The sequence below is a fragment of the Streptomyces sp. NPDC058086 genome (genome assembly GCF_042885015.1).
Classification (GTDB): Bacteria; Actinomycetota; Actinomycetes; order Streptomycetales; family Streptomycetaceae; genus Streptomyces.
In genome coordinates this window covers 1-111198 of sequence record NZ_JBHVST010000016.1, presented here as the reverse complement: position 1 = coordinate 111198, position 111198 = coordinate 1, and the positions used below count along the sequence as shown (strand labels likewise).

General features: G+C 71.2%; 104 protein-coding genes, 1 other RNA gene, 2 pseudogenes and 2 riboswitches (1 of these 109 only partly in view). Of the genes and pseudogenes, 60 read left to right on the top strand and 47 right to left on the bottom strand.

Annotated features, from left to right (window positions below; all coding sequences use genetic code 11):
• The 4 genes from ACFVWD_RS15545 to ACFVWD_RS15530 all read right to left on the bottom strand — a co-directional run.
• Positions 1-506, bottom strand: partial view of an MFS transporter gene (locus ACFVWD_RS15545; RefSeq protein WP_389596456.1) — the 5' end (the start) only. Its footprint begins 718 nt before the window's first position; only the first 506 of its 1224 coding nucleotides appear in the window; its start codon is at positions 504-506; its stop codon lies off the left edge, out of view.
• Positions 507-697: 191 nt separating this feature from the next.
• Positions 698-1756 carry an endonuclease/exonuclease/phosphatase family protein gene (locus ACFVWD_RS15540; RefSeq protein ID WP_389596454.1) on the bottom strand — a complete coding sequence of 353 codons (1059 nt, stop codon included), beginning with the start codon at positions 1754-1756 and terminating at the stop codon, positions 698-700.
• A 213-nt stretch (positions 1757-1969) separates the two neighbouring features.
• Positions 1970-2590 (bottom strand): TetR/AcrR family transcriptional regulator, encoded by a 621-nt coding sequence (locus ACFVWD_RS15535; RefSeq protein WP_168490806.1) that lies wholly within the window; start codon positions 2588-2590, stop codon positions 1970-1972.
• Between the two features lie 52 nt (positions 2591-2642).
• The gene (locus ACFVWD_RS15530; protein ID WP_389596452.1) at positions 2643-4235 is read right to left on the bottom strand and encodes a DHA2 family efflux MFS transporter permease subunit; all 1593 of its coding nucleotides are present in this window, start codon (positions 4233-4235) and stop codon (positions 2643-2645) included.
• Positions 4236-4437: 202 nt separating this feature from the next.
• Between ACFVWD_RS15530 and panB the strand changes: the two genes are divergently transcribed.
• The 3 genes from panB (at position 4438) to ACFVWD_RS15515 (ending at position 7393) form a co-directional block, all read left to right on the top strand.
• The gene (panB, locus tag ACFVWD_RS15525) at positions 4438-5325 is read left to right on the top strand and encodes a 3-methyl-2-oxobutanoate hydroxymethyltransferase (RefSeq protein ID WP_388116796.1); all 888 of its coding nucleotides are present in this window, start codon (positions 4438-4440) and stop codon (positions 5323-5325) included.
• Positions 5326-5543: 218 nt separating this feature from the next.
• Complete coding sequence (locus ACFVWD_RS15520; protein WP_389596450.1) at positions 5544-6572, top strand: ATP-binding cassette domain-containing protein; 1029 nt, start codon at positions 5544-5546, stop codon at positions 6570-6572.
• Positions 6569-7393 carry an ABC transporter permease gene (locus tag ACFVWD_RS15515; RefSeq protein WP_168490818.1) on the top strand — a complete coding sequence of 275 codons (825 nt, stop codon included), beginning with the start codon at positions 6569-6571 and terminating at the stop codon, positions 7391-7393. The genes ACFVWD_RS15520 and ACFVWD_RS15515 overlap by 4 nt, the downstream gene beginning before the upstream one ends.
• A gap of 52 nt (positions 7394-7445) precedes the next feature.
• Here the strand turns inward: ACFVWD_RS15515 and ACFVWD_RS15510 are convergent, their stop codons facing one another.
• Positions 7446-10796, bottom strand: a complete 3351-nt coding sequence (locus ACFVWD_RS15510; protein ID WP_389596448.1) for a BTAD domain-containing putative transcriptional regulator — start codon at positions 10794-10796, stop codon at positions 7446-7448.
• Positions 10797-10926: 130 nt separating this feature from the next.
• On the opposite strand from ACFVWD_RS15510, the gene ACFVWD_RS15505 reads away from it, so the two are divergent.
• Positions 10927-11730, top strand: coding sequence for a site-2 protease family protein (locus tag ACFVWD_RS15505; RefSeq protein ID WP_168490819.1), 804 nt, complete (start codon positions 10927-10929; stop codon positions 11728-11730).
• Here the strand turns inward: ACFVWD_RS15505 and ACFVWD_RS15500 are convergent.
• The 3 genes from ACFVWD_RS15500 to ACFVWD_RS15490 all read right to left on the bottom strand — a co-directional run bounded on the left by ACFVWD_RS15500 (position 11720) and on the right by ACFVWD_RS15490 (position 13892).
• Entirely contained in the window at positions 11720-11899 is a 180-nt protein-coding gene (locus tag ACFVWD_RS15500) for a hypothetical protein (RefSeq protein ID WP_101405507.1), read from the bottom strand. The two genes, ACFVWD_RS15505 and ACFVWD_RS15500, sit on opposite strands and share 11 nt — an antisense overlap.
• Before the next feature lie 83 nt (positions 11900-11982).
• The gene (npdG, locus tag ACFVWD_RS15495) at positions 11983-12687 is read right to left on the bottom strand and encodes an NADPH-dependent F420 reductase (RefSeq protein WP_389596446.1); all 705 of its coding nucleotides are present in this window, start codon (positions 12685-12687) and stop codon (positions 11983-11985) included.
• A gap of 47 nt (positions 12688-12734) precedes the next feature.
• Positions 12735-13892 (bottom strand): exo-alpha-sialidase, encoded by a 1158-nt coding sequence (locus ACFVWD_RS15490; RefSeq protein WP_389596445.1) that lies wholly within the window; start codon positions 13890-13892, stop codon positions 12735-12737.
• A gap of 80 nt (positions 13893-13972) precedes the next feature.
• Here ACFVWD_RS15490 and ACFVWD_RS15485 point away from each other — a divergent pair, with 80 nt between their 5' ends.
• Together ACFVWD_RS15485 and ACFVWD_RS15480 are read left to right on the top strand one after the other, a co-directional pair.
• Positions 13973-14575, top strand: a complete 603-nt coding sequence (locus tag ACFVWD_RS15485; RefSeq protein ID WP_067363306.1) for a hypothetical protein — start codon at positions 13973-13975, stop codon at positions 14573-14575.
• Between the two features lie 102 nt (positions 14576-14677).
• Positions 14678-16042, top strand: coding sequence for an MFS transporter (locus ACFVWD_RS15480; protein WP_389596443.1), 1365 nt, complete (start codon positions 14678-14680; stop codon positions 16040-16042).
• 471 nt (positions 16043-16513) lie between these two features.
• Here the strand turns inward: ACFVWD_RS15480 and ACFVWD_RS15475 are convergent, their stop codons facing one another.
• Entirely contained in the window at positions 16514-16744 is a 231-nt protein-coding gene (locus ACFVWD_RS15475; RefSeq protein WP_075026519.1) for a hypothetical protein, read from the bottom strand.
• Between the two features lie 59 nt (positions 16745-16803).
• Here ACFVWD_RS15475 and map point away from each other — a divergent pair, with 59 nt between their 5' ends.
• Entirely contained in the window at positions 16804-17661 is an 858-nt protein-coding gene (gene map, locus ACFVWD_RS15470; RefSeq protein ID WP_389596441.1) for a type I methionyl aminopeptidase, read from the top strand.
• Positions 17662-17865: 204 nt separating this feature from the next.
• Positions 17866-18516, top strand: a complete 651-nt coding sequence (locus ACFVWD_RS15465) for a heme oxygenase (biliverdin-producing) (protein ID WP_389596440.1) — start codon at positions 17866-17868, stop codon at positions 18514-18516.
• Between the two features lie 263 nt (positions 18517-18779).
• Here ACFVWD_RS15465 and ACFVWD_RS15460 read toward each other — a convergent pair whose 3' ends face one another.
• Positions 18780-19427, bottom strand: a complete 648-nt coding sequence (locus ACFVWD_RS15460; protein ID WP_389596438.1) for a PhzF family phenazine biosynthesis protein — start codon at positions 19425-19427, stop codon at positions 18780-18782.
• Between the two features lie 847 nt (positions 19428-20274).
• Here ACFVWD_RS15460 and efeO point away from each other — a divergent pair.
• From efeO to ACFVWD_RS15440, 4 genes are read left to right on the top strand one after another with little or no spacing between them, the layout of a single operon-like run.
• Positions 20275-21423, top strand: a complete 1149-nt coding sequence (efeO, locus tag ACFVWD_RS15455; RefSeq protein ID WP_389596437.1) for an iron uptake system protein EfeO — start codon at positions 20275-20277, stop codon at positions 21421-21423.
• A 12-nt stretch (positions 21424-21435) separates the two neighbouring features.
• The gene (gene efeB, locus ACFVWD_RS15450) at positions 21436-22713 is read left to right on the top strand and encodes an iron uptake transporter deferrochelatase/peroxidase subunit (protein WP_389596435.1); all 1278 of its coding nucleotides are present in this window, start codon (positions 21436-21438) and stop codon (positions 22711-22713) included.
• 3 nt (positions 22714-22716) lie between these two features.
• Complete coding sequence (gene efeU, locus ACFVWD_RS15445; RefSeq protein WP_389596433.1) at positions 22717-23592, top strand: iron uptake transporter permease EfeU; 876 nt, start codon at positions 22717-22719, stop codon at positions 23590-23592.
• Positions 23549-24562, top strand: coding sequence for a hypothetical protein (locus ACFVWD_RS15440; protein WP_389596431.1), 1014 nt, complete (start codon positions 23549-23551; stop codon positions 24560-24562). Before efeU ends, ACFVWD_RS15440 begins: the two co-directional genes overlap by 44 nt.
• Before the next feature lie 28 nt (positions 24563-24590).
• On the opposite strand, the gene ACFVWD_RS15435 is transcribed toward ACFVWD_RS15440, so the two are convergent.
• Positions 24591-25322: a bifunctional DNA primase/polymerase gene (locus ACFVWD_RS15435; protein WP_389596429.1), complete on the bottom strand. Its 732-nt coding sequence runs from the start codon at positions 25320-25322 to the stop codon at positions 24591-24593.
• A gap of 178 nt (positions 25323-25500) precedes the next feature.
• The gene (locus ACFVWD_RS15430) at positions 25501-26187 is read right to left on the bottom strand and encodes a TetR/AcrR family transcriptional regulator (RefSeq protein WP_389596428.1); all 687 of its coding nucleotides are present in this window, start codon (positions 26185-26187) and stop codon (positions 25501-25503) included.
• Positions 26188-26413: 226 nt separating this feature from the next.
• Here ACFVWD_RS15430 and ddaH point away from each other — a divergent pair, with 226 nt between their 5' ends.
• Entirely contained in the window at positions 26414-27235 is an 822-nt protein-coding gene (gene ddaH / locus ACFVWD_RS15425) for a dimethylargininase (protein WP_389596427.1), read from the top strand.
• Between the two features lie 50 nt (positions 27236-27285).
• Here ddaH and ACFVWD_RS15420 read toward each other — a convergent pair whose 3' ends face one another.
• The 3 genes from ACFVWD_RS15420 to ACFVWD_RS15410 form a co-directional block, all read right to left on the bottom strand.
• Positions 27286-28281 (bottom strand): small ribosomal subunit Rsm22 family protein, encoded by a 996-nt coding sequence (locus ACFVWD_RS15420; RefSeq protein ID WP_389596425.1) that lies wholly within the window; start codon positions 28279-28281, stop codon positions 27286-27288.
• 219 nt (positions 28282-28500) lie between these two features.
• Positions 28501-29673: a serine hydrolase domain-containing protein gene (locus ACFVWD_RS15415; protein WP_389596516.1), complete on the bottom strand. Its 1173-nt coding sequence runs from the start codon at positions 29671-29673 to the stop codon at positions 28501-28503.
• Entirely contained in the window at positions 29628-30974 is a 1347-nt protein-coding gene (locus ACFVWD_RS15410; RefSeq protein WP_389596423.1) for a multidrug effflux MFS transporter, read from the bottom strand. Before ACFVWD_RS15410 ends, ACFVWD_RS15415 begins: the two co-directional genes overlap by 46 nt.
• A gap of 110 nt (positions 30975-31084) precedes the next feature.
• On the opposite strand from ACFVWD_RS15410, the gene ACFVWD_RS15405 reads away from it, so the two are divergent.
• Entirely contained in the window at positions 31085-32092 is a 1008-nt protein-coding gene (locus ACFVWD_RS15405) for a Gfo/Idh/MocA family protein (RefSeq protein ID WP_389596421.1), read from the top strand.
• A gap of 88 nt (positions 32093-32180) precedes the next feature.
• Positions 32181-32966: an SDR family oxidoreductase gene (locus ACFVWD_RS15400; RefSeq protein ID WP_389596419.1), complete on the top strand. Its 786-nt coding sequence runs from the start codon at positions 32181-32183 to the stop codon at positions 32964-32966.
• 275 nt (positions 32967-33241) lie between these two features.
• Here ACFVWD_RS15400 and ACFVWD_RS15395 read toward each other — a convergent pair whose 3' ends face one another.
• Positions 33242-34438, bottom strand: coding sequence for a D-alanyl-D-alanine carboxypeptidase family protein (locus ACFVWD_RS15395; RefSeq protein ID WP_389596417.1), 1197 nt, complete (start codon positions 34436-34438; stop codon positions 33242-33244).
• Between the two features lie 337 nt (positions 34439-34775).
• On the opposite strand from ACFVWD_RS15395, the gene ACFVWD_RS15390 reads away from it, so the two are divergent.
• On the top strand, positions 34776-36251 hold the full coding sequence (locus ACFVWD_RS15390) for an ABC transporter permease (protein ID WP_389596416.1): 1476 nt from the start codon (positions 34776-34778) through the stop codon (positions 36249-36251).
• A gap of 114 nt (positions 36252-36365) precedes the next feature.
• Entirely contained in the window at positions 36366-37082 is a 717-nt protein-coding gene (locus ACFVWD_RS15385) for an ABC transporter ATP-binding protein (protein WP_389596414.1), read from the top strand.
• Between the two features lie 114 nt (positions 37083-37196).
• Here ACFVWD_RS15385 and ACFVWD_RS15380 read toward each other — a convergent pair whose 3' ends face one another.
• Entirely contained in the window at positions 37197-37523 is a 327-nt protein-coding gene (locus tag ACFVWD_RS15380; protein ID WP_389596412.1) for a nuclear transport factor 2 family protein, read from the bottom strand.
• 142 nt (positions 37524-37665) lie between these two features.
• Here ACFVWD_RS15380 and ACFVWD_RS15375 point away from each other — a divergent pair, with 142 nt between their 5' ends.
• From ACFVWD_RS15375 to ACFVWD_RS15360, 4 genes are all read left to right on the top strand, one after another.
• A complete protein-coding gene (locus tag ACFVWD_RS15375) occupies positions 37666-38211 on the top strand; it encodes a DoxX family protein (RefSeq protein ID WP_389596411.1) in 546 nt (181 codons plus the stop codon).
• A 58-nt stretch (positions 38212-38269) separates the two neighbouring features.
• Positions 38270-38602 carry a MazG-like family protein gene (locus ACFVWD_RS15370; protein WP_389596409.1) on the top strand — a complete coding sequence of 111 codons (333 nt, stop codon included), beginning with the start codon at positions 38270-38272 and terminating at the stop codon, positions 38600-38602.
• A 175-nt stretch (positions 38603-38777) separates the two neighbouring features.
• Positions 38778-40100, top strand: coding sequence for a hypothetical protein (locus tag ACFVWD_RS15365; RefSeq protein ID WP_389596514.1), 1323 nt, complete (start codon positions 38778-38780; stop codon positions 40098-40100).
• A 235-nt stretch (positions 40101-40335) separates the two neighbouring features.
• Entirely contained in the window at positions 40336-40986 is a 651-nt protein-coding gene (locus ACFVWD_RS15360; protein ID WP_389596407.1) for a histidine phosphatase family protein, read from the top strand.
• A 56-nt stretch (positions 40987-41042) separates the two neighbouring features.
• Here the strand turns inward: ACFVWD_RS15360 and ACFVWD_RS15355 are convergent, their stop codons facing one another.
• On the bottom strand, positions 41043-42080 hold the full coding sequence (locus ACFVWD_RS15355; RefSeq protein WP_389596406.1) for a LacI family DNA-binding transcriptional regulator: 1038 nt from the start codon (positions 42078-42080) through the stop codon (positions 41043-41045).
• Positions 42081-42258: 178 nt separating this feature from the next.
• Between ACFVWD_RS15355 and ACFVWD_RS15350 the strand changes: the two genes are divergently transcribed.
• Both ACFVWD_RS15350 and ACFVWD_RS15345 read left to right on the top strand, forming a co-directional pair.
• Positions 42259-43023, top strand: coding sequence for an SDR family oxidoreductase (locus ACFVWD_RS15350; protein WP_389596404.1), 765 nt, complete (start codon positions 42259-42261; stop codon positions 43021-43023).
• 159 nt (positions 43024-43182) lie between these two features.
• The gene (locus tag ACFVWD_RS15345; protein WP_389596402.1) at positions 43183-44187 is read left to right on the top strand and encodes a Gfo/Idh/MocA family oxidoreductase; all 1005 of its coding nucleotides are present in this window, start codon (positions 43183-43185) and stop codon (positions 44185-44187) included.
• 159 nt (positions 44188-44346) lie between these two features.
• Here ACFVWD_RS15345 and ACFVWD_RS15340 read toward each other — a convergent pair whose 3' ends face one another.
• On the bottom strand, positions 44347-45261 hold the full coding sequence (locus ACFVWD_RS15340) for an NAD(P)H-binding protein (RefSeq protein ID WP_389596401.1): 915 nt from the start codon (positions 45259-45261) through the stop codon (positions 44347-44349).
• A gap of 118 nt (positions 45262-45379) precedes the next feature.
• Here ACFVWD_RS15340 and ACFVWD_RS15335 point away from each other — a divergent pair, with 118 nt between their 5' ends.
• The 3 genes and pseudogenes from ACFVWD_RS15335 (at position 45380) to ACFVWD_RS15325 (ending at position 48728) form a co-directional block, all read left to right on the top strand.
• On the top strand, positions 45380-46192 hold the full coding sequence (locus ACFVWD_RS15335; protein WP_389596399.1) for a LysR family transcriptional regulator: 813 nt from the start codon (positions 45380-45382) through the stop codon (positions 46190-46192).
• Positions 46193-46202: 10 nt separating this feature from the next.
• Positions 46203-46543 (top strand): annotated as a pseudogene (locus ACFVWD_RS15330) (HD domain-containing protein); the annotation flags it as partial.
• Positions 46544-46787: 244 nt separating this feature from the next.
• Positions 46788-48728, top strand: coding sequence for a DNA/RNA helicase domain-containing protein (locus ACFVWD_RS15325; protein WP_389596396.1), 1941 nt, complete (start codon positions 46788-46790; stop codon positions 48726-48728).
• A 568-nt stretch (positions 48729-49296) separates the two neighbouring features.
• Here the strand turns inward: ACFVWD_RS15325 and ACFVWD_RS15320 are convergent.
• Together ACFVWD_RS15320 and ACFVWD_RS15315 are read right to left on the bottom strand one after the other, a co-directional pair.
• On the bottom strand, positions 49297-49491 hold the full coding sequence (locus tag ACFVWD_RS15320) for a DUF397 domain-containing protein (RefSeq protein ID WP_389596394.1): 195 nt from the start codon (positions 49489-49491) through the stop codon (positions 49297-49299).
• Positions 49488-50345, bottom strand: a complete 858-nt coding sequence (locus tag ACFVWD_RS15315; RefSeq protein ID WP_389596393.1) for a Scr1 family TA system antitoxin-like transcriptional regulator — start codon at positions 50343-50345, stop codon at positions 49488-49490. Before ACFVWD_RS15315 ends, ACFVWD_RS15320 begins: the two co-directional genes overlap by 4 nt.
• A gap of 141 nt (positions 50346-50486) precedes the next feature.
• On the opposite strand from ACFVWD_RS15315, the gene ACFVWD_RS15310 reads away from it, so the two are divergent.
• Positions 50487-50975, top strand: coding sequence for an ATP-binding protein (locus ACFVWD_RS15310; RefSeq protein WP_389596392.1), 489 nt, complete (start codon positions 50487-50489; stop codon positions 50973-50975).
• Positions 50976-51040: 65 nt separating this feature from the next.
• On the opposite strand, the gene rnpB is transcribed toward ACFVWD_RS15310, so the two are convergent.
• The 3 genes and pseudogenes from rnpB to ACFVWD_RS15295 form a co-directional block, all read right to left on the bottom strand.
• Positions 51041-51442, bottom strand: an RNA gene (rnpB, locus tag ACFVWD_RS15305) — RNase P RNA component class A.
• 76 nt (positions 51443-51518) lie between these two features.
• Positions 51519-52283: pseudogene (locus ACFVWD_RS15300) on the bottom strand (DMT family transporter); the annotation flags it as partial.
• 112 nt (positions 52284-52395) lie between these two features.
• On the bottom strand, positions 52396-53223 hold the full coding sequence (locus ACFVWD_RS15295; protein ID WP_389596390.1) for an AraC family transcriptional regulator: 828 nt from the start codon (positions 53221-53223) through the stop codon (positions 52396-52398).
• Between the two features lie 122 nt (positions 53224-53345).
• Here ACFVWD_RS15295 and ACFVWD_RS15290 point away from each other — a divergent pair, with 122 nt between their 5' ends.
• Together ACFVWD_RS15290 and ACFVWD_RS15285 are read left to right on the top strand one after the other, a co-directional pair.
• Positions 53346-54113 carry a MerR family transcriptional regulator gene (locus tag ACFVWD_RS15290; protein WP_389596388.1) on the top strand — a complete coding sequence of 256 codons (768 nt, stop codon included), beginning with the start codon at positions 53346-53348 and terminating at the stop codon, positions 54111-54113.
• Entirely contained in the window at positions 54110-54712 is a 603-nt protein-coding gene (locus ACFVWD_RS15285; protein WP_389596386.1) for a hypothetical protein, read from the top strand. The genes ACFVWD_RS15290 and ACFVWD_RS15285 overlap by 4 nt, the downstream gene beginning before the upstream one ends.
• On the opposite strand, the gene ACFVWD_RS15280 is transcribed toward ACFVWD_RS15285, so the two are convergent.
• On the bottom strand, positions 54663-56099 hold the full coding sequence (locus ACFVWD_RS15280) for an RNB domain-containing ribonuclease (RefSeq protein ID WP_389596385.1): 1437 nt from the start codon (positions 56097-56099) through the stop codon (positions 54663-54665). The genes ACFVWD_RS15285 and ACFVWD_RS15280 overlap by 50 nt on opposite strands.
• A 222-nt stretch (positions 56100-56321) precedes the next feature.
• Between ACFVWD_RS15280 and yaaA the strand changes: the two genes are divergently transcribed.
• Both yaaA and eda read left to right on the top strand, forming a co-directional pair.
• Positions 56322-57104 carry a peroxide stress protein YaaA gene (gene yaaA, locus ACFVWD_RS15275; protein ID WP_389596383.1) on the top strand — a complete coding sequence of 261 codons (783 nt, stop codon included), beginning with the start codon at positions 56322-56324 and terminating at the stop codon, positions 57102-57104.
• 108 nt (positions 57105-57212) lie between these two features.
• Complete coding sequence (gene eda, locus ACFVWD_RS15270; protein WP_389596382.1) at positions 57213-57863, top strand: bifunctional 4-hydroxy-2-oxoglutarate aldolase/2-dehydro-3-deoxy-phosphogluconate aldolase; 651 nt, start codon at positions 57213-57215, stop codon at positions 57861-57863.
• On the opposite strand, the gene ACFVWD_RS15265 is transcribed toward eda, so the two are convergent.
• Positions 57847-58893, bottom strand: a complete 1047-nt coding sequence (locus tag ACFVWD_RS15265) for an NAD(P)-dependent alcohol dehydrogenase (protein WP_389596380.1) — start codon at positions 58891-58893, stop codon at positions 57847-57849. The genes eda and ACFVWD_RS15265 overlap by 17 nt on opposite strands.
• Positions 58894-59008: 115 nt before the next feature.
• On the opposite strand from ACFVWD_RS15265, the gene ACFVWD_RS15260 reads away from it, so the two are divergent.
• Positions 59009-59821 (top strand): helix-turn-helix domain-containing protein, encoded by an 813-nt coding sequence (locus ACFVWD_RS15260; protein WP_389596379.1) that lies wholly within the window; start codon positions 59009-59011, stop codon positions 59819-59821.
• A gap of 49 nt (positions 59822-59870) precedes the next feature.
• Here ACFVWD_RS15260 and ACFVWD_RS15255 read toward each other — a convergent pair whose 3' ends face one another.
• Genes ACFVWD_RS15255 through ACFVWD_RS15245 form a run of 3 tightly spaced genes read right to left on the bottom strand, consistent with a single transcriptional unit; the run spans position 59871 to position 62740 of the window.
• Entirely contained in the window at positions 59871-61121 is a 1251-nt protein-coding gene (locus ACFVWD_RS15255; RefSeq protein WP_389596378.1) for a bifunctional RNase H/acid phosphatase, read from the bottom strand.
• 12 nt (positions 61122-61133) lie between these two features.
• Complete coding sequence (locus ACFVWD_RS15250; RefSeq protein WP_168517205.1) at positions 61134-61877, bottom strand: zinc ribbon domain-containing protein; 744 nt, start codon at positions 61875-61877, stop codon at positions 61134-61136.
• Positions 61874-62740, bottom strand: a complete 867-nt coding sequence (locus tag ACFVWD_RS15245; RefSeq protein WP_168508386.1) for a Nif3-like dinuclear metal center hexameric protein — start codon at positions 62738-62740, stop codon at positions 61874-61876. The genes ACFVWD_RS15250 and ACFVWD_RS15245 overlap by 4 nt, the downstream gene beginning before the upstream one ends.
• A gap of 256 nt (positions 62741-62996) precedes the next feature.
• Here ACFVWD_RS15245 and ACFVWD_RS15240 point away from each other — a divergent pair, with 256 nt between their 5' ends.
• The 3 genes from ACFVWD_RS15240 (at position 62997) to ACFVWD_RS15230 (ending at position 65887) form a co-directional block, all read left to right on the top strand.
• Positions 62997-64262 (top strand): hypothetical protein, encoded by a 1266-nt coding sequence (locus ACFVWD_RS15240; protein WP_389596377.1) that lies wholly within the window; start codon positions 62997-62999, stop codon positions 64260-64262.
• Between the two features lie 62 nt (positions 64263-64324).
• Positions 64325-64492 carry a hypothetical protein gene (locus ACFVWD_RS15235; RefSeq protein WP_168508387.1) on the top strand — a complete coding sequence of 56 codons (168 nt, stop codon included), beginning with the start codon at positions 64325-64327 and terminating at the stop codon, positions 64490-64492.
• Between the two features lie 270 nt (positions 64493-64762).
• Positions 64763-65887, top strand: a complete 1125-nt coding sequence (locus tag ACFVWD_RS15230; RefSeq protein ID WP_389596375.1) for a LuxR C-terminal-related transcriptional regulator — start codon at positions 64763-64765, stop codon at positions 65885-65887.
• 32 nt (positions 65888-65919) lie between these two features.
• Here the strand turns inward: ACFVWD_RS15230 and ACFVWD_RS15225 are convergent, their stop codons facing one another.
• The 3 genes from ACFVWD_RS15225 to ACFVWD_RS15215 form a co-directional block, all read right to left on the bottom strand.
• On the bottom strand, positions 65920-66858 hold the full coding sequence (locus ACFVWD_RS15225; RefSeq protein WP_389596373.1) for a 3-oxoacyl-ACP reductase: 939 nt from the start codon (positions 66856-66858) through the stop codon (positions 65920-65922).
• Between the two features lie 84 nt (positions 66859-66942).
• Positions 66943-68019, bottom strand: a complete 1077-nt coding sequence (locus tag ACFVWD_RS15220; protein WP_389596371.1) for a Zn-dependent alcohol dehydrogenase — start codon at positions 68017-68019, stop codon at positions 66943-66945.
• Between the two features lie 51 nt (positions 68020-68070).
• Positions 68071-68928, bottom strand: coding sequence for a MaoC/PaaZ C-terminal domain-containing protein (locus ACFVWD_RS15215; RefSeq protein ID WP_389596370.1), 858 nt, complete (start codon positions 68926-68928; stop codon positions 68071-68073).
• Positions 68929-69182: 254 nt separating this feature from the next.
• Between ACFVWD_RS15215 and ACFVWD_RS15210 the strand changes: the two genes are divergently transcribed.
• The 3 genes from ACFVWD_RS15210 to ACFVWD_RS15200 are packed head-to-tail and all read left to right on the top strand — an operon-like array spanning position 69183 to position 72123.
• Complete coding sequence (locus ACFVWD_RS15210; RefSeq protein WP_389596368.1) at positions 69183-70094, top strand: ABC transporter ATP-binding protein; 912 nt, start codon at positions 69183-69185, stop codon at positions 70092-70094.
• Positions 70094-70813 carry an ABC transporter permease gene (locus tag ACFVWD_RS15205; protein WP_389596366.1) on the top strand — a complete coding sequence of 240 codons (720 nt, stop codon included), beginning with the start codon at positions 70094-70096 and terminating at the stop codon, positions 70811-70813. Before ACFVWD_RS15210 ends, ACFVWD_RS15205 begins: the two co-directional genes overlap by 1 nt.
• Before the next feature lie 29 nt (positions 70814-70842).
• A complete protein-coding gene (locus ACFVWD_RS15200) occupies positions 70843-72123 on the top strand; it encodes a sensor histidine kinase (RefSeq protein WP_389596365.1) in 1281 nt (426 codons plus the stop codon).
• Here ACFVWD_RS15200 and ACFVWD_RS15195 read toward each other — a convergent pair.
• Complete coding sequence (locus tag ACFVWD_RS15195; protein ID WP_389596364.1) at positions 72101-73615, bottom strand: alpha-L-arabinofuranosidase B; 1515 nt, start codon at positions 73613-73615, stop codon at positions 72101-72103. The two genes, ACFVWD_RS15200 and ACFVWD_RS15195, sit on opposite strands and share 23 nt — an antisense overlap.
• Before the next feature lie 327 nt (positions 73616-73942).
• Here ACFVWD_RS15195 and ACFVWD_RS15190 point away from each other — a divergent pair, with 327 nt between their 5' ends.
• Positions 73943-74575, top strand: a complete 633-nt coding sequence (locus ACFVWD_RS15190; RefSeq protein ID WP_389596512.1) for a response regulator — start codon at positions 73943-73945, stop codon at positions 74573-74575.
• 40 nt (positions 74576-74615) lie between these two features.
• On the opposite strand, the gene ACFVWD_RS15185 is transcribed toward ACFVWD_RS15190, so the two are convergent.
• The 4 genes from ACFVWD_RS15185 to ACFVWD_RS15170 form a co-directional block, all read right to left on the bottom strand.
• Positions 74616-75446, bottom strand: coding sequence for a hypothetical protein (locus ACFVWD_RS15185; protein WP_389596362.1), 831 nt, complete (start codon positions 75444-75446; stop codon positions 74616-74618).
• The gene (locus ACFVWD_RS15180; RefSeq protein ID WP_389596360.1) at positions 75446-75985 is read right to left on the bottom strand and encodes a SigE family RNA polymerase sigma factor; all 540 of its coding nucleotides are present in this window, start codon (positions 75983-75985) and stop codon (positions 75446-75448) included. The genes ACFVWD_RS15185 and ACFVWD_RS15180 overlap by 1 nt, the downstream gene beginning before the upstream one ends.
• A 103-nt stretch (positions 75986-76088) precedes the next feature.
• Positions 76089-77516: an MFS transporter gene (locus tag ACFVWD_RS15175; RefSeq protein ID WP_389596359.1), complete on the bottom strand. Its 1428-nt coding sequence runs from the start codon at positions 77514-77516 to the stop codon at positions 76089-76091.
• Positions 77517-77606: 90 nt separating this feature from the next.
• On the bottom strand, positions 77607-78800 hold the full coding sequence (locus tag ACFVWD_RS15170) for a lipid-transfer protein (protein WP_168508396.1): 1194 nt from the start codon (positions 78798-78800) through the stop codon (positions 77607-77609).
• 180 nt (positions 78801-78980) lie between these two features.
• On the opposite strand from ACFVWD_RS15170, the gene ACFVWD_RS15165 reads away from it, so the two are divergent.
• From ACFVWD_RS15165 to ACFVWD_RS15145, 5 genes are all read left to right on the top strand, one after another.
• Positions 78981-80726 (top strand): MFS transporter, encoded by a 1746-nt coding sequence (locus ACFVWD_RS15165; protein WP_389596357.1) that lies wholly within the window; start codon positions 78981-78983, stop codon positions 80724-80726.
• Between the two features lie 172 nt (positions 80727-80898).
• Entirely contained in the window at positions 80899-81549 is a 651-nt protein-coding gene (locus tag ACFVWD_RS15160) for a class I SAM-dependent methyltransferase (RefSeq protein ID WP_168500983.1), read from the top strand.
• Positions 81550-81634: 85 nt separating this feature from the next.
• On the top strand, positions 81635-82192 hold the full coding sequence (locus ACFVWD_RS15155) for a hypothetical protein (RefSeq protein ID WP_389596355.1): 558 nt from the start codon (positions 81635-81637) through the stop codon (positions 82190-82192).
• Positions 82193-82212: 20 nt separating this feature from the next.
• A complete protein-coding gene (cyaB, locus tag ACFVWD_RS15150) occupies positions 82213-82767 on the top strand; it encodes a class IV adenylate cyclase (RefSeq protein WP_389596354.1) in 555 nt (184 codons plus the stop codon).
• 262 nt (positions 82768-83029) lie between these two features.
• Complete coding sequence (locus tag ACFVWD_RS15145) at positions 83030-83347, top strand: hypothetical protein (RefSeq protein WP_389596353.1); 318 nt, start codon at positions 83030-83032, stop codon at positions 83345-83347.
• A 274-nt stretch (positions 83348-83621) separates the two neighbouring features.
• Here ACFVWD_RS15145 and ACFVWD_RS15140 read toward each other — a convergent pair whose 3' ends face one another.
• Positions 83622-83801, bottom strand: a complete 180-nt coding sequence (locus ACFVWD_RS15140; protein ID WP_389596352.1) for a hypothetical protein — start codon at positions 83799-83801, stop codon at positions 83622-83624.
• A 214-nt stretch (positions 83802-84015) separates the two neighbouring features.
• Here ACFVWD_RS15140 and ACFVWD_RS15135 point away from each other — a divergent pair, with 214 nt between their 5' ends.
• From ACFVWD_RS15135 to ACFVWD_RS15125, 3 genes are all read left to right on the top strand, one after another.
• Complete coding sequence (locus ACFVWD_RS15135; RefSeq protein ID WP_389596351.1) at positions 84016-85014, top strand: N-acetylmuramoyl-L-alanine amidase; 999 nt, start codon at positions 84016-84018, stop codon at positions 85012-85014.
• Between the two features lie 158 nt (positions 85015-85172).
• Positions 85173-86006, top strand: coding sequence for a hypothetical protein (locus ACFVWD_RS15130; RefSeq protein ID WP_389596349.1), 834 nt, complete (start codon positions 85173-85175; stop codon positions 86004-86006).
• Between the two features lie 129 nt (positions 86007-86135).
• Positions 86136-87146 (top strand): LLM class F420-dependent oxidoreductase, encoded by a 1011-nt coding sequence (locus ACFVWD_RS15125; protein WP_389596347.1) that lies wholly within the window; start codon positions 86136-86138, stop codon positions 87144-87146.
• Positions 87147-87167: 21 nt separating this feature from the next.
• Here the strand turns inward: ACFVWD_RS15125 and ACFVWD_RS15120 are convergent, their stop codons facing one another.
• Entirely contained in the window at positions 87168-87731 is a 564-nt protein-coding gene (locus ACFVWD_RS15120; protein ID WP_389596346.1) for a hypothetical protein, read from the bottom strand.
• 156 nt (positions 87732-87887) lie between these two features.
• Here ACFVWD_RS15120 and ACFVWD_RS15115 point away from each other — a divergent pair, with 156 nt between their 5' ends.
• The gene (locus ACFVWD_RS15115; RefSeq protein WP_067363108.1) at positions 87888-88181 is read left to right on the top strand and encodes a hypothetical protein; all 294 of its coding nucleotides are present in this window, start codon (positions 87888-87890) and stop codon (positions 88179-88181) included.
• Positions 88182-88210: 29 nt separating this feature from the next.
• On the opposite strand, the gene ACFVWD_RS15110 is transcribed toward ACFVWD_RS15115, so the two are convergent.
• From ACFVWD_RS15110 to ACFVWD_RS15100, 3 genes are read right to left on the bottom strand one after another with little or no spacing between them, the layout of a single operon-like run.
• A complete protein-coding gene (locus ACFVWD_RS15110; RefSeq protein WP_389596344.1) occupies positions 88211-89287 on the bottom strand; it encodes a prenyltransferase in 1077 nt (358 codons plus the stop codon).
• On the bottom strand, positions 89284-90030 hold the full coding sequence (locus ACFVWD_RS15105) for a class I SAM-dependent methyltransferase (RefSeq protein WP_054230938.1): 747 nt from the start codon (positions 90028-90030) through the stop codon (positions 89284-89286). Before ACFVWD_RS15105 ends, ACFVWD_RS15110 begins: the two co-directional genes overlap by 4 nt.
• Positions 90024-91664, bottom strand: a complete 1641-nt coding sequence (locus ACFVWD_RS15100; protein WP_389596342.1) for a glycosyltransferase family 4 protein — start codon at positions 91662-91664, stop codon at positions 90024-90026. Before ACFVWD_RS15100 ends, ACFVWD_RS15105 begins: the two co-directional genes overlap by 7 nt.
• A gap of 250 nt (positions 91665-91914) precedes the next feature.
• Here ACFVWD_RS15100 and ACFVWD_RS15095 point away from each other — a divergent pair, with 250 nt between their 5' ends.
• The gene (locus tag ACFVWD_RS15095) at positions 91915-92559 is read left to right on the top strand and encodes a TetR family transcriptional regulator (protein WP_389596340.1); all 645 of its coding nucleotides are present in this window, start codon (positions 91915-91917) and stop codon (positions 92557-92559) included.
• A gap of 39 nt (positions 92560-92598) precedes the next feature.
• Positions 92599-92774: riboswitch (TPP riboswitch) on the bottom strand.
• A 127-nt stretch (positions 92775-92901) separates the two neighbouring features.
• Here the strand turns inward: ACFVWD_RS15095 and ACFVWD_RS15090 are convergent.
• Together ACFVWD_RS15090 and ACFVWD_RS15085 are read right to left on the bottom strand one after the other, a co-directional pair.
• Positions 92902-93135, bottom strand: a complete 234-nt coding sequence (locus ACFVWD_RS15090; protein ID WP_389596338.1) for a ferredoxin — start codon at positions 93133-93135, stop codon at positions 92902-92904.
• Between the two features lie 2 nt (positions 93136-93137).
• The gene (locus ACFVWD_RS15085) at positions 93138-94595 is read right to left on the bottom strand and encodes an aldehyde dehydrogenase (protein WP_389596336.1); all 1458 of its coding nucleotides are present in this window, start codon (positions 94593-94595) and stop codon (positions 93138-93140) included.
• Positions 94596-94777: 182 nt separating this feature from the next.
• Here ACFVWD_RS15085 and ACFVWD_RS15080 point away from each other — a divergent pair, with 182 nt between their 5' ends.
• Together ACFVWD_RS15080 and ACFVWD_RS15075 are read left to right on the top strand one after the other, a co-directional pair.
• Entirely contained in the window at positions 94778-95815 is a 1038-nt protein-coding gene (locus ACFVWD_RS15080; protein WP_389596334.1) for an MBL fold metallo-hydrolase, read from the top strand.
• 125 nt (positions 95816-95940) lie between these two features.
• Positions 95941-96411, top strand: a complete 471-nt coding sequence (locus ACFVWD_RS15075) for a nuclear transport factor 2 family protein (RefSeq protein WP_389596332.1) — start codon at positions 95941-95943, stop codon at positions 96409-96411.
• On the opposite strand, the gene ACFVWD_RS15070 is transcribed toward ACFVWD_RS15075, so the two are convergent.
• Complete coding sequence (locus tag ACFVWD_RS15070) at positions 96390-98483, bottom strand: ATP-binding protein (RefSeq protein WP_389596330.1); 2094 nt, start codon at positions 98481-98483, stop codon at positions 96390-96392. The genes ACFVWD_RS15075 and ACFVWD_RS15070 overlap by 22 nt on opposite strands.
• Positions 98484-98642: 159 nt before the next feature.
• Here ACFVWD_RS15070 and ACFVWD_RS15065 point away from each other — a divergent pair, with 159 nt between their 5' ends.
• Both ACFVWD_RS15065 and ACFVWD_RS15060 read left to right on the top strand, forming a co-directional pair.
• Positions 98643-99752 (top strand): PP2C family protein-serine/threonine phosphatase, encoded by a 1110-nt coding sequence (locus tag ACFVWD_RS15065; protein WP_389596328.1) that lies wholly within the window; start codon positions 98643-98645, stop codon positions 99750-99752.
• A 78-nt stretch (positions 99753-99830) separates the two neighbouring features.
• Positions 99831-101021, top strand: coding sequence for a serine hydrolase domain-containing protein (locus ACFVWD_RS15060; RefSeq protein WP_389596326.1), 1191 nt, complete (start codon positions 99831-99833; stop codon positions 101019-101021).
• Here the strand turns inward: ACFVWD_RS15060 and ACFVWD_RS15055 are convergent.
• A complete protein-coding gene (locus ACFVWD_RS15055; RefSeq protein ID WP_389596510.1) occupies positions 101015-101683 on the bottom strand; it encodes a phosphotransferase family protein in 669 nt (222 codons plus the stop codon). The genes ACFVWD_RS15060 and ACFVWD_RS15055 overlap by 7 nt on opposite strands.
• Before the next feature lie 48 nt (positions 101684-101731).
• Positions 101732-101870, top strand: a riboswitch (cobalamin riboswitch).
• Between the two features lie 111 nt (positions 101871-101981).
• Between ACFVWD_RS15055 and ACFVWD_RS15050 the strand changes: the two genes are divergently transcribed.
• The 6 genes from ACFVWD_RS15050 (at position 101982) to ACFVWD_RS15025 (ending at position 108294) form a co-directional block, all read left to right on the top strand.
• A complete protein-coding gene (locus ACFVWD_RS15050) occupies positions 101982-103223 on the top strand; it encodes a prenyltransferase/squalene oxidase repeat-containing protein (RefSeq protein ID WP_389596324.1) in 1242 nt (413 codons plus the stop codon).
• The gene (locus tag ACFVWD_RS15045; RefSeq protein WP_389596322.1) at positions 103220-103897 is read left to right on the top strand and encodes an SCO2322 family protein; all 678 of its coding nucleotides are present in this window, start codon (positions 103220-103222) and stop codon (positions 103895-103897) included. The genes ACFVWD_RS15050 and ACFVWD_RS15045 overlap by 4 nt, the downstream gene beginning before the upstream one ends.
• Before the next feature lie 15 nt (positions 103898-103912).
• Positions 103913-105028, top strand: a complete 1116-nt coding sequence (locus ACFVWD_RS15040; RefSeq protein WP_389596320.1) for a CbiQ family ECF transporter T component — start codon at positions 103913-103915, stop codon at positions 105026-105028.
• Positions 105025-106683, top strand: coding sequence for an ABC transporter ATP-binding protein (locus ACFVWD_RS15035; protein WP_389596318.1), 1659 nt, complete (start codon positions 105025-105027; stop codon positions 106681-106683). Before ACFVWD_RS15040 ends, ACFVWD_RS15035 begins: the two co-directional genes overlap by 4 nt.
• The gene (locus ACFVWD_RS15030; protein WP_389596316.1) at positions 106680-107501 is read left to right on the top strand and encodes an ECF transporter S component; all 822 of its coding nucleotides are present in this window, start codon (positions 106680-106682) and stop codon (positions 107499-107501) included. Before ACFVWD_RS15035 ends, ACFVWD_RS15030 begins: the two co-directional genes overlap by 4 nt.
• A 376-nt stretch (positions 107502-107877) precedes the next feature.
• Complete coding sequence (locus tag ACFVWD_RS15025) at positions 107878-108294, top strand: transglycosylase SLT domain-containing protein (protein WP_389596314.1); 417 nt, start codon at positions 107878-107880, stop codon at positions 108292-108294.
• Positions 108295-108428: 134 nt separating this feature from the next.
• Here the strand turns inward: ACFVWD_RS15025 and ACFVWD_RS15020 are convergent, their stop codons facing one another.
• Positions 108429-110180: a PE-PGRS family protein gene (locus tag ACFVWD_RS15020; RefSeq protein ID WP_389596312.1), complete on the bottom strand. Its 1752-nt coding sequence runs from the start codon at positions 110178-110180 to the stop codon at positions 108429-108431.
• A gap of 271 nt (positions 110181-110451) precedes the next feature.
• Here ACFVWD_RS15020 and ACFVWD_RS15015 point away from each other — a divergent pair, with 271 nt between their 5' ends.
• Entirely contained in the window at positions 110452-111162 is a 711-nt protein-coding gene (locus ACFVWD_RS15015; RefSeq protein ID WP_389596310.1) for a YoaK family protein, read from the top strand.
• Positions 111163-111198 lie beyond the last annotated feature (36 nt).

Here is a 111198-nt window from a genome sequence, read left to right as displayed (position 1 = left end):
GCGAGGCCGATCGCGCTCACTCCGAGGAAGGTGGCGCGCCAGCCGAAGTGCTGGCCGATGAAGGTGGCGACGGGGACGCCCGCGATGTTCGCGACGGTCAGGCCGAGGAACATCAGCGAGACGGAGCGCGCCTTGCGCTCGGGGGCGACGAGGTTGGTGGCGACGACGGCGCCGACGCCGAAGAAGGCGCCGTGCGGCAGACCGCTGACGAAGCGGGCGGCGAGCAGCCAGTGGTAGTCGGGGGCAAAGGCGGAGAGCGCGTTGCCGGCCACGAAGAGCCCCATCAGGGCGATGAGGACCTTGCGGCGGGACATCCGGGCGGTGGCCGCGGCGAGCAGCGGGGCGCCGATCACCACGCCGAGGGCGTAGGCCGAGACGAGGTGTCCGGCGCTGGGGATGGATATGTGGAGGTCGTCCGCGACGTCGGGCAGCAGGCCCATCATCACGAACTCGGTGGTACCGATGCCGAAGGCGCCCACGGCTAGGGCGAGCAGGGCCAGTGGCATGAGGGGCCTTTCAGAGGAGCGGAGTGCACAAAGGAGAAGAGGACGGGCGGGGACGAGCCCGGGTCCGTGCACACCGGTGTCCCAGTGGCCTGGGTGCCTGCGCGCACGGACGTGCCCGTGCACACCGGTGTGCACGGGCTCCGTAAGTTCAGCTATGGAACAAAGTCTCGCAGGCCCAGTATTCCAGGAGATTAAGATCCGGTTGCCGCGAGCTTGACGCGGGCGGCGACCGGGAGGTGGTCGCTCCCGGTCTCGGGCAGGGTCCACGAGGTCACCGGCTCGATGCCCTTGACCATGATCTGGTCGATCCGGGCCATCGGGAACGACGCGGGCCAGCTGAACCCGAAGCCGCTGCCCGCCGCGCCCTGGGTGGAGCGCATCTGCGAGGTGACGGCGTTCAGCGCGCGGTCGTTCATCGTGCCGTTGAGGTCACCGAGCAGGATGACCTTCTGCAGCGACTCGGCGGCGATCGCCTCGCCGAGCGCGTCGGCGCTCCGGTCACGCTGGCGGGCGGTGAACCCGGCCTGCAGCTTCACCCGGACCGAGGGCAGATGGGCGACGTACACCGCGACCTGGCCGTTCGGGGTCGTCACCGTGGCGCGCATCGCGCGCGTCCAGCCGAGCTTGATGTCGACGGGCTCGGTTGCGGTCATCGGGTACTTGCTCCACAGCCCGACGGTGCCCTCCACGGAGTGGTACTTGTACGTCGGCGCGAGCGCCTTCTCGTACGTGGGGACCGCCGTGGCCTTCAGCTCCTCCAGGGCCACCACGTCGGCGCCGGAAGCGGCCACGTCACGGGCGGTACCGGAAGGGTCCGGGTTCTCCGCGTTGACGTTGTGCGTGGCGACGGTCAGGTCGCCGCCCGCGCCGGTCCGGTCGGTGAGCAGTCCGCCGAACAGGTTCAGCCAGACGATCGCGGGCAGCAGGACGGCGATCAGCGCGGTCGCGGACTTCCGCACGAGGCCGAGGACCAGCAGGACGGGGATGAGGATGCCGAGCCACGGCAGGAACGTCTCCGTGAGACTGCCGAGGTTGCCGATCCTGTTGGGGATCTGCGCGTGCAGCAGCATCACCAGGGCGAGGATCAGGGCGAGCGCGGCCAGGATCAGTCCGCGGCGCCAGATGCCGCGGTCGCCGCGCCAGGAGCCCAGCGAGCGCCGGAGCTTGTCCAGCAGGCGCCGAAGCCGGGGACCTCGACGCTCGGGCCCCGAGCCGTCGCTGCCCGTCTCCGTCACGTACGCCTGCGCCATACCGTCGCCTCACAACCTGCCGTGCACACCGTCAGCCCCTCGGCTACGACCCTAGGGGATGATCGGCATCGTTCTCGCCGTCCCGGGACGGCCGTACGGGCACGAGGACGAACAACTCGGTGTTCGGAGTTCCGAATACGGGGCGGAGCGCGGCCTCTGTGACGAAACGCGCACATTCGGCGCATCGGCCGAGAGGATGAACGAGAGGATGAACTAGGGCCTGGCGGGACGCAGTCCCGCGAGTACCGTGTCGACGATCTGTTCGGCCAGGTCCTCGGGGAGTTCGGCGTCCGGGCGCATGACGGCGCGTACCAGCATGGGGCCGACGAAGAGGTCGTTCATGACCTCGATGTCCACGTCGTCGCGGAGTTCGCCGTCCCGCTGTCCGCGGCGCAGGACCTCGAAGGTGGTCAGGCGCCGCGGTTCGATGACGATCGCCTGGTACGCGTCCCAGATCTTGGGGCTGGACTTGATCTGGGCGTAGACGTTGTGCAGGAGCGCCGAGGAGCGGCTGGCCAGGCCCCGCTGGCGCAGCGGCTCCAGAAGGGCTATCAGGTCGTCGCGCATCGAGGTGCCGGGGAGTTCGGCATCCGGAGGCTCGGTGGCGCGCATGACGTCGACGAAGAGTTCCTCCTTGCCACTCCAACGGCGGTAGATGGTCGCCTTGCCGACGCCCGCGGTCCTGGCCAGGCGTTCGATGGAGATATCCGCGAGGGGGACGCCGTCCTCCAGGAGTTTTATCGCGCCCTCGATGATGGAGCGCTCCACGGCCTCGCTGCGGGGCCGCCCCCGGGGGGACCCCTCTTGCCTGGCTCGGCTGTCCGCGAGGCTCACGTGTCGCTCCTTTCATCGGTGGTGCTGGCGCAATTCTCCCTGCCGCGCCCCGTCAGTGCTCGGCGGCCACCAACTCCGTCTCTTTCTCGCCCTGTTGTGGGGTCGAACCGCGGCCCGGCAGGAACATGGCCACGATCACGGCGCCGACCAGCGCGATGCCCGCACCGCACAGGGCGGTGACGTGCATGGCGTGCAGGAAGGCGTCGTTGGCCGGGGTGATGAGGGCGTCGCCCCGGGGGCCGAGCTTGGCGGCGACGCCGAGGGTGGCCTCGATGGACTCGCCCGCGGTGTGCCGCAGGCCGGCCGGCAGGAGGGTGAGCTTGTCCTCGATGCCGTTGCGGTAGGCCGAGGACAGGACCGAGCCGAGGACCGCGATGCCGAGGGCGCCGCCGACCTGACGGAAGACGTTGCTCAGAGCGGAGGCGGAGCCCGCCTTCTCGCGCGGCAGGGCCTGCATGATGACGACGCTGGTCGGGGTCATGATGTGCGCCATGCCGGTGCCCATGAGGAAGAAGATGACCTCCAGGAGCCAGATCGGCGTGTCCGCGTCCAGGGTCGCGAAGGCGCCGAGCATCGCTCCGAGCAGCAGCAGGCCCGCCGTGCACGTGGCCCGGTTGCCGAAGCGGTCGACGACGAGGCGGGCGCGCGGTGCGAAGAAGAGCTGGGCCGCGGCGAGCGGCAGCAGCAGCACACCGGTCTTCAACGGCGAGTAGCCCCGCACGCTCTGGGTGTAGAAGACGGAGAAGAAGGTCACGCCCATCATCGCGAAGAAGACGAGCGCGATGGCGGCGATGGCGGCCGAGAAGACCTTGTTCTTGAAGTAGGAGATGTCGATGGACGGATGGTCGCTGCGCTTCTCGTAGATGACGAAGCAGGCGATGGCGGCGATTCCGCCGCCGATGGTCGCGAGGACCGCCGCATCGGTGAAGGAGGCGAGCTGGCCGCCCTTGATGATGCCGTAGACGAGCAGGACGAGCCCTATGACGGACAGGACGACACCGACGATGTCGATGCGGCCGGGGTTCGGGTCGCGGGAGTCCGGGACCAGCCAGAACATCAGGCCGAGCGCGAGCAGCACGATCGGCACGTTGATCAGGAAGACCGAGCCCCACCAGAAGTGGGCGAGGAGCGCGCCGCCGGTGATCGGGCCGATGGCGATGGCGATGCCGACGCCGCCGGCCCAGATGCCGATGGCCTTGGGCTGCTCCTCGCGCTCGAAGACGTTCATGAGGACGGCGAGGGTGGCGGGCATCACGAAGGCGGCGCCGAAGCCCATCAGCGCGCGGAAGACGATGAGCTGGACGGGCGAGCCGGCCTCCGCGGCCAGCGCGGACCCGGTGCCGAAGACGGCGAGTCCGGCGAGCAGGACCTTCTTGCGGCCCAGCCGGTCGCCGAGGAGGCCCGCGGTGAAGAGCAGCCCCGCAAAGACGAGCGTGTAGGCGTTGATGGCCCACTCCAGCTCGCTCTGGGTGGCGCCGAGCCCGGTGGGCGCCGGCGTCGAGATCGTCTTGATCGCGACGTTGAGGATGGAGTTGTCCAGCACCACTATCAACAGGCTGAGCATGAGCACGCCAAGAATAGCCCAGCGGCGCCGGTGCACCGCTTCGGGCACGCGCCGTTCGACGTGGGCTGCGGGAGTTGTCATGGGGCCGAGCCTAGCGATTTTCGATACGGGACCGTCTCGTATCGTAAATCCTTTACAGAGACCTTACGAAGAGATGGGCCTACGGTCCACCGAGACGCACGTCGCTCGACCCGGTCTGGCCCCCGGTGGCACGAGGTGCCACCATGTAGGGGATCCGGGGACGCCGTCAGGGCGCCTCGAGATGACAGAAGGAGCCGTTGCGATGACGCAGCTTTCGGCTGCCCCGAAGCAGCCCGCAGAGGGCGCGCGGGCGACCACCGACAGCAGCAAGGCGCTGTACGGAGGCAAGAGCACCCGCCGCATCACGGTCCGCGACATCACCACAGCCAAAGAGCGCGGCGAGAAGTGGCCGATGCTCACCGCCTACGACGCGATGACCGCGTCCGTCTTCGACGAGGCCGGCATCCCGGTCATGCTCGTCGGCGACTCGGCGGGCAACTGCCACCTGGGGTACGAGACGACCGTCCCCGTCACCCTCGACGAGATGACGATGCTGTCCGCCGCGGTCGTACGCGGCACCAGCCGCGCCCTGATCGTCGGCGACCTGCCCTTCGGGTCGTACCAGGAGGGCCCCGTCCAGGCCCTGCGCTCCGCCACCCGCCTGGTCAAGGAGGCCGGGGTCGGCGCGGTGAAGCTGGAGGGCGGCGAGCGCTCGCACCGCCAGATCGAGCTGCTCGTGGAGTCCGGCATTCCCGTGATGGCGCACATCGGCCTGACCCCGCAGTCCGTGAACTCCATGGGCTACCGAGTCCAGGGCCGCGGCGAGGAGGCCGCCCAGCAGCTGCTGCGTGACGCCAAGGCCGTCCAGGACGCGGGCGCGTTCGCGGTCGTCCTGGAGCTGGTCCCGGCGGAGCTCGCCGCCGAGGTCACGCGCACCCTGCACATCCCGACCGTCGGCATCGGCGCGGGTCCGGAGACCGACGCGCAGGTCCTGGTGTGGACCGACATGCTCGGCCTCACCGGCGGCAGGGTGCCGAAGTTCGTGAAGAAGTACGCCGATCTGCGCGAGGTCATGGGCAACGCGGCGCGCGCGTTCGCGGACGACGTCGTCGGCGGAACGTTCCCTCTTGAGGAGCACTCCGTCCACTGAGGACCCGGACCCGGGGCTCATGAACACCTGAGTCCCTCTGAACCACTGCGGCACCAAGACAGCCCGCCGATTTCCCCCGTCGGCGGGCTGTCGCCGTGCGCGAAGCGCACGCACCACGGTGATACGCGCGAACGTCTGTCGGCGATATATCGGTGATCGTACGGCGCTGTAGGCGAGCTGTAGGTGGTTTGTCGGTGGGCGCTGGCACCTTGATGGGCATGACGCGAATCGACAAGAACCCCGACAGCGGCGCCCGCAGCGCCGTCTCCGTGCGGGGGCTGGTCAAGCACTACGGCGAGACCAAGGCTCTGGACGGCGTGGACCTGGACGTCCGCGAGGGAACCGTCCTCGGGGTGCTGGGTCCCAACGGTGCCGGCAAGACCACCCTCGTCCGTATCCTGTCCACCCTCATCACCCCCGACGCAGGCCGGGCCACCGTCGCGGGCTATGACGTGCTCACGCAGCCCCGCCAGCTGCGCCGGGTGATAGGCCTGACCGGTCAGTACGCCTCGGTCGACGAGAAGCTCCCCGGCTGGGAGAACCTGTACATGATCGGGCGGCTGCTCGACCTGCCCCGCAAGGACGCCCGCCGGCGCGCCGACGAACTCCTTGAGCGCTTCTCGCTCACCGAGGCGGCCAAGCGCCCGGCATCGACGTACTCCGGCGGTATGCGCCGCCGTCTCGACCTCGCCGCCTCCATGATCGGCCACCCGTCCGTCCTCTATCTGGACGAGCCGACCACCGGGCTCGACCCGCGCACCCGCAACGAGGTGTGGAAGGAGGTCAAGCGGATGGTCGCGGACGGCGCCACCGTGCTGCTCACCACCCAGTACATGGAGGAGGCCGAGCAGCTGGCCTCCGAGCTGACGGTCATCGACCGCGGCAAGGTCATCGCCAGCGGCCGGATCGACGAGCTGAAGGCCCGGGTCGGCGGCCGCACGCTGCGCATCCGCCCGGTGGACCCGCTGGAGCTGCGCCCGCTGGCCGCCCTCTTCGACGAGCTGGGCCTCACCGGTCTCGCCGCCTCCGTCGTGGACACCGAGACCGGCACCGTGCTGGTCCCGATCCTCAGCGACGAACAGCTCACCGCCGTGGTCGGCGCGGTCACCGCGCGCGGCATCACGATCGGCTCCATCTCCACCGAACTGCCCAGTCTGGACGAGGTGTTCCTGTCCCTCACCGGCCACAAGGCCAGTGCCCCGCAGGACGCGACCCCCGCCCGTGTCTACGAGGAGGTCTCCGCATGAGTACCGCCGTCGCCGAAGCCCCCCTCGCCGCGAAGGGCGACCCCCGTATCTCGCCCCGCGCGCACGCACGCCACATCGGCGCGCTCGTCCGCCGCAACCTGCTGTGGATCCGCCAGGACCCGGAGTCGATGTTCGACGCCGTCCTGATGCCGGTCGTCTTCACCCTGCTGTTCGTGTACGTCTTCGGCGGCTCCATCGGGCAGTCGCTCGGCGGCGGGCAGGACAGGTACGTGCAGTACGTGGTGCCCGGTCTGATGGCGATGACGGCGATGAACATCGCCACGGCCGTCGGCACCGGCTTCAACGAGGACTTCCAGAAGGGGGTGATGGACCGCTTCCGCACCCTGCCGATCGGCCAGGGCTCCGTGCTCTTCGCCAAGATCGTGGTGGAGCTGATGCGGATGCTCGTCGCGACGACGATCCTCATGATCGTCGGCGTGCTGGTCGGCTTCGACATCACGAACTGGCCGGGTCTGTTCGCCTCCGTGGGGCTTTCCGTCCTCTTCGGCTCGTCCCTGATGTGGATCTTCCTGGTCCTCGGGGTGACGATGAAGAACGCGCAGTCCGTGCAGGCGATGGGCTTCCTGGTGCTGATGCCCCTGCAGTTCGGCTCGTCCATCTTCTCGCCGACCCGGACCATGCCCGGCTGGCTGCAGAACTTCACCGACTACAACCCGCTGTCCGCGCTCGCGGACACCACGCGCGGCCTGATGGTGGGCGGCCCGGTCACGCACAGCCTGTGGGTGACCCTCGCCTGGACGGCAGGGCTCACCCTGGTCATGGCGCCGATCGCGATCCACAAGTTCCGCACCAAGAGCTGACGTTCGCTCGCAGGACCACGGAAACCCCGGTCCGCGTCACCCCCGGTCCGCGTCACACGAGGGCGGCGGCCTCCTCCAGGGAGAGCCCGCCGCCCTCGGCGTACGCGGCCTCGTACGTCGCGTCGTCCAGCACGGCCCGTACGTCGGCCTCCGCCCGTGCGCGCACCTGGTCCTCCATCGGGCCCACGAAGTGCCCGGGCGGCAGCAGATGGTCGGCGGCCCCGAGCAGCACGGCCGCGTCGCGGACGCGGCGGCCGCCGTCCAGACCGGTGAGGGCGATGGCGGCGGTGGTCAGATGCGCGGAGGGCATGTGCGGGGCGATGATCTGCGACAACGGGTCGCCCGCCCGCGCCAGCGCCTGCCGCACCTTCTCCAGGGCGGACTCGTGCAGCCCCTCGAGCGCGTCCAGCCAGGCCTCGACGCCCACCACGAAGCCGTCGAAGACCACGAAGGTGACCGCTTCGAAGTTCGCGCGCAGCAATCGCATCTCTTCGCGCGCCTCGGCGACCCGGCCGCTGCGGCCCAGCCACATCGACAGGAACAGCCGGGAGGCGGGCATGGCCTCGTTGTAGGCGCCGTCGCCGCGCTCCAGGACCTCCCGCAGCAACCGCTCGCCGCGTTCGGTGTCGCCGGACTCGATGAGCACACCGCCGAGCCGGGTGCTCAGGACAGCCGTCTGGGCGTGCGCGCCAAGACCTTCGGCGTGGGTCATGGCCTCCGTGTAGTCCGCGGCGGCGAGCGCGAACTCGCCGCGGCGCTCGTGGGCCTCACCGCGCGCGGAGAGCGCCTCGGCGGCGCCCCAGGCGTCCCCGAGCCGGGTGAAGAGTTCCAGTGCCTCGTCGGCGTCCCGGGTCGCGTCGCCCGCCCAGGTGGCCCGGTTGGCGAGGATGTTGGCACGCATCTGGAGGGAGACGGCGAGTTCCCACCCGTAGCCGAGTTCGCGGCAGGTCTGGACGGTCGCGTCGATGACGGAGCGCATCCGCTCGATGTCGCCGGTCAGGATCACGGCATAGAACCAGAGGTTGCCGGGGGTGCGGCAGGTCTGCGGCTGGCCGGGGCGGTAGGTCTCGCTGATGACACGCAGTTTCCGCTTGGCCTGCGGGGTGTCCCAGGCCGACATGTCCATGTCCATGCAGGAGAGATGGACGAGGTGGACACCGCGGCGGGCCTCTTCGAGGACCTCCGGGCGCATCGGCGGCGGGGTGTCGGTGCAGCTCTCCAGCAGCGGGGCGGCCGGGCGTACGGGCTCGTAGAAGGGGTCCGGGCCTAGGGCCATGACCTCGCGCGACCAGTGGCGGGCCATCAGCCGCAGATCGCGCATCTGCCAGTACCAGGCCAGGGAGAGGACCAGGCAGAGCGCCTCCTGCTCCTCGCGGGCGGCGACGGCGTGCTGGAGGGCGGCGCGGATGTTCTCCGACTCGGTCTCCAGCCGTTCGATGGCGGCACGCTGGCCCGGGCCGCGCAGCCGGGGGTCGGTGGTGCGAGCCAGTTCGCGGTAGTGCGTGAGGTGGGCGCGCTCGGCCGCGGGGCGCTGCCCCGACTCGTCGAGCCGCTCTCCCGCGTATTCGCCGACGGTCTCCAGGAGCCGGTAGCGCATCTCGCCGTCCCCCCAAGGGGCGGCCACGACGAGGGACTTGTCGACGAGCGAGCCGAGGGCTTCCAGGGCGGCCGGTCCGCAGACGGCCTCGGCTGCGGCGAGGTCGCAGCCGCCGGCGAAGACGGACAGCCGCCGCAGCACGTCCCGCTCGTCCTCGTCGAGGAGGTCCCAGGACCAGTCGACGACGGCGCGCAGGGTCTGCTGGCGCGGCAGGACGGTACGGCTGCCGGAGGTCAGCAGGCGGAACCGGTCGTCGAGCCGGTCGGCGATCTGACGGGGGGTGAGCATCCGCAGCCGGGCGGCGGCAAGTTCGATGGCGAGCGGCAGTCCGTCGAGGCGGCGGCAGATCTCGGCGGCGGCCGCGGGGTCGTCCCCGACCCGGAAACCCGGGCGGGCGGCGGCCCCCCGGTCGGCCAGCAGCCGCAGCGCGAACGGCTCCGGCAGCGGCTCCACGGGGCGCAGCAACTCCCCCGGTACGCCGAGGGGTTCGCGACTGGTGGCCAGTACGGTCAGCCCCGGGCACCGCTCCAGCAACTCCTCGACGAGACGCGCGGCGGCGTCCACGACGTGCTCGCAGTTGTCGAGGACGATCAGCATGCGGCGCTTGGCACAGTGCTCGGCGAGCCGCTGCAGGGGGTCGCCGTGCCGGTCGGCGGCGGCCCGCATCTCTTCGGCACCGGCGCCGCGCAGCACGGTCTCGCGGGCTCCGACGGCGGTGAGCACGGCCTCGGACACGGCCTCCGGGTCGTCGACGGGCGCGAGTTCGGCCAGCCACACCCCGTCCGGCGCGGTGTCCGCCATGGTCTCCGCCGCCTCCTGCGACAGCCGCGTCTTGCCGGCCCCACCGGGCCCGAGCAAGGTCACGAGGCGTGCCGCCGCCAGATCCCCCCGGATCGTGTCGATGTCCGCAGCCCGCCCGACGAAGGAGGTGAGCCGGGCGCGGAGGTTGCCGGGGGGCGGGGAGCCGCCAGGCCCGGCCGGTGCGGGCCGGTTCTCGGGCCGGTTCTCGGGCCGGTTCTCGGACCGGCCCGCGGCGCCGGGTCGCGGGCCCTGGGCGTGCGCCCCGCCGCCACCGTCGGCCGGACTGAGCAACTCCCCGTGCAGGGCGCGCAGTTCGGGGCCGGGGTCGGAGCCGAGGCGGTCGGCCAGCAGCTCCCGTACGGACTCGTAGGCGGCGAGGGCCTCGGCGGGGCGGCCTGCGTCGCGCAGGGCGCGCAGACGCAGGACGTGCAGGGGCTCGTCCAGAGGATGGAGGTCGCACAGGGCGGTGAGCTCGGGCAGGGACTGTTCGGCGTGGCCGAGGGCGAGGGCCGCCGTGAACCGGGCGCGCCGTACGTCGAGACGGCGGGTCTCCCAGCGGGCCGACTCGGCGGCGCGGTCCGGGAGGTCGGCGAGGGCCGGGCCGTGCCACAGGGCGAGGGCGTCGTCGAGGGCCTCGGCCGCCTTCGTGGGGTCGCCGTCGGCGAGCGCGCGTACGCCCTCCCCCGCGAGCCGCTCGAAACGGTACAGGTCGATGTCGTCGGCGCCGACGGCCAGCTGATAGCCGCCGTCCCCCGAGTCCACCGCCTGCGGCCCGAGCGCCCTGCGCAGCCGTCCCACCAGGGCCTGGAGCGCGCCCGATGCGTCGGCGGGCGGATCGCCGTCCCACACCTCGTCCACCAGAACGGCCGCGGGCACGGTCCGTCCGGGCCGCAGCGCGAGCACGGTCAAGAGGGCGCGCAGCCGCGCCCCGCCGAGCACGACGGGCGTGCCGTCGGGGCGGAGTGCCTGGGTGGTGCCAAGGATGCGGTAGCGCACGGGGTCCATTGTCTCCGGTGGCGTGACGATCTCAGCCCCTACCTTCTCCGGAACCAATGACCGACCGCGAGACGTTTTCCCCGTGAGCCCGGTACGGTCGGGCTGGCCCAGCACCATGCGTACCAGTCCGAGGAGCCCCATGACCACCGCCGCTTCCCGTCGCAGCAGCGACCGGAGGATCAGCCCCGTCTTCCTCGGGATCGTGGCCGTGATGGCGGTGACCGGCTGGGCGATCTGGACCGGCTTCGCCGACCAGCCCGGCTTCGCCGTGTTCCTCTTCGTGACGGCCGCGTGGATCGTCTCCCTGTGCCTGCACGAGTACGCGCACGCGCGCACCGCCCTGCACAGCGGCGACATCTCGATCGGCGCGAAGGGCTATCTGACGCTCAACCCCCTGAAGTACACGCATGCGCTGCTGAGCATCGTGCTGCCGGTGATCTTCGTGATCATGGGCGGGATCGGTCTGCCGGGCGGGGCGGTCTTCATCGAGCGGGGCCGGATCCAGGGCCGCTGGAAGCACAGTCTGATCTCGGCGGCGGGTCCGCTGACGAACGTGCTGTTCGCCGTCGTGTGCACCGCGCCGTTCTGGCTGCACGCCCTGGACGGCGTCCCGGACACCTTCCGCTACGCGCTGGCGTTCCTCGCGCTGCTCCAGGTCACGGCCGCCATCCTGAACCTCCTGCCGGTCCCGGGCCTGGACGGCTACGGCGTGATCGAGCCCTGGCTGTCGTACAACATCCGCCGCCAGGTGGAGCCGTTCGCGCCCTTCGGCCTGCTCGCCGTGTTCGCGGTGCTGTGGATCCCCTCGGTGAACACGGCGTTCTTCGACGCGATCTACTCGATCCTGGGCGCCCTGGGCATCGACGACGTACAGCGTTACTGCGGTCAGAACCTGTACCGCTTCTGGGACGGCGTCAACGAGTACTGCACGATCAGCCGCTGACCGAGGACCCGCTCCGGCCGCGCCGCGCGTAGTACCAGGTCATGTTGGACGACAGTCCGGCCAGCAGCACCCACACGATCCCCAGCCAGCTGCCCTGGACGAAGGAGACGACGGCCGCGGCGACGGACAGGACGCAGACGGTGAGGGCATAGAGCGCGAGGCGGGGCATGAGGGGTCTGCTCCTGTCGGGACGGTTCGAACGAGGTCGTACGGCCTCCAGTGTCCCTCATGTCCCCCATGCCCGTGCGCCCGCTATACGTCCGTCACCCGGAGGCCGGCGTGGGCCTTGTAACGGCGGTTCACGGAGATCAGGTTCGCCACCAGCGCCTCGACCTGGTGGGCGCCTCGCAGCCGGCCGGCGAAGACACCGCGCATACCGGGGATGCGGCCGGCCAGCGCCTGCACGATCTCGACGTCCGCGCGCTCCTCGCCGAGGACCATCACATCGGTGTCGATCTCGTCGACCTCCGGGTCCTGGAGAAGGACGGCCGACAGGTGATGGAAGGCGGCAGCGACCCGGGAGTCCGGCAGCAGGACGGCGGCCTGCTCGGCGGCGCTGCCCTCCTCCGGCTTCAGGGCGTAGGCACCCTTCTTGTCAAAGCCCAGCGGATTGACACAGTCGACGACGAGCTTGCCGGCCAGCTCCTCGCGCAACGATTCCAGAGTCTTGCCGTGCCCCTCCCACGGTACGGCGACGATCACGATGTCGCTGCGCCGCGCGCACTCGGCGTTGTCGGCACCCTCGACACCGTGGCCCAGCTCCTCGGCGGCGGTCTGCGCGCGTTCCGCGGCACGCGAGCCGATGATCACCTTCTGGCCGGCCCTGGCGAGCCGGTAGGCCAGGCCCTTGCCCTGGGGGCCGGTGCCGCCGAGCACGCCGACGACGAGTCCGGACACGTCGGGAAGGTCCCAGGGGTCCTTCGCGGGGGCCTTCTGTGCACTGTCAGTAGAGGTCATGGGCCGACTTTACGTGGCGCGGTTCCCGCCCCGGGGGCTTCGGGTGCTCAGGTGAGGGCCGTCACGGGGATACGGCGGAAGGTGATCGTCTCGTACGGCCCGAAGTCGCCCGTCTCGTAGAGGAGCCCCACGGTCGTCGCGTCGACGCGGACGAGGTCGGAGTACGCGGCGGGCAGTCCGTCGACCGTGTGCGCGGGCCGCCAGGTGGTGCCGCCGTCGGCGGAGGCGCGGACGGTCATCAGGGCGCGGGCGGCGGGGTCGGCGGGCCCCGAGTACAACAGCAGGTCCGGGTCGCGGAGCTGGAGCAGGCTGCCCTGGACGACCGGGGTGACCAGGCCGGCCTGCGGCCGGAAGGGTTTGGTCAGGGTCCTGCCGCCGTCCGTGGAGTGGGCGTCGGCGCGGTTGCCAGGGGACGGGGAGTCGTTGCGGGTGTTGAAGTAGACGCGCCCGTCCGGGAGTTCGGCGGCGGTCGTCTCGTTGGCGTTGACGTATCCATCGGTGTTCTCGTCGATGTACCCGAGTGACCAGGTCTCGCCGCGGTCGTCGCTGAGCAGGCAGTGGCCGCTGTTGTACTTCGCCTCGGTGCCGGTGTCCGAACCGGTGGGCGGCAGGGTGTGGTTGCCGGGGACGACGACCCGGCCGGTGCCGAGCTGGACGGCGTGCCCGGGCGTGGTCGCGTACCACCGCCAGTCCGCCTTCTTCACCTGCCCGGTGATCTCCTTCGGGGCGGACCAGGTGACGCCGTCGTCGTCGCTGTGCCGCACCCAGACGCGGCGCCCGTCGGCGGGCTTCACCCTGCCGCGCAGGATGGCGTCCTCGGTCGCTCCGGCGGCGGCGCGGACGTGCACGAGCAGGATCCGGCCGGTGTCGAGGACGACGGGGGCGGGGTTGCCGGCGAGATCGTTCCCGTTCCGGGCGACGGCCTGGAGCGGGCCCCAGGTGCGGCCGCCGTCCGTCGACCGCTTCAGGACGATGTCGATGTGGCCGTGGTCGGCGGCGGAGTCGACCCGGCCCTCGCAGAAGGCGAGCAGGGTGGAAACGGGGGTGGGCGTGGTGCTGGGGCCGGGCACGGTGGTGGGTGCGGTGGGTGTACGGGTGGCGACTATGGCCGGGATGCGGAAGCTCGCGTAGCCTTCGCGGCCCGCGTGGAAGGGGGTGCTGGTGACCGCGGTTGTTGCCGTGGTGGTTCCGGTTGTTTCCGTCATGCGCCGGGATCTGCCCCACTTGGGCGAATTCATGGTGAACTCCGCCTGATCAGTTGTCGATTGGGGCAGGATGCGTGCGCATGGATGCCGTACGGGTCGCGTTGTTGCGCGAAGTCCTCGCCGGGACCGAGTGGTTGGGAGCCACGCGGCGGTTCGCGGAGGGCCTGAGGGGGTCCGTGGTGTCGTACGGGGGCGGGCTGCTCCTCGTGGGCACGGCGGAGTACGAGCCGTGGCATCTGGCCGCGCATCTGGTGGACGAGGCGGCCTGGTCGGGGACGCCGGAGCTGTCGCCGACGCTGGTGCGGCACGGGGCGCGGGCCTCGGACCCGGCCCATCTCGCCGTGGGCCTCGGCCGTATCGAGGCGGCGCGGCGCGGCGAGACGCTGCTCGTGGTGTCGCCCGCCGCACCCGGGGCGCCGCTCCTGGAGCGGGTCCACGACGCGCGGCGGGCCGGGGCGACCGTGCTCGCGCTCGACGCCGGTGACCGGGAGCTGGGAGCGATGGCGCACGAGTCGCTGACCGTGCCGCCGGATCAGGAACTCGACCTCGACACCGTGCAGCACCTCGTCAGCGCGGCGGCCGGGGAGAACTCCCTGCCCTCCCCGCGGGGGCGGCGCCGGTTCCGCGACCGGCTCTCCCGCCTCGCGGACCAGTTGACGGCCCCGCCGGCGGCGCGGTGGTAGGACACGGCGGGCGGTGACGTGACGGGAGGGACGACGGCGGGGCTGCTGGACGGCGGAAAAACAGTTGCCGCCGCGGTGGGCGGCCGCTCAGCATGAGCCGTCGTGACCGACGACGCCCCCGTATCCCCCGCCGCGCTGCCCGCGCACGCTGAACCCGCCGCCGGTGCCGGTACCGGTGCGCGACTGCGGTCGTTGCTGCCCGATCTCGCGCCCTGGCGGGCGTCGGCCGACTTCCGGCGGCTGTGGCTGGCGGGGCTGATCACCAACTTCGGCAGCTTCCTGACCTTCGTCGCGCTGCCGGTGCAGATGAAGGTGCTGACCGGGTCGGCGGTGGCCGTGGGGGCGATCGGAGCCGTGGAACTCGTACCGCTGATCGTGTTCGGGCTGTACGGCGGGGCGCTCGCCGACGCCCTCGACAAACGGAAGCTGATCCTTTACATGGAGGCCGGACAGGGGCTGCTGTGCGGCGGACTGCTCGTCAACGCGCTGATGCCGCGTCCGGCGGTGTGGCCGCTGTACGTGGTCGCCGCGCTGTCCTCCGCGCTCGGGTCGGTGCAGCGGCCCGCCCTTGACTCGCTCGTCCCCCGGATCGTGGCGCACGAGCACCTGCCCGCCGCGGCCTCCCTCAACTCCCTGCGCTGGTCGGTCGGCGGGGTCGCGGGGCCGGCGCTCGCGGGCGTCGTGGTCGCGTACGCCGGGCTCGGCTGGGCGTACGCCGTGGACCTGGTGACCTTCGTGGTGTCGGTCGTACTGATCGTCGGACTCGCCGCGTCACCGGCCGCGCACGAGGCCGCGAAGCCGTCGTTCGCCTCCATCGCTGAGGGCGCGCGGTACGCGTGGAACCGCAAGGAACTCCTGGGCACGTACGTGATCGACCTGGCCGCGATGTTCTTCGCGATGCCGCTCGCGGTGCTGCCGTTCCTCGCCGACGAGCTGCACGCCGCGTGGTCGCTCGGGCTGATGTACGCCGCGCTGCCCGCAGGGGCGATGCTGGTGACGCTGACCAGTGGGTGGACCTCGCGCGTGCACCGGCACGGCCGGATGGTGGCGTTCGCGGCGGCGTGCTGGGGGCTGGCGATGGTGGGGGCGGGGGCCGTGCACAACGTGTGGCTGGTGCTGCTCTTCCTCGTCCTCGGCGGCTGTTTCGACATGGTGAGCGGGATCTTCCGGGGCGCGATGTGGGACCAGACGATTCCGGACGAGCTACGGGGGCGACTCGCCGGGATCGAGCTGCTCTCGTACTCCGTCGGGCCCCAGCTGGGGCAGGTACGGGCGGGCGGAATGGCGGCGTGGACGGGGGTACGGGCCTCGATCTGGGCCGGGGGTGTGATCTGCGTGGGAGCGGTGGGGGCGTTGGCGTGGTGCCTGCCGCAGCTGATGAGGTACGACGTACGGACGAATGAGCACGCGGTACGGATGCGCTCCGCTCGGGGTGAGGCGGTGCTCTCCCACCCGCACCACCCGTGACGGTCACTTGGGTGGTGCGGGTCGCCCGCGGGGGCCGGCCGCCGTCGGCGCCCGCGGGTCCGCGCGCCACTATGGCTCAGCGCCCTCACGTACTCACGCCGTCCCGCTCTCACGCCGTCCCGGTGTCTCGGCGTCCCGCTCTCACGCCGTCCCGGTGTCTCGGCGTCCCGCTCTCACGCCGTCCCGCTCTCACGCCGTCCCGGTGTCACGCCGTCCCGGTGTCACGCCGCCCCGGTGTCTCGGCGTCTCGGTGGCTGAGCCACCGGTGCATTGGCGCCCGGTGCCTCGGTGCCCGGTGCCCCGCCGCCCCGCCTCTCCATGCCTCAGCGCGCGCTGCTCCAAGTCCTCGGTGCCCCGGGCGGCTCGGTGCCTGGGCGCCTGCGCCTCGGCGCCCGGCGCCCGGCGCCCGACTGGCCCGACCTCTCAGCGTCCGTCGGCCGGCGCGCCCAGCGTCTCGGGTCTCGGGTCTCGTCAGTCGTCCTCTGGGGTCGGGCCCGTCGCGTCGTGCCATTTGGGGTCCGTTTCCCACTCGAGGTTGCGCTCCTGGGCGGTCTCCATCGCGTGTTCGGCCTCCTCACGGGTGGTGTACGGGCCGAAGCGGTCCTTCGCGGGGCACTCGGGGCCCTCCTCCACTTTCTGGTGGACGAGGCAGTAGTACCACTCGCCCGGCTTCCCTACGGTCCGCTTCTTGAAGAGGGCCATGACCTGCTCCTTTCGCCACGGACATAGTGCCCCCATGCCCGCTGGTTAGACTCGCTGGCATGTCTGGCCAGTCGCTGCTCGTACCAGGAGAGCTCTCTCCCACCCGTCCCGTTCCGGGAAACATCAGGCGCCCCGAGTACGTGGGCAAGCCCTCCCCCACGCCGTACACCGGCCCGGAGGTACAGACCCCCGAGACCATCGAGGCGATGCGGATCGCCGGGCGGATCGCCGCGCAGGCGATGGCCGAGGCGGCGAAGCTCATCGCGCCGGGCGTGACGACGGACGAGCTGGACCGGGTCGCGCACGCGTACATGTGCGACCACGGCGCCTACCCGTCCACCCTCGGTTACCGCGGTTTCCCCAAGTCCCTGTGCACCTCGGTCAACGAGGTGATCTGCCACGGCATCCCCGACTCCACGGTGCTGCGGGACGGCGACATCATCAACCTCGACGTGACGGCGTACATCGGTGGCGTCCACGGCGACAACAACGCGACGTACCTGGTCGGGGATGTGGACGACGATTCGAGGCTCCTCGTCGAGCGGACCCGTGAGTCCCTCGACCGCGCGATCAAGGCGGTCAAGCCGGGCCGCCAGATCAATGTCATCGGCCGCGTGATCGAGTCGTACGCCAAGCGGTTCGGATACGGGGTCGTGCGGGACTTCACGGGGCACGGGATCAACTCCTCGTTCCACTCAGGACTGATCATCCCGCACTACGACAGCCCGCACGCGACGACCGTCATCCAGCCCGGGATGACCTTCACGATCGAGCCGATGCTCACGCTCGGTACGCACGACTACGACATGTGGGACGACGGGTGGACCGTCGTGACGAAGGACCGCAGGCGGACGGCGCAGTTCGAGCACACGCTGGTCGTCACGGAGACCGGTACGGAGATCCTCACGCTGCCGTAGCCGCGCGCCTGTGGCTCATAGCCCGTAACACGCAACCAGTAGCGCCTGGCCCGCCCTGATCACAGGGCGGGCTTTTTTTGCCGCCCGGCGGGGTACGTTTTTACCGACAGGATGTCGGGAACCTATGGGGAAGTCATTAACTTAGGTAAGCCTAACCATACAAGCTTCTGACTGGTTCTCGCCCTCTTCGGCACCGGAGGTCCCATGAATACGGCGTTCTCGACGCTGATCCGCACCGCGTCGCACGAGCAGCACGTGGAGGCGGAGACCTCGACGTTCATGAGCGACCTGCTCGGCGGCAGGCTCGGTGTCGAGGCGTACGCGCGCTACACCGAGCAGCTGTGGTTCGTGTACGAGGCGTTGGAGACGGACGCCGATCGGTTGGCGTCCGATCCGGTGGCCGGGCCGTTCATCCGGCCGGAGTTGTTGCGTCGCGGTGCGCTGGAGCGTGACCTCACGCATCTTCGGGGTGCGGACTGGCGGGCGACGCTCACCGCGCTGCCCGCCACCGAGGCGTACGCGGCGCGGGTCGCCGAGTGTGCGCGTGAGTGGCCCGGCGGGTATGTCGCCCACCACTACACCCGCTACCTCGGCGACCTCTCCGGCGGTCAGATCATCCGGGGGAAGGCGGAACAGACCTGGGGCTTCGCGCGTAAGGGTGACGGCGTCCGCTTCTACGTCTTCGAGGACATCGGTAATCCGGCCGCGTTCAAGCGGGGTTACCGTGAGTTGTTGGACGGGGTGCGGGCGGACGAACTGGAGCAGCAGCGGATCATCACCGAGTGCAGGCGGGCGTTCGCCCTCAACACGGCGGTCTTCCAGGGCCTGGGCGAGGAGTTCCCCCTCACGGCCTGACCCGGCACCCGACGACTTCTTTCGCCCCCGCCGCCCCTACCCGTCCCATCCCTGGGGGCTACGCCCCCAACCCCCCCGATCGGCCTGAACGGCCTCGTCCTCAAACGCCGGACAGGCTGAAGCCTTTCAGGGGCGCGGGGAACTGCGCGACCAGCCCCCGCCGGCCCGCGGCCAAACCAATCGCGCAGCCGAGGGACGCGGGGCGAAGCCCCCGCTCCAGGGGCGCGGGGAACTGCGCGACCAGCCCCCACCGGCCCGCAGGCTCAGGTTCGGAGCAGTCGTACGCGACCCCCCACCTCCACCCACCCACCCGGCTGCGGCGCAGTGAGGATCTGGGAGCCGACGCCCTGGACGATGTTCAGAGCGCGGCCCAGCCGGTCGGTGAGCAGCAGCGCCGCCGCCCCCGTCGCCTCGTCCTCCACGATCCCGTCGTCCCGCCCGGGAAAGCCTCGGGCCCGCACGCGCCCGGCCGGCTCGTCCTCCCAGGCCCAGGCGTACACCCACTCCCCCGGCTCCGGCACGGCCAGCGCGTCGACCTCGTCGGCGGACCCGTACTGCCGCAACGTACGCCCCGGCGCCCACTCCGCCCGCGCCTCGATCCAGCTGAACTCCCCGTCCAGCCGCACCCCCACGACCCCGGCGGGCGTGACCAGCTCGGGGATGTCGAGCAGCCATCCCACCCCGACACAGGGATGCCCGGCGAACGGCAGCCGCAGGGTCGGTGTGTAGATGTCGACGACCCCACGCTCGGGGTCGTCGACGAACACGGTCTCGCTGAACCCGAGCTTCGCGGCGAACGCCTGCCGCTCCTCCGGATCCGGCATCACCGAACCCTCGCGCACCACACCGAGCTCGTTGCCATGTTCACCACCGGGCCCGCAGAAGACGCGCAGTACGTCGAAATCAGTCACCGTTCCTATGTTAATCGGCCGGTGTCGGCCTATCAGACATCCCGAACAGCGTGAGTTGCCGGTCTGGAACGCTGGGCCCCCGAACGGTGGTGGGGCCGTGGGGCGGGTGCTTTCCGGGCGGGCGCGCTCGCGTCTGACGCACCATGAGTGTGGTGCTTGGCGTCGTCCTGGCCGGAGCTGTCCGCTGCGTACGGCCCGGGGTGCGGTGACTCGGCGTTTCGGGGACGGCCGGCCCGGCGCAATCCTCCGGTCGCACGGCCCCCATCTCAACACGCCGTGAGGCGTGGGTGGTGGGGGTTTGGCGGGGTCCGTCTTTCCTGCGCCGGGCCGTGCGGCCCAGACCGCGTCTGCCGACGGCCACCGCGGCGGCATGATGCCAAACTTCGCGGTCGGGATCCCGGCCACCGTGCGGCGGAAGGCTTTGCCGCGCCTACCCCGGCCCAGCTTCTCCCGTCCTGTGGTGCGGACGTCGGCGAAGTTCAGATTCTCGACCACCAGCGCCGCGCTGTTGGGGGAGGGTACGGGGCGCGCCGACGGGGTTGCCGCACGGGGCGAGGATCCAGGCGGCCAGGTGGTCGGCGTTGACCCCCGCGTTGGCCAGGATGACCGCGCCACCGTCAGAGGCGTTCACATCACCCCCCCCAACGAGACGATTGACCAACGCTTGACCATTCCATGGCGTTTGCTTTTGGCCACCGTGATCAGGCCGTGCCTGTGAGTCAACCGTGAGAGCTGAATCACCGTAGGGGTGGGTAAGAGTGAGGTAAGCCTCAGGTAAGTTAGGCCAGCCTCACCATGCCAGCGGGGATCTTCCGCCTGGTTTGCCCGTCGTTCTCTTGGAGCCTGAATGCGAGCCGTCCGACTCTCAGTTGTCACCGCCGCCGCGACCGCGGCCGCTCTGGCCACCGTCACGGGCTGCACCGAGAAGAGCGACGCCGGGTCCGGCGACGCGATTCAGGTGACCGCCGCCGACTCCAAGTGCGACACCTCCACGAAGTCCGTCCCGGCCGGCCAGGTCACCCTGAAGATCGAGAACAAGGGCTCGAAGGCCACCGAGGTCGAGATCCTCTTCCCGGACGACCGGATCGTCTCCGAGAAGGAGAACATCGGCCCGGGCACCAAGTACACGCTCACCGCCGAGGTCAAGGCCGGTTCGTACGAGATAGCCTGCCGCCCCGGCATGAAGGGCCTCGGCGTCCGCCAGAAGCTCGCCGTGACCGGTGGCACGGTCGCCAAGCGCGACCCGCGCCTCGACAAGGCCGTCGCCGCCTACCGCGAGTACGCGCAGGAGCAGGCCGACGCGACGATCCCGAAGGTGCAGACGTTCGCCGACGCCATCAAGGCCGGCGACATCGAGGCCGCCAAGCAGGCCTACGCCCCCTCCCGCTTCGGCTGGGAGAGCACCGAGCCGATCGCCGAGTCCTTCGGGGACATCGACCCCAAGACCGACACCCGCGTCAACGACCTGGAGAAGGGCCAGAAGTGGACCGGCTGGCACGCCCTGGAGAAGGCCCTCTGGCAGGACAAGAAGATCGGCGCGGAGCAGAAGACCCTCGCCGATGAGCTGGTCACCGACCTGAAGGACTGGCAGAAGCGGGTCGGCAAGGCCGAGATCACCCCGACCTCCATGGCCAACGGCGCCAAGGAACTGCTCGACGAGGTCGCCACCGGCAAGGTCACCGGCGAGGAGGACCGCTACTCGCACACCGACCTCAGCGACTTCAAGGGCAACGTCGAGGGTGCACAGAAGTCGTACGAGCTGCTCAAGCCGGTCGCACAGCAGAACGACAAGGCGCTGGCCACCGAGCTCGACAAGCAGTTCACGGCGCTGAACACGCTGCTGGACAAGTACCGCACGGACGATCCGCAGGAGAAGGCGCAGAACGGCTTCGTGTCGTACGACAAGGTCACCAAGGACCAGCGCAAGGAGCTCTCGGACGCGGTCAACGCGCTCGCCGAACCCCTGTCCAAGCTCGCCGCGGCTGTTGTGAAGTAGGCGGAACGCATCATGACGACTGACACCACGGAAGCAGCGGGCGGGTCCACGCCCTCCCGGCGTTCGCTGATCGGCTGGGGCGGTGCCGGGCTCGCGCTCGGGGCCGCCGCGGCGGGCGGCGCGGTGGCGATGACCCGTACCGGCAACGACGTGGACCCGGCGGGTGCCGAGACCGGCGCCGCGGTCGCCTTCCACGGCGCGCACCAGGCGGGCATCGCGACGCCGGTGCAGGACCGGCTGCACTTCGCCTCGTTCGACGTGAAGACGGACGACCGCGCGGAGTTCGTCCAGATGCTGAAGGACTGGACGGCCGCCGCGCGCCGGATGACCGAGGGGCACGCGGTCGGCGAGGGCGCGTACGGCGGACTGGCCGAGGCACCGCCGGACGACACCGGCGAGGCCCTGGGCCTCAAGCCGTCCCGGCTGACGCTGACCATCGGCTTCGGGCCCTCGCTGTTCGAGAAGTACGGCGAGAAGTTCGGGCTGACGGGGCAGCGGCCGGAGGCTCTCGTCGACCTGCCGGCGTTCCCCGGTGACAACCTGGAGAAGTCGCGCAGCGACGGCGACCTGTGTGTCCAGGCCTGTGCGGACGACCCGCAGGTCGCGGTGCACGCGATCCGCAACCTGGCCCGGATCGGCTTCGGCAAGGTCGCCGTCCGCTGGTCGCAGCTCGGCTTCGGCAAGACCTCCTCGACGACCCCCGACGCCCAGACCCCTCGCAACCTCATGGGTTTCAAGGACGGCACCCGCAACATCGCGGGCACCGAGCCGGACCGGCTGAAGAAGTTCGTGTGGGTGGGCGAGGGCGAGGGTCCGGCCTGGATGACCGGCGGCTCGTACCTCGTGGCGCGCCGCATCCGGATGAACATCGAGACCTGGGACCGGACCTCGCTGCAGGAGCAGGAGGACGTCTTCGGCCGGGACAAGGGCGAGGGCGCGCCGGTCGGCAAGGCCAAGGAACGCGACGAGCCGTTCCTGAAGGCGATGAAGCCCGACGCGCACGTACGGCTCGCGCATCCCGACTCCAACGACGGGGTCACCCTGCTGCGCCGCGGCTACTCCTTCACGGACGGCACGGACGGCCTCGGCCGGCTGGAGGCCGGGCTGTTTTTCCTCGCCTACCAGCGTGACGTGCGCAAGGGGTTCATCCCGGTGCAGCGCAGCCTCGCGCGCTCCGACGCGCTCAACGAGTACATCCAGCACGTGAGTTCGGCGGTCTTCGCCGTCCCACCCGGCGTCCGCGACAAGGACGACTGGTGGGGGCGCGCGCTGTTCTCCAAGGAGGCGTAGCCCGTGTTCGGCAACTATCTGATCGGTCTGCGCGAGGGGCTGGAAGCCAGTCTCGTCGTCTGCATCCTCATCGCCTACCTGGTGAAGACCGACCGCAAGGACGCTCTGAAGCCCATCTGGATGGGCATCGGCGTCGCGATCGCGCTCGCCCTCGGCTTCGGCTGCGCGCTCGAGTTCGGCTCCCAGGAGCTGACGTTCGAGGCGCAGGAGGCGCTCGGCGGTTCGCTGTCGATCGTCGCGGTCGGCCTGGTGACGTGGATGGTCTTCTGGATGCGGCGCACCGCCCGGCATCTGAAGTCCGAACTGCACGGCAAGCTGGACGCGGCGCTGGCGATGGGCACGGGCGCGCTGGTCGCGACCGCGTTCCTGGCGGTCGGCCGGGAGGGCCTGGAGACGGCGCTGTTCGTCTGGGCGTCGGTGCACGCGGCGAGCGACGGCACCCCGCGCCCGCTGATCGGTGTCGCCCTGGGCCTGGCCACCGCGGTCTTCCTCGGCTGGCTCTTCTACCGGGGTGCCCTGAAGATCAACCTCGCGAAGTTCTTCACCTGGACCGGCGGCATGCTGGTCGTGGTCGCGGCGGGTGTGCTCGCGTACGGCGTCCACGACCTGCAGGAGGCCGACTGGATCCCGGGGCTGCGGAATCTCGCCTTCGACATCAGTGGCACGATCCCGCCGGACAGCTGGTACGGCACGCTCCTCAAGGGCGTGTTGAACTTCCAGCCCGACCCGACGGTCCTTCAGGTCACGGTGTGGGCGCTGTACCTGGTCCCGACACTCGCGATCTTCCTCGCCCCGGTAGGGTTCGCCTCCGGGAAGGGGAAGGTGAAGGCACCTGATGAGCAGGGATCGCGCGGGTCGCAGCCCACGAAGGCTTCGTAGTCTCAACCGGATCGCCCTGGCGACAGGGGCGGTGACCGTTCTGTCCTTGACGGCGAGCGGCTGCGTGGTGGTGCACGGGGAGCGGGAGGTCGTACCGACGGCGACCCGGACCGAGGCCGCCCGTGCGCTCAAGGACTTCACCGTCGCCTACAACAAGGCGGACAAGGCGAACGACAGTTCCCTGGACGCGGAGCACGTCACCGGCGCCCTCGGCGCCATCGACGGCGCGAAGCTGACGGCCGGGCAGAAGAACAATCCGGGCGGCAACCCGGCCTATTCGCCGCTGTCGCTGACCGACGCGAAGTTCTCGATACCGGCGAAGGCGGGCTGGCCGCGCTGGTTCGTGGCCGACGCCGCGGCCAACAAGGGCGTGGCGGGCTACCGTTGGCTGCTCGTCTTCACCCGGGGCAGCGCCAACGACGTGTGGCAGGCCTCGTATCTGACCGTCCTCGCCGCCACCGACGTACCGAAGTTCCAGCAGGACAAGGACGGTTGGGCGCAGCCTGTCACCGGGGACGACACGGCTCTCGCCGTCGAGCCGGGCAAGCTGAGCCAGTCGTACACCACATATCTGAAGAGCGGCGGCGACACCTTCGCACCGGGCCTGCACACCTCGCAGTGGCGGACCCAGCGTGCCAAGAACGCCACCAAGCCCGGTCTCGCCCGGCAGTACATCGACGAGCCGCTGACCTCCGGCGACTACGCCCCGGTGGGGCTGCGCACCTCGGACGGCGGCGCGCTGGTCTTCTTCACCACCCGCCGCTACGAGAAGCAGACCGCCGCGCAGGGCACCGAGATCCCGGCCCCCAGCGCGGACGTCAAGGCGCTGACCATCGGTGACATCAAGCAGTCCCTCACCCTGGAGTTCGTCTCCAACCAGGCGGTCCTGGACCCCGGGAAGAGCGCGCAGAAGCAACAGGTGGCGGTGCTGGGTCGGATCGAGGGGCTGACGGGGGCGAAGGGCGGATGACCGGCCCTGCCCCGCCGGCTCCTGTCGGCTAGTTGCGGTGGGGCCAGGATGTCAGCTGATCGTCCGACTCGTTCTCGCCCGCGTAACGGGCGCAGGCGTCCGTCAGGGCCTCGAGCAGGCTCAGGGGGTCGGGGAGTGGGTGTTCCGGGCCTCGTACCCAGTCGACCGTCAGGTCGCCGGGGAGCTGGGCCGGCGGCACGAGGACGTACGAGCCGCGGCAGTGCCAGCGCAGACCGGGGTGCTCGTCCGTCGTCTCGGGGTGCGAGTCCAGCTCGCACGGCCACCACTCGTCCTCGTCCTCGGGAGTACCGCGGGTGAGTGTGAAGAAGAACATGCGGCCGTCGCCGCTCTGCGCGACGGGCCCTACCTCCACGCCGGAGGCGAGCAGCCGCTCCAGCGCCTCGCGGCCCGCGTCGACGGGCACGTCGAGGACGTCGTGCACCATGCCGGTCGCGGTGATGAAGTTGGCCTGCGGCTGATGCCGGACCCACCGCTCGATCTGGGCGCGGTCGGTCGTGGACTGGGTCTGCCAGGCGAAGGAGACGGGGTGGCGCGCGGGGGTGGGACAGCCGACCCGGTCACAGGAGCAGCGGTAGCCGGAGGGGTACGCGGCCTGCGCGAGCGGCAGCCCCGCGGCGGCGGCGGCGATCAGCAGGGCCTCGCGCCCGCCGTCGTCGGCAATCTCCTTCGGACGGCGACCACGCAGCCACTGGGAGATCCTGCCCTGCGCGCCGGAGCGGCGGCCGAACTCTGCGCTCATCAATCCCCTCGCCAAGCAGTTGTGCCGACAGCGGTCGTGTCGCGGCGTCCACGTCCAGCACGTTCACGTCGATTACGTCGATGAATCGTGCTGACAAACGCCTTCAACAACCTCTATGGTCCCACCCTCCTGCGCCCCGGATGGACAGAGCCCCCCATCCGGGGCGCTTTGGCATGATTCATCCCCGCGGAGCGAGGCCGTACAGCGCGTAGTCGACGAGGGTGTCCGTATACGCGTACGAGATGGGGCCGGTGTGCTGGAGCCAGCGCTGCGCGAGCGGGGAGACGAAGAGTTCCAGGGCGATGCGGGGGTCGATGTCGGGCCGCAGGTCGCCCTTGTCCTGGGCGGACCGCAGCCGCTTGACGTAGAGCTGGAGCTGGGGTTCGAGGAGCTTGGACACGAACTCGACACCGAGCGCCTCGTTCACGAGACCCTCCGCGGCCAGGGCCCGCGAGGGGATCTCGAACTTGGGGTTCAGGAGTTCGTCGACGGTGGCGCGCAGGACCTGCTTGAGGTCGGCCGCGAGATCACCCGTGTCCGGGATGCCGTACTCCGCGTGCTCCCCGAGCACCTCCGGCCGGCCCGCCGCCTGCGCCGCCTGGGCGCTCAGATCGATGAACGCCTCCAGCAGGACGTCCGCCTTCGACGACCACCACCGGTAGATCGTCTGCTTGCCGACGCCGGCGCGGGCGGCGATGCCCTCGATCGTGGTCTTGGGGTAGCCGACCTCGCCGACGAGGGCGAGGGCGGCGTCGAAGATCGCGCGCCGGGACTTCTCGCTGCGGCGGGTGGAGTCGGGGGTGGGTTTGGCGGGGGTGGGTTTGGCGGGGGTGGGTTTGGCGGAGGGGCGGGGCGTGTCGGCCATGGGGTGAATTTAACAGGTTGGCAAGACGGGTCGTCTCGTGGCGGGCTGACGGCCGGTGGGGGCTGGTCGCGCAGTTCCCCGCGCCCCTGAAAGCCTCAGGTCGTCCGGCGTTCGAGGGCGCGGGCGGGCGGCCTCGGCGAAGACCACCCGTTCGCCAGGCGGCCGACAAGACCCGCGGACCGCACCATGGGCATCACCTGCCCCTGCGGTACGTGAGGAGCCCTCCTTGCAGCCTCCCCGCCGCGCCACACCCCGGCGCTATCTGATGTGCCCACCCGCACACTTCGACGTCACCTACGCCATCAACCCGTGGATGAACCCCGCCAAGCCGGTCGACGTGCCGCTCGCCGTCGCCCAGTGGGAGGACCTGCGCAGCCGTTACCGCGCGCTCGGCCACACGGTCGAGGAACTCACCCCGCGCCCCGGCCTGCCGGACATGGTCTACGCCGCGAACGGGGCGACGGTCGTCGACGGCCGGGTGCTGGGCGCCCGGTTCGCGCACCGGGAGCGGGAACCGGAGGCGGCGGCTCACCTGGAGTGGTTTCGCGCGCACGGCTTCCCGCACGTCCACGAGCCGGTCCACGTCAACGAGGGCGAGGGCGACTTCGCGGTCACCGCCTCCTACGTGCTCGCCGGCCGCGGCTTTCGCGCGAGCCCCCTCTCGCACGGCGAGGCCCAGGAGTTCTTCGGGCGACCGGTGATCGGGCTCGACCTGGTCGACCCCCGCTACTACCACCTCGACACCGCCCTCGCCGTCCTCGACGACACGACGGACGAAATCATGTACTACCCGCCCGCCTTCTCCCCCGGCAGCCGGGAGGTGCTCCGGCAACTGTTCCCCGACGCGCTGATCGCCGGTGCCGAGGATGCCGCCGCGTTCGGCCTCAACGCGGTCTCGGACGGCCTGCACGTGCTGCTGCCGCAGGCCGCGACGGGGCTCCTCGGTCCGCTGCGCGAGCGTGGCTTCGAGCCCGTCGGCATCGATCTGAGCGAGCTCCTCAAGGGCGGCGGCAGCGTGAAGTGCTGCACACAGGAGCTGAGGTGTTGAGGAGCGGAGGTGCTGAGGAGGTGAGGAGGTGAGGAGGTGAGCCCCGGCTGCTAGTCCTCCGCGGGCGGCGGTGGCCAGGCGTCGCCCCAGTCCGCGTCGCGGGCCGCCCGGTACAGCGGCCCGTGACGCTTGGTCACCGTCTCGCGGTGCAGGGCCTCGTCGGGGCCGCACAGATCCAGGAGTACCTGGCCCTTGCGGATCTGCGGCTTGCGTACGACGCGGGAGGGGGCCGGGGTCGGCGGGAGGCGGGTAGCGGCGACGTAGCTGAACTTCTCGTCCTCGTAGGGCAGGGAGCCGCCCTTGACCTGACGGTGCAGGGAGGAGCGCGCGACCCGGGCGGAGAAGTGGCACCAGTCCTCGCCGGGGACGATCGGGCAGGCCGCGCTGTGCGGGCAGGGGGCGGCGACGTGGAACCCGGCGGCGATCAGTCGCTCCCGCGCCTCGATGACACGCGCGTAGCCGTCGGGCGTACCGGGCTCGATGATCACGACGGCCTGGGCGGCGGTCGCGGCGGCGGTCACGACGGAGGCGCGGTCGGCGTCGGTGAGCTCGCCGAGGACGTAGGAGACGGTGACGAGATCAGTGCTCTCGATGGTGAGCGCCGATCCGATACGAGAGCGGTGCCATTCGGCGGACTTCAGCTCCGGGTTCGCCGCGGCGATCTCGCGGCCCAGTGCGAGGGCGGGCTCGGCCCAGTCGAGCACGGTCACGGGGCGGGCGCCCGCCCAGGTCGCGTTCACCGCCCAGGTCGCGGCGCCCGTGCCGCCGCCGACGTCCACGTGGCTCGCCGGCGTCCACTGCGGGACCGCGTCCGCGAACGCCGCCAGCGCCGATCGCACCGCCTCGAATGTCGCCGGCATGCGGTAGGCGGCATACGCGACCACGTCCGAGCGGTCGCGGAGGACCGGAGTGTGGGTGGGGGTCGTTCCCCGGTAGTTCGCGATCAGCCGGTCGACCGCCTGTGTGGCCGCCTTCGGCGGGAGGCCGTCGAGGAGTCCGGCGAGGGCGGTACGCAGGGTCTCGGCGGGATGTACGGGGACGTTCACCCACCGATTCTACGGTCGCCGCAACGGGTCCCTCGCCCCCGCCGCCCCTACCCTCCCCCAAGCTCTGCCTCGTCCTCAAACGCCGGACGGGCTGAAAGATGCGGGCCGGGGTGGAGAGCCTTTAGGGGCGCGGGGAACTGCGCGACCAGCCACCACCGGCCCGCAGCCAAACGACTACCGACCAGCCACCACGCACCCGCAGGCGAACAGAACCCCGGCTCAAGCCCCCCGTACCGCCCGCGCCAGCCGCGACGCCGCCTCTGCCCGGGGCGCGCTGTCCGGCGGTCGGCGGCGGGGATGCACCGTGTTCGCGAGGAGCACCAGGAACGTGTCCGTCGCGGGGTCCAGCACAAGGGACGTACCGGTGAAACCGGTGTGCCCCGCGGCGCCCCGCCCGGCGAGCGCACCCATGAACCAGGGCTGGTCGACGGCGAAGCCGAGGCCCGGCGGGGTGAGCATCAGCTCGACGAAGTCGGGGCCGAGGATGCGGGCGGGGCCGTAGGAGCCGCCCGCGAGAAGGGTCCGGCAGAAGACCGCGAGGTCATGGGCCGTGGAGAAGAGGCCCGCGTGCCCGGCCACCCCACCGAGTGCCCACGCGTTCTCGTCGTGCACGACCCCCCGCAGCATCCCCCGGTCCGCCTTGCCCCACGGCCGCCGCTGGTCCTCGGTCGCCGCCGCCCCCGCGCACGGCCCGAAGGACGTGGCGGTCATCCCCAGCGGCCGGGTGATCCCGTCGCGGACGAGGACGTCGAGCGTACGGCCGGTGATCCGTTCCAGTACGTGTTGGAGGAGCAGCAGGTTCAGGTCGGAGTACACGTACTCGCCCGGCTGGGACGAGGGGGCCTCGGCCCGCAGCAGGGCGAGACGCGCCGCGTCGTCCGGGCAGTCGTACAGCGGGAGTTCGGGGCGCAGCCCGGAGGTGTGCATGAGCAGCTGTCGTACGGTGATGTCGTGGGCCGAGGCCGCCCGGAAGTCCGGCAGATACGCCCCCACCCGCGCGTCGATCCCCAGCGTGCCCCGCTCCAGCTGCTGCACCGCGGCGACCGCCGTGAACAGCTTGGTGAGGGAGGCCAGGTCGAAGGGGGTGTGGACGGTCATCGGCCGCCGATCCCCGGGCGGCAGTTCGACCCCGGTGTCGGTCTTCTCGTCGTACGAGGAGTAGCGCACAGCCCAGCCCGCCGCCTCCTCGACGGCGATGACCGGACCGCGGCCCGCGACCAGTACGACGCCCGCCGTCCAGGGGCGCGGCCCACGGGTGAGGGTGCGGACGTCCCGTACGAGGTGGCGCAGTTCCGTCGGGTCGAGTCCGGCCCGTTCCGGTGTGTCCGCGCGCAGTCTCGGTGCGCTCAGCTGTCCGCCGCCTTTCCGTCCACGGTGTGTCCCGTCTGCCAGGGACGGCACAGTCCCACGAAGAAGGCGATGGCCACCAGTACCGCCACCAGTTGGACGACGGCCATCGGGACCGCGGTGTGCTCCCCGGCGATGCCGACGAGCGGGGAGGCGATCGCGCCGATGAGGAAGGAGGAGGTGCCGAGCAGCGCGGAAGCGGAACCGGCCGCGTGCCGTACCCGCATCAGGGCCAGCGCCTGGGTGTTGGGCATGGCGAGGCCCATGGCGGACATGAGGACGAAGAGGGCCGCGGCCACCGGGACGAGGCCCGCCTTGCCGAAGACGCCCGTGGAGAGCAGCAGCAGCGCCGTCGCGGCGAGGGCGATGAGGCCGAGGCCGACGGCGAGGACCTTGTCGAGGCTGACCCGGCCGACGAGGATCTTGCCGTTGATCTGGCCGACGATCACCAGGCCGACGGAGTTGATCCCGAAGAGCAGGCTGAAAGTCTGGGGGGACGCGCCGTAGATCTCCTGGATCACGAAAGGAGAGGCACTTATGTAGGCGAACAGTGCCGCGAAGGCGAAGCCGCCCGCCAGGGTGTAGCCGGTGAAGACGCGGTCGGCGAGCAGCCCGCGCATGGCGCGCAGCGCCTCACCGACGCCGCCGCCGTGGCGCTGTGCGGGCTGGAGGGTCTCGGGGAGCCTCCTCCAGACGAGCGCGGTGAGTGCGATGCCGACCGCCGTGAGGAGGACGAACACGCCCCGCCAGTCGGTGGCGCGCAGGATCTGGCCGCCGATGAGGGGCGCGACGACGGGGGCGACGCCGGAGATCAGCATGAGGGTGGAGAAGAAGCGGGCCATCGCCATGCCGTCGTACAGGTCGCGCACGACGGCTCGCGCGATCACGATGCCGGCCGCGCCCGCGAGGCCCTGGGCGAGGCGGAAGGCGACGAGGAGTTCGACGTTCGGGGCGAGGGCGCACAGGGCGGTGGCGAGGACGTAGACGACGAGGCCGACGAGGAGCGGGCGTCTGCGGCCCCACTTGTCGCTCATCGGTCCGACGACGAGCTGGCCGAGCGCCATCCCGGCGAGGCAGGCGGTCAGCGTGAGCTGGACGGTGGCGGCGGGGGCGTGCAGGGAGCGGGTGACCTCCGGCAGGGCCGGGAGGTACATGTCCATCGACAGCGGGGGCGTGGCGGTGAGTCCGCCGAGGATCAGGGTGACGAGGAGGCCGGTGCGGCGGAGGGCACCGGGGTCCGGCGCTTCCCGCGCCTCCGGTACGTCGGCCACCGCCGTGTTCGGTATGTGCCCCTCCGGGGCCTGTGGGCCTTTCGGGTCCCGTCTGGTGTGCCCGCGCTCGGGCATGAGCCCCTCCCTCTTCGAGTAATCCGCCACCTATGCTCTCAGTTCGAACGGAGTGTTCGGGGTCACAGAACTTCAAGTGGCAGAGCGAGTGGCAGAGCGAAGGGCCGGGAATGACGGGCGTGGGCGAGCGGGTGCGGTGGGGGATTCTGGCGACCGGCGGGATCGCGGCGGCCTTCGCGGCGGATCTGGTGGACATGCCGGACGCCGAGGTCGTGGCCGTGGCCTCGCGGACGGACGCTTCGGCGAAGGCGTTCGCCGAGCGGTTCGGGATACCGAGGGCGTACGGGGACTGGGCCTCGCTCGCGGCGGACGAGGACGTCGACGTCGTGTACGTCGCCACTCCGCACTCGGCGCACCGGGTCGCCGCCGGGATGTGTCTGGAGGCGGGGCGCCATGTGCTGTGCGAGAAGGCGTTCACGCTGAACGTGCGCGAGGCGGAGGAACTGGTCGCGCTCGCCAAGGAGCACGACCGCTTCCTGATGGAGGCCATGTGGATGTACTGCAATCCACTGGTCCGGCGGCTCAAGGGCCTCGTCGACGACGGTGTGATCGGTGAAGTCCGCACGATTCAGGCCGACTTCGGGATCAATGGCCCGTTCCCGCCCTCGCACCGGCTGCGGGACCCCGCGCAGGGCGGTGGCGCGCTGCTCGATCTCGGCGTCTATCCGGTGTCGTTCGCGCAGTTGTTGCTCGGGGAGCCCTCGGGCATCACCGCGAGAGCGGTGCTCTCCGACGAGGGCGTCGATCTCCAGACCGGAGCACTGCTCACCTGGGAGAGCGGCGCTCTCGCTTCGGTGCACTGCTCCGTCAACGGTGGCACCCCCGTCTCGGCCTCCGTCACCGGCTCCCAGGGCCGCATCGATATCCCGGGCGGCTTCTTCTTCCCGGACCGTCTCGTGCTGCACCGCGACGGCCGCGACCCCGAGGAGTTCACGGCCGACCCGGCGCACGGCCCGCGCACCAGCCTCAAGCACGAGGCGGCCGAGGTGATGCGCGCCCTGCGGGCCGACGAGAAGGAGTCCCGGCTCGTCCCCCTCGACGGCAGCCTCGCCGTGATGCGGACGCTCGACACGATCCGCGCCCAGATCGGCGTCCGCTACCCCGGAGAGACCGACTAGGACGGTCCGACCAAGACGGTCCGGCCAGGACGGTCCGACCAGGACGCCGACACCGCACGGCAGCCCCTCCCGATTACGCTGCGGGCCCATGAATGCCCTCAACGACTCGAACGCCCTGCCCGCCTCTCCGACGAAGATCGCGGTGGTGACCGGCGCGGGCTCGGGCATCGGCCGCGCGGTGGCCGTCGAACTGCTGCGCACCGGCTGGTCGGTGGCGCTCGCCGGACGCAAGCCGGAGGCGCTGGAGAAGACGGCCGCCCTCGTCCCCGAGGCGCCCTCCCTCGTCGTACGCACCGACGTCTCGCGTCCCGACGACGTGGCGGCCCTGTTCGACGCGACGCGCGAGCGCTTCGGGCGGCTGGACCTGCTCTTCAACAACGCGGGAACGTTCGGGCCCGGCGGCGTCCCGGTCGAGGAACTGCCCTACGAGGCATGGCTGCACGTCGTGAACACGAACCTCAACGGCGCTTTCCTGTGCGCGCAGGCCGCGTACCGGCAGATGAAGGAGCAGGACCCGCAGGGCGGCCGGATCATCAACAACGGCTCGATCTCGGCGCACACGCCCCGCCCGCTGTCGGTGGCGTACACGGCGACCAAGCACGCGCTGACGGGGCTGACCAAGTCGCTGTCCCTGGACGGGCGTCCGTACCGGATCGCCTGCGGCCAGATCGACATCGGCAACGCGGCGAGCGACATGACCGCGCGCATGCAGACCGGAGTGCTGCAGGCGAACGGGGAAACCGTGGCCGAGCCGGTGATGGACGTGGCGGACGTGGCGCGCACGGTGCGGCACATGGCGGAGCTGCCGTTGGAGGCGAATGTGCAGTTCGCGACGGTACTGGCCACCGCGATGCCGTATGTCGGGCGCGGCTGACGGGCCCCGGACGGCTCGTCAACGGCTCAACCTACACAAACGGAAGCTGAATCTCCGTACCGTTCGGGCCGGTGGCGGGCTTATGCTCGTGGCTTCTCCACCAGAACTTCACACTTGGAGTGGAGGACTTCGGTACGACCACGGTCCACACCGAGGGGGGTGGTGGCAGCCGTTCCGCGGCCCGGGTGGGGGCGGACCTCGCGCGGGACCGCGAGGGAGCTCCGGGCCTCGGAACGGCTGTCCCGACATCGGCCGGCAACCACCGGCCACCGCAGTCAGCCCTGGTGACGGCCCCGCTGCTGCTCCGGGGCCTCGTCCCCCACCACACGCCGCCGCCTGCGCCACGCGTACGCCCCGCCCGCGAGCAGCGCGACCACTGCCCCGGCCCCGCCGGCCAGCCCCCACGACGACGAGCCGCCGCCCGCGGCCGTCGCGGGCGCTCCGGCCGCCGCCTTCGCCGCCTTCCGGGTGGGGGCCGCGGGGGCACCGCCCTCGCTGAGCGGATCGACGAGGGCGCCCACGGACTGGGCCTTCGCGCCCTCCTTGAACCCCCAGTCGAGCAGCGCGGCCGTCTCCTCATAGACGCCGCTGCCGCCGCTCTTGGGGTGCATCACGGTGACGAGAAGGGTCCGCCCGCCGCGGGTCGCGGCGCCGGTGAAGGTGTTGCCGGCGTTGCTGGTGTAGCCGTTCTTCACGCCGATGAGTCCGTCGTACGTCGGCACACCCCACGCGCCCGTCAGCAGGCGGTCGGTGTTCTGGATCTGGAAGGTCTTCTTGCCGCCCGCCGGGAAGTTCGCGGTCTTCGTGTGACAGTAGGCGCGGAAGTCGGCGTCGGCGAGGCCGTGGCGGGCGAAGAGCGTCAGGTCGTACGCGGACGACACCTGCCCCTTGTGGTCGAAGCCGTCGGGGCTGACCACGTGGGTGTCCAGGGCCTGGAGGTCCTGGGCCTTGGCCTGCATCTGGGCGACCGTCCTGGCGACACCGCCGTTCATGTGGCTGAGGACGTGCACCGCGTCGTTGCCGGAGCGCAGGAAGACGCCGAGCCACAACTGCTCGACGGTGTACGTGATGCCGGGCTTGACGCCGACCATGCTGGAGCCCGAGGGGATGTCGGCGAGGTCGGCGTCGGTCACCCTGTGGCGCTCGGTCCGCCCGAAGTTCTTCAGCACGGTGTCCGCGAAGAGCATCTTCAGCGTGGAGGCGGGCGCCAGGTGCGTGTGCGCGTGGTACGAGGCGAGCACCTCGCCGCTCTCGTGGTCGGCGATGAGCCAGGAGCGGGCGGTGAGCCGCTTGGGCAGCCCCGAGGCGCCGCGCACCTGGACGCCGGCGCGGGCGAGCCGCTCACCGCCGATCACGGGCGTCGCGGCCGACGCCGGGGAGGCCGCGGCCAGCGGGACGGCCGCGGCGAGGCCGAGGGCGGCACGGCGGGACAGCTGAGCGGCACGCGGGGGGACGGGAGAAGAATCGCGCATCCCGGGACCGTACAAAAGAAGTTCGCGGGTCCGTACGCCGGGGTCTCGAAGTCGCCACGCGGCGGAGCCTCAAAGAAAGGTCACGGTGCGCCCAAAGGCAGGACAAAGGAACACCCCCGCCCGTACGCCCGGCCGACTCCTGCCCTCAGCACCCCACCCAACAGGGGTTTCCTGGCAATAGCCCCTCCGGAGCTTAGGAATCAGCTGTCTTACGGAATATTGATTCCGGGCTCTGCTTTCTCAGCTCTCACACATCTCTTACTCAGCCCCGCTCAAAGGTTTCTCCATAGCTTGTGGCCGCGCCCACAGCGGGCGCCAAGAACCTTTGGGGAACGGGATGTTTGGCATCTATCTCAAGCGTGAGCTGAGCCGGCGCAAGAAGGCGGCCCTGGTGATCGCCATGGGTCTGGCGCTCGGAATCGCGCTGGTCATCACCGTCAACTCGGTGTCGGCCGGCATGCAGCAGGCACAGGACAAGGTCCTGAAGTCGCTGTACGGGCTCGGCACCGACATGACGGTGACCAAGGCCCAGGCGGCGCCTTCGAGCAACTCGTCCGGCAGACCGAAATTCGACTTCAACGCCAAGTCGAGCAGCTCCACCAAGCAGAGCTCGGACCGCGTGATGACGCAGGGCGGACAGTCCCTGGCCTCCTCCCTGGTCACCAAGGTCGCCGCGCAGAAGGGCGTGGCGAGCGCCGTGGGCGCGCTGACCCTGAACGTCACCAAGGTCGACGGCTCCTTCACCCAGGGCACCGCGAAGTCCTCGACCTCCTCGGGGTCCAGCGGCTCCTCCCAGCAGGGCGGCCCCGGCGGCGGCCAGGGCGGCGGCAGCACGGGAGCGCCCCAGGTGCAGGGCGGCGGCGCCTCCTTCGACGTGAACTCCTACTCCGTCGCGGGCGTCGACGTCACCGACCAGGACCTCGGCCCGCTCGCCACCTCGAAGATCACCTCGGGCAAGACCTTCACGGCGGCGCAGACCAACGCGAAGGTCGCGGTGGTCAGCAAGTCGTACGCCAAGGAGAACAAGTACACGATCGGCAAGACCTTCAAGATCTCCGGCACCAAGTACACGGTCATCGGGATCGCGACGCCGGACAGCAGTGAGTCGACGACCGACGTCTACCTGCCGCTGAAGCAGGCACAGACGCTGGGCGACGCGAAGAACAAGGTCACCACGATCTACGTCAAGGCGACCGACTCCAAGCAGATCACCACGGTCAAGGCGACCATCCAGAAGAACATCTCGGGTACGACGGTCACCACCTCCGCCGACCTCGCCTCCACCGTCTCCGGCTCCCTGTCGACCGCCTCGAACCTGGCGACCAGCGTCGGCAAGTGGCTGTCCATCGCGGTGCTCGTGGCCGCGTTCCTGGTGGCGGCGCTGCTGACCTCCTCCGCCGTGTCCCGCCGGGTGCGTGAGTTCGGCACCCTCAAGGCGCTCGGCTGGCCCTCCCGCAAGGTCACCCGGCAGGTCGTCGGCGAGTCCATCGTGAACGGTCTGATCGGCGGCGCGCTGGGCATCGCCATCGGCCTCGGCGCGGCGTACGCGGTGACGGCGATCAGCCCGAAGCTGACCGCGGAGCTCGGCAACACCGGTGGCGGTGGCGGCATGGGCGGCGGCCCCGGCGGTGGCGGTCCCGGGCAGCAGGCGGTCAAGAACACCATGGAGATCGCGCTCTCCGCGCCGGTCTCGGTGACCACCATCGCGCTCGCCGCGGGCCTGGCCATCGCGGGCGGTCTGATCGCCGGCGCGATGGGCGGCTGGCGCGCCTCGCGGATGCGTCCGGCGGACGCGCTGCGCAGCGTGTCCTAGTCCCCCGCGGGCGATCCCCTCGTCCCTTCGGACGGTCCCCTTCGCGCCCCACCCCTTCCCCTCTTCCCTCTCTCCTCTTCCACTTCAACGCCTGCTTCATCTTCGGAGAACCTCATGTACAAGCTCACCGGCGTCACCAAGCGCTACACGCGGGGCAAGGAGACGGTGGAGGCGCTGCGTGGCGTCGACCTCACCATCGAGGACGGCGACCAGCTCGTCATCCAGGGCCCCACGGGCGGCGGCAAGTCCACCCTGCTCCAGATGATCGGCGGTCTGGACCGTCCCTCCGCCGGCAGCGTCGAGCTGGACGGCGTGGACCTCGCCTCCATCAGCGAGGCCAAGCTGACCCGGCTGCGTGCCGAGAAGATCGGCATCATCTTCCAGTCGTTCAACCTCATCCCGACGCTGACCGCGCAGGAGAACGTCGAGACCGCGCTCGTACCGCTCGGGGTGAAGCCCGCGGAGCGGCGCGAGCGGGCCGCCGAGGCGCTGCGTTCGGTCGGTCTCGGCGAGCGGCTGACGCATGCGCCGTCCGAGCTGTCGGGCGGTCAGCAGCAGCGTGTCGCCATCGCCCGCGCGCTGGTCAAGAAGCCGAAGGTACTCCTGGCGGACGAGCCGACCGGCAACCTCGACGAGGGCACCCGCGACGACATCATGGGCCTGCTGGAAGGGCTGTGGCACGAGTACGGGCTGACCTTCATCATGGTCACCCACGACTCGTCGATCGCCCGCCGGGCACCGCGCCTCGCGACCATCAAGGCCGGGCAGATCACACTGACCGAGCAAGGGGGCCGGCGCTCCCTGTCCCAGCAGCAGTACGTCCAGCAGTAGGCGCGGCCCGGGGCCGCTCACCGTCCCAGCACGCGGTCGGCCTCGGCCGGCTGCGCGGCGGTGAACGGCCCCATGGCGAGCGGGCCTTGGTTGATACTCGCCAGGGCGGGCGGGCTAGGCCTGGCCGGTTTCGAAGCGGGTGATCCTGCCGCCGTCGTCGACGGTGAAGCTCCACCTCGTCTTCATCTCGCCCCAAGTGTCGTTGTTGTAGCGGGCGATGAGAGCACGGCCGCCGTTCGACTCGTTGTCGACCTCCATGTGGCCGCGGGAGGAGAAGATCTCCCGATCGGTCCAGTCGGCGAGGTCGCGGTCGGCACCGTCGTCGGACATGGTCGCGCCGGGTGCGAGGACGGCCCGGAAGGCGTCACGGTCATGGGAGTTCACAGCGGTGACGAAGGCCCGGACGGCCGGGTCGCTGAGTTTCGCTACCTGAATCGTCATGGGAGTCACCCTCACACCGGTCCCGGGTGCCCGCCACCCGAACGACACCCCGAACACGTCGGTCACGCCTCATCGGTGCGACGGTGGAGACATGGGAGGGACCGTTGACCGTTGCCGCCGGCCGTCTGCTCTGGGAGCCACCGTGACCTGTTTCGACCGAAGTGATCTGGGACTGCTGTTGCTCCGTCTGGGCACGGGCGGAGTGCTGGCCGCGCACGGGGCGCAGAAGCTGTTCGGCTGGTTCGGCGGGGGCGGCCTGGAGGGGACCGGGGCCGCCATGGAGGCCATGGGCTACACGCCCGGGAAGGCGAGCGCGACGGCGGCGGGGCTGGCCGAGGCCGGCGGGGGCACCCTGCTGGCGCTGGGCCTCGCGACCCCCGCGGCGGGCGCGGCGGCGGCCGGGGCGATGGTGGGCGCGGCCGCGGTCCATCTGCCCAACGGGTTCTTCGCGATGAACGGTGGCTACGAGCACGCGGCGTCGCTGGCCCTGACGGCGGCGGGCCTCGCGGTGGCGGGCCCCGGCCGCCTCTCGCTGGACCAGGCGATCGGCCACGCCGTGAACCGCGGCTGGATGGTCCCCGTCGCGCTCGGCGTGACGGCGGCGGTCACGCTGGCCGTGGTGGGCGCCCGTAACAAGAGGGTGCGCGAGGCGGCCGAGGGCAAGCAGGAGGCCCTGTTCGAAGAGTAGGCGCAGGAGCGGGGGACGCGTGGACGAGGACCCGCGGCCGGTGCGGGAAGCTTGCCCCATGGCTGATGACGACGTCTGGGAATCCATCGACCGCCTGCGCTCCTGGCTGGACGCCCACCGCACGCACGGCGGACAGGAGTGCCTGCTGCTGCGCATCCTGAAACTGTCGGAGGAGGTCGGCGAGGTCGCCGAGGCGGTGATCGGTGCGACCGGCCAGAACCCGCGCAAGGGAGCCAGCCACACCTGGGACGACGTACGGTCCGAGCTCTGCGACGTCGTCATCACGGCCCTGATCGCCCTGCACACGCTGACGCCGGACGCGCGCGAGGTCTTCATGGCCCATCTGGCGGGCGTCACGGAGCGGTCGCTCGGGGCAGATCCAACTCGGTGAGCAGCGCCCGCACTTGTTCACCCCATGGATGTGTGCGGGCCGTCGGCAGTTGGTGGGGACGGCCGAGCCTTCTCGTCGACATCACGCCGACGAAAGGGTCCCCGTGCAGGACTACGTTCTCCCCCGTGGCCGCAGGACAGTCGCCGCTGCCAGTGGGGTGCTCGCGCTCGCCGTCATGGGGCTGGGAAGCCAGGCCCAAGCGGCGAGTCTCGGGACTCCGACGCTGTCGCTGTCGGCGGCCTATCTGTCCGGCGCGGTGGGGGCGAGCGGGGATCCGGTCGTGAAGGTGACGGTCGCACAGAGCGGCGCGGACGCCGGGGCGCTCACGGTCACGGTGACCAAGAGCAGCAAGACCTCCGTGGCCACCACCGCCGACGTCACGGTCACCGGCACCGGCGCCACCCGCCAGGTCGCGGTCGCCGCGCGCGGCCGGGGCTACACCGACCTGACCGTGAAGGTCACCGGCGTGGACGGCAAGACCGCCACCAAGACCCTGCACTACGCCGCGTCGGCCGCCGTCCAACAGGCCGCGGACAGCAGGTACTTCACGGGTTCCAGCGACGCCTCCGCCGCCGTGGACGTCGGGGGCGGCTATGCGGTGGTCGCGGACGACGAGTCCAACACCCTGCGCCTGTACGACCGTTCGGCCTCGGGCGCGCCCGTGAAGACCTGGGACTTCAGCTCCGACATCGGTGTCTCGAAGGAGATCGACATCGAGGGCGGCGCGCGCGTCGGCGACACGATCTACTGGACGGGCTCGCTGGGCAACAACAAGGACGGCGAGTACAAGTCCGCCCGCAACACCGTCTTCACCACCAAGGTCAGCGGTTCGGGCGCGGCGACCGTGCTGTCGTACGGCGGCTCGTACGGGAAGCTCCGCGACGACCTCGTCGCCTGGGACGAGGCCCACGGCGACCGCTACGGCTTCGCGGCGGGCACCGCCGACGGCCAGGTCCCCAAGCAGATCGACGGGTTCAACGTGGAGGGGCTGGAGTTCGCGCCGGGGTCGACGACGACCGCATACCTCGGCTTCCGCGCGCCGCTCGCCCCCGCGGTCGCCGGCGGCAAGGCGCTCCTCGTGCCCGTCACGAACATCGACAAGGTGGTCGGCAGCGGCGCCAAGGCCGTCTTCGGGACGCCGGTCGAGCTGGACCTCGGCGGTCTCTCCGTGCGCGACCTGCGCAAGAACGCCGCGAACCAGTACCTGATCGTCGCGGGCTCCTGGGCCGCCGACGACAACTCCGACCCGTACGCCCTCTACTCCTGGGACGGCGACCCGGCGCACGCCCCGGTCAAGCGGCTCGACCTGCCCACCTCGGACCCGGGCGGCTGGGAGTCGGTCGTCGACGTCCCGGATCTCACCGTTCCCGGCGCCCGCGCCCAGCTGATCACCGACGACGGCTCCGCCGACCTGTACGGCGACGGCACGGAGGCCAAGGACCTCACCCACCCCGAGTGGAAGAAGTCCCGGGCGACCTGGTTCACGGTCGGCGGCTGAAGCGCGGGGCGGACGAGCGGGGCGCGGGGCGGCTCTGCCCTGAAGGACTGCCCCGACCGCCCGGGCCCTGCGGCTGCCCCGACCGCCGGGGCCGTGGGACTGCCCCGATCACCGGGGCCGTGGGGCCGCCCCGACCGCCCGGGCCGTAGGGCTGCCCCCACCGCCCGGGCCGTAGGGCTGCCCCCACCGCCCAGGCCGCCGCGTCCGTCGTAGCACCGTCTGAGAGGGTGACCGTATGCGCCTGATCCTCATCCGCCACGGCCAGACCCCGTCCAACGTGGCGTTCCTCCTCGACACCGCAGTCCCCGGCCCGGGTCTGACCGACCTCGGCGAGAAGCAGGCCGCCGCGCTGCCCCAGACGCTCGCGGACGTGGACATCGACCTGCTGTACGTCTCCACACTGACCCGTACCCAGCTGACGGCCGCCCGCGGCCTCGAGATGGTCGTACGGGACGGCATCCGTGAGCTGGAGGCCGGGGACCTGGAGATGATGCGCGGCGACACCGAGGCGGCCAGGACGTACTTCACGACGGCGTTCGCCTGGGTGGCCGGGGACACCGGGCTGCGGATGCCGGGCGGCGAGAACGGCATCGAGGCGCTGGGCCGGTTCGACGCGGTGGTCGCGGAGGCCGCGGCAACCGGCGTGGGCAGCGTCGCCATGGTCAGCCACGGCGCCGCGATCCGGGTGTGGACGGCGGCTCGGGCGCACAACGTCGGCATGTCCTTCGCGACCGAACACCGGCTGGACAACACCGACATCGTGATCCTGGAGGGCTCCCCCGAGGAGGGCTGGACGGCGCTGTCCTGGGCGGGCACGGACATCGGCGGCGCGGCGCACGCGCGGGAGAGCGGCCCCGCGGGACAGCCGTTGGGTCCGACCGCGTAGACGTCTCTCCGTCGCCGCGCGGGTGCGGGATCCGTCCCCTCCCCAGTGCGGGATTCTCACACCGGCGGCATGTTGTACGGCGGCATGTTGTACGGCGTCACCACCTGGATCGCCGACGGGAGGAACGGGCCCTCGTCCGGCAGCGCCTGCTGGGCTCGCATGATGGTCTGGCAGGCGCGCCGCATGTCCTGGCGCAGGTCGTGGTGGAGCACCGCGGACAGCTTCCCCTCCGCCAGCAGCCGGGTGTTGTCGTGGTCCAGGTCGTGCGCGACGAAGGCCAGCACCCCCCGGCCAAGCGCCGCGAAGGCGTCGATGGTCGCGGTGTTGCCGCCGCCGATGGAGTAGACGGCGTTGATCTCCGGATCCCGCTCCAGAGCCGCCAGGACCAGGGCCCGCTGGGTGGGGTCCAGCCCGTCGCTGTCCGTGATCTCGACCAGTCGGCGTACGGGCCCGCCGGCACGCATCCCGCTGCGGAACCCCATCTCGCGCTCCTCCTCGTTGCGGAAGGACCCCCGGCTGATCGTGACGAGCACATGGCCCGGACGGTCGGCGAGCCACTGGCGTATCAGGTAGGCGGCGGTGGCTCCGGCGGCCCGGTTGTCGATGCCGACGTACGCCAGCCGCGGGCTGCTGGGCAGATCCGTCACCAGCGTGACCACCGGGATACCGGCCGCCACCAGCCGGCCGACCGCCGCGGTGACCTCGGGGACCTCCGGGGCCTTGAGGATCACTCCCTGCGAACCGCGTGCGGCGATCCTGTCGAGGTCCTTCACCAGCTCCGCCGCGGGGTCCGTCTCACGGAAGTGGAACCGTGAGCGCACGATCGCCGGGTGCAGGGACGGCAGTTCGGCCTCCAGGGCGTCGCGTACCGCCGAGGAGAACCGTTCCGGGGTCTGCATCACGATGTCGATCATGAAGGTGCGGCCGCCGATGCGGACCTGGGTGCGCTGCCGGTCCAGGTCCTTGATGGCCTGCTGCACCTCCCGCGCCGTGCTCTCACGCACGCCGCCGCGATGGTTGAGGACCCGGTCGACCGTCGCCTCACTCAGTCCGGCCTGCCGGGCGATCTCGCGGATCGTATACGGATGTCCCATGGGTTCCTTCGCTGTGTCCCGTGATCACGGAGATCGATGAGGGGTTTTTGATGGTTCTCTGCGGATTGATTGACGGTCCCGGCCTCATGAGACTGGCAGAAATGTCACCGCGCCGGAAGTCGTAGACGTACCCGTAGCTGTAGCTCTGGCTGGAACGGAAAAGGACGGCACCACACTCATGAACCAACTGCTCGAGGACAAGGTCGTCCTCGTCAACGGCGGCAGCCAGGGCGTCGGCGCGGGCATCGTGCGCGCGGCGCTGCGCGAAGGCGCCACGGTCGCCTTCACCGGGCGCCGCGCCGAACTCGGCGAGAAGTTCGCCACTGAGACCGGCGCCACGTTCGTACGGGCCGATCTGACCGATCCCGCACAGGCGCGCGGCAGTGTCGAACAGGTCGTGGCCACCCACGGGCGGATCGACTGCCTGGTGAACGCGGCCGGGCTGACGTCACGCGGCACGCTCCTGGACACCACGCCGGAACTGTTCGACGCGCACATGGCGATCAACCTGCGGGCGCCGTTCTTCGCGATGCAGGCCGCCGTCCAGCACCTGGTGGACCGCGGGGCGCCGGGCACCGTCGTCAACATCATCACGTCCTCGGCGCACGGCGGGCAGTCCTTCCTCGCCCCGTACGTCGCCGCCAAGTCCGGGCTCATGGGCCTCACCCGCAACGCCGCCCACGCGCACCGCTGGGACCGGGTCCGGATCAACGGCCTCAACATCGGCTGGACGGACACCGAGGGCGAGGAGGAGATCCAGCGCACCTTCCACGGCGCGGGCGACGACTGGCGGGAGAAGGCGGCGAAGACCCAGCCGATGGGCAAGCTGGGCCAGGTCGACGAGATCGCCGACTTCGTCGTCTTCCTGCTCTCCGACCGCAGCGGGGTGGTCACGGGCTCGGTCATCGACTGGGACCAGATCGTCTTCGGCGGACTCGACTGATCCCCTGCCCCTCCCCGGACTCCCCTTCCTCCCCGGACTCCGCCTCCTCTCCCTCTTCCCCCCTCCTCCCCCTCCCCCCTCCTCCCCTCCTCCCCCTCCTCCGTTCCCGCTCGCCCCTCCCCCGGCGGGCACACCCTCACTGGCTTTAGGAGCAATCTCATGCGTATCGGCATCCTGGGACTGGGCCGGATCGGCGCCTTCCACGCGGCGACCCTCGCCGGGCTCGACGCGGTGGACACCCTGGTCGTCAGCGACCCGGTGGCGGCGGCCGCCGCGGCGGCGGTGGAGCGGTTCGGGGCGACGGCGGTGGACTCCCCCGAGGCGGTGCTCGCCGCCGGGGTCGACGGCATCGTCATCGCGGCCGCCACCGACGCGCACCCCGCGCTCATCCTCGCCGCGGTCAAGGCGGGCATCCCGGTGTTCTGCGAGAAGCCGGTGGCGCGGACCGTCGAGGAGAGCCTCGACGTGCTGGAAACCGTCCGGGACAGCGGTGTCGAGGTGCAGATCGGCTACAACCGGCGCTTCGACTCGGGCTGTGTGGCCGCCCGCAAGGCCGTGGTGAGCGGCGAACTCGGCAAGCTGCACACCGTACGGTCCACCACGCTGGACCCGGCGCCGCCGCCCGCCGCGTACGTCGCGGTCTCCGGGGGCATCTTCCGCGACTGCAGCGTGCACGACTTCGACATCGTGCGCTGGGTCACGGGCCGCGAGGTGGTCGAGGTGTACGCGGCCGGTGGCAACCGGGGTGCCGAGTACATCGCCGAGGCGGGTGACGTCGACACCGCCTCCGCGATCCTCACCCTCGACGACGGCACCATCGCCCTGGTCTCCAACTCCCGCCACAACGCGCGGGGTTACGACGTCCGCCTGGAACTGCACGGCATGCGCGACAGCATCGCCGTGGGCCTGGAGGACAAGCTGCCGCTGCGTTCCGTCGAGCCGGGCGCCACCTTCCCGGCGGGCCCGCCGCACGACTTCTTCATGGACCGCTTCGCCCCCGCCTACCGCGCCGAACTCACCGCCTTCACGGAGGTCGTCGCGGGCCGCGCCACCTCGCCGTGCACGGTCGCCGACGCCATCGAGGCCGGCTGGATCGCCGAGGCCTGCGCCCTTTCGCTGGCCGAGCACCGGCCCGTACGCCTGGAGGAGGTACGCGAAGCCTGACCGCCGGACGCGGGAGGACCGGACGGCACGCCCGAAGACTCGGGGCCGCCGCCGGGCTCTCGTGCGTTGCGGCCGTCGCGCGTCACGGCCGTCGCGCGTCGCGGGCCGTCAGGCGTCACGGGCCATCAGGCGTCACGGGCCATCAGGCGTCACGGGCCATCAGGCGAGAACAGCCGGCTTGAGGATCTCCTCGCACCACTGGCGGAACGTGGTGGGGGTGGTGGCCCCCGGGGTGCGCGGCTCGGCGTTGTCGAGGCCACGGTCCTTGGCCGTCGCCATGTCCGCCATGCCCTGCGCCATCGCCTCGGACATCCCCCGCCGCGTCAGCGTGTCCCTGAACGACTCGACGGGGACGTACTGGAACCGCACCGGCCTGCCCAGCACCTCGGACATGATCCGCGCCATGTCCTCGAAGGACAGGTCCTCGGGCCCGAGTACCGGGACCTCGCCCTGCCCGCTCCAGGAGTGGTCGAGCAGCAACCCGGCGGCCACGGCGGCGATGTCACGGGTGGCACAGGTCGGCGCCTTGAGATCCCCGGCGACCGGCTGGAAGAACACGCCCTGGCTCCTGATCGCCTCGACCTGGCGCAGCGTGTTGTCCATGAACGAGGGCAAAGTCAGCGCCCGATAGCCCACCCCCGTGCCCGCGATCAGGTCGTCCATCGCCAGGGACGCCGACACCAGCCCGGCGTTGCCGGGCACCCCGCGCCCCAGGGCCGAGATCCCCACGACCCGCCGAACCCCCCGCCTCTTGAAGGCGTCGCAAGCGGGCCTGCTGAAGTCCACATAGACGTCCTCGACCCGCTCGGCCCGCGGGTTCGGCGGCGCCAGCCAGAACACGCTGTCCGCACCGGCGAACGCCTCGTCGACGACGTCGGGGTCGCCGTGCGAGCCGGTCACGACCTCGACCCGCTCGCGCACCCGCGGCGAGAGCCGGGAGGGATCGCGCGCGATCACCCGAACCGACTCCCCGCCGTCGAGGACACCGTCGGGGACACCGTCGGGGACGTCGCCCAGGACGATGTCGAGGACCTGGCGGCCGATCTGCCCGGTGGGCGCAGTGATGACGATCATGAAGAGGAACCTCCTGGGGAACGGCGAACGGGCTGCCCGAACACCACACCCGGTCACTCTGCGCTCGCCGCACATCACGCGTCCAATACCTCTTCGGGCACATTGATACCCTCAGGGCATGGATCTGGACCTGCGCAAACTTCGGTACTTCACGGCCGTCGCGCAGCACGAGCACTTCGGCCGAGCCGCCGCGCAACTGCACATCGCACAGCCCGTACTGAGCCGTCAGATCCGCGCGCTGGAACAGGAGTTGGGCTGCGCGCTGCTGGTGCGTACGACGCGCAGCGTGCGTCTGACCCCGGCCGGCCGGCAACTCTACGAGGACGCGCCGGGCGTACTCGCCGCCGCGCAGGCCGCCACCCGCCGGGTGCACGGCGCCGCCCGCGCCGACCGTCTGGTCGTCGGTTTCGCCCCCGGTCTGAGCGTCTCCCCCGCGGTCCGCGCGTTCACCCGGACCCACCCCGACATCGAGATCGAACTGCTCCACCTGAACTGGTACGAGAAGGGCGAGGCGCTCCGGGACGGCCGGGCCGACGTCGGCTTCCTGCGCCACCCCTTCGACGCGGAGGGGATCCACACCATCCCGGTGGGCAGCGAACCGAAGGTCGTATGCCTCCCCACCACCCACCCCCTGGCGTCCCGCCGCCGGCTGACCCTGGCCGCCCTCGACGGCGAGACGATCCTGGACTTCCACGCGCGCCGCACCGCCACGGTGGAGGAGAAACTCGAACTCATCGCGGCCGGGAAGGGCATCGCGCTGCTGCCACGCAGTGTCGCCCGCTCCTACTCACGCCCCGACCTCGTAAACCGCCCGGTGACCGACGTCCCACCGACCGAGATCTGCCTAGCCGTACTCGAAGCCCGCCGCGACGGACACGTGAACGCCTTCCTGACCACGGCAGCACACGCGCTGTCGGAACACCGCCCCTGAAGCCCCCGGCCTCGGCAAGAAATACACCGTCAGAGAGGCGGGCCCCCGCGACATCACCGCCGACCAAGTAGCCGGCATGGCCGAGCTCGTGGCCGAAGCCGTTCGCAACCTGGTCGCCGAGTACGAGGCCAACGACTCCCGGAAGCGATCTGCGCGCGGGACGCCGACAAGTTGGAGTGCACGATCCAGGGCATCGAGTACCGGGACCAGGGCTACGCCAATACTCAGCGGTGGATCGACAACAGCCGAGGCCGGATCGTCACCAAGACGGGCCTGGCACTCGCTGACGCGGTGCTGGATACCAGGTCGTTGGACTGGCTCCGCGCGGCGCTCGGCGTGCAGAAGAGCTGAGGTCGGACACCCATGTCTTTTGAGGTCAGCGGCAGGGGGTGGAAGTGGTGTGCCCAGACGGCCGATTCGTCGTACAGACCTCGAGCTTTGAGGCATCCATGGAAGCTGCTGACGCCCTCAGCCGGGCCGAGCCAAACCCCGCCCATCCCCTCCTCGTGATCCACATGCTGACCTAGGATGGCGAGCACCATCTCAGCGGCCCGACGGGCTTCCTGATCCGTCTGCACGGCGGACACCGGAGGACATGCCCCCACCCGCACGAGTCTTCTTCGTGCTGCCTGGGGGCATTTTCTTGCTGTTCCGTGAGTCCGCGGCGTCCGTGGCCGCCCGCATCCTCGAAGGGTCGCTGGCGCTGCATCTGACCGAGAACTTCCGTCACCAGCATGGCCGCAGGCCCGCGCAGGCGGAGGTACGTTCCTGGGAGCGCAGCCTCCCCGCGCTCGTCAACGCCCTCATCGAGGCGGGTCTCGACGACGTCGAAGTCCTGGTCGAGTACAGCCTGCCCCTCACCAGCAAGCGCGCGGACGCCATACTCGCCGGCGTGCACCCGACGACGGGTGAACCGTCGTACGTCGTCGTGGAACTGAAGCAGTGGAGCACGGCCTACCCGGAGGAAGACGAGCCGCTGCTCTGCCGGATCGACGCGTACGCGGAGCCAGTCCTCAACCCCATCGAACAGGTACGGGGCTACTGCGAGTACCTGCTGTCGTTCAACGGGGTGCTGGAGCGGATGCCCAGGTCGCTGGCCGGGGTGGCGTTCCTGCACAACGCGACCGAGTTCGGGGTCGCTGGGCTGCGTGCCGTCACCGAGGACCAGCACGGCCGTATGTACACCGGCGAACAGCGCGGTGCCTTCATGAACTTCCTTCGCTCGCGACTCGCCGCAAAGCCCGGAGCGGAGGCGGCGGACGCACTACGTGACGCCAAGATCCGACCCTCCAAGCAACTGATGGCCGTCGCGGCGGCCGAGATCCGCGACCGCGAGCAGTTCGTACTCATCGCCGAACAACGGGTCGCCTACGAGAAGGTGATGTCCGCCGTACGCAAGGCCAAGCGGTCGAACCACAAGCAGGTGATCGTGGTAACCGGCGGCCCCGGCTCCGGCAAGAGCGTGATCGCGATGTCGCTGCTGGGCGAGCTGTACCGGCGCGGGGTGCCCACGCTGCACGCGACGGGGTCGCAGTCGTTCACCAAGACGATGCGCAGAGTCGCAGGGGCCAAAAAGCGCGAAGTCCAGCAGTTGTTCAAGTACTTCAACAGCTTCATGGATGCGGAGCCGAACGACCTCGACGTACTGATCTGCGACGAGGCCCACCGCCTACGGAAGACCTCCGCCAATCGCTACACCAAGGCAGAGCTCCGTACCGACCGTCTGCAAGTGGCCGAACTGATCGACGCGGCCCGGGTGCCCGTGTTCCTGCTGGACCAGCACCAGGTGGTGCGGCCCGGCGAGATGGGGACCAAGGAGCAGATCCAGCGGGCCGCCGCCGAACATGGCCTCGACTGCACGATGGTGGAGCTGGACAGCCAGTTCCGGTGCGGCGGCAGTGATGCGTACGAGAAGTGGGTCGTCGACCTGCTCGGCCTGGAGGGTGGTACGCCCAGCCACTGGAAGCCGGACGGCAAGTTCGAGCTGCTGACCGCCGAAAGTCCCCAGGAGCTGGAGGACTTCCTCGTCGCGCGACGCAAGGAGGACTACGGTGCCCGGATGTCGGCCGGCTACTGCTGGAAGTGGACCACCAAGGTCACCCCGGACATGGCGGCGCTGCCCGCCGACGTCGTCATCGGCCAGTGGGCCCGTCCCTGGAACGTGTATGGCGACCGGTCCCTGCTCGGGGCGCCGCCCGCCCCCCTGTGGGCCACCGATCCAGCCGGTTTCGGCCAGGTCGGCTGTGTCTACACCGCGCAGGGCTTCGAGTACGACTGGTCCGGCGTGATCATCGGCCCCGACCTGGTCTGGCGAACGGACCGCTGGGTCGTGGACCGCTCAGCGTCGAAGGACCCGTCGTTCACGAAAGCGACGTCGGACGCGGACATCAACCGGCTCATCCGCAACACCTACAAGGTGCTGCTGACCCGGGGCATGATCGGCACGATCGTCTACTCAACGGACCCAGAGACTCGCGAGAAGCTGCGGTCGCTCATTCACCCGGCGTCGGGGGTCGAGGCGCCTGCGCTCGTGTAGGGCCATCGGTAGTACCGTGTGTGCGAAGAAGCAGGTCGAGCGCGTCGTCGTTCTCGCCGGGAAGGTGATGAGCACATCGCCGAAGACTCGCTCGCGGGGGATGCCGGCAGCGGTGATCGCACCTTCGGCGTCCCGGACAGTCCAGTGCCGCTCGGGGCTCTGGGGGTCGTGATCACTTTTCCGTCGAAGACCTCGACCTTGTAGCCCTCGACAATGGCACCCCGTTAGATCAGATCGCTCATGACGCCCACGGCAGCTCACCTCCCGAGTTCAATGTGGCTGGTTGAGGTGGGGCAGATGACCAACACCTCGGCAAACCGCCTCAGCAGGAGCAGAGCTTCGAAGAAGAGGGGACAGTCCGAAGCTTCCACCGATCCCGGAGCGGTTCACTCTGCGAGCGCAACACTGGTCTGGTTGGCATGGACCTGCGCACGCGGCTCCGGAGGCCGTACCCGCGATCCAGCCGCGCGGCGGACAGACCAGGTGGGGCCCAACTGTTGGTACTCCGCTGACCTGCCGGGTATACGGCACGGCTATGAACTGCTCGTTCGTAGCCCCCAGTCGTGCGTCAGAGCCCTGCCACAAAGTCCACGAACGCGGCCCACTCCGAGCTCCGGAAGGCGAGGGGGTCGCGGGCGGGATCCTTGGAGTCGCGGACGTGGACGGTGCCGGGCGTTGCGGCTACCTCCAGGCATTCACCGCCCTCGTTACCGCTGTAGCTGCTCTTGAACCAGGCGAGGCGCGCGCATTCCGCGGTGTTCATCGTTCCCCCAGCAAGTCCTCCATCAGGTCCAAGGACTCCCTTGGCGTGAGCGCCTGGGCCCTGATGCTGCCGTACCTTGCGGCCAGGATACGTACGTCCTCTGCGTCCGAGATCAGTCGGCTGCTGTTCTGCGCCTCCGTGTATCCCACCTGTGCCTTCCCCTTCGGGATGAGGAGGACGAAGGCGCCACCCATTCCGGCGTGCTCCACCCGATCCGTCGGCATCACCTGAAGCTCCACATTGCGCAGTCGGCCGAGCTTGATCAGCCGCTCCAACTGCTCCTTGTGGACATCCAGACCACCGATGGGCCGTCGCAGTACCACTTCCTCGATGACTGCCGTCACTATGGGAAGAGGCCAACGCGTGAGGATCTCTTGCCGGTCCATCCGAGAGGCCACCCGCTGCTCGATGATGTCCTCGCTCAGAAGCGGCTTACGCATCTCGTATAGGGCACGGGTCCGCCGCTGAGTCTGCAACAGGCCGGGAACATCATGGTTGTTGTAGAAGTTGATCTCGACCGCTTCCCGCTCCAGCCGCGCGTAATCCCTGAACCAGGCCGGATGCCGAACCCTCGCCTTCGCCTTGGCCTTCTCCACGTCCTCGATCGTGGCCGTCAATAGCCCTCCGGCATCCAGCAGTTCATCCGCTGCCTCCAAGAACTCCCGCTGCGGCGTCCGTCTCCCCCGCTCCAGCGAGGAGACCAGATCCTCGCTGTAGCCGAGCCGGTCCCCCAGCTCCTTCTGCGTGAGCCCGGCCCGCTCCCGAAGTACCTTGACCTGCTTGCCGATCGCGCGGTTCAGGTCGCTGGCCTGCTCACCCTCGTCGTACGTCTCCTGCGGCTCCGTCACCGTCATCCCAACACCCGCCCTGCCGTCCCGCACCCCACCAGGTCACGGCCGACACCCCGTACAGGACACCGTCCGTACCGGTACGCACACTCTGCGTACCGAAGGATTCCCTGGTCAGAGTAGAGCGAGGCGGCCACGCTCAGTGACATGAAGTCAGAAATCTCCACCCGGCATTTCACCCAGCTGCTCAGCGCCACGCCTCGCGGCGCCCGCCTGGCGCGACTGCTGGCTGTGCAGCAACTCGACGAGTGGGGATGGCCGCCCAGCTGCGAGGTGAGCGAGTCCTCTGCGCTGGTCGTCGCCGAGCTGGCGGCGAACGCGGTCGCGCACGGGCGCGTGAAGGGGCTCGGGTTCCGGCTCACACTCACCGTCGAGGCCTCGGACACGCTCCGTATCGAAGTGGCCGACCCACGGGGCAACCGTCGACCCCTGGCCCGTCGTACCGCGAGTCCCACCGACGAGACGGGGCGCGGGCTGCTCCTCGTCGACGCGCTGACGGCCCGGTGGGGCAGTGAGCCATGGCCGCCGTCCGGCAAGGTCGTGTGGGCGGAGATCGGTCTTCCTCGCCCTGTGCTCACTGCTTCCGCATCCGCCGCTCAGCCCTCAACCGGGGCTGTACCGGAGGCAGCAAGCTGATTATGGAAGGCGTCATAGGGAGAGGGCCCTGACCAGGCCATACGGCCAGGTCAGAACCCAGCCGGCAGACGAGTCGGGCTATACGCCGGGTTCTGTCGCCCGGTCGCCTCGCGGCGGCCGGGGAGACGGCCATCCATCTAGGACCGGCGTTGCCGCCGGTCTCGTGCGGTCTACCCGCGGACTCGGGCGGGCAGCCCTCGATCGTCCGCGCAGAAACACCGAGGTGTTTCCTTTTGACCTTGCTCCAGGTGGGGTTTACCTAGCCGCCTGAGTCACCTCAGGCGCTGGTGGTCTCTTACACCACCGTTTCACCCTTACCGAGGACCGAGGTCCCCGGCGGTCTGTTTTCTGTGGCACTGTCCCGCGGGTCACCCCGGGTGGCCGTTAGCCACCACCTTGCCCTGTGGAGCCCGGACGTTCCTCGGGAAGGTCCACAAGGACCTCCACGCGGCCGTCCGCCCGGCTCGTCTGCCGTGTGGACCATGGTACCGGGCGTGGGGTGCGCCTCGGGCCGGACGCTGACGTCGACGTCGCCAGGACCGAGCCCGCCAGGATCAGGGCGAAGGCCGCGACGGTGCCGGAGGTCAGGCGTTCGTCGAGGAACAGGGCACCCGCGGCGACCGCGACGGCAGGGTTGACGTACGTGATCACCGTCGCCCGCGTCGGGCCCGCCTCCTTGATCAGTTCCAGGAAGGCCACGAAGGCGACCGCGGTGCAGATGACGCCGAGGCCGGCGAGGGCGGCCAGGATCTGCGGGGAGGGGAGCCCGGAGGGGTGGGTGACGGCTGCCGCGGGGGCGTAGACCAGGGCCGCCAGGGTCAGACACGCGGCCGTGAGGTGGAGCGAGGGGACGTTCTTGAGGTGGCGGGCGGCTATGACGGGGGCGGTCGCGTACCCGATCACCGTCAGCAGTACCTCGGCCAGCGAGCGGGCGTCGCCGCCGGTCAGGTGCGGGACGGTGAGGACCGCGACGCCGGACAGGCCGAGGGCGAGGCCCAACAGGCGGCGGGCGCCGAGGTGCTCCGCGTCGCCGAAGAGGCGGGCCGCGGCCACGCCCACGATCGGTACGCCCGCGATCAGCAGGCCCGCCGTGGAGCTGGAGAGGTGGCGCTCGGCGTCCGTGAGGGTCCACCAAGGGATCATTATCTCGATGCACGCGAAGGCCAGCATCGGGCGCCAGTACGTTCGTACGGTCCGGGTAAGGCCCCCCTGGCGGATCGCGAAGGGGAGCAGCAGCGCCGCGCCCACCGCGCAGCGCGTGAACACCACCGTCGACGGGGACACACCGTCCACCGCCACTTTGATCATCAGGTAGGGGATGCCCCAGACCACTCCCATCAGGGAGAACAGGAACCAGCCGCGTGCAGTCATGGGGGGAGTTTCGGCTGCCGTGCGGTCAGGTGTCTTGAACGCTGTTGCGCTACGCCGTCGGCGACACGCTTGTCCGGTACGCCGCCGGGGTCACCCCGAGCACCCTGCGGAACCAGCGTGTCAGGTGCGCCTGGTCAGCGAAGCCGACGAGCGGGGCGACCTCGGCGGGGCGCAGTCCGCTCTCCAGCAGGGCGCGGGCCCGGTTCACCCGGTGCTGGGCGAGCCAGGCGTACGGCGGTATCCCCATCGTCGTACGAAAGGCGCGCAGGAGTTGGTAGCGGGAGAGGCCCAGGTCGATGGCGAGGGAGGCGAGTGACGGAGGTGCCTGGAGTTCGTCGGCGAGGCGGTCGCGTACGGCGAAGGCGATGTGCGCCGCTCCCGGGACCGTGTCGCACGCCGAGCGGGCCGTGGAGTGGCGACGGGCGAGGGCGGCCAGCAGCCAGGGGAGGCGGGACTCGGCCTCCAGGGGGTCGGGGCAGGTGCTCAGGTCCGTGTGGGCGGCGCGCAGGGCGGCGGCCAGTTCGGGGTCGTCGAGGACGGGGTCCCGGAAGTGCGGGGGGCTGCCCAGAATTCCCTCGGTGAGCAGGGAGGGCTCGGCGTACAGGGCCCGGTAGGCGTAGCCGTCGGAAGCGGCCGGGCCGCCGGTGTGCATCTCGCCCGGAGCCAGCACGACGATCGAGCCGGGGCCGGTGTGGATGCGGCCGCCCCGGTAGTCAATGATCTCGGAGCCGCCGACGCAGACTCCGATGGTGTACTCGTCGTGGGCGTGCGGTGCGTAGCGGTGCTGGTCGAAGTGTGCGGTCAGCAGGTCGAGGGGCGGACCGTCACGGCCGAGAGTGGCCCGGGTCCAGCGGGCCTCTTCACGTCGTGCACCCATGGCCGCCTCCCCGGTCGTCCCGGTCGTCTCGTCAGGGGTACAACGCCGGCGGCCCGCGATTTCATGCCGACGAGGATCTTCTCGCTTGACCTTGCCGCAACGTCAACGTTTCTACTGAGGGCATGCGGATCGGAGAACTCGCCGTCGCCGTCGGTGTCACCACGCGGACGGTGCGGCATTACCACCATCTCGGGCTGTTGCCGGAGCCCGAGCGGCGCCCCAACGGCTACCGGGACTACACACTGCGGCACGCCGTCGTGCTCGCCCGGATCCGGCGGCTGACCGAACTGGGACTGGGGCTCGCCGAGGTGCGGGACGTGCTCGCGGACGACGCGGGGCGCGATCTCGCCGAAGTGCTGGAGGAGCTCGACGCCGATCTCGCCCGGCAGGAGGCGGCGATCCGGGAGCGGCGGGAGCGGCTGCGCGCCCTGCTGGACCGGGACGGGAACCTGCCCGCCGAGGGGCCCGTCTCTCCCGAACTGGCCGCGCTGCTCACGGGGATGGCGCACGGCCCCGAGTCCCCCATGGCCGCCAGGGACCGCGAGGTGCTCGCTCTGATCGACACCGTGGCCTCGCCCGAGAGCCGGAAGCGGCTGATGGCGGCGCTCGGCAGCGCCTTCGAGACGCCCGCCGCCGTGGCGCGGGCGCACGAGGTGTACGCGCTCCTCGACGCGCTCGCCGACGCCGACCCCTACGACGCCGACGACCCGCGCGTGGACGAGGCGGCCCGGGCACTCGCCGACTGTCTGCCCGACTCCCTGCTCACGGAGGCCCACCTCGCTCCCGGCCTCGACGACAGTTTTCTGCGCGCCCTGTACGCCGACGTCGCCCCGGCTCAGGCGGAGGCGATCCGGCGGGCGATGCGGATGTTCACGGAGCGTGGGCGATGAGGATCGCGCGCGCCCTCGTACGGCATGAACTGCGCTTGTTCGCGAGCCTGTTGCTGTGGGTGACCCGGCGGACGCACGGCACACGCGACGGCCGCCCCTTCGGTCACGCGCGGGGCCAGGGCGCCATGATGTGGGGGCTCGCCTTCGTGTGCGTCGTCGAGACGGCCGGGATGGCGGTGCTGCTGCGCGGGTGGCCGGTCGTCCACGCGGTCGTTCTCGTCCTCGACGTCTACACCGTGCTGCTGGTCGTCGGCGTGCACGCGGCCGGCGTGACGCGCCCGCACATCCTCGACTCCACGCACCTGCGCGTCCGCGACGGCGCGCACGTGGAGCTGCGGATACCCCTGGCGGACATCGCGGCGGTGCGCCGCGAGCTGCGCACCACGCACGAGCCCGCCGAGGACGAACTGAACCTCGCCGTGGGCGCCCAGACCGACGTGACCCTCGAACTGGTGGCCCCCGTACCGCACTTCACCTTCCTGGGCCGGGAACGTCGCGTCCGGCTCGTACGGCTGCACGCGGACGACCCCGACGAACTCGTACGGGCCCTCACGCGGGCGCGAACTGCACCTTCGCCGTCCCCGGGTCGGCCTGGGTGAGGCGGACCCGCAATCGCTCCCCCAGCGGCAGCTTCACCGTGCCGCCCTCAATGCGGGCGACGACTGCGGGGGACTCCAACTGGACTGTTCCAACAGTTGGTTGACGCTCCATCACGTCCACCACAGATCCGTCGAAGATGTCCCCGACCCGGTCCTTGAGGAGCGCGGCCTCGACGATGTCGACGCACTCGCGTTCCACGACGCCCGCGCGGCGGGAGCCCTCGGCCATTTCCTTGGGGAGGGTGTCGAGGGCGGTGAGGACCCAGTCGGGGGGCGGTTCGTCCGCGGCGGCGGCCAGGCAGAGTTCCGAGGCGTAGCGGTCGACGAGACGGCGCAGGGGGGCCGTGCAGTGGGCGTAGGGCGCGGCCACTGCGGCGTGGGAGGTGACGTCGGGGAGGGCGCCGCCTCGGAACACCGTGTAGCCCGCGCCGCGCAGCAGCGTCGTGCACTCCTGGAGGAAGGCGGCGTGGCGCGGCAGACGCGGATCGAGGGAGCGGACGAGTCGCGCGTACGAGACGTGGTGCGGCCAGTCGATGTGCAGGGCCCTGGCCGTGCGGCGAAGGCGGCCGACCGCGCCGTCGGGGGCGGCGGGCAGCGTGCGCAGGACGCCGGTGCCGTGCGCGAGCATCAGGTCGGCCGCCTCCATCCCGGTGAGCAGGGAGATCTGCGCGTTCCAGGCGTCGGCGGGGAGCGGGGCGCGGTAGACGAGTTCGTACGTCCCGTCCGTCTCGACGATCTCCTGCTCGGGGACGTTGAGGGAGATCCCGCCGCGCTCCACCTCCAGGCGCTCGCGCAGCGTCCCGATGTCCTTGAGGAGGGCGAGCGGCTCCTCCGCCGTGCCGTCGTCGATCGACTTCTGTACGTGCGCGTAGTCGAGCTTGGCGCGGCTGCGGACGAGGGCCCGGCGTACGTCGACGCTCTCCGTGCGGCCGTCCGCGTCCAGGTCGATCGTCCAGAGCACGGCCGGGCAGGTCTGGTCGGGCAGGAGGCTGGCGGTGCCTTCGGAGAGCCGGGTCGGATGGAGGGGGACCTTCTCGTCCGGGAAGTAGAGGGTCGTCACGCGGCGGTGCGCCTCGGCGTCCAGGGCGCCGCCGGGGGCGACGAAAGCGGCGACGTCGGCGATCGCGTACCGGACGCGGTAGCCGCGGCCGTTCTCGCGGCGGGACAGGTGCATCGCCTGGTCGAGGTCGGTGGACGTCGGCGGGTCGATGGTGAACAAGGGGATGTCCGTCGCGTCGTGGGGAGGCAGGCGGGGTGGCCGGGCGGCCTCCTCCAGTACGCCGGGCGGGAAGCTCGCGGGCACGCCCAGCTCGGTCCGCAGGGCGCACAGGGCGGCCTGCAGAGGAGCCCCCGGTACGCAGATGGCGCGGATGTGGCGGCACGGCATGGGTCGAGCGTAGGTCGCGTGCCTGCGGGCGGCACCCCGAGCGTGCGGACGTCCGGGCGGCACCCCGAACGTGCGGAGGTCCGGGCGGCACCCCGAACGTCTGGCATAGGGGTGGCGCCCCGGGCGTCCGGACATACGGGTGGCGCCCCGAGCGCGCTTCGACGTCCGGGAGGACCCCTTAGGCTGGCGCCGGGCCATACCCATCGTTAGGAGAACACCACCGTGCTCGTGCTGCTGCCGCCTTCCGAGGGCAAGGCATCCTCCGGCCGGGGAACCGCGCTGAAGCTGGAGTCGCTGTCCCTGCCCGGGCTCACCGAGGCGCGTCAGGCGGTCCTCGACGAGCTGTCCGAGCTGTGCGCGGGTGACGAGGACAAGGCCCGCGAGGTGCTCGGGCTGAGCGAGGGCCTGCGCGGCGAGATCGCCAAGAACACGGAGCTGCGCACCTCGGGCGCGCGCCCGGCCGGGGAGATCTACACGGGAGTGCTGTACGACGCCCTGGACCTGGCCTCGCTGGACACGGCGGCCAAGCGGCGCGCGGGCCGCTCGCTGCTCGTCTTCTCCGGGCTGTGGGGCGCGGTCCGGGTGACGGACAAGATCCCGTCGTACCGCTGCTCGATGGGAGTCAGGCTGCCGGGGCTCGGGGCGCTGGGCGCGCACTGGCGTACGCCGATGGCCGCCGCGCTCCCCGAGGCGGCCGGCGACGGGCTGGTGCTCGACCTGCGGTCCTCGGCGTACACGGGCGCGTGGAAGCCGAAGGGCGAGGTCGCCGGGCGGACGGCGACGGTCCGGGTGCTGCACGCGCCCACCCGGAAGGTGGTCAGCCACTTCAACAAGGCGACGAAGGGGCGGATCGTACGGAGTCTGCTGGCGGCGGGCGCCGCGCCCGCCGGTCCGGCGGAGCTCGTGGAGGCGCTGCGGGACCTCGGGTACGAGGTGGAGGTGTCCCCGCCCGCGCGGGCGGGGACGGCCTGGGCGCTGGATGTGCTGGTGAACGAGGTGCACTAGAGGTTCGCTAGCGGTGCGCTAGAGGTTCGCCAGAGGTGCACCAGAGGTGATGTTGCAACATGTGCAACGCTCTTTGCGCATGTTGCACGACGAAGGCACGATGAGGCCATGAGCTCACCGCTGCCCTCGGTTCCCGGCGCTTCCGTGCTGGATCTCGCCCCCGTGGTTCCCGTCGTCGTGGTGAACGAGGTCGAGGACGCCGTACCCCTGGCTGCGGCACTCGTCGCGGGTGGGCTGCCCGCGATAGAGGTGACCCTGCGGACGCCGTGCGCGCTCGACGCCATCCGGGCGATCGCGGACGGGGTGCCGGACGCGGTGGTCGGCGCGGGCACCGTCATCACGCCGGCGCAGGTGACGGAGTGCGTGGCCGCGGGCGCCCGCTTCCTGGTCAGTCCCGGCTGGACCGACGTACTGCTCGATGCCATGAAGGCGTCCGGGGTGCCGTTCCTGCCGGGGGTGTCCACGACGTCGGAGGTGGTGGCGCTGCTGGAGCGTGGGGTGCGGGAGATGAAGTTCTTCCCGGCGCAGGCGGCGGGCGGCACGGCGTACCTCAGGTCGCTCGCCGGACCGCTGCCGCAGGCCCGGTTCTGCCCGACGGGCGGTATCGGCCCCACCTACGCTCCGGACTACCTCGCCCTCCCCAACGTCGGCTGCGTGGGCGGGACGTGGATGCTTCCCGAGGACGCGATCGCGGCGAAGGACTGGGGGCGCGTGGAGGGCCTGGCGCGCGAGGCGGCCGCGCTCAGGCCACGCGGATGACGACCTTGCCGAAGGCCACGCCGGACTCGTAGTGGCGGAACGCCTCGTGGACCTCGTCGAAGCCGAAGGCCCGGTCGATGACCGGGCGGGTGCCGTGCAGGGTGAGGGCCCCCGGGGGTCTGGGGGTGTCCCCCAGAAAACGCAGCATGGACTCGAAGTGGGTACGGCTGCCGACGAAGAGCCGCCGCATCGTCACCAGGCTCGACGCGAGCGCGTCCGTCGTGATCTCCAGGGAGGCCTTGCGCGGACTGTTGGCACTGACCAGGACGATCCTGCCGTAGAGCGCCGAGGCGCGGACCGACTGCTCGATCGTCTCCGGGCCCACGGTCTCGACGACGAGATCCACGCCGCGCCCGCCCGTGAGGTCGCGGACCGTCTGTCCCCACGCGGGGTGGTCGGCGTACCGCACGATGTGGTCGGCGCCCAGGGCCTTGAGTCGCTCGGCCTTCTCCGGGCTCGATGTCGTGGCGACGACCTCGGCACCCAGCAGCTTCGCGAACTGCACGGCGAACAGCGAGAGTGCGCCCGTGCCGAGTGTCAGCACCCTCTCGCCGGGGACCACCGCCTCGCCGCCGGTCAGCGCGTGCCAGGCCGTGACGCCCGCGCAGGGCAGGCAGGCGGCCTCCTCCCAGCCGAGGTGGTCGGGCACCCGCACCGCCGCGTTCTCGTCGAGGCACGCGTACTCGGTGAGCATGCCGGGCAGGGTGGCGCCGGGCTGGTCGATCAGCGCGGGTGTGATCCGGCCGTCGATCCACTTCGGGAAGTACGTGCTCGCCACCCGGTCCCCGACCGCGAACCGGGTCACCTCCGCGCCCACCGCGACGACTTCGCCCGCGCCGTCACTCACCGGGATCACGTCCGGCACGGCCTTCAGTGGATAGGTCCCCTTCAGGATCAGCAGATCGCGCTTGTTGAGGGAGACGGCGCGGACGCGGACGAGGATGTCGCGGGGGCCGGGCGCGGGGCGGTCCGTCTCGCGCGAGGCGATGCCGTCGACGGTGCCGGGCGTTTCGAGGTGGTAGGCGCGCATGTCGGCTCCCTGGGGTGTGCTTCGTGGACGCGTCCATGCTGCTCGGACGGGGTACGCCGCTCAATTCCCCGTGAGGTATGGCGGGACTGTCGTACCCGTGACGTACAACTGAGCCATGACCATCAGCACCGCAGCCGCTTCGGTGACCGAACCCCCGCCCTTCGCCCGCGAGTTGCTGCGCTGGCGCACCGCACGCCGGGTCAGTCAGCTGGAGCTCGCCTCCCGGGCGGGGACGACCCAGCGGTACGTCAGTTTCATCGAGCGCGGACGGTCGGTGCCCGGCAGGGAGATCGTGATCCGGCTCGCCGAGTCGCTCGGCCTGACACTGCGGGAGCGCAACTCGCTGCTGCTGGCGGCCGGTTACGCGCCCGCGTTCGCCGAGTCACCGCTCGACGCGGTCGCGCTGAAGCCCGTACGGGAGGCGTTGGACAGCATTCTCGAAGGGCATCTGCCGTATCCGGCGGTGGTGGCCGGGCCGCGGGGTGAACTCGTCGCGGCGAACGAGGCGTTCGACGTGCTCACCGAGGGCGCGGACCCCGCGCTGCTCGCGCCGCCCGTCAATGTGCTGCGGCTCGCCCTGCATCCGCGCGGGATGGGCTCACGGGTGGTGAACCTGGACGCGTGGGGGCAGCACATCGTGGAGAGCCTGCGGGCTCGTGCCGCGCGCAGTCCTGATCCCCGACTCGGCTCCCTGGCCGAGGAGTTGGCGGACTACGTACCGGCGAGTGAGCCCGGCGCCGACTATCTCGGCTTCGCCGTGCCGCTGCGACTTCGGTGCGCGGAGGGCGAGTTGAGACTGCTCACCACGCTGACGTCGTTCGCGACCGCGGTCGACGTGACGCTCGCCGAGCTCCACCTGGAGGCGTTCCTCCCGGCGGACCGGGAGACCGCCGAGATCCTCCGGGCCCGGGCCGCTCGACGCGGGTGACCTCCGGGTCCGGGCCGCTCAGCGCAGGTGACCTCCAGATCCGGGCCGCTCAGCGCAGGTGAGAGGTGTCGTTGAAGAGGCGCAGGCTGGCGTTGCCGTCCGCGTAGTACGCCACCGCCGACAGGGAGGCCGCGGACAGCTCCATCCGGTACAGGGACTCCGGCGGGGCACCGATCGCGAGCCGTACGAGGGTCTTGATCGGGGTGACGTGGCTGACGAGCAGAACGGTGCGGCCCGCGTAGGAGGCGATGAGCTTGTCGCGGGTGGTGGCGATACGGCGGGCGGTCGCCGCGAAGCTCTCGCCGCCGCCGGTCGGTTCGGCCTTCGGGGAGGCGAGCCAGGTCTTCAGGTCGTCGGGGTAGCGCTCCTGCACCTCGGCGAAGGTGAGGCCCTCCCAGGCGCCGAAGTCCGTCTCGCGCAGGCCGTCCTCGATGGCGACGTCCAGCCCCAGGCGGGCGGCGACGGCGGCGGCGGTCTGTCGGGTACGGGTGAGTGGCGACGCCACGATCGCCTCCACGGTGCCGCGCGCGGCCAGCGCGGCGGCGACGCGCTCGGCCTGTTCCCGGCCCACGTCCGAGAGCGACGGGTCGGTGCCGCCGCTGCCGGAGAATCGCTTCTGGGGGGTGAGGGGGGTCTCGCCGTGGCGCAGGAGCACGAAGGTGGTGGGGGCGCCCATGTCCGGGGCCGCGCCCCAGCCGGTCGACGGTGCCGGTGTGGCCACGTTGTGCGCGGCCCGTGCGTCGGCGTCGGCCTTCGCGGCTTCGCCACCGGGAGTCGTCCGAGTGCGGGGCTGTGGGGGCTGGTCGCGCAGTTCCCCGCGCCCCTGAAGGGGCGCAGCAGAACCCGGCGTCAGCAGTTCCGCCGTCGATGCCGCGGGGGACCACTGTTCGCCGCGCCGCCCGGCGTCCATCGCCTCGTTGGCCAGTCGGTCCGCGTGCTTGTTCTGTTCGCGCGGCATCCACTCGTAGGTGATCCGGTCGGGCGGGAAGACGCGGGCCGCCTCCGCGGCCAGGGGCTTCATGTCCGGGTGTTTGATCTTCCAGCGGCCGGACAGCTGCTCGACGACGAGCTTGGAGTCCATCCGGACCCGGACGCGCGCGGCCGGGTCCAGTTCGTGGGCGGCACGCAGGCCCGCCACCAGGCCCCGGTACTCGGCGACGTTGTTGGTGGCGATGCCGATGTACTCGGCACGCTCCGCCAGTGTCTCCCCGGTGGCCGCGTCGATGACCACGGCGCCGTACCCCGCGGGCCCCGGGTTGCCCCGGGAACCGCCGTCGGCCTCGACGATGAACTCCCGCACGCCCCGCGCCCCTTACAGACCGGACTCGGAGGTGCGCACCAGGATGCGGCGGCAGTTCTCGCAGCGCAGCACGGTGTCCGGGGAGGCCGCCTTCACGTCGTTGACCTCGGTGATGTTGAGCTCCAGGCGGCAGCCCTCACAACGGCGCTGGTAGAGCCGCGCGGCGCCGACGCCGCCCTGCTGCTGGCGCAGCTTGTCGTAGAGCTTCAGCAGGTCGGCGGGGACGGAGGCCGCGACGACCTCGCGCTCCTTCGTCGCCGAGGCGGCCTCGCCGTCGAGGGACTCGAAGGCGGCGTCCCGGCGGCCGGTCGCGTCGTCGATCTTCGACTGCACGGAGGAGGTCCGCCCGGTCAGCTCGGCGACCCGCTCCTGCGCGGACTCACGGCGCTCCATGACCTCGAGGACGACGTCCTCCAGGTCGCCCTGCCGCTTGGCGAGGGAGGTGATCTCGCGCTGGAGGTTCTCCAGGTCCTTGGGGGAGGTGACGGCACCGGAGTCCAGGCGCTGCTGGTCGCGGTTGGCGCGCTGGCGCACCTGGTCCACGTCCTGCTCGGCCTTGATCTGCTCGCGGGCGCAGTCGCTCTCCTCGGTCTGCGCGGCGACGAGCAGGTCGCGCAGCTGCGTGAGGTCCTTGTTCAGCGACTCGATCTCGGCGTGCTCGGGAAGGGACCTGCGCTTGTGCGCGAGCTGCTGCAGGCGTACGTCGAGGGCCTGGACGTCGAGAAGTCGGATCTGGTCGGCGGGCGCGGCGTTCAGTTGGGGGCTCCCATTGCGTTAGGTGTTTCGGTGGACGCCGCGTGGGCGGTCCAGGGGTCGGTGACCGTCTTGGAGACGTGGACCCGCAGGCCCCATCCCTTGCGGTCGGAGATCTCGTCGAGCTGGGCGGCGGCCAGCTCGCACCAGGGCCACTCGGTGGCCCAGTGCGCCGCGTCGAGCAGCGCGAGAGGACTGTGGGCGCGATCCGCGATGAACTCGGATGCCGGGTGGTGGCGCAGGTCCGCGGTGAGGAAGGCGTCGACGCCGGCGGCGCGCACGTCGTCGAAGAGGCTGTCGCCGGAGCCGCCGCTGACCGCGACGGTCCGTACGACCGCCTCGGGGTCACCGGCGACGCGGATGCCCTGCGCGGTGGCGGGCAGTCGCCCGGCGGCGCGCGCGGCGAGTTCACGAACGGTCAGCGGGTGGTCCAGCTCACAGACGCGGCCGAGGCCGCGGCGGCCCTCGGGGTCGGTGGGGTCCGGCACGAGCGGCCGTACGACCCGGAGGTCGAGTGCCCCGGCGAGGGCGTCGCTGACTCCCGGGTCGGCACGGTCGGCGTTGGTGTGGGCGACGTGCAGCGCGATGTCGTTCTTGATGAGGGTGTGCACGACCCGGCCCTTGAAGGTGTCGGCCGCGACCGTCGTCGTCCCGCGCAGATAGAGCGGATGGTGGGTGACCAGCAGGTTCGCGCCCAGCTTCACCGCTTCGTCGACGATTTCCCGAACGGGATCGACGGCGAACAGGACCCGGGTGATCTCCTGGTCGGGCTCGCCGCACACGGTGCCGACCGCGTCCCATCCCTCGGCCCTCTCGGGGGGCCAGAGGGCGTCGAGCGCGGCGATGACTTCAGACAGACGGGGCACGGGGAAAAGGCTACCTGGCTTGGGCCGGTGCCCCACCGGTCGCGGACCGGTCCCGGGGTGCGCGACCAGGGGTCCCGGCGGCGGGCGGCCCCCGGTGATCCGGGCCCCACCGCCTTGTCCCGGCCCCGCTCAGCACACGCGTCTCCGTTCCCTCAGGCGAATCGCGGGACGGCCACCCTTATGTGTGAAGCGCCCGCCCGCCGGTCCCACGTCTGTGCGTACGAAAACTAGCTTCGTCGCCGGAGGTGACCGAACGATGACGGCCTGTGCCACCGAGGCTGCGGCGGAACCCGGGGACGAGCGGGCCACTGGCCCCGCGGACGTGCCCGCCCGCCCCAGAGATGTGATCGCCCGCCCCACCTGTGTGATCGCCGCGGACGGAACCTACGCGGCCCGCCTCGCCCTGGACGGCGAATGCTGGTTCCCGGAGCGCTGGACGCTGGACGGCCCCGAGCCCTACGCCGTACCGCTGCCGTCCCACCAGCCGGAGGAGCCCGGCACCGAGGTCCTGCCGATGACCGACGGGCGGGTGCTGATCCACCGCGTCACGGACGGGCGGCACACGTTCTCGCTGCTGTACCCGACCGGGCCCGGCACCGGGGAGCTGCTTCTCGGCGCGGTGGAGTGCCACGACGAGGACACCCGGCTGTGGCTGCTGCCGCCCGCGCCGGACGGGGAGCACGCGTACGCCCTCGCCGTGGGCCGGGACTCCACGGCGGTGTGGCTGGTGGCGGGCGGGGCCTTCGGACCCGAGCACCTGGCCGAGGTGCCGGGTCGTTGCTCGGGCGGGGTCTGGCTAGACGGCACGGGTCGCCTGCTGGCCCTGGACCGCTGCCGGGACGGCCGGACCAAGACGGTGGTCGTCGACCTGGGGCGCGGCGGTGAAGTAACGCCACTGCTGCAGATCGCCGAGGACAGCGACGACCGGCTGCTGCTCGCGGACGCCGACAGCGGACTGCTGCTGATCCGCTCCGACGCGCCGTCCCCGGGCCACGACCGTCTCGGCTGGGGCGTCCTCGGCAGCACCCTGCCGATCCGCTTCCCCGACTGTCTGCGCGCCACCGACTGCGCGGTGACGCCGTTCGCGATCCAGCCGGGGCAGGTACTGACGCCGGAGCGCTGCGCGGTGGCCCTGCGCATCGACGGCCCGGCCGGCAGCTGGGTGGGCGTGTGGCGGCCGGTCGAACGCCAGGTCCACCATCTCCCACCCCCGGAGGGCTGGTTGGCGGGCACGGGCCTGTGGACCAGGGAGGGGGTACTCCAACTGCCGTACGCGACGGGGGCGGTGCCGTGCGGGGTGACGAAGGTGACGGCACCCGTCGCCGCGGTGACGGCGGAGGCACCCCCTCCGCCGGAACGGCCCGCGGCGCGCCCGGTCCCCCTCCAACAGGCACCTCTGAGCGGGCAGTCCCCTGTGAAGAGGCGGCCCCTCTTCGCCCGCCCGGCGCCGGAGGGCGAGGCCTTCCGGGCCGACGGGGGGCCCGGGGGCGAGAACAGGTCACCCGCCCCCGTCCCCGCGTGAGCGACCGGTTAGAATCCCCCGGCTACAAAGAAGGATCTTGTTGACGGGGTGAACACTTCCACATGAGCGAAACCAGCACGATGGAACCGCCGGCCACCGACGCCCACGAGGCGACGGCCCAGGACGAAGGCCACGGCAAGCACCGCGGCCCGGTCTCCGGCCGGGACGACGAGGCGACCCCCCACGGCCGCCACCGCAAGCCGTCCGACCAGCAGGGCACATCGGCCTGACGGTAAGCAGGACCAGTGATACGGCCCCGCTCGCGCTCGGCGCGAGCGGGGCCGTTCTGTGCGGGGCTCCCCCGATCCCCACGCGCGGGTGACGTCCTCTTGTCGGAGCGTGGACCGACCCCCACAATCGAGTCTCACGGTACGGAACCGACATTCGCGGGGGTATCCCAGATTCCTGGGATATGACAGGCCGATATTCCAGCTCTTCCAGTCATTCCGGATATTCAGTAGCCAAGGCATTCAAGGCATTACAGCTTCCGGGACACGCCGATGACCCTTTCCGAGACCACCAGCCGCCTCGAACGCGGGCTGCGGGGCGAGTTGAGCGCCCTCGCTGTGCTCGACCACACGACCCGGGTGCTGCTGGACGCCGTACCGGCCGATGTGTGGTGCGGGGTCGTCCTCGATCCGTCGACCCTTCTCGACACGGGCGGTCAGCACGAGTCGGGGTTCCCCGAGTCGAGCATGCGGCGGCTCTTCGAGATCGAGCACGTGGAGCAGGACGACGTCGACAACCTGCGGGCGCTGACCCGGCGTTCGGGCAAGGTGAGCCTGCTCAGCAGATCGACCGACGGGCGGCTGGAGGAGAGCAAGTACTACCGGGAGATCCTCCGACCCCTCGGCCTCACCGACGAGTTACGGATCCTGCTGCGTCACGGACCGCGCACCTGGGGCCTGCTGGTGCTGTGCCGGGACGCGCACACCCGACCCTTCTCCGCGGCCGAGCTCGCGGTCGCCGAGGCCGTGAGCGTGCCCGCGTGCGCCGCGCTGCGCCGCTCGTTGCTGCTGTCCGGCGTGGACTGCGGACCGCTGCCGGACGCACCCGGCTGGGTGGTGCTCGACGGCGACCTCGGTATCCGCTCGATGTCACCGACCGCGCAGCACTGGCTCGACCAGCTCCAGGAGCAGCACGCACCCGGGCGCGGCGAAGGGGGCCCGTATCTGCTGCGGGCGCTGGCCGTGCAGGCCCGGGGCGAACAGGCCGGGGCCGGAGCGCACGTCCGGGCGCCCACGGGCACCGGCCGGTGGATCTCCCTGCGGGCCTGGCCCCTCGAACAGGGCGGTGAGCCGACCGTCGTGGTCTCCGTCGGCCCCACCGAGCCCGCCGAACTGACCGCGCTGATCCTGGACGTGTACGGGTTGTCGCCGCGCGCCCGGGAGATCGCCCAGCACGTCCTGCTGGGCCGTTCGACGAGCGAGATCGCCGGGCACCTCGGGGTCTCCGAGTACACGGTGCAGGACCACTTGAAGCAGGTCTTCGACAAGGTGGGGGTGCGCAGCCGCCGCGAGCTGGTCGCCGAACTGTTCTTCCGGCACTACTTGCCCCAGCTGGCACACCCGCCCCTGTCGACCGACGGCCGGCTGCTCAGCCCGGAGCACGACGGCCAGGGGTAGCCGCCCGGGCGAACTCGGAACTGCCGGGCGGACTAGGTGTGCTTGAGTCCCAGTACTTCCGCCGCGGCGAACGTCTCCCCCGGTGGCCGCTCCGCGTAGTACGGGCCGAGCAGCGCGTCGAGTTCGTCGTAGGTGAAGGCGTCCTGCTTGGTGTCGAACTTGGCGGCCACCCGCGGCCGTTCGACGACCGCGACCATGCCGCCGTGCACGACGAGCAGCTGTCCGTTGACGTGCGCGGCGGCGGGCGAGGCCAAGTAGCCGACGAGGGGCGCGACATGCTCGGGGGCGAGGGGATCGAGGCCCTGCTCGGGCACCTCGAACCCGTGGAACACATCCTCGGTCATCCGGGTCCGGGCGCGCGGGCAGATGACGTTCGCCGTCACGCCGTACTTCGCGAGCGCCAGCGCGGTCGAGGTGGTCAGCCCGACGATCCCGCCCTTGGCCGCCGCGTAGTTGGGCTGTCCCGCCGAGCCCGCGAGGAACGCCTCCGAGGAGGTGTTCACGATCCGCCCGTACACCGGCCCGTCCGCCGCCTTGGACCGCGCCCGCCAGTGCGCGGACGCGAAGTGGGTCGTGTTGAAGTGCCCCTTCAGGTGGACCCGGATGACGGAGTCCCACTCGTCCTCGGACATCGAGAAGACCATCCGGTCGCGCAGGATGCCCGCGTTGTTGACGAGGATGTCCAGCTTCCCGAACTCGCCGATCGCCAGGTCGACCAGCTCACGGGCCCGTTCGCGGTCGGAGACGTCCCCGGTGTGGGCGAGGGCATGGCCGCCCGCGGCGCTGATCTCGGCGGCGACCTGCTCGGCGGGGGTGGCCGAGGCCGCGCCGGAGCCGTCCCGCCCGGGCTGTCCGTAGTCGTTGACGACGACGGCGGCACCCAGGCGGGCCAGTTCCAGTGCCTCGGTCCGGCCGAGCCCGCGCCCCGCGCCGGTGACGATCGCGGCGAGCCCTTCAAGTGGCAGTGACATCGAAGTCCTCAGCAGTCGTGACGGCGGTCGTGGGGGGGCAGGTGGCGGCGGTCGTGGAGGGTCAGACGGCGGCAGTCGCGGGGGTCAGATCTCGATGCACGTACGCAGCGCGGTTCCCGTCCGCATCTGGTCCAGCGCCTCGTTGATCCCGGACAGCGGCACCCGGTGGGTGATCAGGCTCTCCAGGTCGATGCGGCCCGCACGCCACAGGGCGACCGTCCGCTCGTACGACCGCAGGACGTCTCCGCCGCCGTACATGGACGGCAGGATCCGCTTCTCGTCGAAGAACAGCTCGAACATGTTGAGCTGCAGGAAGTCGTCCATGGCGCCCGCGCCGACGATGACGAGGGTGCCGCCGCGGCGGGTGTTCTCGTACGCGGTACGGGCGGTGGCGGAGCGGCCGACGACCTCGAAGACGTAGTCGAAGCCCTCGCCGCCGGTCACCGACTGCTTCGCGCCCGGGAGTTCGTCCGGCGAGACCGCCTTCGTCGCGCCGAACCGCAGCGCGGCCTCCCGGCGCGAGGCGACCGGGTCGACGGCGACGATCTCGGCGGCGCCCTTGAGGCGCGCACCCTGGATCGCGGAGATGCCGACGCCTCCGCAGCCGATCACGGCGACCGACGAACCGGCCGCCACGTCCGCGGTGTTGAGGGCGGCGCCGAGGCCGGTCGTCACTCCGCAGCCGATGAGGGCCGCGATGTCGAAGGGCACGTCGTCCGGGATCGGCACGGCGCAGCCCGCGTCGACCACGACCTCCTCGGTGAAGGTGCCGGTACCGGCGAAGCCGAAGACGTCTTGGCCGGGGCGCCGGAAGTTGGGCGTGCCGGCGTTCATGAACCCGGCCAGGCACAGCTGGCTCTGGCCGCGCTTGCAGGCGGGACAGACGCCGCAGGCCGGCAGCCAGCAGACGACGACCCGGTCGCCGGGCTTGAGGTGGGTGACGCCCTCGCCGACCTCGACGATCTCCCCGGCGCCCTCGTGGCCCGGTACGAACGGCGCGGGCTGCGGCAGTACGCCGCTCATCGCGGACAGGTCGGAGTGGCACAGCCCGGTGGCCCGTATCCGGATCCGCACCCTTCCCGGCCCGAAGCCCACCGCCTCGATGTCGTCGAGGACTTCCAGCTTGTCCTGGCCTATCTCGTGCTGTACGGCTGCGCGCATGGTGCGGCTCCCCTCGACAACGGGCTGGTGCTGGTCACTGATGGGCTGGGCTCAGGAGTGTGCGACGACGGTGTCGGCGAGGACCGGCGCGTCGTCCCGCTCGACGGCACTCACGGCCACCCGAACGCTGCCTTCGTGCCGCCACATACGGATGCGCAGGGTCTCCCCCGGGTACACGACCCCGGCGAAGCGCGTGGTGTACGAGCGGACGCGCGCCACGTCCCCGCCGAGCAGCGTGTCGACGACCGCCTTGAGCGTCATCCCGTACGTGCACAGCCCGTGCAGGATCGGCCGGTCGAACCCGGCGAGCTTGGCGAACTCGGGGTCGGCGTGCAGCGGGTTCCAGTCGCCGGAGAGCCGGTAGAGCAGCGCCTGCTCCTCGCGGACCGGGCGCTCGACGATCCGGTCCGGCGCACCGGCGGGCTCCTCGAGGCGGGTGGAGGGGCCACGGTCGCCGCCCCAGCCGCCCTCTCCCCGTACGAAGATCTGGGCGTCGTTCGTCCACAACGGTCCCTCGGCGTCGGCGACCTCGGTGCGCATGACGAGGACGGCCGCCTTGCCCTTGTCGTACACGGCGGCGATCCGCCCGGTGGCCACGGCCTTGCCCTCGACCGGGATCGGGCGGTGCAGTTCGATGGTCTGGCCGCCGTGCAGGACGCGGGCGAGGTCGACGTCGACACCGGGCATGGACAGGCCGCTGATCACTCCGGGGGAACCGGCGCCCGCGACGGTGGCGAAGCTCGGCAGGACGTGCAGCTTCGATTCGAGGGTGTAGCGCAGCTCGTCGGGGTCCGTCGCCGGGACGCCCGCTCCGAGGCCGAGGTGGTAGAGCTGGACGTCCTTGCGGTCCCAGGTGAGCTCACCGCTGCGGGGTTCGGCGGCGAGGGCCTTGGCGGCGTCGATGGGCATGGGGCTCCTGATCAGTAGCGCGAAAGACCTCGGTGCGGCCGTCCGCACCGTCGGCCGCACCGAGGTCGACACTGGCCGATCTAGAACGCGTTCCAGTCCGGCGACCCTTGTATAGCCCAGCACTCGGCAGTTGTGAAGGCTCCTGACGCTGTGTCAGGTCAACGGTCCGTCCGCCCGGCCGTGACATTTGTCCTGCCGGAGTCCGTACAAGCGCATCTGCCGGGCAGGGGGCGCGGATTCGTACCGTCTGAGGCATGACACAGACAGGTGGGACAGAGCGTGCCGTGTCCTTCACGGGGGCGGTCAAGGCGTTCGGCGCGGTGCGCGCGGTGGACGGGGTGGATCTGGAGATCGGGCGCGGCGAGACGGTGGCGCTGCTGGGGCGCAACGGTGCGGGGAAGTCGACCACGATCTCCCTGCTGCTCGGTCTGGACGAGCCGGACGAGGGGACGGTCGCGCTCTTCGGCGGCCCCCCGCAGGCGGCGGTGCGTGCCGGGCGGGTCGGCGCGATGCTTCAGGAGACCCGGCCGGTGCCCCGCGTGACCGTCCGCGAGCTGGTCTCCTTCGTCGCGGGCCGCTATCCCGCGCCGCTCCCGGTCGCCGACGCGCTGGAGCTCGCAGGGATCGGGGATCTGGCCGGACGGCGCGTCGACCGGCTCTCCGCCGGACAGGCGCAGCGGGTGCGGTTCGCGGTGGCACTCGCCGGGAACCCCGACCTGATCGTGCTCGACGAGCCGACAGCCGCGCTGGACGTGGAGGCGCGGCGCGCGTTCTGGGACTCGATGCGGTCCTATGCGCGGCGTGGGCACACCGTCCTGTTCTCCACGCACTACCTGGAGGAGGCCGACGCGCACGCCGACCGGATCCTCGTCATCGACCACGGCCGGCTCGTCGCCGACGGCACCGGCGAGCAGCTCAAGCGGTCGGTGGGCGGCAACCTGGTCTCCTTCGACCTCGCGGGCCGGGGCACCGAGGGGCTGACCCTGCTGCCCGGTGTGGTGTCGGTGGAGGTGCGCGGGGACCGGGCCCTGCTGCGCACGGACGACTCGGACGCGACGGTGCTCGCGCTGGCCGGGCTCGGCGCGGTCCGCGGCCTGGAGGTCGCCCCCGCGTCCCTGGACGACGCGTTCATGACGCTCACCTCGCATGTTCTGGAGACGGTGTGATGCTGGACTATCTGCGCCTCGAAGTGCGCCGGACGCTGCGCGACGCCGGCTTCGTCATCGGCGGCATCGCGATGCCCGTGATGATGTACCTCCTGTTCACCAACCTCGGTGACGCCAGTGACGGCGGCTGGAAGACCGGCTCGATGATCGGCATGGCCGCGTACGGGGCGGTGGGCTCGGCCCTGAACACCGGCGGCGGGGTCGCCGAGGACAAGGGGATCGGCTGGCTGCGGCAGCTGCGGGTGACACCGATGACCCCGCGCGAGGTGGTGCTCGGGCGGACGCTGACCGGCTCGGTGACCGTGCTGCCCGCGATCGCCGCGGTGCTGGCGGCGGGCGGCCTGGTCAACGGCGTACGGCTGGAGGTCTGGCAGTGGGCCGCGGTCGCGGTGCTGCTGTGGCTCGGCTCGATACCCTTCACCCTGCTCGGCCTCGGCAACGGCTACCGGCTCACCGCGCAGACGACCGGTGTCGCGAACATGGTGTGCAACCTGGGGCTCTCGGTGGTCGGCGGCCTGTGGTTCCCGCTCACGCTCTTCCCGGGCTGGCTCCGGTCCCTGTCCGGCTTCACCCCCACGAACCGCATCGCCCAGCTCGGCGCGTCCGTCGCCGACGGCGACGCACCGGCGCTCGGTGCGGTGGCGGTTCTCACGGCTTGGCTACTGGCCTTCGGTTCGTACGCTGTGGTCTCGTACCGCAGGGCCGCGCGGACCATCTGAAGCGGAACGTCCGAAGGGGGAGCGGGGACATGTCCTGGATACGAGAGGTCACCTGCCAGGTGAAGGGGTGGCGGGCGGCGCGGGCGCGCTGGCGGGCCGACATGGAACGCTTCAAGGTCGAGCAGCGGGCGGCCCGCAAGAGCGGCGGGAAGATGCCCGAGAACCCGGGCCCGCCACCCACCGGCTTCGCTCTGCTGCCGTGGCTGCTGATGGGGATGGGCTCCTTCTCCAACCTCCTCCAGGGCAAGACCGCGAACCCCTGGATCGGCGGCCTGGGTCTGTTCGCCTTCAACTCCCTCTACATCTACGTGACGTTCCGCTCCTTCGTGAAGGAAGCGCGCGAGGCCCGCTCCACCAAGGTGGCGCTCGTCCTGATGGGCCTGGTCACCTGTGGGCTGGCCCTCGGCTACGGCGGCAGCTGGCTGTACTTCTTCCCGCTCCTCGGCCTGGCCACCGGAGCGGTGCTGCGGGGCCCGCGGCTCGGTCAGATCGGTCTCGGCCTGACCGCGCTGGCGGCGGTGGTCTCCTTCGTCCGGGCGGGCTGGGACGCGGTGAACGTCGCGTACGGCACCTTCCTGTCCACCATGGTGACGGCGGCGATCCTCTCCCTTTCCGAGGCGGTACGGGAACTGCGCGCCGCCCGCGAGGAGCTGGCCCGCCGTGCCGTCGAGAAGGAGCGGCTGCGCTTCTCCCGCGACCTGCACGACCTGCTCGGCCACACGCTCTCCGTCATCGTGGTGAAGTCGGAGGCGGCCCGTCGGCTGGCCCCGCGCGACCTGGACGCGGCCCTCACCCAGATCACGGACATCGAGTCCGTGGGCCGGCAGGCGCTGACCGAGATCCGCGAGGCGGTCACCGGCTACCGCGAGGGCAGCCTCACCACAGAACTGGACCGGGCCCGCTCCGCCCTGTCCGCGGCGAGCGTCGACCCCGTGGTCCGCCAGTCCGGCGACCCGCTGACCCCGCAGAGCGAGGCCCTGCTGGGCTGGGTGGTCCGGGAGGCGGTGACGAACGTCGTACGGCACAGCGCCGCGACCCGCTGCGAGATCACCGTCGAGGGCGTACTCGGCGGCCATGTCCGCCTGACCGTCACGGACGACGGCGCCGGCACGGGCGCCCCCGAGACCGGTCCCGCCGAAGGTGTCGGCGGCACGGGTCTGAAGGGCCTGACGGAACGCCTCGCGGCGGCGGGCGGGTCGCTCAGGGCCGGCCCGTCGCCGCGCGGCGGCTTCACGGTCACCGCCGAACTCCCGGTGGAGGCGGCGGACTTGGCGTCTTCTTCGGTGGCTACGGCGCCCAGGGAGCCGTGACCGCCCAGCTCACGTCGTCCGTCCACGAGGTGGCGCTGTCGAAGGTGTTCGAGCCGCCATTGCTCGCTATGTAGACGTTGTAGTTGTAGTGCCGGAGGTATCTCGTCGGATAGTTGTACGACGCGAACGAGGTCCCCGTCCCGCTCTTGCCGGTCCCGGCGCAGAACGTGGCGTCCTGTCTGAACTGCGTGGTGCCGACCATGGGTTGCCGGTAGAGCTGGTAGTTGTAGTGGCGCAGGAAGTCGCCCGGGTAGTTCCGTGACTCGAAGGAATAGCAGGAGCTGTCGGCGAGGCCCTTGCGCACGATCCAGGTGGCGTCGCTCTTGTCGAGCGTCGAACTGCTCGACGTGATGGCCGAGATGACCGCCGCGTTGTTCTGGTGGCGGATGTAGTCGGTCGTGCAGCACGAGGTGGTCGCGCGCAGCGAGATCTCCGACCCGGCCGTCAGCGAACCGGTGCTGCCGGTCGCACCGCCGTAGCCGACGGAGACGATGTTGGCCTGGACGGAGTCGTCGGCGGCGTCCGTCGGGATGCCCGAGGTCATGACGCCCTCGAAGAAGGACCCGATGGAGCCGTTGCTGTTGTCGCCGCCGGTGCCCAGGACGATCGCGCCCTCCTGATGCATGGGCGAGTAACCACTCGTGGTGGGTTCACCCCCGGAATAAGTGGTCGTGAGACTGCCCGATTGGGCGTTGCCGTATTTCAGCGCGAAATGGTCCTGACCGTTGTTTTTCAGCAAAGCGGTCACGAACGGCATCGACCCGGTGCCGGTGTTCGACGTGTTCTTGCTGTAGCCGGAGTCCGACTGGAACAGCCCGTTCTCCAGGTCTGCCTGCACCCAGGGGCCCTGGCCGTAACAGGGCGAGAACCAGCACTCGGTGCCGAAGTTGATCGCGTCCATGTGGCCGTTGCCGGTGTCCTTGTTGTTGGTCTCGGCGTTGCCGTAGTCGAAGCAGCAGCTGCCGTTCACATGGGTGCCGGAGGTCACCATGTACATCCCCTCGGCCGCCCCGTTGGTGGCCACGCCCGAGGTGGAGTTGTCCCGGTAGCCCATGCCGGCCGAGATCTCCAGGCCGTAGACCTGGTGACCGCCGACGGTCACCGGCAGCGCGTCCGCGGGCGCCCCGACATCGGCCGCGCCCGCCCCGCCCGCGCCCTCGACGGTGAGGTCGTTGTGGCGCGCGGACTGATCGTAGATCTTGGTGATGATGCAGGTGGTGCCGGTACAGAAGGAGTCCTGTGCCGCCGCGTTCGCGTATCCGCCGGCCGCCAGGAGACCGATGTTCGCGCTCGCGCTGTCGGAGGCGCGCTGCACCTGGTAGAGCGAGCCGTTGTACGACGAGTAGAGCGCCCTGACGAGGCTGTGCGCGGCGACACAGGGCGTGCCCGCGGCGGCGTAGACGTCACAGGGGAGCGATCCCGCGGCGGTGGCCGCCGGGGCGCCGACGGCTAGCGCGACGACGGCCGCCAGCACCGACAGCACGGCGAGCACGGCGCTTCTTAAGCGCGACGATCTTGGGAACACGGTGCACCTCTTCCGTTCCTGGTAGGACAGTGCGGGTGCCCGGTCGAAATACCGGACATCGTTCGATCGAAATACCGAACCCATTCCCGGTCGAAATGTCGAACGTTTGCGAATATCGGCTCGACACAGGAACGGCAAAGGCGATCACGGAATGTCGAGGCGATTGTTTGCCCGGATTCAAGGGCCGTCAAGACGCGCGGAGTCGAACCATGGAGAGTTTTTAACGACCGGCGAAGTGCGCACCACGACGGGTCACGCGCCTTCCCTCGCCCTACTCTTGGCCCCGTGAACGAGATGCCCCGGGACCACCGGCCCACGAAGTCCGTACGTGTCCTGCTTGCCGAGGATCAGGGAATGATGCGGGGCGCGCTCGCCCTGCTGCTGGGGATGGAGCCGGACATCGAGGTCGTCGCCCAGGTCGCGGCGGGCGACGCCATCGTGGACGCGGCGCTGACGCACCGCCCGGACGTGGCCCTGCTGGACATCGAGCTGCCCGGGATGAGCGGCCTGGACGCCGCCGCCGTACTGCGCGAAGAGGCGCCCGACTGCCGGGTGTTGATCCTCACCACCTTCGGCCGGCCCGGGTATCTGCGGCGCGCGATGGAGGCGGGCGCCGCCGGGTTCCTGGTCAAGGACGGCCCCGTGGAGGACCTGGCCGAGGCGATCCGGCGGGTGCTGACCGGCGAGACGGTCATCGACCCGGCGCTCGCCGCCGCCGCGTTGAGCGCCGGACCCAATCCGCTCACCGCCCGTGAGTGCGACGTCCTGAAGGCCTCGGCGGACGGCGCCACCGTCGCCGACATCGCCTCGAAGCTCCACCTCTCCGAGTCGACCGTCCGCAACTACCTCTCCTCCGCGATCGGCAAGACGGGCACCCGCAACCGCATGGAGGCGATGCGGGAGGCCCGCCAGCAGGGCTGGCTGTAGCCCTCCTTTCTCCGGCCGGCCCATCTCTGGTCGGCTCACATCAGCCCGTCACCTTCACCGACTTGTAGCTCGTGCCCTCCGGGGCCACGCACACGAACCAGTTCGGCTGGGAGCCCTTGACAGGGCGGATGTACGGCTTGAAGTCCGGACCGAAGCCGGCGCCCTCGGGCGCGCGCGGGACCTCGGTCTTCGTGCCGTCGTTCCACGTGCAGGTGACATGCCGGGCGGTCGGGGCGACGTCGCCGATCACGAGCCGGTTGGGTGCGCCGGGTTGGACGGACTCACTGGACGGCATGCGGATCGCACCCGACTCGAACTCCGCGCCCGACAGGGTGTCGCCCTTCTCGAACTGGCCGGTCATCACCATCGACGTCTGGTCGCCCACCCTCGCGTGCACGAAGTACCAGGCCTTGCCGATCAGCTTCTCGGCATCTCGCGCTCCCATCGGCGTCCCGCCGTAATCTTTCATGGCGGTCCACTGGCGCTCTGCCTCTGCGCCGTCCTTCGACGCCCCCCACACGTCGATGGTGACCTCCCAGTCATTGCCGCCGTCGTACCCCTTCCCCAGCGTGGTCCGCTGCGGCACGTACACATGCCGCTCCTCGCCCGTGGGCGGCTGCGTCGCCACCGGCGCGACCCGGTGCCCGTCACCGTCCGTCGCCCCGGCCAGCGCCAGCGTCCCCGTCGAACCGGCGATCACCAGCGCCGCCGCTGCCGCCAGTGCCCAGCGGCGGGCCTTGCGGCGGCGGCCGCCGCGGATCACCGCCTGGTAGGGGGCTATGCCGATCTCCGCCTCGTCCGCGGCGTCGGCCAGCAGGAAGGCGATGTCCCTGTGCGTCATGTCGTGGTTCGTCTCCCGGTCCGCGCTCATCACTTCCGCCCTCCGTGCGTCACCATGTCCGCCAGGCCCGGTATGGCGCGCAGCTTCGCGATCCCCTTCGCCGCGTTGCTCTTCACCGCGCCCACCGAACAGCCCATCGCCTCCGCCGCCTGGCTCTCGCTCAGGTCCTCCCAGTACCGCAGGACCACTGCCTCGCGCTGGCGCGGCGGCAGTTGGCCGAGCGCGGTCAGCAGGGCGCTGCGGTCGTCGGCCTGGGCGATGCGGTCACCGTGGTCGGGCAGCTCGTGCGTGAGCCCCGAGTCGTCCTTCGGCGCCAGGAACTCCTTGAGCCTTCTGCGGTGCTTCCGGGCGTGTGCGTTGATCATCACGCGCCGTACGTAGGCCTCCGGGTCGTCGGCCGCGCCGACCCTGCGCCAGGCCACATAGACCTGCTCCAGCGTCGTCTGGACCAGGTCCTCGGCGGTGTGCTGCTCCCCCGTAAGGAGAAATGCCGTACGCATCAACCGCGGCCAGCGGCCGATGACAAAGCGCTGGAACTCCTCGTCCCGAGCCTGCTTCCGATCCCCCATGGGCACCTCCTAGATGTACAAAGGAGTCCACGAGGACCGGATTTCGTTGCCTCGGCGAGCGGAGATCTTTCGCCGCCTCGGCGAGCAGGGATCTTTCCCCGCCTCAGCGAGCGGAGATCTTCGAGGGCAGCCACAGCAGCATCAGCACCGCCCCGCCGAGCAGCACGTACCCGCCCGTACGGAAGGCCAGCGCGTACCCCGCCGTCAGTGCCTCGGCCGACGAGCCGTTCCCCGTACGCGAGGCCGCGATGGTCGACATGACGGCGAGTCCGAGTGAACCGCCCATCGTGCGGGAGGTGTTGACCAGCCCCGACACCAGACCGGCGTCCCCCGGCGCCGCGCCCGAGGTCGCGAGCGAGGCGAGCGGGGTGGCGGCCAGCCCCGCGCCCGCCATCATCAGGATCCCGGGGAACATGATCGCCGTCAGGTACGAGCCGTCGGCCGTCATCGTCGACTGCCAGCCGAAGCCCGCCGCGGCGACCAGCGACCCGATGACGGCGACGTTGCGAGCCCCGACCACCGGCATGAGCCGCGGTGCGAGCTTCGAGCCGAGGACCACCGCCAGTGAGCTCGGCACCAGCGCGAGCCCGGCGCCCAGCGGCGAGTAACCGAGCACGTTCTGCGCGTACAGCGTCATGAAGAACCACATGCAGAACATCGCGGAGCCGCACACGAACATGGCCGCGTTCGCCGACGCCACCGCCCGCACACCGAGCAGGCGCAGCGGCATCAGCGGCACCCGCGTCCGTGCCTCGACCAGGAGGAACAGGCCGATCAGCGCGAGCCCGGCACACAACGGTACGAGGGTCGCGGCAGCCGCCCACCCCTCCGCCTCGGTCTGCACGATCCCGTACGCGAGGGTCGCGAGCCCCGCCGTCACCAGCAGCGCGCCCGGCAGATCGAGCCGCCGCCCGTCCCCGGCCCGGCTCTCCACGAGCCACCGTGCGGCGCCCGCCAGCACCACCGCGCCCACCGGCACGTTGATCAGCAGCACCCACCGCCACGACAGCCCGTCCACCAGCAGCCCGCCGACCAGACCACCGGCCGCCCCGCCCCCGGCGCCGACCGCGGTCCAGGTCGCGATGGCCCGCGCGCGGGCGGCGCCCTCCGGGACCGCCGAGGTGAGGATCGTCAGCGTCGAGGGCGCGAGCACCGCCGCCCCGAGCCCCTGCGCGGCCCGCGCGACCAGCAGCTGCCAACCCGCCTGGGCGAGCCCGCCGCCCAGCGAGGCCACCGTGAACAGCGCGAGCCCGACGAGAAACATGCGCTTGCGCCCGTACAGATCACCGGCCCGCCCGCCGAGCAGCATGAACCCGGCGAAGGCGATCGCGTACGCGTTGACCACCCACTGCAGGCCCGGCGCGCTCAGCCCCAGGTCGGTCCGCATGGACGGCAGCGCCACGTTCACGACGGACACGTCGAGCACCACGAGGAACTGTCCGGCGCAGGCGAGCGCCACCACCAGCCACGTGGGCGGCGCGACGCGTGCTGATATTCGGGTGTCTTCCGCGGCTCGAAGCATGGGTGTCATGCTCTCAACCGCCCTACGGTCCTTGCATCGGGATTTCGCCGCACCCGCTCCTCGGCCACGGGACCTAGGCCCTGTCGGTCGGGCGGTGACTCAGCCCGCCGCCCGCAGCAGCGTGACCACCGCCGCCCCGCCCAGCCCGATGTTGTGGGCGAGCCCGACCCGCGCGCCCGGCACCTGCCGGGGCCCCGCCTCGCCCCTCAACTGCCACACCAGCTCGGCCACTTGGGCGATCCCGGTCGCCCCCAGCGGATGCCCCTTGGAGATCAGCCCGCCGGACGGGTTCACGACCCACCGCCCGCCGTACGTCGTGGCCCCCGACTCGACGAGCTTGCCGGACTCCCCCTCCTCGCACATCCCGAGCGCCTCGTACGTCAGCAGCTCGTTGATGGAGAAGCAGTCGTGCAGTTCCACGACGTCCACGTCGTCGATGCCGAGTCCCGACCGCTCGTACACCTGGCGCGCGGCCTCACGCGACATCGGCTGCCCGACGACGTCGACGCAGGAACCGGACGCGAAGGACTCCTCGGTGTCGGTGGTCATGGCCTGCGCGACGATCTCGACGGCCTTGTCCGCCAGCTCATGGCGCTCCACGAACCGTTCGGAGACGACGACCGCGGCGGCGGCCCCGTCGGAGGTGGGCGAGCACTGGAGCTTCGTCAGCGGCCGGTGCACGACCCGGGCGGCGAGGATCTCGTCGACCCCGTACACGTCCTGGAACTGGGCGTATGGATTGTTCGCCGAGTGGCGGTGGTTCTTGGCGCCGACGGCGGCGAGCTGCGCCTCGGTGGTGCCGTACTTCTCCATGTGCTCGCGCGCCGCGTCGCCGAAGATCTGCGCGGTGGGCGGGGACATCTCGAAGCCGTGCCGGGCGGCCATGACGCCGTAGTGGCGGGCCACCGGGGACGTCGAGAAGTCTCCTCCGTCCGCACCGCCCCCCAGCGCCCCGCGCTTCATCTTCTCGAAGCCCAGCGCGAGCACGCAGTCCGCGACCCCGCCCTCGACGAACTGCCGGGCCAGCATCAGCGCGCTCGATCCGGTGGCGCAGTTGTTGTTGACGTTGTAGACGGGGACGCCGGTCAGGCCGAGTTCGTACGCGGCGCGCTGGCCGGCGGTCGAGGGCTGGAAGCAGTAGCCGACAGGAACCTGTTCCACCTCGGCGTACGTGATCCCGGCGTCCGCGAGCGCGGCACTCCCCGCCTCCCGCACCATGTCCCAGTACTGCCAATCACGGGTCTCGGGCTTCTCGAACCTGGTCATCCCGACCCCGGCGACGTAGGCCTTCATGGCGCGCAGACTAGAACACGTTTCACTCACCCGCCAGGTCTGACGCCGGGTCAGTTCTTCACGGGAAGGTCAAGATTTTGTTAGTACGCCGAAGCATCGGAATAGTTGCCCGGGCACACCGGGTTCCTGATGCACGTATCCCGCACGCAAGCCCCTATTTCGGCCTGGAGGCCTCACGCAATGACGCACACGACGACCGACCAGCCCACCCGGAGGCCCGGCGGCGCGATCGTGCCGGTGCTGGCCTTCGCGGGCATCGTTGTCGCGGTGATGCAGACCCTGCTCGTTCCGGTCATCAAGGACCTGCCGGAGCTGCTGGGCACCGCACCCAGCAACGCCACCTGGGTGATGACCTCGACGCTGCTCGCGGGAGCCGTGGCCACGCCGATCATGGGCCGGCTCGGCGACCTCTACGGCAAGCGGCGGATGCTGCTCGCGAGCCTGTCCGTGATGGTCGTCGGCTCGCTCATAGCCGGTTTCACCAGCGCACTGCTGGTGATGATCGTCGGCCGCGCCCTGCAGGGCTTCGCCATGGGCGCGATCCCGCTCGGCATCGGCCTGATGCGCGACATGCTGCCCCGCGAGAAGCTCGGCGAGGCGATGGCCCTCATGAGCTCCTCCATCGGCGTCGGCGGCGGACTCGCGCTGCCCGTCGCGGCCCTGGTCGCGCAGCACGCCGACTGGCACGCCCTCTTCTTCCTCGCCGCCGGTCTCGGCGCCGTCGCGATCGTCCTGACCCTCGTCGCCGTACCGGAGTCCCCGATGCGCGCCGAGGGCACCTTCGACGGACTGGGCGCGGCGGGCCTCTCCGCGGGTCTCGTCCTCTTCCTGCTGCCGATCACCAAGGGCAGCGACTGGGGCTGGACCTCGACCACCACGCTCGGCCTGTTCGCCGCGGCGGCCGTCGTCCTCCTGCTGTGGGGCGTGATGGAGCTGCGCGTGAAGGCGCCGCTGGTCGACCTGCGCACCACCGTCCGCCGCTCGGTGCTCTTCACCAACCTCGCCTCGATCATGGTCGGCGTTTCCTTCTACGTCGTCTCGCTCGTCCTGCCGCAGCTGCTCCAGCTGCCGAAGGCCACCGGCTACGGCCTCGGCCAGTCGATGGTGGTCGCGGGTCTGTGCGTGGCGCCGCTCGGTCTGACGATGATGCTCACCGCGCCGGTCTACGCCCGGATCTCCGCGAAGTACGGCCCCAAGGTCACCCTGATCCTCGGCATGCTGATCATCGCGATCGGCTACGGCGCCGGCCTCGGCCTGATGAGCGCCGCCTGGCAGACCATCGTGATCTCGGTGGTCCTGGGCGCGGGCATCGGCCTCGCCTACTCCTCGCTGCCCGCGCTGATCGTCGGCTCCGTCCCCGCCTCGGAGACGGGCGCGGCCAACGGCCTCAACACCCTGATGCGCTCGATCGGTACGTCGGTCTCCAGCGCCGTCATCGGCATGGTCCTCGCCAACACCGCGCACAACGTCGGCGGCGTCGAGGTCCCCACCATGCACGGCTTCCGGGTCTCCTTCCTGATCGCCACCGGCGCGGTGGCCATCGGTCTGCTCTTCGCCCTGCTGCTGCCGGGCCGGCGCCCGGCGACCAAGCCGCAGCTGCGCGCGAGCAGCGAGGAGGACGCGGCCCTGGAGCGCGCCCAAGAGGTGCTCCGCGGCTTCCGCGGCCGGGTGCTGGACGCCGACGGCGGCACGGTCGCCCGTGCCAAGGTCACCCTGATCGACCGGCGGGGCCGCCAGGCGGGCGCCACGCTCTCCGAGGCGGACGGCAGCTACGCGCTCGCCGTGCCCGCCGAGGGCGCGTACGTCCTCGCCGCCAGGGCACCGGGCCACGGCCCGCTCGCCTCCTCGGCGACCCACTCCGGGGACGACCGCCCCGTAGAACTGGACCTCGCGCTGCCGAGCGAGACCGTTCCGGCCCAGGCCTGATCCGAACGACGGTCCCTGGGGCCCGGTCCCATCCGCACCCACACCCCCGTCGCCGACGCGACGGGGGTGTGGTGCACCATGGGGCGCTCACAGGCACGTACACGCGGACCCGCACAGGCAGACGTGCGACGCTGCCGTTCGCACCCGACGGAGGACCCCGATGCAGGACCCCATGCCCGCGGCGCCCAAGCCGGAGATCCTGGCCGCCTTCGAGGCCGCGAAGGGGTTCATGCCGCTCCGTGAGGGGCTCGCGCTGTACGAGGCCGCCGTCGAGGCGGGCCGGCTCGGACTGCCCCTCCTGGAGGTCGGCACATACTGCGGGCGCTCCACGATCCTGCTCGCGGACGCCGCGCGCGCGGCCGGGGTGACGGCGATCACCGTCGACCACCACCGGGGCAGCGAGGAGCAGCAGCCCGGGTGGGAGTACCACGACCCGGCCACGGTCGACCCCGAGATCGGCCGGATGGACACCCTTCCCACCTTCCGCCGCACCCTCCACAAGGCGGGTCTGGAGGACCAGGTGGTCGCGATGGTCGGCCGTTCGCCGCAGATCGCCGCCTTCTGGCGCACACCCCTCGGTCTCGTCTTCATCGACGGCGGCCACACGGACGAGCACGCCTCCGGCGACTACGAGGGCTGGGCGCCGCACGTCGCCGAGGGCGGCCTCCTCCTCATCCACGACGTGTTCCCCGACCCCGCCGACGAGTTCACCGGCCAGGCCCCCTACCGCGTCTACCTCCGCGCCCTGGAGTCCGGCGCGTTCACCGAGGTCTCGGTGACCGACTCACTGCGCGTCCTGCGGCGAACGGGAGCGGGGATCTGAGAGCGCGGTGAGAGTCGCGTGGCTTGTGGACGAGGCAGCGGTGTTGGAGCGAGTCGGCGAACGACGGACGGAAGCCGCATGAGCCATGGTTGTCGCAGTTCCTCAGCAGATGGCCGAGAGGTACGGCCAGTGGGCTGACAAGATTCCGGCCGATGTTCTGGCCGACCTCACAGAGGCGCAGGTCCACGGGCGTCTACGTAAGGCGCAGGCCCGTTGGGAGACCGCGGCCGGTGAGGGTGGTGAGGGCGGTGACGGGGATCTGACGAAGGCGCTCTCGGGGGCGGGCGAGATCCTCGCCGCGCCGGCGCCCGGCGCGGAGCCTAAGACTCCGTCGGCTCTGAAGTCCGTGGGTGTGACGCTGACAACGGCGCCGCAGCGGTCAGGATCCGCCCGTCGGGACGTCCTCGCCGTCCGCGGCCTCGGCTTGATCGGGCTGAACGACAGCCGCCTGCGCGCCTGCCTGCCGCGCGACCAAGGCGGCAAGGGGCCGGACTCCACCATGTTCGTCAGCGCCTTCGATGCGGGGTGGGAAGGTCACGAGAGCGCAACGTACAAGGTGATGGAGACCCCGCACGGGCCCCTGTTCCGGGGGTTCCGCCGGATGTTCGACGCGGTCATCGACGGCGCGCAGCGCACGGTCTGACCAGGAGAGGGGAACCGCTCGTGATCGAGGCGGAGTTGAAGGCGCGAGTGCACGCGCCCGAGGCGGTCATGCGGCAGCTCGACGAGCACGCGAAGGCCCGTGCCGAGGTGTACCGGGACACGTACTACGACCGGGCGGACGGCTCGTTGGAGAAGGCGGACCAGGAGTTGCGTGTACGGACGGTGCACGGTGCGGACGGCACGCGGACGGTGCTCACCTTCAAGGATGCGACCGTCGACGGGCGCTCCGGATCGAAGCCCGAGCACGAGACCCGCGTCGAGGACGCCGAGGCGGTGCACGCCATCCTGCGCGGCCTCGGCCACGTCGAGGTCATCGCGTTCGAGAAGCGGTGCCGGAACTACGACTTCGAGGCGCACGGCCGGCAGATGCTCGCCACTCTCGTGCGTGTCCCTGAGATCGATGGGACGTTCCTCGAGGTCGAGACGATCGTCGACGAGGACGCCGTCACGGCCGCGCTGGACGACGTCCGCGCGGTCCTCGCCGACCTCGGCATCGGGCCCGAGGATCTCACCCGTGAGACGTACACAGGCGCGATCGCGGCTCAGCGAGGCTGACGTCTGCGCCGTCGGCTCCTACTGCCGGTCCTGGTGGTCAAGCTTGGGTTTGCTCAACTTCAGCGGGTGCCGCCGTCATGCGGATGTGGCTGGGCCGGATGTCCTGCGCCTCCATGGCCTCCATGATGCGGCAGGGCCCTATCGTCGGCGCCGAGACGCTGGACGGTATTGCTGACGCTGACGTGCGGCAAGTTGCAAGGCCCATCAGGGTGATTAGAGTAGTAATGACCGCATTTGGCCTATGTGACTGAGGGGTAAGGCCGTGAACGCCAGTCATTGGAAGCGATCCGTCGTCTTGAGCTCGACCCTCATTCTCGCCCTCGCTCCGGTTGGCCTGCAGCAGGCTTCGGCGGCCACGCCGAGCGAGACCCACGCGAGTGCGCCTACAGCCGTTTCAAATCAAAGTGACTACCGCCGGGGCTACAAGGACGGCTTCCGGGATGGCTATAACGATGGCAGAGACAACTGCCACAGGGACCACGGCGGGTATGGATACGGCCGCTCCAACGGCGACTACTACCGCGGCTACGGCGATGGCTTCAGCGCCGGGTTTTCCCGGGCCGAAGACCGGTACTGCTGAGCCTGTCGGAGGCTCAACGCGTGAGGTACAGGCGGCTGTTCGGCGGCTCAGAAGTGAGTGAGCCCGTGGGGAACGTCAGAGAGGCCGTTTCCGGGGCACTTGGAGTCCCTGGAAGCGGCCTCTCCGCCTCACCTGATCGTCGTTTGCGCTGATCAGCGCCAGTGGGGTGGTTCAGTGACCTTGGAAGTGGAAAGTCACTGCCCACTGCCGGGTCACTGAGCCTCGGCGAGCTCCTCCGCGCGGCGGTCGAGGGCCCGCTCGACGCTCTCCAGCTTCACGACGGGGTAGCCGTCGAGGATGCCGGGCTCCTGCCCGTACTCGGCGAGCAGGCGAGCTCGACCTTGAGGGACGGGGCGCAGGGCTTCATCGGGACCGGGCCGAGGTTGTTGGCCTTGAAGATCGCGGTGATGGCGGCGAGGTCGGGGGTCTGCCGCGAGGACGGGGTGCGGAACACCTTCCATCCGCCGTAGATGCCGGCGGGCAGCTTGTCGAGGACCTTCTTCGCGGCGCGCTTGCCGCGGTCGGCGCGGCGGGCCTGGTCAGCGGTGCGCTCGACTCGCGGGCCGCGGCCTCGATCACCTCGGTGTCGGGCAGCTCATCGGCCTCGTACAGGCCGGCGGGGTCCGGGGACCGTGTGGACACCACGGACGGCCGCTAGGGTGGCTGACGTGTCGTACGTAGGTCCTGACTTCGATCCTCCCGGCCCCCGTCGCTCCCGGCGCGGGCCGATGACGGTGGCGGTCGCCGCGTTGGTGCCGGGTGCGCTGGTGGGGTGGCTGGTGTGGCAGGCGGTGGGTGACTCGGGCGGCGGGGGCAGTACGTCCGCCACGTCGACGACCTCGGCCGGCGCACCGGGGTCCTCCTCCGCGGCACCCGGGTCCTCCGCCGCCGCGCAGACCCCGAGCGCGTCCGGGACGGACGACGGGAAGCCGCCGAGCTCGACCTTCTCCGGCCCCGCCACTCCCGCCGCCTCGGACCTGCCGGCCGCCGCGGGGCCCCTCAAGGGCAAGGTCGTCGTCGTCGACCCGGGCCACAACCCCGGCAACTTCCAGCACTCGGCCGACATCAACCGCAAGGTGAATATCGGCACGAACTGGAAGGAGTGCGACACCACCGGCACGTCGACCAACGCGGGTTACACGGAAGCCCGGTTCACGCTCGACGTCGCCCGCCGACTGCGCACGCTCCTGCAACAGGAGGGCGCCACGGTGAAGTTCACCCAGGACGGCGACCGTTCCTGGGGCCCGTGCGTCGACGAGCGGGCCCGCATCGGCAACGACGCGCACGCCGACGCGGTCGTCTCCATCCACGCGGACGGCTCCGCGGCCGGCAACCGCGGCTTCCACGTCATCCTCCCCGCGTCCGTCCACTCCGGCACCGCCGACACCCGTGCGATCGTCGCCCCCTCCCGCGATCTCGGCGAGCGCATCGCGGGCAACTTCGTCCGCGACACCGGCAGCGCGCCCTCCAACTACGTCGGCGGCGGCACCGGACTCGACGTCCGCAGTGATCTCGGCGGTCTCAATCTGTCAACGGTTCCGAAGGTGTTCATCGAGTGCGGCAACATGCGCGATAGCAAGGACGCTGCGTTGCTGACCAGCGGCGCATGGCGGCAGAAGGCGGCGCGTGGGATCTCTGAGGGAATCGTGAGTTTCCTGCGCGGGTAGTGATCGGCGGATCGAACCCGACGGACACCCTGATCGAACGGGCGATAGTGTCGTCCCTACGATGAGGGGCCACCCCCGCGCTTCACACCAGGGCCTTACGGCGACATGGTGTCAGCGACGCCTCCACCGACGACGAGACGACTGACGAAGGACCTGAAGTGAATATCCGCTCCCTCACTCGAGGCGACGGCGTGGTGATCGGAGCAGCGGTATTGCTGTTCATCGCGTCGTTCCTCGACAATTTTTCGATCGACGGGGCCTCGAGCAGTGCCAATATCCCCAGCGCCTGGTCGAGCGGACCGCTCCTGCTGAGCGTGGTCCTGGCCGGCCTCATCGGGGCCGCGCTGGTCGTCGTCTCCCACGGCCTGCCGCAGGTGCCCAAGATCGTCGGACTCGACCTCGGTCAGTTCGGCGTCGCCTTCACGGTCTTCGCCGCGTGGAGCGCGCTCGGGAACGTCTTCGACCCGATGGGTGGCGTCGACAACGCCGGCAGCGGGGACAGCGGCGTCAGCGCCGGCACCGGCCTCATCCTCGCGTTCATCGCGACGCTGGTCATGGCCGGCGCCGCCATCGCGACCCCGCTCGTCCCGGCCCTGCAGGCCGCGCTCGTTCCCGCCCCCAAGCCCGCCGCGCCCCAGCCCTACGGCGCCCAGCCGCCCGGGGGTTACGGCTACCCCGGTGCCCAGCAGCCGGGTCAGGCCTTCGGGGGTCAGCCGCAGCAGGGGCAGGCGTTCGGCGGCCAGCCCAGCCAGCCGCAGCAGGCGCCGGCCCCGCAACCGCAGCCGCCCGCCGGTGACTTCTCGCCGTTCTGGTTCGCCGTGCCGGTGCCGCGTCCGCTGTTCTCGGAGGACGGTTCGCCGGCGCCGATCGCCGAACTCGCGCCGGGCACCTGGTACCTGGCCGTGGAACAGCGCGGTGCGAACCTGGTGGCGCAGACGCAGGACGGCCGTCGCGGCGTACTGCAGGACACCTCCGGGATCCAGCGCGGCTGACCGGCCGCGTCCGCTCCCGTACGGCCTCCCACGGCCCCTCGTCCTTCCGGGCGGGGGGCCGTTGCCGTACAGTCGGCTGGCGCGTGCACATGACTGACGCATCGTCAGAACCTAACTCCTGGAGGGTTCATGCGGCTCGGCCTCGCACTCGGCTACTGGGGGCGCGGCCCCTCCGCGGACCATCTGCCGCTCGCCCAGGAGGCGGAGCGGCTCGGCTACCACTCCGTGTGGACCGCCGAGTCCTGGGGCTCGGACGTCTTCACCCCGCTGACCTGGATCGCCGCGCACACGACCCGCATCCGGCTCGGCACGGCCGTCGCGCAGATGGCCGCCCGCTCCCCCACCACCACCGCGATGCACGCGCTCACCCTCGACCACCTCTCGGGCGGGCGCATGATGCTCGGCCTCGGGCTGTCGGGGCCACAGGTCGTGGAGGGCTGGTACGGGCGTCCGTTCCCGAAGTCGCCGCTGACCGCGACCCGGGAGTACGTCGACGTCGTACGCCAGGTCCTCAGGCGCGAAGGGCCCGTCGAGCTCGACGGCCGCTTCCACAAGCACCCCTACCGGGGCGAGGACGGCACCGGGCTCGGCAAGCCGCTGAAGCCGATCACGCATCCGCTCCGCGCCGACCTGCCGGTCCTGCTCGGCGCCGAGGGGCCGAAGAACATCGCGCAGACGACCCGGATCGCGGACGGCTGGCTGCCGCTGTACTGGTCGCCGACCCGCCCAGGGGCCTACGAGGCCGCGCTGAGCGATCTCCCCGCCGACTTCCTCGTCGCGCCCATGGCCCATGTCCGCGTCTGCGACGACGTCGCCAAGGGGCTGCTGCCCGTGAAGGCGATGCTCGGCTTCTACATCGGCGGGATGGGGCACGCGGCGCGCAACTTCCACGCCGATCTGATGGCACGGATGGGGTTCGAGGAGGAGGCCCGGCTCATCCAGGAGCTGTTCCTCGCGGGACGCCGCCAGGAAGCGGTGCTCGCCGTCCCGGACGCTTTCGCCGACGAGATCTCTCTCGTCGGACCGCGTGAACGCATCGCCGAGCGGCTGGAGTTGTGGCGCAAGGGCCCGGTGACAGACCTACTGGCGCTGTCACCGGACCCTCACTCGCTGCGGGTTCTCGCCGAGCTCAACTCCTAGGGGCGGTACGGCGGTCGGGGCTCAGCCGCCGGACAGCTGCGAGGCCGACGGCACCTTGTCCTTGACCTCGGCGCCCGCGCTCTTGCCCGCGTCCTTCACCTTGTTGATGATGTCGTCGAACGAGCCCACGGTCGCGTCCGTCGAGTCACCCTTGCGGAGCTTGGACGGCAGGTTCTTGAGGGCGTCGATGCCCGCGGTGAGCGGGGCGACGGCCTTGGAGAGCGTGGGGTCGCCCTGGGCGTTCCTGCTCGCGGCCTTGAGCCGGTTGTACGCGAACGTGCCGGCGATGGCCGCCTTGATCAGGGCGGTCCTGCGGCCCTTGGCGCCCTTCTTGAACTTGCCGGCCTTCCAGGGCTTCACGATCCACTGGTAGGTGGCTCCGGCGGCCAGGCCCGCGTTCGCCACGAAGCGGGTCTTGGAGAGCTTCTGTTTCTCCACGGTGCTGCTGCTGGACGGGGTGGCGGCCGCCACGACGGCGGCGGTGTCCTTGGTGGCGCTGCTGCCACTGCCGCAGGCCGTGGCGCCGGCGAGCAGGGCGCAACAGACGGTGAGCGCCACGACGAGGCGCCGTATCGGTACGGGCACGGGGTCCTCCGGGGAAGGGAACGGTTCTCCCGGTTTCCGGGAGACACGGCTCTTCCAGCAGGCTCACCCGAACACGGTCACTGCGCCACTCGAGCGACCCGTTCGGGTGCCGTACCCCGCGGGTTTCATCCACGGATACGCGGCAACCCGGAGGGCATGTCCCCTCGATATCGCAACGGTTCCAACCAAGCGGGCACGGTCATCGCGATCGTCGCCGACGTGATGGCCGTCATCCTCGGCCTGTGGATCCTGATGTATCTCCTGGACGCGAACCGGGCCAACGACCTGGTCCAGTTCGTCCACAACGTGGCGAGCTGGCTGGCCGGCTGGTCCCGCGACCTGTTCACCTTCGACAGGGCGTGGGCACGCGTGGTCGCGGGTTACGGCCTGGCCGCCGTCGTGTACCTCTTCATCGGCCACGCCATCGCCAACCGCATGCACCGCCACTGAGCGTGTCCCCGCCCCGCCGCCGACAGGGCTCAGCAGCACTCCGCGTCGAGCCCCAGCGGCAGGCGCTCGCCGCCGAAGACCGCGCAGGTCGCCTCGTCGCCGCCGAGCGCGGCGACGGCGAGCAGGACCGAGCCGGCCGTCCAGCTGGTGAGCTCCTCGGGCCAGATCGTCCGGGCGTCGAAGACGTAGCCCGTCCAGTAGAGGCCCGTCTTCGGGTCGCGCAGGTGCTGGATGGACTGGAGGATCTCCAGGGCACGGTCGGACTCGCCCACGGCCCACAGCGCCAGGGCGAGTTCGGCCGACTCGCCGCCGGTCACCCACGGGTTGGGCACCACACAGCGCACGCCGAGGCCCGGGACCACGAACTTGTCCCAGCCCTCCGCTATCCGGGCCTCGGCCTCGGCGCCGGTCAACGCGCCGCCGAGCACCGGGTAGTACCAGTCCATCGAGTAGCGGTCCTTGTCGAGGAACCGCTCGGGGTGCCTGCGGATCGCGTGCCGTAGCGCGCCGACCGCCAACTCCCAGTCGGGCTGCGGCTCTTCACGCTGCTCGGCGATGGCGAGCGCGCAGCGCAGCGCGTGGTGGATGGACGAACTCCCGGTCAGCAGCCCGTCCTCGACCGCCGTGCCGTCGTCCTCGCGCTTCCAGCCGATCTGCCCGCCGGGCTGCTGGAGGCGCAGCACGAACTCCACGGCCGCGTAGACCGCGGGCCACATCCGGTCGAGGAAGGCGTCGTCGCCGGTGGCGAGGTAGTGGTGCCAGACGCCGACCGCGATGTAGGCGCAGAAGTTGGTCTCCCGGCCGCGGTCGGTGACGTCGTCCGCGTCCCCGTCGGCGTACGCCGCGTACCAGGAACCGTCCTGGTTCTGGTGCCGGGCCAGCCACTCGTACGCCCGCTCGGCCGCCTCGTGCTCCCCCGCCGCGTCCAGCGCCATGGCCGCCTCGGTGTGGTCCCACGGGTCGAGGTGGTGCCCACGGAACCACGGTATGGCGCCGTCTGGCCGCTGCACCCCGAGGATGGCCCGCACCGTGGCGGCCGCCTCCTCGGCGGTGAGGACCCCGGGCAGGACGAGGTGTTCTGTCCGGGGCGTGCGCGGAGTCGTCACGAAGCGTCCACCGCGGCGGAGTCGAGGGGCAGGTGGGGCTTGGTCGCGTACGCCACGAAGCTCTTGCCGATCAGCGGGTTCAGCGCGTTCTCGGCGACCCGGGTGGCCAGCGGCTTCTTCATGATGTCCCAGACCAGCAGCTTGTGGTACGCCCGCACGGGCAGCGCCTTGTCGTTGTCGACGCCGAACGCGCACTTCAGCCACCAGTAGGGGCTGTGCAGGGCGTGGGCGTGATGGGTGCCGTACGGCTTGAGCCCGGCCTCCTTCATCTTGCCCAGCAGTTCGTCCGCCTTGTAGATGCGGATGTGACCGCCCTCGACCTCGTGGTACGCGTCGGACAGCGTCCAGCACACCTTCTCCGGGCCGTAGCGCGGCACGGTGATCGCTATGCGCCCGCCCGGCTTCAGCACGCGCACCATCTCGGCGAGGACACCCTTGTCGTCCGGGATGTGCTCCATGACCTCGGAGATGATCACGACGTCGAAGGAGGCGTCAGGGAAGGGCAGCGCGAGCGCGTCACCCTCCATCGCGGTCGCGGTGGCGCCGACCGGGGCCTCGCCCGCCTCCTTCATCGCCGCGAACCACTTGGCGACCTCGCGGATCTCCTCGCCGTTCTGGTCCAGCGCGACGACCTGGGCGCCGCGCCGGTAGCACTCGAACGCGTGCCGGCCGGCACCGCATCCGAGGTCCAGTACGCGGTCGCCCGGGGCGAGCGGGAACCGGGAGAAGTCGACGGTCAGCACGTGGCCCTGCTTTCACGATCGGAGGTGGGGGTGACGCCCGTGGCCGGGCCGAAATCTACGGGGCCGGGGGTCCCTGCGGGGCCGGGGGTGGAGACGGCGCCGGGGGTGGAGACAGCGCCCGCACCGACCGTGGCGACGGCCGCCGGGGCGGGGGCGTCCGGCGCGACGGCGGACGCCTGCGCGGCCGTGACCGCTGCGGCAGCTGCCGGTGCGGTGACCTCTGGTGCGACGGCCCCCTGCGCAGCAGCGCCCGACAGGGCGGCGCCCGGCGCAATGGCCGTCGGCGCGACGGGGGTCCCCCCGCGCGAGCGAAGCCGAGCGTGGGAAAGCGCCATCGCCTCGCGGTAGTGGGCCACCGTGCCCTCGGCGGCGCGGGCCCAGGTGAAGCGGTCCAGTACCCGCGCGCGTCCGGCGGAGCCGAGCCGTACCCGCAGTTCCGGGTCGCCCAGCACCCGGACCAGCGCGGCGGCCAGCGCCCCCGAGTCGCCGGGCGGAACCGCGAGGCAGGTCTCGCCGTCGGGTCCGGCGACCTCCGGGATCGCCCCGCCGGTGGTGGCCACCAGCGGCGTCCCCGTGGCCATCGCCTCGGCGGCGGGCAGGGAGAACCCCTCGTACAGGGACGGCACGCAGGCGACCTCGGCGGACCGCACGAGGTCGACGAGCTCCGCGTCCGAGATGCCCTTGACGAACTCGACGGCGCGCTCCAGGCCGTACCGCTCTATGGCCTGGGCGACCGGCCCGTCCTCGGCACGCTTGCCGACGACGACGAGATGCGCGCCGGGGTGCTCGGTGCGCACCTTGGCAAGCGCCTCGACGAGGTGGATGAGTCCCTTGAGGGGCACGTCCGCGCTGGACGTGGTGACGATCCGGCCCGGTACCTGCGGCACAGACGGATCGGGCGAGAAGAGGTCGGTGTCCGCGCCGATGTGCACGACGTGGACACGGTCCCGGGCGACGCCCAGGTGGTCGACGATCTCCTGCTGCGAGCTGCCGGAGACGGTGAGCACGGACGGCAGACGGCGCGCGACCCGCTTCTGCATGCGTGTGAAGGCGTACCAGCGGCGTACGGACGCGCGGCGCCGGCGCCCCTCCGCGGCGTCGAGCTCCAACTGGCGGTCGACCGTGATGGGGTGGTGGATGGTGGTGACCAGCGGCGCGCCGACGTCGCCCAGCAGCCCGTACCCGAGCGTCTGGTTGTCGTGCACGACGTCGAAGTCCCCGCGCCGGGCGCGCAGATGGCGGCGGGCGCGCAGGGAGAAGGTCAGGGGTTCGGGAAAGCCGCCGGTCCACATCGTGCCGACCTCGACCGCGTCGATCCAGTCACGGAACTCCTCGCGCTTCGGGGTGCGAAAGGGGTCCGGCTGGCGGTACAGGTCGAGGCTGGGCAGTTCCGTGAGGGTGAGGTTGCGGCTGAGCCCGGGGAGGTTCTCGTCCAGCACGGGATACGGCTGGGAGCCGATGACCTCGACCCGGTGGCCCAGGCGGGCCAGTTCGCGCGAGAGGTGCCGTACGTACACGCCCTGACCGCCGCAGAACGGGTTCCCCTTGTACGTGAGGAGCGCGATGCGCAACGGTCCGTCACCGTTGGTGGCCGCGCCCGCTCCGGGGCCCGCCTCCATGGCCTCAGCGGTCACTTACGGCCCCCTTCTCCCTGCAGTTTCCCGCGAGATTACGCCGGGACGCTAATCTAGAACAAGTTTCAGACTTGATCGTTCGAGGAGCACTGAATCTACCGGCAGGTAGCGTCTCTGTGAGCAGTGGATCAGGTGATCCGCGCCACGACCAAAGCGTCGGGACGGATGACATGACGGATGTGTTCTGACCCACGGAAGTGTCTGCCATGCTGTCTCGTCGCTCCTCCAGCTGAACCACGGAACGGGACCCATGCCTGCGGAAGTCAAGGTGCAAGCCAAGTCCGCGCGACCCGCCGCGCAGCCGGCCTCTCCCCCGCTCACCGAGCGGCAGGAGGCACGCCGCCGCCGGATCCTGCACGCGAGCGCGCAGTTGGCCAGCCGGGGCGGCTTCGACGCGGTGCAGATGCGCGAGGTCGCGGAGTCCTCACAGGTCGCCCTCGGCACGCTGTACCGCTACTTCCCCTCGAAGGTCCATCTGCTGGTCGCCACCATGCAGGACCAGTTGGAGCACATGCACGGCACCCTCCGCAAGAAGCCGCCGGCCGGGGACACGGCGGCGGAGCGGGTGGCGGAGACGCTGATGCGGGCCTTCCGCGCCCTCCAGCGCGAGCCGCACCTGGCCGACGCCATGGTCCGCGCGCTGACCTTCGCGGACCGCAGTGTCAGCCCCGAGGTCGACCAGGTGTCCCGGCAGACCACGGTGATCATCCTGGACGCGATGGGGCTGGACGACCCGAGCCCCGCGCAGCTCTCCGCGGTCCGGGTCATCGAGCACACCTGGCACTCGGCCCTGATCACCTGGCTCTCCGGCCGCGCCTCCATCGCCCAGGTCAAGATCGACATCGAGACGGTGTGCCGCCTGATCGACCTGACGGAGCCGGCCGAGAAGCCCTAGCCAGGCCGCCGGCACGCGAAGGCACGCGAAGGCACGCGAAAACCTACGAGACGGGTTCCCTTCGCCGGCATGGTCCGGATCAGGTAATGGAGGTCGCCTTCCGGTCCGACTACTACCTTCAGGCCTCTCAGCCCGACCGTCGACGTCGGCCTCGGCGGAAGTTGCTGCCTCTCGCCAAAGTCGGCTACTCCGGTTGAACTCCCTCACTCGCCTCGTAGGCCACTACCAGGATAGAACGCCCACGGCCGGATGGAACCACCCAAAGAGGACTTTTTTTCGAGGCCGCGCCCGGCCTCGGTCCCGGCCTCGGTCCCGGTCTCAGCCCCGGCCTCGATCCCGGTCTCAGTCCTCCGGTGGAAACACCGGCTCCCCGTTGCCCAGCAGTGTGATCATGATGGCCTCCACCGGACAGCTCTCCGCCGCCTCAAGGATCTTCTCGTTGGCGTCGGTCTCCGCCTCGGCCGGATGCGACTGCATGGCGGTGTCGAGCCGGAAGGCCTCCGGGGCGCGGTGGACGCACTGGGCGGAGCCGATGCAGACGGAGCGGTCGACCTCGACCCCCCAGCGGTCGCCCATCCTCAGGCCTCCCAGCCGGCCGGCAGGTGGATCATCTTGTGCTCCAGGAACTCGCCGTACCCCTCGGGCCCGAACTCCCGCCCCAGCCCCGAGTTCTTGTAGCCGCCGAAGGGGCCGAGCATGTCGAGGCTGAAGGTGTTCACGGAGTACGTGCCGGTACGGACCTGCCGCGCGACGTCGATGCCGTGCGCGACGTCCGCCGTCCAGACGCTGCCGCTCAGCCCGTAGTCGGAGTCGTTGGCGATCTTCACGGCCTCGTTCTCGTCGCCGTAGGGGAGGAGGCAGATCACCGGCCCGAAGATCTCCTCCCGAGCGATCCGCATGGAGTTGTCGACGTCCCCGAAGAGGGTCGGCTCGACGTACCAGCCCCGGTCGAGCCCGTGCGGACGGCCACCGCCCGTGAGGATCTTGGCGCCTTCCTCCTGGCCGATGCGGATGTAGTCGAGGTTGCGCTGCTGCTGACGCCTGGCGACCAGTGGGCCGACCTGGGTGGCCGGGTCCAGCGGGTCCCCGACGACCAGCGCGCCCGCCGCCGCGGCGAAGGCGTCCGCGAACTCGTCGTAGCGCGAGCGCGGCAGCAGGATCCGGGTCTGCGCGACACACGCCTGCCCGTTGTTCATCCAGGCCGCCGAGACGATTCCGGGGACGGCGGTGCGGAGGTCCGCGTCCGGCAGGACCACCGCCGCCGACTTCCCGCCCAGCTCCAGCGTCACGCGGGTGAGGTTGCGCGAGGCCACCTCCATCACGCGTCGGCCGGCCGCGACCGATCCGGTGAAGGAGACCTTGTCGATGCCGGGGTGTCCGACCAGGTACTCGCTGACCTCGCGGTCGGCGGGCAGGATCGACAGGACACCCTCCGGCAGCCCGGCCTCCTTCGCGATCTCGCCCAGCAGATAGGCGTCCAGGGGCGATTCGGGCGACGGCTTCAGTACGACCGTGCAGCCGGTCAGCAGCGCGGGCGCGAGCTTGGCGGCCGCCACGAACTGCGGCACGTTCCACGGCACCACGGCCGCGACCACGCCCACCGGCTCGCGCCGGACGAGGATCCGCCCGAGGACGCCGTCGCGTGTCTCCTCGTAGGTGAAGTTCCGCGCGACCGTGAGCGCCGCGTCCCACACCATCATCGCGCCGAGGGCCTGCGCGAGGACGCTCCAGGAGTACGGGGAGCCGTTCTCCGAGGAGATGACCCGGGCGATCTCCTCGTGCCGTACCGCGATCCCGTCCTTGATCCGGGTGACGACCTCGATCCGCTCGTCGAGGCTCATCCGGGGCCAGGGTCCTTCGTCGAACGCCCGGCGCGCGACGGCGACCGCCCGGTCCACGTCCTCGGTCGACGCGTGCGGGACGCGCCCGATGACCTCCTCGGTGTGCGGCGAGATCACCTCGATGACGTCCTTGCCCAGGGGGTCCGTCAACTCCCCGCCTATGAACAGCTGTCCGTGCTCCACGAGCTCGGTCATGGCCGACCGCCTCCCTGGTTTCTGACGCTTCATCAGATATGAGAACTGATACCAGTTCCGGTCGACGGAGTCCACGGGCCGGACTCATGACTCGCGCAGCGCCCAACAGAACGGTTGGTTTGAGCACCCAATGGAATCGGTTCTAGTTATAGTGGCGAGAACACGGCGATTGGTGGGGATCCATGACGCAGGTGACCGATCACGGCGGGGGCGTACGGTCGATCAGGGTCCCCATCCCGGACAACCCGCTCGGAACGACGCTGGTCCACCTCGTCGACACCGATCTGGGCCCCGTGCTGATCGACACCGGCTGGGACGACCCGGCCTCCTGGGACGCCCTCGCCGCCGGGCTCACCGCCTGCGGCGTCTCCGTCGCCGAGGTGCACGGCGTGGTCATCACCCACCACCACCCCGACCACCACGGTCTGTCGGGCAAGGTGCGGGAGGCGTCCGGGGCATGGATCGCGATGCACGCGCTGGACACCGCGATCGTGCGGCGGACCCGGGAGAACCGGGCCGACCGCTGGTTCTCCTACATGGCGGACAAGCTGGCGTCCTCGGGCGCCCCCGAGGAGCACGTGGCGCTGCTGCGCGAGGCCCGTACGGCCCGGCTCTCCACCGGCCTGCCCGCCTTCGCCCCCGCGCTCCCCGACCGTGAGATCGTCCCCGGCGAGCTCCTCGACCTGGCGGGGCGCCGCCTGCGCGCGATCTGGACCCCGGGCCACACGCCCGGCCATGTCTGCCTCCACCTGGAGGAGTCCCACCCGGCCGCTCTCCCCGGCAACGGCCGCCTCTTCTCCGGCGACCACCTGCTCCCTCGGATCACCCCGCACATCGGCCTGTACGAGGATCCCGACGACGCCACTGTCGCCGATCCCCTCGGGGACTATCTGGACGCCCTGGAGCGCGTCGGCCGGCTGAACCCGGCCGAGGTGCTCCCGGCCCACCAGCACGCCTTCACCGACGCGCCCGGCCGCGTACGGGAGTTGCTCGCACACCATGAGGAGCGGCTCACCGGCCTGCTCGCCCTGCTGTCGACCCCGCTCACCTCCTGGCAGCTCGCCGAGCGCATGGAGTGGAACCGCCCGTGGGACCAGATCCCCTTCACCTCCCGCAACATCGCGGTGTCGGAGGCCGAGGCCCATGTGCGCCGCCTGGTGAAACTGGGCCGGGCGGAGGCGGTGACGGGGAGTGATCCGGTGACGTACGTGGCGTTGTAACGCGTTCGCGTGGCGCAGTACCGCTTTCGCGTGGCGCAGTACCGCGTTCGCGTGGCGCAGTACCGCGTTCGCGTGGCGCCGTAATGCGTTGGAGACGGCAAGCCCGGAGCTGATAGCAACAGCTCATGGACCCTCTCGAACAGCCCGCCCTCGAACAGCTTCTCGCCGAACGCGCCTGTGAGCGTCTCGTTCTCGACTTCGTCCACCGTCTCGACCTCGGTGAACCCGCCTCCGTCGCCGAGCTGTTCACCGAGGACGGCGTCTGGCGGTGGCCGGAGGGCGACCGGCTCGTCGAGGGGCGTGCCGCCCTGCGCGCCTACTTCGGCGCGCGCCCCGGGGACCGGCTCTCGCGCCGCATGATGGCGAACGTCCTGGTCACCGTGGACTCACCGACCCAGGCGCGGGCCACCTCGTACTTCACCACCTACCGGGTCGACGGCCACACCGGCGGCATGGTCCCCGCCGGGCCCCCCGTGCAGATCGGACACTACGAGGACACCTTCCGCAGGGTCGACGGGCAGTGGCTGCTCTCGACCCGCACCCTCTTTCTGCCGTTCGGCGGCCCCACCCCCCGTCACCGGCCCTCCGCCGCGTAGTCGAGCCCCTCCTCGTACGGCATCCCGAACCCCTCTTCGTACGCCGCGCGGTAGGCGCTGTCGCCGATCTCGGCGCGGATGCGGAGTTCGTGGGAACGGCGGGTGGCGAGGAGATCGGGCGAGTCCATCTGGGCGCGGCCGGTGAGTTCCCAGACGCGCTCGCCGATGCCGAGGAGGCGGGCGGCGCGCAGGCCGTCGCCCGCCGCGACGACCGCGGCGGCCAGGACGTCCAGCGCCATGGCCGCGCCGACGGTGTTGTGCAGCAGACCGTGTCCGGCGAGCGCGGTGCGGGCGTTGTCGACGGCGGCGCGGACCTCGCCGCGGGCCAGGTCCGTCTGGGCGACGATCCCGTCGGCGAAGGCGCCCGCCCACGACTCCCCGCACTCCACGCTGGCCTCGCGCACCTCCTCGGCCACCGTCCGCGCCCGGTCGTGGTCGCCGCGCAGCAGGTGCGAGAAGGACAGCGCCACCCGGACCTGGAGCTGGGCCGCCCCGAACCCGTCCTGCCTGATGGGCAGTCGGGGCGTGGCGGACAGTACGTCGATCGCCTCGCCCAGTCGGCCGCTCAGCGCCAGCTGGCCGCCGGTGAGATACGCGGCGGCCACCACGGCCACCGGGTCGGCCTGGGTGTCCGCCGCGTCCGTGCAGCGCTCCGCCCAGTCCGCCGCGACCTCCAGGTCGCCCTGGAGCAGTGCCACCGCGCCGCGTGCCCACAGGGCGCGGGTGCGGTCGGGTCCGGGCGGCGGGTCGGCGGCGAGCGCGAGGTCCAGGCAGTGCTGGGCGTCGCGCAGAGAGCCGCAGTGCCGCCACAGGAAGCCGAGGTCGGCCGCCATCCCCAGGGCGATCCGGCGGTCGGGGTCGGTGAGCGCGCAGTCCATCGCGGCGCGCAGGTTGGCGTGTTCGGTGAGGGTGCGTTCGCACCAGGCGACCTGCCGTCCGGTGTTCCACTCGGTCCATCCCTGACGGACCAGCCGCCGGAAGTGGTCGCGGTGGCGCAGCCGTACGGCCTGTTCCTCGCCGAGGGCGCGCAGCCAGTCGGCGCCGAACTCCCCGACGGTGTCGAGGAGCCGGAAGCGGGCGGGGTCGGTGCGGTGGCGCTGCACGATGGACTGCTCGACGAGCCGGGCGAGCAGTGCGGCGATCCGCCCGGCGGGCAGCGGGCCGCCCGCGCAGATCTCCTCGGCGGCGCGCAAGCAGAAGCCGCCCGCGAACACCGAGAGCCGGGCCCACAGCAGCCGCTCCAGCGGTGCGCACAGTTCGTGGCTCCAGCCGATCGCCGTGCGCAGTGTCTGGTGGCGTGGCGGTCCGGCGCCGTCGCGCGGGGCGCTGAGCAGGTCGAGCCGGGACGGCAGGCGTTCGCCGAGCCGGCCGTGGAGCTGGGCCAGGGACAGTTCGGACAGTCGGGCGGCGGCGAGTTCGAGGGCGAGCGGGATGCCGTCGAGGCGGCGGCAGACGGCCTCCACGGTGGGGCGGTTGATGTCGTCGAGGGTGAAACCGGTGTTGGTGGCGCGGTCGGCGAACAGGGTGACCGCGTCGTCGGCGATCGGCAGCGGGTCCAGGGTCAGCACGAGTTCGCCGGGCAGTCCGAGCGGTTCGCGGCTGGTGACGAGGACGCGCAGGCCGGGGAGGGCGGGCAGCAGGGTCTCGACGAGTGCGGCGCACTCCGCGAGGACGTGTTCGCAGGAGTCGAGCACCAGCAACAGCCTTTTGTCCTCGGCCCATTCGGCCACCACCTCGGTGACGGGACCGGTGGACTGGTCGGCGAGCCGCAGCGCCTCCACGACGGCAAGGCCGACCAGGCCCGCGGTGTGCAGGGGGGAGAGTTCCACCAGCCAGACGCCGTCGGGGTAGGCCTCCTGGACCCGGCCCAGGGCGCGCAGGGCGAGCCGGGTCTTGCCGACTCCGCCGACGCCGACGACGCTCAGGAGCCGGTATATGCCCACCGAGGAGTCCAACTCCGCCTCCAGCCAGTGGAGTTCCTCCCGTCGCCCGACGAAGCTGTGCGTCTCGGGCGGCAGATTGCCGGGCCCGCCGCCGGTCGGATGCGTCGGCTCGGTCGTTTTGTCGGACACAACAACCAGTCTGGACGGATCACACCGGCTCCGGCGGCTGTCCGAGAACTCGGACAGAAGAGCGTCGGCACCACGACAGTTCCGGGCACCTTTCGACGAGATGCGATCAACTCCCTGTTGGTGAGGGTGCGGCGGTCGATGTTCGGAGATCGTCGGGTGATGGGCACGAAGGAGCAGGGTCAGCGAGATCGTCGAGAACACCAAGAAGACCGAGGACATCAAGAACAGTGGGAGCGGCGGGCGCTGCTCGCGCCGCTCGTCACCTGTCTGCTGATCGCCGTGCCGGATCTGCTCTTCGACCAGGTACCGCCGCTCATCACCCTGCTGCTCATCGGCCCGCTGCTGGCCTGCGCCCGGCTCGGCGTCCGGCACACCGTGCTGGTGTGCTGCTGGTCGGCGGTCCTGGGCCTGGCCATGGGGATCGGCAACGACGAGGTGCCGAGCACCGGCTTCGGCATCCGCTGGGGCGGACTCCTCGTCGGCTGCGCGCTCACCGTGTACGCGGCCCGGCAGCGCGACCGCCTCCGCGACCGGCTGGCGCGGGCCCGCGAGGTGGCCCGGGTCACCCAGACGGCGATCCTGCGGCCCATCTCCCGCACCTTCGACGGCACCCGGGTCTGTACCCGGTATCACAGCGCCTCCCACGAATCGACCGTCGGTGGCGACCTGTACGACGTCGCGGTGACGCCGTACGGCCTGCGGGTCCTCGTCGGCGACGTACGCGGCCACGGCGTCGAGGGGCTCCGGCTGACCGCCGGCACCATCACGGCCTTCCGTGAACTCGCCTACACCGCACCGGACCTGGTGACCCTCACCACCGAACTCGACGCCCTCCTCACCCCCGAGCTGGGCCCCGAGGACTTCGTCACCGCGGTGCTCGCCGAGTTCGCGCCCGGCGAGGTGCGGCTCGTCAACTGCGGCCATCCGCCCCCGCTGCGCTCCGGCCACCGCATCGAACTCCTCGAACCCCTCGTCCCCACACCGCCGTTGGGCCTCGATCCCGACCCGCGCCAGTACCGCGTACGGCTCCAGCCCGGCGACCGGCTGCTCCTCTACACCGACGGCCTCACCGAGGCCCGTGACCCGGAGGGCGCCCCGTTCCCCCTCCTCGGCGAGGCGGCGCTCGCCCTGCGCGAGCCGCTCCCCGACGAGGCCCTGCGGTCCCTGCACGCCCGCCTGCTCGCCCACACCGGCACCGCCCTCGCCGACGATCTCGCCCTGGTGCTGTGCCAGCCCACGGAGGCGACGGTTCCGGCGCCCGTGCCGTGACCGATGATTCCGCGACGCGACGGGAGTCGTAGATACCGAAGCAGCACCCCCCAGAAAGGCCGACCGATGCCGAAGCCGATGCCGAACCCGTTGCCGAAGCCGGACCCGAACCCCAGGTCGGCGAGCGGCCTGCACGACCTCCTGAAGGCGTACGTCGACGAGGGCAAGGTGCCCGGAGCCGTGGGCCTGGTGGCCCGCGGCGACACGGTCGAGGTCCGGGCCGTCGGCACCGTCGACGTCGAGGGCAGCGCCCCGATGGCCAGGGACTCGATCTTCCGTATCGCCTCGATCAGCAAGCCGATCACCGCGGCGGCGGTGATGATGCTGATCGAGGACGGGGAGATCGCGTCGGACGATCCGGTCGACACCTGGCTCCCGGAGCTGGCGAAGCCGATGGTCGTACGGACCCCGTCGAGTCCGGTCGAGGACGTGGTCCCGGCCGCCCGTCCCCTCACCGTCGCCGACCTGCTCTCCTCCCGGGCGGGCTGGGGCTTCCCGTCCGACTTCACACTGCCGCAGGTCCAGGCGCTGTTCGAGGTCCAGAAGGACGGCCGCGAACCGCAGGGCTTCCCGGCGCCGGACGCATGGCTGGCGGACCTGTCCCGGATCCCGCTGCTGTACCAGCCGGGCGAGGCCTGGCTGTACGGCACCTGCTCCGACCTCCAGGGCGTGCTGGTCTCCCGGGTCACGGGCCGTTCACTGCCGGAGTTCCTGGCCGAGCGGATCTTCGAGCCGCTCGGCATGACCGACACGGCGTTCGAGGTACCGGCCGCCAAGCGCGACCGCTTCACCAGCTCCTACCGCACCGCGCCCGACGGCCATGGTCTCGAACTGGCCGACGCGCCCGACGGTCAGTGGAGCCGCGTGCCGCCGTTCCCCTCCGGCGGGGGTGGACTCGTCTCGACCGCCGACGACTGGCTGGCCTTCGCCCGGCTGCTCCTCGCGGGCGGCACCACGGCCGAGGGCCACCGGCTCCTCTCCCGCGCCTCGGTACGGCAGATGACCACCAACCACCTCACCCGGCCGCAGCGCGAGATCGGCGCGCTCTTCATGGAGGGCCAGGGCTGGGGTTACGGCGCCCAGGTCGACATCGCGCCCACCGACCCCTGGAACGTCCCGGGCCGCTACGGCTGGAGTGGCGGCACCGGCACCACCGGCCACCTCGTCCCCGCCACCGGCACCGTCACCCTGCTCCTCACCCAGGTGGCCATGGAGAACCCGACGCCGACCCCGCTGATGCGCGACTTCTGGCGCCGCACCGCTCAGTGAAGCAGCGTCCGGATCAACTCCTCGGCATCCGCGAGGAGTCGGACCTCATGTGCGCTCATGGTCGGATTGGCGGCCCGGCGCACCCGCGCCTCCACAAGCCCCTCCCGCGTCACCCGGTCCGCGTTCCCGTCGAGCATCGCGACCAGCGTCTCGCGGGCCAGCTCCGCGTGGACCTCAGCGCCGACGGCGACCTGGGCGAGGATCACGGCGGACATGCCCCAGTCCAGACCGGGCGGCCCGTCCTCGGCGTTGGACCAGTCGATGACCTTCGGGCCGTCCGGGGTGAGCATCACGTTGTCCGGGTGCAGATCCAGGTGCAGTACGCGGACGCCTGAGTCACCGGAGCCCCGGCCGGGCACGGCGTGCAGCGCGCGCAGCAGCCCGGCAAGCACGCCACCGCCCTCCCGCGCGCCGATCTCCCCCGCCTCGAACGCCGCCAGCATGGTCGGCCCCGAAAGCCGCTCCATCACCATCTCGGTCCGGCTCGCCGCCCGCACGGCAGGCACCGGATATCCGTGCCCCCGCACGTACTCCATCACCGCCGCCTCGGCCGCCGCGTCCCCCCACCCGTCCCGATCCCGGCGCACCACCCAGCCCCGCTCCCCCTCCACCTCGAAGACATCCGCCGAACGCCCCGAACCGATCAGTCTCCCCGTCCCCATGCCGCCGAACCTATCCACCGTCACAGCCACTCCTCAGGCGATTCCTACGGGCCGGTACAGTAAGCAGGTCGTCATCACACCCGTACGCGGAGAAGCCGGTGCAATTCCGGCGCTGACCCGCAACCGTGAACCGCCCGCGCGAAGCCGCAGGGTGGTGAGCCGGATCGCCTCGTCCGGGACGTGACCGGCTCGTGCCACCGGCAGCCCGCCGGTGGCCGGCACCGTCGAGGGACACGGGGCCGGAGCCGCTCGGGGCCAAGCCTGCGCCCGGTGCTGCCCGGCTCCCGCAGGGAGAGTCATGATTGTTCGCCGCAGCGCCGCGGTACTGGCCGCCACCGTAGTGATCGGTACGGCCCTGGCCCCGGCCGCCGTGGCCGAAGGCGCCTCGCCTTCGCCTGCCCCGGCGATACCCTCCGGCCTCTACGGCACCACCGACCCCACCTACGACGGTGTCTGGCGGCAGTCCCTCGCGCTGCTCGCCCAGCACACCGTCGGTGTGAAGCCCGCGGCGAAGGCCGTCGACTGGCTGGCCGGGCAGCAGTGCGCGAACGGGGCGTTCGCGGCGTACCGCGCCGACGCGTCGGCGAAGTGCGACGCCAAGACGATGGTCGACACCAACAGCACCTCGGCGGCCGTGCAGGCCCTCGCCGCGCTCGGCGGCCACGGCGGCGAGACGGGCAAGGCCGTCGCATGGCTGAAGTCCGTACAGAACAAGGACGGCGGCTGGGGCTACACGGCGGGCGGCGCGAGCGACGCGAACTCCACGTCCGTGGTGATCGGGGCGCTGGCGGCGGTGGGCAAGAAGCCGGCGGACGTCTCCAAGGACGGCAAGTCGCCGTACGACGCCCTCGTGAAGCTGTCGATCCCGTGCGGCGGGGCCGACGGGGGCGCGTTCGCCTACCAGCCGGACAAGAAGGGCAAGCTCGCGGCCAACGCGGACGCGACGGCGGCGGCCGTGGTCGGAGCCCTGGGCAAGGGCCTCGCCGGTGAGCCCCTGAAGCCCGTGGCCGACCCCCTCTCCTGCAAAGCCGCCACCGGCGCCGAACAGGCGGCCCGGAACGGCGCCGCGTACCTCGTCAAGGCGCTCGCCAAGGACCAGCACCTCACGTCGACGATGCCCGGCGCCAAGGACCAGCCGGACTACGGCAACACGGCGGACGCGGTCGTCGCGCTCGCGACCGCCGGGCACGGCGACAAGGCGGCCGACGCGTTGCGCTGGCTGGAGGCCCACTCCGCGCAGTGGGCCGAGCAGTCCGGACCCGCCGCGTACGCGCAGCTCGTCCTCGCCGCCGACGCGGCGACGTTCGACCCGCGCGACTTCGGTGGCCGGGACCTCGTCAAGCAGCTCAACGCCACCGGCCCCGCGCCCGCGTCCCTCCCGGCCGAGCCCACGGCCTCCGCATCCGCGTCCGCCGCGGAAGCCGCGAAGAAGAAGGACGACAGCGGCGTCAGCGTCTGGTGGATCATCGGCGTCGGTCTCGTCGGCGGCATCGGCATCGGCTTCCTGATCAGCGCCCGGAACAAGAAGCAGCAGCCGTGAGCCGCCGTCGGACGTGCGCACTGGTCCTGTCCCTGCTCCTGCTCGTACTCGGCGGCGCGGGACAGGCCCAGGCCGTCGGCTACCGCTACTGGTCGTTCTGGGACCTGACCGGCGGGAAGTGGACGTACGCGACGCAGGGCCCGTCGACCGCGCGGCCGTCCGACGGCGACGTGCAGGGCTTCCGTTTCGCGGTGAGCGCGGACTCGCAGGACGCCTCCAAGCCGCGCGGCGACGCCGACTTCGCGTCCATCTGCGCGAAGACGCCCGCCCGGGCGGGCCACAAGCGGGTGGCCCTCGTCATCGACTCCGGCACGACCGCGGACGCCCCGGGCGGCGAGACGCCGCCCGCACCGCGGACGGTCTGTGCCCGCGTCCCCGCCGACGCGACCACGGCCGAGGCGCTCGCGACGGTCGCCAAGCCCCTCCGGTACGACACCAACGCCCTCCTGTGCGCCATCGCGGGCTACCCCGGAACAGGCTGCGGCGACCAGGTCGCGACGTCACACACCGCGCCTTCCACCACCGCGAAAGCCACCTCGAAAGCCAACGCCAAGGCCGACGCCAAGTCCGAGCCGGACCGGCACGGCCCGTCGCTCGGCCTGCTCGCGGGAGTCGTCGCGGTCGCCGCTCTCGGCGGGGCGGCGGTCTGGCAGACCCGCCGCCGCCGGCCCTGAGTACGGCGACCGACGATGACACGCGCGCCGAAGGCACACCGTTCCAACGCCCTCCCCCCAGGAGCCTGGTGGATCTGGGCCCTGGGCCTGGGAACCGCCGCCTCCCGCACCACCAACCCCCTCCTGCTCGCCCTCCTCATAGCCGTGGCCGGCTATGTGGTGGCCGCCCGCCGGACCGACGCCCCCTGGGCCCGCTCCTACACCGCGTTCGTCAGACTCGGCATCGCCGTCCTCGGCATCCGGCTGGCGTTCGCCGTCTTCCTCGGCTCCCCCATCCCCGGCACCCACCTCCTCGTCACCCTCCCCGAACTCCCCCTCCCCCACTGGGCCCAGGGCATCCGTATCGGCGGCCGGGTCACCGCCGAGGGCCTGCTGTTCGCGCTGTACGACGGCCTGAAACTGGCCACCCTCCTCATCTGCGTCGGCGCGGCGAACGCCCTCGCGAACCCGGCACGGCTGCTGAAGTCACTCCCGGGCGCCCTGTACGAGGCGGGCGTCGCGGTGGTCGTCGCGCTGACGTTCGCGCCGAACCTGATCGCGGACGGCCGGCGACTGCGCGCCGCCCGCCGTCTGCGCGGCCGCCCCGACCGTGGTCTGCGCGGCCTGCTGCATGTCGGACTCCCCGTCCTGGAGGGCGCGTTGGAGCGTTCGGTCGCCCTCGCGGCGGCGATGGACGCCCGCGGCTACGGCCGCACCGCCGAGGTACCGCCCGCCGTCCGCCGTACGACCACCGCCTTGACGCTGGGCGGTCTGCTCGGCGTCTGCGCGGGCACGTACGGAGTGCTGACCGCCGAGGGCGGCACCTACGGCCTGCCCGTGCTGCTCGCCGGAGTGGCCGCGGCGCTCGGCGGGCTGTGGCTGGGCGGGCGCCGCTCGGTCCGTACGCGCTACCGCCCGGACGTGTGGGGCGTACGGGCCTGGCTGGTGGCGGGTTCCGGAGCCGCGGTCGCCACCGGACTGATCGTCTCCGCCACGTACGACGCCGCGGCCCTGAGCCCCGGCGTCCTCCCGCTGACCGCTCCCGACCTGCCCCTGTGGCCCGCGGCGGCGATCCTGCTCGGCCTGCTCCCCGCCTTCGTGGCCCCGACACCCCACTCACGGGAACCCTCCACCCCCAAGGACCCCTCATGATCCGCTTCGAGGATGTCTCCGTGACGTACGACGGAGCTGTCGAACCCACCGTCCAGGGCGTGGACTTCGAGGTCCCGGAGGGTGAACTCGTCCTGCTCGTGGGGCCCTCCGGCGTCGGCAAGTCGACCGTGCTCGGCGCGGTCTCCGGTCTCGTCCCGCACTTCACGGGCGGCACCCTGCGCGGCCGGGTCACGGTCGCCGGACGGGACACCCGCACCCACAAGCCGCGCGAGCTCGCGGACGTGGTCGGCACGGTGGGCCAGGATCCGCTGTCGCACTTCGTGACGGACACGGTCGAGGACGAACTCGCCTACGGCATGGAGTCGTTGGGCCTCGCGCCGACCGTGATGCGCCGCCGCGTCGAGGAGACCCTGGACCTGCTGGGCCTGGCGGACCTCCGCGACCGCCCGATCGCCACGCTCTCCGGCGGCCAGCAGCAGCGCGTCGCCATCGGCTCGGTCCTGACCCCCCACCCGCGGGTCCTGGTCCTCGACGAGCCCACCTCGGCCCTGGACCCGGCCGCCGCCGAGGAGGTCCTCGCCGTCCTGCAACGCCTCGTCCACGACCTCGGCACGACCGTCCTCATGGCCGAACACCGCCTCGAACGCGTCATCCAGTACGCCGACCAGGTCGCCCTGCTCCCGTCTCCGGGCACCGCGCCGCTCCTCGGCACCCCGTCCGAGATCATGACCGTGTCCCCGGTGTACCCGCCGGTGGTGGACCTGGGCCGACTGGCCGGCTGGTCCCCGCTCCCCCTCACGGTGCGCGACGCACGGCGCAGGTCGGGGTCCCTGCGGGAGCGGCTCGCGGAACTCGTCCCGAAGCCGAGGACCCCGCAGCCGACCGTTCCGCGGGCGACAGTTTCGCGGGCGACAGTTCCCCAGCCGACAACTCCACGGGCGACGGCCCCGGCCTCGATCGAAGCCCTCGCCGTCCGCCACGGCCGCGTCGAGGCGCTCCGGCGCGTCGACCTGACCACCGCCCCCGGCGAGATCATCGCGCTGATGGGCCGCAACGGGGCCGGGAAGTCCACCCTCCTCGGCACGCTGGTCGGCCTGGTCCGACCGGCGGCCGGATCGGTCCTGGTCGGGGGCGCGGTCCCGCACCGCACGGCACCGCGGGACCTCGTACGCCGGGTGGGCCTCGTCCCGCAGGAACCGCGCGACCTGCTGTACGCCGACACGGTCGCCGCCGAATGCGCGGCGGCCGACGAGGACGCGGGGGCCGAGCCCGGCACCTGCCGGGCCCTGGTGTCCGAGCTGCTGCCGGACATCGGGGACGCCACCCACCCCCGTGACCTCTCGGAGGGGCAGCGGCTGGCGCTCGCGCTGGCCGTCGTCCTGACGGCCCGCCCCCCGCTCCTGCTCCTCGACGAACCGACCCGCGGCCTGGACTATGCGGCGAAGTCCCGCCTGGTCACGGTCCTGCGCGGTCTGGCCGCCGAGGGTCACGCGATCGTCCTGGCCACCCACGACGTGGAACTCGCCGCCGAGCTCGCGCACCGTGTCGTCGTCCTCGCGGACGGCGAGATCGTCGCCGACGGCCCCACGGCCGAGGTGGTCGTCGCCTCCCCGTCCTTCGCCCCCCAGGTCACGAAGGTGCTCGCGCCGCAGCCGTGGCTCACGGTCACCCAGGTCAGGGAGGCCCTCTCATGACGACACCGGAGGTCCGGACCAGAGCCGTCCGCCTCGGCCCCCGCTCCCTCGCCGCCCTCTGCCTCGTGAGCGCCGTCGGGGTCGCCGGGTTCGGCTGGCCGCTCTTCGCCGACCCCACCTCGCAGGCCGTCGCGCACGCGCAGGACGCGCCCTGGCTGTTCGCGGGGCTGCTGGTGATGCTCGTCGCCGTCGTCACGGCGACGATCTCCGAGTCCGGGCTCGGCCCGAAGGCGGTGGCCATGCTCGGGGTGCTGGCCGCGACCGGCGCCGCGCTGCGGCCGATCGGCGCGGGGACGGCCGGGATCGAGCCGATGTTCTTCCTGATGGTGCTGAGCGGCCGGGTGCTCGGACCGGGGTTCGGGTTCGTGCTCGGTTCCGTGACCATGTTCTCCTCCGCGCTGCTCACGGGCGGGGTGGGTCCGTGGCTGCCGTTCCAGATGCTCGCGATGGGCTGGTTCACGATGGGCGCCGGGCTGCTACCGGGCCCCGACCGGTTGCGTGGGCGCGGGGAACTGGCCCTGCTCGCGGCGTACGGGTTCTGCGCCGCGTTCGCGTACGGCACGGTCATGAACCTGGCCGGCTGGCCCTTCATGGGCGCGCTGGCCTCGAACGTCGCCTTCGACCCGCACGCCGGCGTGCCCGCCAACCTGGCCCGCTTCCTCGCCTACTGCCTGGCCACCTCCCTCGGCTGGGACCTGGGCCGGGCCGTCGTCACCGTCGCCCTGACCCTCGCGCTCGGCGCGACCCTCCTCAAGGCGCTGCGCCGGGCGACGCGACGGGCCGCCTTTGAGACCCCGGTCACCTTCGAACCCCGGTGACGTGCGGCCCAGGTCACACCATCCGGACGCGCCCCGTAGCCACCCGCACACCTTCCGCCAGTCACGGGGTGAAGCACCCCATAGGACCCACGTCACATACGAGGCGGGCTAGTAGCCCGGAAGGCCTGGCATGCACGCGTCGTCAACCCCTCTGACCTGGGGTTTGAGACCCAGGTCACACAAGGGGCGTTTCCCCCGGATGCGACCACCACTAGTAAAAGGGGTCATTGCGGACACCCCCCTGAGCCTGTTTCTCTGAAGCAGTCGCCAGGCGCCACGAACCCACCCGGGTCGCGGCGCCGATGTACGCCTCCACCACACGTCGTGTGGTCACGGCGCACCGCGACCGCCCTGTTTCCTAAGAGAGGTTCTCCGCGTGTCCGTCTCCTTCATCCGCAACATCGCCGCTTCCCCGAAGAAGGTCCTCACCACCGCCGCCGTGGCCGCCGCCGCCACCGGCATGGTCCTCGCCGCGAGCCCCGCTCAGGCCGCCACCGGCCAGGCCTCCTCCGCCCAGGCGATCGCGCACAAGATGATCCCGGACGCCGCGCAGTTCACTGCCTTCAGCAAGATCGTCGAGCATGAGAGCGGCTGGAACCCCAGCGCCACGAACTCCTCCTCCGGCGCCTACGGCCTGGTCCAGGCCCTGCCCGGCGCGAAGATGTCGGCTGCCGGTTCCGACTGGAAGACGAACCCGGCCACCCAGATCAAGTGGGGGCTGGACTACATGAACTCCCGCTACGGCAGCCCGGCCGCCGCCTGGAACTTCTGGCAGGCCCACAACTGGTACTGAGCGGCCCACCGGTGACCACCGGAGCCACACGGCACCCGTATACGCGAAGGCGGCGGCCCCCCCGATCCCCGGGGCCGCCGCCTTCGCCATGCCCACCGAACATCGAACGAATCGGCCTACTCGGCTTACTCGGCTTACTCGGCCTGCTCGCCCTCCTCGGTCTGCTCGGCCTGCTCGTAGAAGTGCTGCCGCCGGCCGACGAGCCGCTCGTACATCTTCCGCTGCCCGGCGACGTCGTCCTTGTTCTTCTCCAGCTCGTCGAGCCACTCCCGCTTGATCTGGTCCAGGAACGCGCGCCAGTCCCCGCTTCCCTGGGCCTTCCCCAGCTCCCGCAGTTCCACCAGGCGCTCGTTGTGCTTCAGCCCGCCGGTGCCGACCTTGTCCCCCTTGTGACCGTGCAGGACCGACTCGGGGTTGGCCGTGGCCTCGGTGGACCGGGCGTTGTGCACATAGCCGACCGGGCTCTCGGCATGGGGCTTGATCGTCTCGATGCCGACCAGCAGGGAGCCGTCCTTGGCGGCGGTCGGCGGGGTGAGAATCAGCAGCATGTGGCCGTACGAGCCGTTCGGCAGGACCACGTCGCCGTTCCAGTCCTGCGAGCCGAACCCGCCGCCGGAGATGTCCATGCCCATGAGCTGCGGACGCTCGGGCCCGACATGGGGCACGGCCGGCGTCAGAAAGTTCGCGACGGACGCGCCGATACCGCCCTTCTCCTGGAACTTGCCCGGCTCGCCCCCCTCCTTGTTCTTCTCGATGGCGGTGCGGTGCGTGGCGAAGTCACGCTTGTCGACGAACCCCGCGCGTCGGCCCCGGTCCGTGACGCCCAGGAAGTCCGTCAACGACTGGGGCGACTCGCCCCCGCGCAGGGCAGGGATGCGGATGTTGACCCGGCCGCCGTGGGCGAGCGCCCGCACGACGTCACCCTCGCGGTAGTCGACATGCGCGGCCACTCCCGCCCCCGGGTCGTAGGTCTTCAGTCCGTGCTGGAGCAGGAGCAGGACGGACGTGAAGACGTCACGGGCCTTCGCGTCCTTCGCAGCGTGCTTCACCGTCTCGGCCTTGTCCGCGTCGGGGTGACGGCGTTCGGAGGACAGGCCGGCCGGGTGCAGGGTGTCGACGGCGGTCTGCCGTATCTGCTCGTCCCGCTCGGCCCGCAGGGGCTGCTTCTCCTCGTCCGGGACTCCGGGAGCCTTGGTGGTCATGAAACGGCCGAGGGTGTAGTCCGGGGCGATCGGGGTGGGCGCGCCGGCCGGGCGCGTGCCCGGCGCGTTCTGCTGGAAGGCCAGGGTCGCGGCCAGGATGCGTTTGCCCGGAAGGTTCCTCAGCCAGTCCTTGTGGTCGCCCTTGATGTACTCCTCGGACTCCTTGAAGGTGCCGATACCCACCTTCGCGAGCCACTGGGGGTTCACCTGGGAGAGCGTCCTGATGTCCTCCAGGTCCTGGGCGCCGAACAGCTCGCCGCTGATCACCCGCCGCTCCAGGGTGCGCTTCAGGCGCGCGGGCCCCTCCGGCATCCAGTGCTCCGGCCACCATGTGCCCGGCGCCAGGGGGCTCACCTTCATCTTCGCCACGACGACATGGCCCTCGATCGACCGGCTCAGCCGCGTGATCACGGCCGCGCCGTGGTCCTCGCGGCCGGACTCCTCGGCGGCGGAAGCCGCGCCCGTGCTCGACTCCCCCACCTTCTGCACGGACACGGACGCCGCCCCCGCCCGGTTGCCGGCCGTGCGCTGGATCGCCGCCATCTCGGCGGGCGTCCTGGGCGTGGCGTCCGACCTGGTCCGGACCTGGCGGGGGCCCGGGGAGACCGGGCGTGGCAGGGGCGCGGTACGTGCCGGTGATCCCGCCCGTGGGCGCCCGCCCTCGCCGTGCTGCCGCCTGTCCATACGCCCCTCCACCCACCTCTTCATCCACCGGGCTCCCCACGTACGCCTGAGCGCCCGCTTCCGTTGTCCCCAGAGGTATAAGGAGCCATCGTGACTCCGGGGCACGCCCGGGCGGAAGGACACTGGGGGCACCGCGGAGGACCTCACGGGCACGGCTGCCCCAGGGACGCGGCGCACCGGACGGACACGCGGGTCGCCCCGGTGTCCGGGAGTCCCCCGCGTACGTGGTGGACTTGAGCACACCGTGCCCGCCACCTCCCCCGGAGCCCCCATGAGCGAGCAGAGCGCAGAGGGCGCCGGGAGCACCGGTCCACGGCCCGCCGACCCCGAGGCGCGCGGGGTGCGTCTGGTGGTGGTGCTGCTGTCGCTGACCGTGGTCAGCGGGCTGATCGACGCGGTGAGCTATCTCGGACTCGGGCACGTCTTCACGGCGAACATGACCGGCAACGTGGTGGTACTCGGCTTCGCCGCGGCCGGCGCCCCCGGCTTCTCGATCCCGCACACCTCGACCTCCCTGGCCTTCTTCCTGGCGGGTGCCGCGGTCGGGGGCCGGATCGCGGGGCGGTACGGCGGCGGTTCGCGCCGGACCTGGGCACGGGTCACGCTCACCGCGGAGGCGGTGTTCGTGGGCGCGTCCGCGGTGGTCGCCTTCGTCGCGCCGGGCGCCACCGCGACCACCTACGCCTTGATCGCCCTCACGGCCTTCGCGATGGGCCTGCGCAACGCGACCGTGCGCAAACTCGGCGTGCCGGACCTCACGACCACCGTCCTGACGATGACCCTGACCGGCCTCGCCTCCGAGTCCGCGGCCGGCGACGGCTCGAGCCACCGCTCCCCCCGCCGCACGGCGGCCGTCATCGCCATGCTGGCGGGCGCCACGCTCGGCGCATGGCTGGTGATCCACCACGGCCTGGGCATCCCCCTGCTGCTCGCGGCAGTGCTGGCGGGGGTACTGGCGATCGCGACGTCCGGTCGGGATTGACGCCGAACCGGCCGCGGCAGCACCGATGTGCTGCCG

What these genes read in the sequence shown, in the direction of transcription:
- ACFVWD_RS15540 (WP_389596454.1), bottom strand. Translation starts at nt 1,756, where the DNA reads ATGGCGCAGGCGTACGTGACGGAGACGGGCAGCGACGGCTCGGGGCCC.
- ACFVWD_RS15530 (WP_389596452.1), bottom strand. Translation starts at nt 4,235, where the DNA reads ATGACAACTCCCGCAGCCCACGTCGAACGGCGCGTGCCCGAAGCGGTG.
- panB (WP_388116796.1), top strand. Translation starts at nt 4,438, where the DNA reads ATGACGCAGCTTTCGGCTGCCCCGAAGCAGCCCGCAGAGGGCGCGCGG.
- ACFVWD_RS15520 (WP_389596450.1), top strand. Translation starts at nt 5,544, where the DNA reads ATGACGCGAATCGACAAGAACCCCGACAGCGGCGCCCGCAGCGCCGTC.
- ACFVWD_RS15515 (WP_168490818.1), top strand. Translation starts at nt 6,569, where the DNA reads ATGAGTACCGCCGTCGCCGAAGCCCCCCTCGCCGCGAAGGGCGACCCC.
- ACFVWD_RS15510 (WP_389596448.1), bottom strand. Translation starts at nt 10,796, where the DNA reads ATGGACCCCGTGCGCTACCGCATCCTTGGCACCACCCAGGCACTCCGC.
- ACFVWD_RS15505 (WP_168490819.1), top strand. Translation starts at nt 10,927, where the DNA reads ATGACCACCGCCGCTTCCCGTCGCAGCAGCGACCGGAGGATCAGCCCC.
- ACFVWD_RS15500 (WP_101405507.1), bottom strand. Translation starts at nt 11,899, where the DNA reads ATGCCCCGCCTCGCGCTCTATGCCCTCACCGTCTGCGTCCTGTCCGTC.
- npdG (WP_389596446.1), bottom strand. Translation starts at nt 12,687, where the DNA reads ATGACCTCTACTGACAGTGCACAGAAGGCCCCCGCGAAGGACCCCTGG.
- ACFVWD_RS15490 (WP_389596445.1), bottom strand. Translation starts at nt 13,892, where the DNA reads ATGACGGAAACAACCGGAACCACCACGGCAACAACCGCGGTCACCAGC.
- ACFVWD_RS15485 (WP_067363306.1), top strand. Translation starts at nt 13,973, where the DNA reads ATGGATGCCGTACGGGTCGCGTTGTTGCGCGAAGTCCTCGCCGGGACC.
- ACFVWD_RS15475 (WP_075026519.1), bottom strand. Translation starts at nt 16,744, where the DNA reads ATGGCCCTCTTCAAGAAGCGGACCGTAGGGAAGCCGGGCGAGTGGTAC.
- map (WP_389596441.1), top strand. Translation starts at nt 16,804, where the DNA reads ATGTCTGGCCAGTCGCTGCTCGTACCAGGAGAGCTCTCTCCCACCCGT.
- ACFVWD_RS15465 (WP_389596440.1), top strand. Translation starts at nt 17,866, where the DNA reads ATGAATACGGCGTTCTCGACGCTGATCCGCACCGCGTCGCACGAGCAG.
- efeO (WP_389596437.1), top strand. Translation starts at nt 20,275, where the DNA reads ATGCGAGCCGTCCGACTCTCAGTTGTCACCGCCGCCGCGACCGCGGCC.
- efeB (WP_389596435.1), top strand. Translation starts at nt 21,436, where the DNA reads ATGACGACTGACACCACGGAAGCAGCGGGCGGGTCCACGCCCTCCCGG.
- ACFVWD_RS15440 (WP_389596431.1), top strand. Translation starts at nt 23,549, where the DNA reads ATGAGCAGGGATCGCGCGGGTCGCAGCCCACGAAGGCTTCGTAGTCTC.
- ACFVWD_RS15435 (WP_389596429.1), bottom strand. Translation starts at nt 25,322, where the DNA reads ATGAGCGCAGAGTTCGGCCGCCGCTCCGGCGCGCAGGGCAGGATCTCC.
- ACFVWD_RS15430 (WP_389596428.1), bottom strand. Translation starts at nt 26,187, where the DNA reads ATGGCCGACACGCCCCGCCCCTCCGCCAAACCCACCCCCGCCAAACCC.
- ACFVWD_RS15410 (WP_389596423.1), bottom strand. Translation starts at nt 30,974, where the DNA reads ATGCCCGAGCGCGGGCACACCAGACGGGACCCGAAAGGCCCACAGGCC.
- ACFVWD_RS15405 (WP_389596421.1), top strand. Translation starts at nt 31,085, where the DNA reads ATGACGGGCGTGGGCGAGCGGGTGCGGTGGGGGATTCTGGCGACCGGC.
- ACFVWD_RS15400 (WP_389596419.1), top strand. Translation starts at nt 32,181, where the DNA reads ATGAATGCCCTCAACGACTCGAACGCCCTGCCCGCCTCTCCGACGAAG.
- ACFVWD_RS15395 (WP_389596417.1), bottom strand. Translation starts at nt 34,438, where the DNA reads ATGCGCGATTCTTCTCCCGTCCCCCCGCGTGCCGCTCAGCTGTCCCGC.
- ACFVWD_RS15390 (WP_389596416.1), top strand. Translation starts at nt 34,776, where the DNA reads ATGTTTGGCATCTATCTCAAGCGTGAGCTGAGCCGGCGCAAGAAGGCG.
- ACFVWD_RS15385 (WP_389596414.1), top strand. Translation starts at nt 36,366, where the DNA reads ATGTACAAGCTCACCGGCGTCACCAAGCGCTACACGCGGGGCAAGGAG.
- ACFVWD_RS15380 (WP_389596412.1), bottom strand. Translation starts at nt 37,523, where the DNA reads ATGACGATTCAGGTAGCGAAACTCAGCGACCCGGCCGTCCGGGCCTTC.
- ACFVWD_RS15370 (WP_389596409.1), top strand. Translation starts at nt 38,270, where the DNA reads ATGGCTGATGACGACGTCTGGGAATCCATCGACCGCCTGCGCTCCTGG.
- ACFVWD_RS15365 (WP_389596514.1), top strand. Translation starts at nt 38,778, where the DNA reads ATGGGGCTGGGAAGCCAGGCCCAAGCGGCGAGTCTCGGGACTCCGACG.
- ACFVWD_RS15360 (WP_389596407.1), top strand. Translation starts at nt 40,336, where the DNA reads ATGCGCCTGATCCTCATCCGCCACGGCCAGACCCCGTCCAACGTGGCG.
- ACFVWD_RS15355 (WP_389596406.1), bottom strand. Translation starts at nt 42,080, where the DNA reads ATGGGACATCCGTATACGATCCGCGAGATCGCCCGGCAGGCCGGACTG.
- ACFVWD_RS15350 (WP_389596404.1), top strand. Translation starts at nt 42,259, where the DNA reads ATGAACCAACTGCTCGAGGACAAGGTCGTCCTCGTCAACGGCGGCAGC.
- ACFVWD_RS15345 (WP_389596402.1), top strand. Translation starts at nt 43,183, where the DNA reads ATGCGTATCGGCATCCTGGGACTGGGCCGGATCGGCGCCTTCCACGCG.
- ACFVWD_RS15340 (WP_389596401.1), bottom strand. Translation starts at nt 45,261, where the DNA reads ATGATCGTCATCACTGCGCCCACCGGGCAGATCGGCCGCCAGGTCCTC.
- ACFVWD_RS15335 (WP_389596399.1), top strand. Translation starts at nt 45,380, where the DNA reads ATGGATCTGGACCTGCGCAAACTTCGGTACTTCACGGCCGTCGCGCAG.
- ACFVWD_RS15325 (WP_389596396.1), top strand. Translation starts at nt 46,788, where the DNA reads ATGCCCCCACCCGCACGAGTCTTCTTCGTGCTGCCTGGGGGCATTTTC.
- ACFVWD_RS15320 (WP_389596394.1), bottom strand. Translation starts at nt 49,491, where the DNA reads ATGAACACCGCGGAATGCGCGCGCCTCGCCTGGTTCAAGAGCAGCTAC.
- ACFVWD_RS15315 (WP_389596393.1), bottom strand. Translation starts at nt 50,345, where the DNA reads ATGACGGTGACGGAGCCGCAGGAGACGTACGACGAGGGTGAGCAGGCC.
- ACFVWD_RS15310 (WP_389596392.1), top strand. Translation starts at nt 50,487, where the DNA reads ATGAAGTCAGAAATCTCCACCCGGCATTTCACCCAGCTGCTCAGCGCC.
- ACFVWD_RS15295 (WP_389596390.1), bottom strand. Translation starts at nt 53,223, where the DNA reads ATGGGTGCACGACGTGAAGAGGCCCGCTGGACCCGGGCCACTCTCGGC.
- ACFVWD_RS15290 (WP_389596388.1), top strand. Translation starts at nt 53,346, where the DNA reads ATGCGGATCGGAGAACTCGCCGTCGCCGTCGGTGTCACCACGCGGACG.
- ACFVWD_RS15285 (WP_389596386.1), top strand. Translation starts at nt 54,110, where the DNA reads ATGAGGATCGCGCGCGCCCTCGTACGGCATGAACTGCGCTTGTTCGCG.
- ACFVWD_RS15280 (WP_389596385.1), bottom strand. Translation starts at nt 56,099, where the DNA reads ATGCCGTGCCGCCACATCCGCGCCATCTGCGTACCGGGGGCTCCTCTG.
- eda (WP_389596382.1), top strand. Translation starts at nt 57,213, where the DNA reads ATGAGCTCACCGCTGCCCTCGGTTCCCGGCGCTTCCGTGCTGGATCTC.
- ACFVWD_RS15265 (WP_389596380.1), bottom strand. Translation starts at nt 58,893, where the DNA reads ATGCGCGCCTACCACCTCGAAACGCCCGGCACCGTCGACGGCATCGCC.
- ACFVWD_RS15260 (WP_389596379.1), top strand. Translation starts at nt 59,009, where the DNA reads ATGACCATCAGCACCGCAGCCGCTTCGGTGACCGAACCCCCGCCCTTC.
- ACFVWD_RS15240 (WP_389596377.1), top strand. Translation starts at nt 62,997, where the DNA reads ATGACGGCCTGTGCCACCGAGGCTGCGGCGGAACCCGGGGACGAGCGG.
- ACFVWD_RS15235 (WP_168508387.1), top strand. Translation starts at nt 64,325, where the DNA reads ATGAGCGAAACCAGCACGATGGAACCGCCGGCCACCGACGCCCACGAG.
- ACFVWD_RS15230 (WP_389596375.1), top strand. Translation starts at nt 64,763, where the DNA reads ATGACCCTTTCCGAGACCACCAGCCGCCTCGAACGCGGGCTGCGGGGC.
- ACFVWD_RS15225 (WP_389596373.1), bottom strand. Translation starts at nt 66,858, where the DNA reads ATGTCACTGCCACTTGAAGGGCTCGCCGCGATCGTCACCGGCGCGGGG.
- ACFVWD_RS15220 (WP_389596371.1), bottom strand. Translation starts at nt 68,019, where the DNA reads ATGCGCGCAGCCGTACAGCACGAGATAGGCCAGGACAAGCTGGAAGTC.
- ACFVWD_RS15215 (WP_389596370.1), bottom strand. Translation starts at nt 68,928, where the DNA reads ATGCCCATCGACGCCGCCAAGGCCCTCGCCGCCGAACCCCGCAGCGGT.
- ACFVWD_RS15210 (WP_389596368.1), top strand. Translation starts at nt 69,183, where the DNA reads ATGACACAGACAGGTGGGACAGAGCGTGCCGTGTCCTTCACGGGGGCG.
- ACFVWD_RS15205 (WP_389596366.1), top strand. Translation starts at nt 70,094, where the DNA reads ATGCTGGACTATCTGCGCCTCGAAGTGCGCCGGACGCTGCGCGACGCC.
- ACFVWD_RS15200 (WP_389596365.1), top strand. Translation starts at nt 70,843, where the DNA reads ATGTCCTGGATACGAGAGGTCACCTGCCAGGTGAAGGGGTGGCGGGCG.
- ACFVWD_RS15190 (WP_389596512.1), top strand. Translation starts at nt 73,943, where the DNA reads ATGCCCCGGGACCACCGGCCCACGAAGTCCGTACGTGTCCTGCTTGCC.
- ACFVWD_RS15185 (WP_389596362.1), bottom strand. Translation starts at nt 75,446, where the DNA reads ATGAGCGCGGACCGGGAGACGAACCACGACATGACGCACAGGGACATC.
- ACFVWD_RS15180 (WP_389596360.1), bottom strand. Translation starts at nt 75,985, where the DNA reads ATGGGGGATCGGAAGCAGGCTCGGGACGAGGAGTTCCAGCGCTTTGTC.
- ACFVWD_RS15175 (WP_389596359.1), bottom strand. Translation starts at nt 77,516, where the DNA reads ATGACACCCATGCTTCGAGCCGCGGAAGACACCCGAATATCAGCACGC.
- ACFVWD_RS15170 (WP_168508396.1), bottom strand. Translation starts at nt 78,800, where the DNA reads ATGAAGGCCTACGTCGCCGGGGTCGGGATGACCAGGTTCGAGAAGCCC.
- ACFVWD_RS15165 (WP_389596357.1), top strand. Translation starts at nt 78,981, where the DNA reads ATGACGCACACGACGACCGACCAGCCCACCCGGAGGCCCGGCGGCGCG.
- ACFVWD_RS15160 (WP_168500983.1), top strand. Translation starts at nt 80,899, where the DNA reads ATGCCCGCGGCGCCCAAGCCGGAGATCCTGGCCGCCTTCGAGGCCGCG.
- ACFVWD_RS15155 (WP_389596355.1), top strand. Translation starts at nt 81,635, where the DNA reads ATGGTTGTCGCAGTTCCTCAGCAGATGGCCGAGAGGTACGGCCAGTGG.
- ACFVWD_RS15125 (WP_389596347.1), top strand. Translation starts at nt 86,136, where the DNA reads ATGCGGCTCGGCCTCGCACTCGGCTACTGGGGGCGCGGCCCCTCCGCG.
- ACFVWD_RS15115 (WP_067363108.1), top strand. Translation starts at nt 87,888, where the DNA reads ATGTCCCCTCGATATCGCAACGGTTCCAACCAAGCGGGCACGGTCATC.
- ACFVWD_RS15095 (WP_389596340.1), top strand. Translation starts at nt 91,915, where the DNA reads ATGCCTGCGGAAGTCAAGGTGCAAGCCAAGTCCGCGCGACCCGCCGCG.
- ACFVWD_RS15090 (WP_389596338.1), bottom strand. Translation starts at nt 93,135, where the DNA reads ATGGGCGACCGCTGGGGGGTCGAGGTCGACCGCTCCGTCTGCATCGGC.
- ACFVWD_RS15085 (WP_389596336.1), bottom strand. Translation starts at nt 94,595, where the DNA reads ATGACCGAGCTCGTGGAGCACGGACAGCTGTTCATAGGCGGGGAGTTG.
- ACFVWD_RS15080 (WP_389596334.1), top strand. Translation starts at nt 94,778, where the DNA reads ATGACGCAGGTGACCGATCACGGCGGGGGCGTACGGTCGATCAGGGTC.
- ACFVWD_RS15075 (WP_389596332.1), top strand. Translation starts at nt 95,941, where the DNA reads ATGGACCCTCTCGAACAGCCCGCCCTCGAACAGCTTCTCGCCGAACGC.
- ACFVWD_RS15065 (WP_389596328.1), top strand. Translation starts at nt 98,643, where the DNA reads ATGGGCACGAAGGAGCAGGGTCAGCGAGATCGTCGAGAACACCAAGAA.
- ACFVWD_RS15060 (WP_389596326.1), top strand. Translation starts at nt 99,831, where the DNA reads ATGCCGAACCCGTTGCCGAAGCCGGACCCGAACCCCAGGTCGGCGAGC.
- ACFVWD_RS15055 (WP_389596510.1), bottom strand. Translation starts at nt 101,683, where the DNA reads ATGGGGACGGGGAGACTGATCGGTTCGGGGCGTTCGGCGGATGTCTTC.
- ACFVWD_RS15050 (WP_389596324.1), top strand. Translation starts at nt 101,982, where the DNA reads ATGATTGTTCGCCGCAGCGCCGCGGTACTGGCCGCCACCGTAGTGATC.
- ACFVWD_RS15040 (WP_389596320.1), top strand. Translation starts at nt 103,913, where the DNA reads ATGACACGCGCGCCGAAGGCACACCGTTCCAACGCCCTCCCCCCAGGA.
- ACFVWD_RS15035 (WP_389596318.1), top strand. Translation starts at nt 105,025, where the DNA reads ATGATCCGCTTCGAGGATGTCTCCGTGACGTACGACGGAGCTGTCGAA.
- ACFVWD_RS15030 (WP_389596316.1), top strand. Translation starts at nt 106,680, where the DNA reads ATGACGACACCGGAGGTCCGGACCAGAGCCGTCCGCCTCGGCCCCCGC.
- ACFVWD_RS15020 (WP_389596312.1), bottom strand. Translation starts at nt 110,180, where the DNA reads ATGGACAGGCGGCAGCACGGCGAGGGCGGGCGCCCACGGGCGGGATCA.
- ACFVWD_RS15015 (WP_389596310.1), top strand. Translation starts at nt 110,452, where the DNA reads ATGAGCGAGCAGAGCGCAGAGGGCGCCGGGAGCACCGGTCCACGGCCC.